We start from the raw sequence: 115,343 nt of genomic DNA on the forward strand, positions 1-115,343 counted from the left end.
TGAACCAGGTATGCAGTACTACATTAAGTAGTGTGAGTGCACTGGTTAGGTAACAGGCCATAGGGCCTGGGCACACCATGTCCCCCTTCAGGGTGTCTCTGTACACTCTGAAGGGGGTAACCCATTTTATGAGCTATTGAGAAGAGTAATTGAGGAGATTGGGTAATGTCTGAGGATACGGGTCGCGAGGAATCCCCAACCCGGGGTAAGAAGTTTGGTTTTATCGCGCTGATAGCGGCGGTAGTTCTGTTGCTAACCCTGGTGGTTGTCGGCCTTACTATTGGAGGGGGCGATAAAGACGGTAGTGATGGATCGAGCGCAGATACGTCTGTGGGTGAAGGCCCGGACGTTAAGGGTGATGCGTACGTTGATGATTCTGGCGCGCAGGAGCATGAATTCGAAGCGGCCCCGGGGCAATTCCCTGGTTTCGGGGCGATGTCCCTGGGTATTGATGGTCAATATGCTGCCGTGGATCCGGTTCAGGTGACTGACCAGGGCGTGCTGTTGCCGCCACATGATGTCACTCGTCTGGGTTGGTATTCGGCTTCGGCTGTGCCTGGTGATGGTGGCAATGTCGGATCTAGCGTGATTACCGGGCATGTGAATTACCAGGGCCAGGGAACTGGTTACGCGGAGAAATTTACCCGGCTGCAGCTCAACCAGGAATTTACTGTGGTTATTGATGGGCAGGAGCGTTTGTTCCGCGTGACGGAAAAGCCGTATCGTTTGGCTAAGGGTTCGGATTTCCCGGATGTGGTCAATGACACCGATGGTCCGAATCGCTTGGTCCTTATCACCTGCGGTGGCAAGTTTATCGGCGGTGCGCTGGGGTATGAGGACAATATCATTACCGTGGCAGAGCCTGTCGTTCCTCCGGCTCCGCCGGAAGCACCCCAGGTTTAGGGTCGTGTATTAGAAGCACGGAGCGCCCGGTTCGAGGATTAATTTCCTTGGCCGGGCGTTTGTGTTTGTGCATTTCACGCATGTGCATTCTGATTTGGGCCGGGTATCTATGACATAATTTGGTGGAGTATCTGCTGCGTGGAGCGGAATCAAAAGGAGCAAAGTCATGGATATTCCAGCCACCATCGCTGGTCATATTGGCACGCCGCTGACGGGCAATGCCACAAAGGTACTGCTACTTGGCGCGGGCGAGTTGGGAAAGCAGCTGGCTATGTCTTTCCAGTCGCTGGGCCTTGAAATACACGCGGTGGATCGATACCAGGGGGCGCCGGCGCACCAAGTGGCGCACTTTAGCTATATCGCAGATATTACAGACTCCACGCAGGTCTCAGAATTGGTGCGGCAAATTCAGCCGCACTACGTGGTGCCGGAGGTTGAAGTCGTCGCGGTGGAAGCCCTTGAGCAGGTAGAGCACTACAGTGACGCTGTTGTCGTGCCCACGGCTCGTGCCTGCGCACTGACACAAGACCGGGAGCGGGTCCGTGCGGTCGCTGAAAATATTGGGCTACCGACCTCAGCGTATCGGTTTGCTTCCTCGGTGGAGGAGCTGGAAGAAGCAGCGACCGAGTTGGGGTTTCCGTGCATCGTGAAACCGGACGTCTCCACCTCAGGCAAGGGGCATATGCTGGCGCGGGATGTGGAAGATGTGCGCCAGGCGTGGGATACCGTGCGCCGCGTGTCCTCAGATTCGCAGCGCGTGGTCGCTGAGCGCTTCGTGGACTTCGATCTTGAGGTCACCCTTTTAGCCATCCGGTCCATTGATCCGGCCACGGGCAAATTGGCCACGTGGTTCAGCGAACCGATTGGTCACCGCCACGAGAATGGCGATTTGATTGAGGAGTGGCAGCCCACCGGCATGAGCGAAATTGCGCTGGAGAACGCCCGGTCTGTTGCGGCGCGTATCTCCAACGAGCTGGGTGGGCGCGGCGTATACGGTGTGGAGCTTTTCGTCGCCGGAGATGATGTGTACTTTTCTTCGGTCTCCCCGCGGCCTTCGGATACGGCGATGCTTACCAGTTATACGCAACGCTTTTCGCAGTTCGATCTGCATGCCCGCGCCATTTTGGGCTATCCCATCGATGCCACGTTAATAACCCCGGGCGCAAGCGTCTTTGTGCATGCGAAGGAGCCGCTTACTGAAGTCGCCTTTACCGGCATCGCCTCCGCCCTCCACTACGCCGAGACGGACGTGAAGCTTTTTGGCAAGCCCGATGCCTATAAGGGTCGGCGGATGGGGCTTGTGACCACGACGGCGGAAACGGTAGAAGAAGCCCGCGACCGCGCCGCATTGGCGGCGCATAAGGTCGCCGTGAGCTCTACTCCTGGGCTGCTCGCGCATGGAGGTTCGCGCGGTATCGATCCGCAGCCGAAGAATATGCCCGATATCCAAGTCGTTGAATATGAAGGTGGGGTCGAACTTGACCCCACACTGAACTCAGGGGTGGATGCTACCGACTAATACCGTGGCATAGCGTAAGTTAACGCTCAAGTTAACGCTGTGGGCCGGCGTGCTTGACCATCTCGTCCCACTCCACAATCTTGATCCGCTCGCGCTGGTGTGGCTCACCATTGGCGCGCTCGGCGGCATCCAAGCGGTGCCAGCCTTCCCAGGTGGTTAGGGCAATATCGCGAGACTCAAGCAGATCGATAATATCCTGCGTATTGCGTTTCGTGGCGGACTCGAGCACGCCTGCCTTGTAATCCTTAAGAAGCATATCGGTGGTGTCCTTGGCATCAGATTTAGTATTGCCAATCAAGCCCACCGGACCGCGCTTGATCCAGCCGGTGGTATAGAGGCCGGGCAGTTTTTCACCATCGACGTTAGCCAGCACGTGGCCGCCATCATTGGGCATGGTAGCGGTGGTTTCATTGAAGGGGATGCCATCGACGGACTGTGGGTAATATCCCACTGCGCGGTAGACCGCCTGCACAGGCCACTCGGTGAACGTGCCGGTACCGCTTACGGAGCCATCGCCGTTGAGCTGGGTGCGCTCGGTTTTAATGGCGGTGACATGGCCGGCATCACCAATCACTTCGACGGGGGACTCGAAGAAGTGGATGTAGAGCTTGTGCGGGGCATCGCCAGGCTCGCGCATAGCGTAGGACTCCAGAGTCTGGCACACCAGGTCAGTGGACTTGGCGGCGCGGCGGGCCTCTTGGGAAGCCTCGTCATACTGGATATCTTCTGGGTTGACAATGACCTCGATGGTGGGTGATTCATCGAGCTCCTTCAACTCCTTCGGCGTGTACTTGGCCTGCGCCGGCCCGCGGCGGCCAAAGACGTGGATCTCCTTGGCGCGGTTTTTCTTCAGCGAGGCGTAAACGTTGTCCGGAATCTCCGTGACCAGCAGCTCATCAGCAGTTTTGGCCAGGATGCGGGACACGTCGAGCGAAACATTGCCCACACCCACGACGGCGACGGATTCCGCGGAGAGGTCCCAGTCGCGCTCGAAGTTGGGGTTGCCGTCATAAAAGCCCACGAATTCACCGGCCCCGTAGTTGCCCTCGAGGTCCTCACCGGGGATACCCATTGCCTTATCGGCGGTGGCACCGGTAGCAAAGACGATGGCGTCATAGTAATCGCGCATCTCCGTAACGGTGATGTCCTTGCCCACTTCGATATTGCCCAGGAAGCGGATTTCCTCCTTCTCCATGATGTTGTGCAGTGAGCGAACGATGCCCTTGATGCGCGGGTGATCTGGGGCGACGCCGTAGCGAATCAAGCCAAAGGGCGCGGGCATCTTTTCAAAGAGATCGATCTGGACGTCCACGTCGGATTTTACGAGGAGGTCAGAGGCGTAGATACCGGCCGGTCCGGATCCGACCACGGCGACACGCAAGGGGCTAGTCATCTGTTTAGGGTGTCCTTTCTTTGGGTTTTCTCATATTCTACGCGGTGACACTGTTTTAATTGTCACGGTGCTCACAACACCCCAGTTTGGGAGGGTGCCAAGGCGCGGAAAAGCGGCTTGTTCACGTACAGTGGAGAAGTCACCACGTGCTGATAGCTGTGATGTAAGGCATGGTGTTACGGCGCGTGTACTCAGTGTTTCCGTGACGGAAAAGGAAAGGTAATCTGCATGTCTGCATCCCAGTCCACAGTGTTAAGCGCCATCGGCCGAGGTTTCGATGGTCTCGATATTCCCTCCTTGGCGTCTAGCCTTGACGCTGAACTGCTGCGTTTAGAAGATTGTGAACCCACGGTGGCGGATGTGTTAGCCAAGGCACCCGCCACCGCTGCACGTGCGCTGGTTATCCAGGGTACCGGCGAGGTTTCCTTCGATGCTGAGGTCGCCGCTGCCCTGGGCCTGCCGCTGGTCATCATTTCTGGCGCGCCAGAGCGCGCTACGGAGCTGGCACAGCGCAAGGCCGAGTCGCTCGGCGCCACCGTGGCAGGCGTTTTCACCGACCTGGAATCCGTGCCTGGTGCGCTTAAGACCGCAGAGGAGACCGCGCCCGTTATGTCCGCGGATCTTTTCCAAAAACAGCTCATCGAACAGGCCCGCACCACCGGATCCCACATCGTCTTGCCAGAGGGCGATGATGACCGCATCCTGAAAGCTGCCGATGCTCTTTTGCGCGATGAGGTTGCCCGGCTCACCATCTTGGGCAAAGAATCCGATATCCAGGCCCGTGCCACTGAGCTAGGGCTTGATATTTCGGGCGCCGAGATTATTGACCACTTGGAATCGCCGCTTGCTGAGGAGTTCGCCGCCGATTTCGCGGAACTGCGCAAGAAGAAGGGTGTAACCCTGGAGCAGGCCCGCGAGACCATGCAGGACATCTCCTACTTTGCCACCATGATGGTCCACAAGGGGCTGGCTGACGGCATGGTCTCCGGCGCTGCCCACACCACCGCGCACACCATTAAGCCGTCGTTCCAGATCATCAAGACCAAGCCGAATGCCTCGGTGGTGTCCTCCATCTTCCTGATGGTCATGCGCGGGCGCCTCTGGGCCTTCGGCGACTGCGCCGTCAACCCGAACCCGACCGCGGAACAGCTCGGTGAAATTGCTGTTGTCTCCGCGCAGACCGCATCCCAATTTGGTATCGACCCACGCGTGGCCATGCTGTCCTACTCCACTGGAGATTCCGGCAGCGGCCCGGATGTTGAGCGCGCCATCGAGGCCGTCGCGGCAGCCAAGAAGCTCGACTCCTCGGTGAAGGTGGATGGGCCGCTGCAATTTGACGCTGCATGCGATCCCGGCGTTGCCGCAAAGAAGATGCCGGATTCTGATGTCGCAGGTCAGGCCAATGTCTTTGTCTTCCCTGATCTGGATGCCGGCAATATTGGTTATAAGACCGCGCAGCGCACCGGTGGCGCCTTGGCCGTGGGCCCCATCCTGCAGGGCCTAAACAAGCCGGTCAACGATTTATCCCGCGGCGCTACCGTTCCGGACATCATCAATACCGTCGCCATTACCGCTATTCAGGCTGGAGAGAAATAAATGTCATACCTACTTGTCCTCAACTCAGGCTCCTCGTCCATCAAGTTTCAGCTGGTGGACCCAACCGTTAGTGCCACGGATGCTCCACTCGTATCTGGCCTCGTGGAACAAGTCGGCGAGCCCAATGGTGCTATTACCATCAAGGTCGGCGGGGAAAAATTTAGGGAAGAACTAGAAATTCCTGATCACTCCTTTGGCCTGAAGCGCTCCTTTGACTTGATGGATGACCATCAGGTGGGGCCGAAAGACGTCGATATCATTGCCGTGGGACACCGCGTGGTGCACGGTGGCCACGTCTTTTCGGAGCCGCAGCTCATCGAAGATTCGATTGAATCACAGATCGAGGATCTCATCCCGCTGGCCCCGCTGCACAACCCAGCCAATCTGGATGGCATCCGCGTAGCGCGTAAGATGTTGCCCGATATTCCGCACGTGGCGGTGTTCGACACTGCATTCTTTAATACGCTGCCATCGGCGGCGGCGCTCTATGCCATCAATAGTGAAGTCGCTAAAAAACACGATATTCGCCGCTACGGTTTCCACGGAACCTCCCACGAGTTCGTTTCCCAGCAGGTGCCGAAGCTTCTCGGCCGTGATCCGGAGGAGACACACCAGATCACGCTGCACTTGGGCAATGGTGCCTCTGCCGCGGCGATCCGCAATGGCCGTGCCATCGATACCTCCATGGGACTTACTTCGCTGGCCGGTCTCGCTATGGGCACGCGTACCGGTGATATCGATCCGGGCATCATTTTCCACCTCGTGCGCCAGGCGGGCATGAGCATTGACGAGGTAGATAAACTGCTCAATAAGCAATCCGGCGTCAAGGGCATCGCGGGCGTTAATGACTTCCGTACGCTGCGCGAGCACATCGACAATGGCGATCAGGACGCATTGCTGGCGTATAACATTTACATCCACCAGTTGCGCCGCTTCATCGGCTCCTACATGATTGCCCTGGGCCGCGTGGATGCTATTACCTTCACCGCCGGTGTGGGCGAGAACGACACCGACGTGCGCCAGGACGCGCTGGACAACCTGGATATGTACGGCATCGACATTGATAAAGAGCGCAACCTTATCCGCTCCGATGAACCGCGGATAATCTCCACCGATGATTCCCCGGTCAAGGTCTTAGTCGTTCCTACCAATGAGGAACTGGCCATTGCACAGAAGTCTGCTCACCTCGCCGCCCAGGCGCGCGAGGACGGCCGGTTTAACTAGGCGCTAAAAAGTGGTGATGGGGCGGACCTGGTTGGCCAGGTCCACCAGCGCATAGCGGTGGCGGCTAAATGGGGCTTGGCGGGCAACTGCCCGCAGGGTCTCAGCAAGGCCGGTGCGCAGGCCGCGCTGGGTAAAGGCGTATTCGAAGAGATCGTTGGGCGAAGATGCCCGCGCGAGATCGGCGTTGCGCAGGAAGTTGAGACCCGCGGAGATGACGGCGACCTTGATTTGGAGGAAGCGCGGCTCGTTGGTGGGGACTTCTTCGAGGCGTCGGGCAGCGCGGCGAATGCGCGACTCTGATAAATCGTGCACGATGAGCTGCAGTACGGTGGTGAGCAGCGCCATGCGGAAGTGGCGCGAGGCATTAGGCACCTTGTCCAAGGTAGCTACGGACAGCTCCACCTGCCCCTCTGCGCGCAATTGGCGGGCCAGGCCAAAGGCGGAGGACACGGTCGTCGGGTTAGTGGCCCAGACAATGCCGTATAGCCGCATGGAATTAAACCGCAGCGCACTCGGGTCTTGGGTGACGTGAGACCAGATTTCGGGCTGGCCCTGAAAAGTAGAAGAGGGGAGTTCCGCAAGGCTGGTGTGGAGGTTGGAGCAGGCGCGGGCAATGGTGGTATCAATAAGCGATGTTTCGCTTTTATCAATCTGCTGCAGGATCAGCTCATTAATCGCCGCGATGGCGAGCTTCGGGGCAGCCTCGCCGGGCAAGAAATCGAGGACGGTGGCGAAGTATTCCTGGGCATCGATGTAATCATCGTGCAAGAGTTCTGTAATTCCGGCGTACCACTGAAAGCGCCAGTCTTGGCCCAGCCGGTCCTCGATGGAACTTAACCATTGGCGAGCCTCGTCGGTATAGCCCAGGTCGATCATGGACCGCACCACGCCGAGGGGAATCTCGGCGGAATGCTCATATTCTGGGGTACGCATGGCCTGGCGCAGGGTTTCTAAGGCCTCCTGCGGCTCAGCATACGAGGTACCTTGCAGCAGGCTCGCGCCTACGTCGTCGCGGTCAACCAGGGGAGTCGGCAAAGCGGCGACCACCTCGGGGGCGGTGATTTGGATGGTGCGGTTGATGCCATCAATAAGCTGATCTGTACGGAAGACCAGGTGCTTGGTGCCAAAGGTGGTACGCTGCGGCGAGAAAAGCGAGTGCTGGGAGGGGTATTGGCGGCCATCGCGAATGGCAAGCACCTCGCGCAGCACGCCGTAGAGCTGGGTGCGCAGCTCCTTGATGGAGCTAAACCGGCGCTGCGGGTCACGGTGGGTGGCGCGCAACAGCAGGCGGTAGAGGGAGAGGAAGCGGCGCAGCTCCGGTTCTTTGGAGGGATTGGGGATACCGGGGAGATAAACGCCGTCCTCGCTAGGCAGCTTGAGGCACAGCGAGGCCAGGGTACGGCCGATGGTATAGATATCGCTGGCGATGGACGGCCCCTTAGAAACAACCTCCGGGGCCTGGAACCCGGGGGTACCATAAATAAACCCATATGCCCCAATGCCGGAGACCGCTCCTAGGTCAATGAGCTTGACCTGGTCCTCGGTGACGATGATGTTATCCGGCTTTAGGTCGTTATAGACCACGCCGCGTGAATGCAGGTATTCCAGCGCCGGCAGGATTTCCAGGATATAGCCAATGGCGATGTCCACAGGCAGCAGCTTGTTGGGCTGCTTAGTGCGCCTGCTTCTTAGCGATGGCCCGCCCACATACTCCATGACTATGAATCCACCCGGTACGCGGTCATCATCAATGAAGTTAAAAATCTTGACTATACCCGGGTGGGTAATGTCTGCCAGAAATTCACGCTCCGCCTCCGCAGCGGCCGTCTCATCGGCGGATTTTTGGGCCTGCATGCCCTTGAGAACCACCACCCGACCGGAGACATAGTGGTCATTGGCCAGGTAGATACAGCCCATGCCGCCGTGGGCGATGACGCCGAGGATTTCGTATTGCTCCGCGACCATATCGCCCGGTTTTAGCTGCGGCGGCTGGACCTTTTTGCCTGTGATTTTCTCTGTGGGATCAATAAGGGCGGCGGTCGGATCGGCCGGTGTAATAAACGGCAGGCGCACCATGCCATCAGCAACCGGCCGCTCGGTGCGCTGCGTGCCGCGGCGCTCGCGGAAGATATCGATTGCCTGCCGGCGCGAACGCTCCGAAGACTTTTCCCGGGCCGTTTTCTCATCGCGTTCGCTCTCGCGCTGGGCGCGGATATGTTCTAGGTCTGCGAGCAAGCTGGAGAGGTGATCCGGGTCGATGGATCCATCATCATCGTCATCATCCTCATCGGCGAAGGGATCAAAGGCCACCGCAGAAGTCCCCGGATCCTCACGGTGCTCAATGGGTTCACTGTGGAACGGGTCATAGGTCACGGCCGCCGTGCCCACCTCGCCCGTATCGCTGTCATTGCCGCCGCTTCCGCCGGCAGTGGTGTTCTCATCGGCGTTCTTGCCGTTGCGCGAGCCTTGGCTTGCTTTGTTGTGGCCTGCCATGGTGTGCCCGGCTGTGGGCCCGTCAGTGGCCGCCGTGCCTGGGAAGGCAGCGGCGGGGGAGTCGGAGCCTGTAGCGGAGGTATCCGGTTCAGGGTCGCGGTAAGAAGCCTGGGTGGGCTGTCGGAATTGCCGCTGGGTATCGAGGTTCTCAGGCTCTAGGTACTCGAGCTCGTCTTCGCTGAAATTCGGGTTATGTTTCATGACTCATCTTCCTCGATGTATGTACCTGACGGCAGGGTGGGCTCATCCAGGTAAGCACCTAGCCACTTATCAAAGATCTCAGACCACGTCCCGTCGCGGCGGATGCGCTCCAAGGTGGCATTGACCTGGCGCAGCAGCGGACGGGTGTCATGATCTTTACTAGGAAGGCGCGCGGCTACGCCGTAGTTTTCGGTCTTCAACGGCTCGCCCACAATGGAGGTATAGGAATCCTGCGCCACCATGCCGGAGAGCAGGGCATCATCAACAACGACGCCATCGGCCTGGTTGAGCTGCAGTGACATGAGGCAATCGCCCCAGGAGCGGGTGATAAGGATATCGGATTTAGGCGCGCGCTCGCGGATGGTATCCAGCGCGGTGGAACCGCGCACTCCGCACAGCCTTGCTCCATCCGCGTCCGCGATGGAATTCATTCCGGAGTTGGTGAGCACCAGCATGCGGGTCTGCGTGGTCATATAGGGGATGGAAAACGCCACTTCTTTTTCCCGTTGGGGACTAATGGTCATGGTGCGCACGATGATATCGACGGTGCCATTATCCAGCGCGGCGGTGCGGTCGGAGGATTCCACGAAGCGGAAATCTACCTTATGGGGATCGCCGAAGATATCGCGGGCAATTTCGTGCGCGATATCGACCTCGAAACCGCGGACATCGCCGGAAGCTGCATCGCGGTAGCTCAGCAGGTTATTGGAACGGTCTACACCCACAATAAGGCGCCCGCGCTTGACTATATCCGGTACCCGCTCCTCCGCCGTTTTATCATCCGGCCGGTAGGTGCCCTGAAGCTTAGTATCGTCTTCCTTCTTTGGCGCAGTGCTACCGGCCTCTTCTACCGTGGAGCCCTCCGGCAGCGGCGGGCCGGGGCTAGCGTCCAAGGGTTGCTGTTCAGGTGATTCCAGCGGCGGACCGGAGCGAATATCGCAGCTGGCTAACGCGAGGACACTGCACGCGGAGACGATGGCGATAAGCTGTGCTCGGTAGCGCATTAGAGGTACTCCTGGAGTCGGGGGCGGATGCCCAGCCACACCGCGAAGATAGCGCACAGGGTGAGCAGGAAGACTGCGGAGGAGACCGCGGTCATGGCGATTAAACCGCGCTCTAAGTAGGTGCGCATGGCTATGCGGGCCTGGCCTATGAGATCTGAAAGCTCGCTATCAAGCTCATTAAAGGACTGCGCAGCAGTAGTCTCGCCATCCTCCGGATCTGTGACCGTGGCTTGATAGATTGCCTCGTCGTAGTCGCCTTCGCTCAAGGCATCCATGAGCTTTTCGTGCGATTCTTGCCACTTTTCGGTGGCGGCGCGGGTGCTTAGGATGAGCTCGGGTTCATTGACCTCCACGTCATCATCATGCAGCGCGCTCTCATAATCCCCCAGCGCCTTTTCGATGGACTCCACGGATCCGGAAAAGCTCTTGAGCGTATCTTCTTCAGAGGAGCGCAGCACCAGCGCGAGGGTTTCCGAGGTACGCGCCTGCTGTGCCTCAATCCGCGAGGCCGTCAGCGAATCCCACGGGCGCGAGGCCGTTTCAAAGCCCTGGTGGCCGGTGGACCAGGTAACAAAGTTAGAAAGCGCGCCCCAAAAAATGGCGAAGAATAGCAGCACCGTTGCGGTTAAAAAGCCGCGGTTAAACCGGCGGCGGGTCTGGCGCCACAACCACCATTGCGCCACGATGAGGAAAAAAACCGCCGCCACAAGGCCAGATAGCGGCACCCACTGCGGCGAGGTGAGCTTTTGTTGCTCCTGGTTGACCTTCGCGGTAGTTAGCTGGAATAGCTCAGAGGCTGCCGGCAAGATATGCTCGCGCATGAGTGACGAGGCATTGGACATATAGGAGTTAGCCACGGCATTGCCTACGCGGTGATTCGAGCGCGCCTTCTCAATCATTGCCGTATAAATCGGCAGCTGGCGCTGGATGAAGGTAACGAGATCGCGCACGCGGGCATCCTCAGGCGTGGTGCCTAAGACGGATTCGGTCGCGGCGATGGAGGCGGCATCAATCGCATCGTTATAGCGCTCGCGGTTGCTTTCTGATTCCACGCCGGCCTGCACGAACCCGGTGGTGGCGATGGTATCAGCCACCGATAGGGAACTGTAGAGGTGGTGGGCCGCATTAGACATCGGTTCGGTGGTATTGAGTAGCTCGTCGAGGTCAGAATGGCGGGCGGCGGAAGACTGGGACATAGATAAGCCGGCAGCTCCCAATGCCACCGTGAGGATCAGGGTGACGGTAAACAGCTTGCCTGGGGTGGTAGAAGCGAAATAATAAAAATGCCGCAGCAGGCGTGCCGGGCCCGCAAACCATTCCATGGCGCGGTGGGTCAGCCCGCTTAGGGCCGGGCGAGAGGGGGCGGTAACCTCATCGAGCCAGTGATCGCTAGGGTGAGCGTCCTCATGGCGCTTCGCCTCTACCCGCACTGCCTGCTCAGTCATTTATCCAGAATAACGTCCCTAGTGTGCTGGGCGCCACCATTTCCCCGCGTGTGTGGCTAGGATGGCACATATGTATAACCCTCGCAGTGGAGACGGCTGGGCGGCGGGCCCCAGTGGCATTCGCGTATGGGGAAAGTACGGTGCCGCCGGCCTTTTCCTCGTTGCCGGGGGTGAGGTGCTGTTGCAACATCGCGCGGCGTGGACCAATAACGGCAATACCTGGGGGATTCCCGGCGGGGCGCGGGATTTACGGGAAAGTCCTACCCAGGCTGCGCTGCGAGAAACACACGAGGAATGTGCCATCGCGCCTGCAGATGTCGAGGTGCTCGACACCCAGGTGACGGCCGGACCCTATCCCCCGGCGGGAGATTTGCCGGGGGATTGGACCTATACCACCGTACTTGCGCGCACCCGCAGCGGCCTGCGCTTGGCTACCGCCGCGAATGAGGAATCGCATGAGCTGCGTTGGGTCGGCCTGGATGAGGTGGAGACCCTGCCGCTCATCGCGCCCTTCCGCCACGCTTTTCCCGCCCTGCGGAAGCGCGTGGAAAAACTGTACCGGTAAAGTATCCAAAAATATGGCACTGTAGTGCTCATGATTGAAATAGAAGGACTGACTAAGGATTATGGGTCTGTCCGCGCTGTTGAGGACCTTACCTTTCAGGTAAAGCCCGGTTTAGTTACCGGCTTTTTGGGGCCCAATGGTGCCGGCAAATCCACCACTATGCGGATGATTGTGGGGCTAGACACCCCAACGGCGGGCCAGATCCGCGTTAACGGCAAACCCTACCGCGACTTGGTACACCCGCTGCGCGAGGTGGGTGCGCTTTTGGATGCAAAGGCGGTGCACCCCAACCGCACGGCCGCAAATCACCTGAGGTGGATGGCGGCGGCCAATGGCATTCCCGCCTCCCGCGTCGATGAGGTGCTGGAGCTGGTGGGGCTTTCCGATGTCGCCGGTAAGAAAGCCGGCGGCTTTTCTCTCGGTATGGGCCAGCGCTTGGGCCTTGCTGGTGCTCTATTGGGTGATCCCGGCATTCTTATCTTGGATGAGCCGGTCAATGGCCTGGATCCAGAGGGCATCCGCTGGGTGCGCCAGCTCGTGCGTGCGCTGGCCGCAGAAGGCCGCACCATTTTGATTTCTTCCCACCTTTTGTCCGAGATGGCCCAGACGGCGGACCACCTCGTGGTGATTGGCAAGGGGAAAATGGTCGCAGATCAGCCCACCCATGAATTCGTCCGCGGTCACTCGCAGTCCTCGGTGTATGTGCGCTCTAACCACCTCCCGGAATTCGGGCAGGCCTTGAAGAAGGAGGGCGTTTCCTTTACCGAATCCACGGATGAGGAGGGCCGCCCGCGGCTAGAGGTTATCAACCAGACCACCGAGTTCGTGGGCGAGCTGGCCTATTCCACCGGGGTGCCGCTGCATGAGCTCACCCTGAAAAAGGCCTCGCTGGAAGATGCTTTTATGGATCTCACCGGCGATGCCGTGCAGTATCACGCAGGTGCGCCAGGCGAACGTGCGCATCAGTCTGGCCAGTCCGGTAAGTCCAACGAAGCCGGCCACTCCGGTGGGTCCGCCCGCCCCAACGAGCAGGAGGTTTAATCTGCCATGGTGAATATCTTGAAATCCGAGTGGGTTAAGCTGAGCACCACCGGCTCCTTCTGGTGGACCACCGCGCTCTTCTTCCTATCTTCATGGGGCTGGGCCGGTATTAGCGCCTCGTTTATGCAACCACTCGAACCGGAAGCTGTTGATATGGGCTTCCAGCCGGTAAGTCCCGAGTCCACCGTAATATTCTTGTTGACCCTGGGCCTGCCTTTGCTGATGATTCAAGCTACCATGCTGGTGACCACGGAATACCGCTTCGGCACCCATGCTATTACTTTCATGGCCTCTCCGCGGCGCTGGAGCGTGGCCGTGGCCAAGCTAGTCTTATACGCGGTTATCGCAGCTGTACTGACCTTTATCGGTGTGGTGGGCGCGTACCTGCTCACGGATCTCCTTGCTGATAGCTCCATTTCCGCCAACTTCGACCCGTGGAACGATGAAGTTGGTCGCGAGCAGCTGTGGAAGTACCCACTGGCCGCCGCCCTCGTGGTGGCTTTTGCCCAAGGCATTGGCATGTTGATCCGCCAGACGGCAGGTTCTGTGGCGCTGGGCCTCATTTTGTATTTGGGCGTGGATCAAATCGTGGGCATGATGCCTGTCGTAGGCGATAAGATTGGCGGTTTCATGCCCTTTACCGCTTTCCAGAACTGGCTATCCAATACCCCAGTAGATAACAAGCTGTGGACCGAGGCCGCAGGTAGCGGCGTTGTATTCTTCGTCTGGGTCGCAGTGCTGTGGGCCCTCGGCGTGCTGGTAGTGCACAAGCGCGATGCTTAAGAGGAAATCGATCCTGAGCAGGGGCAGTTTTCATTAGTATGTGAACCCGCTGGGCGGGGTGATTCGCGCTCTCGCAGCGTGGGTAGATGTGCTGTGTGCAGCACGATTGGTAACCGGCTGAGTGTAATCAGCCGGTTATTTTTATTGGTGGTGGTCAGACTACCTCAGAAAAGCAGCTCTAATGAGTAGGGGCAGATCCGAGGCCAGTCGGGGAAGCTCATATTGACGTTCACAAGCTTAACAACATTAACTAGATTTTTATTTTATGGTAAATCTAGTTTAAACACTGTCCATTTGCTGACAATCTTTTTCTTTTGCGCTAAGCTCGGGGAGGAAAGGAATAGCGTAGAGCAATTGAGCCAGTTTTCTCTGAGGAAGTGGTAGAAGTGTCCAATGAAATGCTTCCAGAATCCGTTGAAAAGTTTGTAGCGCCAACTGTTGTTGGGGTCGCGGGCGCAGCGGTAGTCGGGGGAGGTGTAGAAGCAGCAACTCCTCCGGCTAATGCAGAGGAGCCTGTCGGTCCTATTGAACAAGAAGAAACTCAGATGAGGCCCGATGTGGTACGTGCGCAGGCTGTTCTTGAAGAAGTCAATGAAGCGAGGGTGGGCCAGGGCTTAAATCCGGTGACAGAAAATCCTGGCTTAAACGCCATCGCTCAAGAATGGGCTGAATATTTAGTCGAGATAGGGGATTTGCAGCATCGGTCAAATCACTGGGAAGCCTACCCGGATGGTGTTCCTGGTGGAGGTGAAAATCTCCTTCAGGCGTGGGCTGATTTCTCAGCTGCGAAACTGGTGGATATGTGGATGAATTCGCCCAACCACAGGAAAAAATTTGCTAGACCCAGAAGCAAAAACGGTTGGCACGGGCATCGCCGTAGGGGCGGATGGTGAGCTTTTTGCCGTACAGAATTTTGGCCGTTAAAGAAACGGATGTTACCGCCTCTCACATATACATTATTTAATTTGGCCTTTCGATAGCCCCATCGAAATAAAGTGTGTTTTGTCCCCTATATTCACTTAACTGTTAGGACTTCTCTGGTATAAGAATTTCTGACTTGGCTCACGGTTAGGTGATGAAGGTCACCATTGACATTGTGGCCTGGGGGTTTGGTGTTGTGGTGGTTGTTTTTCGACACTAAGCGGGTACTGGCGGGGGTAGCCGGTAGTCTGATTTTGTGAGTCCATACATTCGCACTGTCAAGACCGCTTCCGGGGCGACGGCGGTTCAGGTGGTGTGGTCTAAGCATCGAGGGTCGAAAAAGCTTCAACAGGTCGGATCAGGGCACTGACCTGACCAAGTTGAGCAGCTTAAAGCCCAGGCCCGGTGTCTTATTGATGCAGATCAACTCACCCTTGATCTTGGAGTAGAGGCTTCAGCAAGCAGGGGAACCGCTGATGACCCGGTGCCGGTGACAGCACAGCGAGCAGGTTACTTGTTGGACTGTATTGATGCGTGTTTCAACGAATTAGGTCTTGCTGTAGCAACTGGTGATGATCGGGTGTTTCGGGATGGTGCGTGCCCGGATCATCAATCCTGGCTCGAAGCTGGATTCCATCGAGACTCTTGCCGAGGTTGGCATCACCAGCGCAAGCTAGGCCACGATTGAAGGTCGACTACCTGGCTTTGCTACAGATGCCTTCGGTGAAGGATTAACCCAAGTGCTGGCGCATCATGCAAGTATCGGGCCAGGTACTTTTCTTTTGTACGACGTGACCACCTTGTACTTTGAAACCGATACTCCTGATGAGCTTCGCAAACCCGGGTTTTCCACAGAGCGCCGTGTAGAGCCACAAATCCTTGTCGGGCTGCTTACTGATGCCACTGGGTTTGCATTGCATGTAGGCGCGTTTGCCGGCAACTCGGCAGAAACCCACACGATGCTGCCGATGATCACACGGTTCCAAGAAGACTACCAACTCGATGAAGTTACCGTCGTTGCTGATGCAGGCATGTTTTCAGCAGCGAACAAACAAGCACTCATCGATGCAGGGCTGCACTACATCTTGTCGGTGAAAACCCCCACCGTGCCTGAGGTGATCGAACCCTGACGGCGGGAAAACCCCGGTAAAGACTACACCCACGGCCAGATCTTGACACAAGCCTCGGCAAGCCATGGGCGCAAACACACAACCCCGAATACGGTGACCCACTTCCAATACTCCCATGATCGGGCTAGACGCAGCCTGCGCGGAATCGACGAGCAAGTAGCGAAAGCCAAATGGGCTGTTGACGGCAATATCGCTATCAAGCGCAACCGCTACATCGATCTTTGCGCCCCGAACAAGAAGGCCAACTACGCTCTTGCTGCCAAACACCGAGCCGTAGCCGGGATCAAAGGCTATGAGACCGACCTTGTTAACGTGCCTGCTAACGAGGTAATCGGGCATTACCGCAGGTTATTCAACATTGAGAAATCATTTCGGATGTCGAAATCAGACCCCAAAGCACGCCCAATCTACGCCAGGAAACAAGACTCGATCACCGCACATCTCAACATTGTGATGGCAGCACTAGCCGAGGCCCACCTGATGGAAACCCGCAGTGGTCAATCCATCAAACGCCTCGTGAGAACGCTCAAGAAATACCGCAGCTTTGAACTCAACATTGGTGGAGAAACCATCAACGCCGCCGTACCACTACCCCCGGAAATTCAACCCCTCGTCAACACCATCACCGCCCCAACCCTTCGGCACTAATCTGAGCCAAGTCAGGTAACAACGTTAACCAGATTTTTATTTTATGGTAAATCTATTTTAAATAGTGTCAACTTGCTGAAAATGGTTGTCTTTTGCGCTAAGCTTGGAGATGGAGAGGGATTGCGTAGAGCAATTTAGCCAGTTTGTTCTGAGGAAGTGGTAGAAATGTCCAATAAACGCTTTCGGAATCCATTTGAAAAGTATGTAGCGCCAACTATTGCGGGCGCAGCATTAGTGGGGGGAGGTGTAGAAGCAGTCACTCCTCCGGCTAAGGCGGAGGAGTATATCGGTGCTACTGAACAAGAAGTAACTCAGGTGAAGCCCGATGTGGTGCGTGCGCAGTCTGTTCTTGCAGCAGTCAATGAAGCGAGGGCGGGCCAGGGCTTAAATCCGGTGACAGAAAATCCTGACTTAAATGCTATCGCTCAAGAATGGGCTGAATATTTAGTCGAGATAGGGGATTTGCAGCATCGGTCAAATCACTGGGAAGCCTACCCGGATGGTGTTCCTGGTGGAGGTGAAAACCTCCTTCAGGCGTGGGCTGATTTCTCAGCTGCGAAACTGGTGGATATGTGGATGAATTCGCCCAACCACAGGAAAAAAATTGCTAGACCCAGAAGCAAAAACGGTTGGAACGGGCATTGCCGTAGGAGCGGATGGTGAGCTTTTCGCCGTACAGAATTTTGGACGTTAAAGAAACAGTCGTTACAGTCTCACACATGTGCATTATTTAATCGGGTCTTTTGATAGTCCCATCGAAGTAATGTGTGTTTTGTCCCCTACGTTCACTTAACTGTTAGGATTTCTCTGGTATAAAAATTTTGAAAAGTCAGGATCGGGCTTCACTGAAACACAAGGGTGATTCGCCTAGCTCTGCTCAATATATCTTGTGCCTTGAATACCAGCATGCTTCTGCCTTAGGGGATTTAACGGCTAACCAGCGGGAACCAGCAAGCTCAGCTTATTGCAGGGCTGAGGTCAGCCGCATGACATTATCAACGTAGCGGCGGATGAAGCCGCGCTGGTTCCACTCCTTAAGGGTGAGCTCATGGCACACCGCGCGGTAATTGGCAGCAAGCTGGTTGAACTGGGCGATTAGATTGCCCTTGGCCACGAGCATGGTGGACTCATAGTTGAGGCCGAAGGAACGCGGATCCATATTGGATGAGCCAAACATGCACAGCGGATTGAACTCCTGGCTGTCCGGATCCGTGATGATGAACTTCGAGTGCAGAACGTACGGGTAGGGGAATTGGTAAATACGCACCCCGGCCTCGAGCAGCGCCTGGTAATACGAGGATTGGGCGTGGTTGACCATGAATTGGTCAGCGGTATCGGAGACATAAAGCTCCACTTCCACCCCGCGGTAGCAGGCGGTGGTGACGGCCTCTAAGAGGGATTCATCTGGCACGAAATACGGCGAGCACAGCACGAGGCGTTGCTTGGCGTGATGGACCAAGGAGTTGAACATACGCAGGTTGGGCTCGGTGGCATATCCGGGGCCAGACGGGATCATTTGGAGGCAGTTGGCATCGGCGGTTTGGGCATCGTCATATGGCAGCTCATCCAACGGAAGGTTCTCGCCGGATTCGGTGTACCAATCCACCGTGAAGACGGCGTTCATGGCGGTGACGATGGGGCCAGAGAGTTCCACCATGTAATCGATCCAAAAGCGGTCAGTGGTCTTATATTGGCGCTTAATTAGGTTAATGGAACCAATAAAGCCCACCTCGCCATCGATAATGACGAGCTTGCGGTGGTTGCGCAGATCCGGGCGACGGAAGCGGCCCTTGTGCAGCTGGATGGGCAGCATGAGGCGCCAGTCCACGCCGATGTCTGTCAACCTTTTTCCCAATGTGGAATAACCTTTGTACTTAAAACTACCGATCTGATCGAGCAGGAGGCGGACCTTGACACCCCGGGCGGTGGCGCGGGCGAGGGCCTGGAAAAACACATCCGTGACCTCGTCCCAGGATTGGATGTAGACCTCGATGGAGACGTATTTTTCGGCGCGGTCCACGGCCGCGGCGATAGCGCGAATGCAGTCATCGTAATCTGCATGCAGGCCTAAGTTGTGGCCGACAAGCGCCGGAAACCCGGTCAGCTCGCGGTTGAGCTTGATCACGGATTCCACCTCGGCCGATAGGATGCCCTGAGGATGATCCGGGGTGCGGGCAGAAATATCCTCGAGGCGTTCGTTGGCTTCTTGTTGGATGCGGTGTCGGCGCCGGTTGATATACGGCGAGCCCATGAGCAAAAACAGCGGCAGGCCGATAAGAGGCAGCACCAGAATGGCCAATAGCCATGCGGTAGAATTGGATGGCCGGCGGTCTTCTGGCACGAAGCCCACCGCGATGATTTTGATGGAATAATCAACGATGAGAAAAGCCAGCTGCCAAAAGCTGAGATCGAGCGACCAGGTCATTTAACGTACGGAATCAAAATCGGGCAGATCAAAATCTGCACTAAGCGGGCAGTGATCGGAGGTCTTTTCGCCAGCGCGTTCTTCCATGTTTACATGCGCGCCGGTGACGTGCTTGGCCAGCGGTGGCGAGGCCAACTGGAAATCAATGCGCATTCCTTCATTCTTTTCAAAGCGCCTCCCCTTGTAATCAAAGTAGGTGTAGCGCTGATCTTCGGTAAACCGGCGAGTGACCTCTTCGAGGCCGGCCTCCTCGAGCATTTGGAAGGCGGCGCGCTCGGGTTCGGTGACATGTGTCTTGCCGCGGAAGGCCTCGATATCCCATACGTCCTCATCGCGCGGGGCGATATTGAAATCGCCGGTTAAAAGCAGCTTGGATTGGGTGTGACCAGCAGCATAATGAGAGAGCTGGTAGAGAAAGTCCAGTTTGTAATCGTAGTGACGGTCGGTGATCTCGCGACCGTTGGGGATATACAGTGACCAGATTTCCACCCCGCGGATGCGTGCGCCAAGCGCCCTGGCCTCGCGGTTCTGAGGTTTTTCCGGATCTTTGGCAAAGCCGGGCTGGTGGGGGAATCCGGTAAAGACCTCTTCCGGTTTCTCCTGGGAAATAATAGCCACGCCATTCCATTGGTTTAGCCCATGGCAGCTGACATGATACCCGGCATCCTCGAAGACCTCGCGGGGGAATTTATCGTCCTTGACCTTGGTTTCTTGTAAGCACAGCACGTCGATATCATGCGCGCGGAGAAGATCCAGCGCCCGCTGGACGCGGGTGCGAACGGAGTTGATATTCCACGTGGTGATGCGCATGTATAACACAGTACCGCGCGGGCAATGGCCCGGACTAGTCCTGTGATGTCGAGGGGCCTTTGGGGCCCCGGTACCGACTGCCCGGAACAGGACACTACCGAGCCTTCGGAACACCGCTACTAGAAACTCGCGTCTGACATGCGGCGAAGAAGGCTGTCGTTTGTAACAAAAACTCGTTATCCATCTTGGCTTCTGCCAACTCACGGCGCAGACGAGCATTCTCAGCACGAAGATCCGCCTGGCTTAGCCCATCGGAGGATCCTTAGGCGTTCGCGCTCGTTTTTCACCCACCGGCCTAAAAGGCTAGGTGCGACACCGATCTCCTTGAGCTACATGAGCAATCGGGCGCTGCGATTCGATTACCAGGTTTACCGCTTCACGTCGATACTCCGGCGTGTACTTCTGGCGTTGTTGACTCATAATGAACATCCTCTCTTACGGACACACGATCCGCACTAATCGGGTGTCCACCAAACGAGGGTAACCTCAGGCTAGTTCAGGGCGGTTCAGGTGGTGTGTCTGTGACTTCGCACAATTAAATTGGATGCAATCGGGAAAGTAGTAGCAGGCGAGAAAGTCGTTTATATAATATTGCTAGCATCTTTGGCCTTAGATGAAAGTTTGGCAGCGTTAGAGGTTTTCATCACCAACCGAGTGGGCTGAGCATTCAAAGAACGAAATCCCACAGACTCATAAAAGGGTACAAGCGCATCGTTGAGAGCATCGACAACAAGTAAGCGGACTCCAGCCGCAGCGGCAACCTGACTGATTTTGGCCAGAGCTTGAAGACACAGTCGTCTCCCGTGTTTTTGACCTTGAAGTGCTTTTGCTAGACCCATTTTGGCCAAAAGAATTGCCGGAGCCTCGACTTCACCCCTAGAGCAATAAGTTTTGCGGAGAGAATTTGATTCTCCATCGAACCTGCAGACCACAGCGGTGTGGGAGAAAAAACCGACCACTTGACCTAGATAATCGACACAAACGTGGGTGATAACCCTTTTGTCGGTGTGTTCCTGCGCCGAATTTTGATGAAACCAATCATCGATAATCGGCTCGCCGGAACTAAAGTTGTCTATTTGAGTCGTGTTGGTTCTCGGCTCTACATGCGTCCAAGGAATTGTCATAAATTTGCGAGAATTTCGTTGATATCTTCGTCCGAAAAATCTATGTCAAAGGTTTTGGTATCAGCTTCCGTGAACAGATAGACGTTTGGTGGATATACCTGTCGATTTCGTGACCCTGGCTGCCTGTACCAGTACTGCATTTCCTGATCGCTGATCTTGATCTTATATCCGCCCTTGACATAATTGTCTGACCAAGGGGCATCTTGATGTGACAAGTCACGCAGCTGGGTAGGTGATAGATCGCCGAACACATTCCAGATAGCGTCCAAAAACGCTTTTACTGCGTCTGGCAGGCTAGGAGAGTCAAGCTTGGCATTGAACGCAACAGCGTCATCCGCAGCCACGATAATCTGTCGACCGAATTTCTTGAATTCATCGCGGATTTTGTCAATGATTGGCCCATGCTCGAAAGCGTGAACATCCGAGTTAAAAAGGCGTCTTCCCGTACCGGCTAGGTAGTTTGCCTGGGAAAAATACATCAGCTTGTGTAGCTTCATTTGCGTAACGTCGGGCTCCTTGCGCTCGTCGTCAATCGCAAGGAAATAGTCGCTAATTAAATGGGGGTCTAAGTCGTAGCGGACTTCGGAATCCCAAGCGTAGGGCGTCTCTTCATTCATAAATTATCCTCCTTCCAAGCCGCTGATTGAGAGTATGCTTCACTTCAGTTTACGATAAACTACGGGCATGTGCGTACTTGAAATGCAGTGTGTGAATCCTAATTAGGGTTGGGTCAGGGCCTCTATTCCGCACAAGTCCGCTGATCCTGCTGCCGTCCGGCATGATCGTTCATGGGGCCGACCCCCGAATAGTTGACCCATCGGAGGCGTGGCTACGGTGCTGTGGTCCTTGTAGCCCCTGATGTTTGTGAAACCGAGACTTCAGCTATATTGACCACAGCAGCATAGCTAGCCCCAGCGTGTCTACTTTTCGGGGTGGGCCCACACGAAGGAGGGGGCAATGACAACGACAGAGATGCCCTCGCGCAACGCACGCAAGGTAGTCGAGGCCGTCAATCTCCTTATTAGCGAAGGTGGCACCGATTCGAACACACGGCTCAAAGTCGTTAAGAACCTTTGGGCTGCTGACCGGTTCAGTCTTCGCCGATTTGCGCAAACAATCACGGACCCCTACTACGTTGCCATGAAAAATGGTCCTGTGTCTTCTTATGCACTGAGGGTTATTAAACAGGACGAGATGGCCAGTGAGGCTGACCTCGAACTGTGGCGTAACTCATTTGAAACCCGCGGGTTCGACATTTGCCCCATTGCTGAGATCGGGACATCAGCACTCTCTTGTCGACCAGCGCATGCTGCTGAAAGCAGCTTCGACGTTCCGCGGGTTGGAACGGTTCGACATGGCTGACAATGTCAGCCATGCATATCCGGAGTGGTCTGTCCACAAAAGTGTTTTCTCTGCGTATCCAAAAACGTCCGTGCCCATTGACAACCTCCGGTTCTTCGAAAACCCAAGTATTGATCCCTACTTCTCTGAGGACCCCGAGATTCTCGAGGCGGCTCGCGAGACGTATGCCGAGAAGATCGAGATGGCGCAAACGACCGGGCTCGCTCTAGTTTAAGTCACGAACTGTGCCTACAATCGCAGAGCTGCTAGGCGGTAATGAACCTTCTGACCGTCTTCGTCCGGGGGCTGGCGTTTTGGTTGAAAGGGAACCCGCCTTTCGAGTCCGAAAAGGAGCATTGTTTCTTCATGCTCGCGGTGAACTCCGAGGGTTATTTCTTGATGGTCAATGCGACTTCTAAGGTCGAAAGAACACAAGCGGTCGTGAGAGCGCGTTTCTCAGAGTTTGTCGAAGATACGTCTTCGACACTCGTTGTCTTAGAGAAAGGCGACTTTCCCCTTCTAAGTAAGAGGTCGGCCATTAACTGCAATGAGCTTCACGCCGTAAAGAACAGCCTGAATGTTAGCGAAGACGACAAGAATACTATCTGCGTGGAGTTAACCCAGCGGGGTTAGTCGCACAGCTGGGCGTAGATCTGGCGGTGCTGCTCGATGAACCCCAGCTTTTCGTACAAGCGGATGCCGGCGGTGTTGGAAGCCAAGACATCGAGGTAGGCATGTTTCGCACCCCGCTCGCGCCCCCAGTGCAGCATGTGCTGGCCCAATAGGGCGCCTAAGCCCTGGCGGCGGTGTGAGGAGGCTACTTCCACGGCGGAGTATCCCAGCCAGGCGGTGCCATCGCCGGATTCGGTGATGGTACCGCGGGTGATGGCTACGGTCTGACTACCTAAAAGCAACCGCCCGAAGCCCATCGTGCCCTCGATACGGGCGCGCAGGTATTCCAACGCCTGGGTTGGCAGCGCCTGGCCACGGAACTGGTACATCTGCAGCCATGCGTCATCGGGCTGGGAATCAATGCGAAACTCCGCGCCACTGGAATGGGGGCCCGGCGCCACGGCGGAAAGGTCTGCGAGATCGCGCAGGACCATGACGAGGATTTCGGGTTCGGTGTGCCAGGTGGCATCGGCAAGCAAGCGCAATGCGGGTTTTCCAATGCGCTCTGGGATAAGCAGGCGCACTGGCAGATCGTGGTGGCGGTAGAACTCCGTGATTTCTTCCAATGGCACCGGGTTAAAGCCCGCAGCGGGCCCGAGAGGGACGGCGGAATTGGAACGGCCGGTCACGCCATCGCCGGCGCGCATGAGCCAGGAACCGTCCGAGGTCCACTCGTGCTTCTTGCCGGGAAAGGCCTGGGCGGTGGCATACTCGACGGCGCGGATATCGGAATTGCGCACAGTGCGCGGTGAGAGGCGCTTGATGATCTTCAGCTGTGCGGGCGCGATCTCCACGGCCGCGAGGTTAGAAGGATAGCCGCCGACCTGTTGCGGGCGGATGACCAGAGGGTCGAGGCTGAGTACATGGCCGATGACATCGCTGTGCACCCCGCCAAAATCGCGCCGAGCCACGACGCGATCTCCTATCTGTACGGCATCGGATCGAAAGATGCGGGACATGGCTAATCGTCGTGTCCAAAGGGATCTGCGTCTTCACCCGGCATCCAGGAGTAGCCCGGCTCGGTCCAGCCATTGCGCTTAATGATCTTTTTGGCCTGGCGTTTGTAGCGGCCGATGAGGGTATCGGTATAGACGTACCCATCGAGATGGCCGGTTTCGTGCTGCAGGCAGCGGGCGAAAAAGCCGTATCCTTCCACCGTGATGTCGTTGCCGTGTTCGTCTTTGCCGGTTACGCGCGCCCAATCGGCACGGCCGGTGGGAAAGCCCTCGCCCGGCACGGAGAGGCAGCCTTCGTCATCGGAGCCGTCATCGGCAGGCATGGTTTCTGGAATTTCGGAGGTCTCCAACACCGGGTTGATGACACAACCCTTGCGCATGCCGGCTTTATCGGCAGGCAGTTCGGTACCATCCGGGCCTTCGGTATCGGGGCAGTGATACACAAAAATCCGCTTGCCTATCCCCACTTGGTTCGCAGCCAGGCCCACGCCATGGGCGACCTCCATGGTTTCATACATGTCCGCGATGAGCTGTTGTATTTCGGGGCTGGAGATCTCGGATTCTTCCACCGGTGTGGTGGGTTGATGAAGCACGGGCTCGCCGTGGATAACGATGGGGCGAATAGTCATGCTTTACAGTTTAGGCATGGACCACCTGTCTGACCTAGACGCCGCCATTCTAGACTTCGAGGAAACCGCCCCGCGCAGCATCAGCCGCAAGGAAGAGGCCATTCGCGCGCGGTTGGATATCTCGCCGGTGCGCTATCACCAACGTTTGAACCTGCTTCTTGATGCCCCCGCCGCTGCCGAATCCCATCCCCTCTTGGTGGCCCGGCTCAGACGTCTGCGGGAGGAGCGCGAAAACACGCGGCGCGCCGCGCGGGAAAATACCCCACTGCGTTAGAATCAACTACTAATGTTGCTGAAGTGACTAAAGAGAATTCGGACAATCTATACAACCAGCGATTCGATGACCCCGCGGCCGATTATCGCGATGGTTATGATGATGGTGTTTATGACGATGGGGCAAGCGGTGAAGCCGCTGCGTCGAGAACCAGCGGTGGTGGGGGAGGCGCCCACGCCAAGAAAGGCGGTTTACCGCTACGCGGCCTCGCCATGGTGCTCATCGCCGTGGCCGTGACACTCGGCCTCTGGGGCCTGTACGCCATGATCTCAGAAGACGATAATTCGACCGTCGCTTCCGATTCCGCCCACTCTACGTCTAACGCTCCCACTCATAGTGATCAGGAGGGCAACGGCCCCGGTGTCCCTGCCGATGGTTCCCGCGACGAGGCCCCTAACCAGCTGCCCCCCGCAGGCGAAGGCGATGCGGCGCACCCCCACGCTGGGGCCGAGGGCGAGGTCAACCGCGACCCCGCCGCACGCGGCGAAGGCTCCGACCACGCTCGGAATAACGCCCGGGCGGGCGGCCACCATGCGCCGCCCGTGACCCGCGACCGCAATGACATTAAGGTCAGCGTGCTCAATAACTCCGGCGAATCCGATAAGGCCAAGAACGAAGCCGATGTGCTCAAGGCCAGCGGCTTCAAAGTAGGTTATGTGGGTAACCTGCCGGGTGAGGTTTTGACCGTGCCCAAGACCACCGTCTTTTACCCCGAGGGTGACGTCTCCGCGGAGTCATTAGCCAGGGAAGTAGCCGCGCGCTACCAGGCAGAAGTCAAACCGATGAACAAGGATCTGCCGAAGGAAGCCACCGACGACGGCGCCGTTGTGGTCGCCCTCGCCGTTCCACAGGCCTAAATAAAATTCATGGAATTATTACTTGCTACCCGTTAAGCTGTACCAGTGAAGATTCCGGCAGAAGTATTCGCCCGTTCCCCCGAGCCTACGCTGGGGGTGGAATGGGAGGTCGCCCTCGTGGACCGCGACTCGCGCGATCTTGTCCCGCGCGGGGCTGAACTTATTGATCTTGCCACTGCCGCCCACCCCGATATTCACGTGGAAAAAGAATTCCTACAAAACACGGTGGAACTAGTTACCGGCATTTGCACCACGGTGCCGGAAGCCATTGCGGAACTAGAGACCTCACTGGCCGCCGTGGAAGAAGCCGCGGCGAAGCTCGGCATTGATGTGTGGGCCTCCGGTGGGCACCCGTTCACGGATTTCCGGGAAAACCCTCTATCGGATAAACCCAGCTATCAAGAGATCATCTCCCGCACCCAGTATTGGGGAAAGCAGATGCTGCTGTGGGGTACCCACGTCCACGTTGGCGTCAGCCACGAGGAGCGCGTCTGGCCCATTATCAACGCGCTCATGGCGAAGTACCCGCACCTCTTGGCCATCTCTGCGTGCTCGCCGGGGTGGCAAGGGATCGATACAGGCTATGCCTCCAATCGCACCATGCTGTATCAACAGCTGCCCACAGCCGGCATGCCGTACCAATTTGCCACGTGGGGTCAGTGGCAGTCCTATATACGGGATCAAGCGATCTCCGGAGTCATTAACCACACCGGCTCGATGCATTTTGATATCCGGCCGGCCGCAAAGTGGGGCACCGTGGAGGTGCGCGTTTCCGATGCCGCCTCGAACCTGCGGGAGCTATCCGCCGTCGTCGCCCTGACGCACTGCTTGGTCGTGCACTATGACCGCATGATTGACGCGGGCGAGGAACTGCCTGTTTTGCAGCCGTGGCATGTGGCGGAAAATAAATGGCGCGGGTCGCGCTACGGGATGGATGCCCTCGTTATTACCTCGCGCGAGACGGATGAGGCCTGGGTTAAAGATGAATTGGCCCAGATGGTAGAAGAACTTACTCCCTTAGCCCGGGAGCTGGGCTGCGCAAAAGAACTAGCCGTGGTGCACGAAATCATTGATAGTGGTGCCGGATACGAACGCCAACGCCGCCTCTTCCAAGAAACCGGCAGCTGGCGCGACGTCGTCGAGCAAACCTGCCGCGAGCTCCACACTTTCCGGCCGGTGCGCTAATCAGCTCACCGATACTCGGCTCAGCGCCTTGTAGACGGGCCTCGATAACGGCAGCTGCGCGCGAAACATATGCTCGGTCGCGGCGCACCTGGGGTCGCACGGCGGCGGATGCACACGCAACGCGGGGTGCCTGCCGCTTAGTCTTTGTCCCGATTGTGGCGCCCGCCGGAGGACGAGGGAGCCGGAATATCGCCATAGCCTTCGGCGGCAGGAAACACGCGGGTCTCAGGGTTAACTACGGGGAACTGAGCGGTTTCATCGGTGCTCACTGCATTACCCGGTGTGGACTTCCCGTCTGCGTGGGTGCGCTGCAGCGGGCTGGGTTTTTTCAACGAGACATGCTGGCGTGGTTTGGCAGGGTGTCGTGCCGCGGGCAAGATGCCGCGGGGGTTCTCCGTGCTGGGCTGGGTGGTCGGCTTGGCGCTGGGTTGGGTGCTGGTTTGCGGGCCGGTTTGCGCGCTGGACTTGGCACTGGGCTGCGCGCTGTTTTGCGCGCTGGGTTGGGTGCCGGGGATAAATCCCCACAGGGCATAAAAGGCAATGTAGAGGATGCCGGAGGCGGTGAAAATGAGCATGGCCCAGGGCTGGAAATCTGCATGGTTGAGTGAGCGGTTGGCACCTTCGGGCCACAAGGCTGCGGAGACATAGGGCAGCAGCACCACGCACATAGCCACGAAGGAAACCAGCGCTGCAACTTGCGCACCGATGACACCCCGCAGGCGCTTGCCCAGTACCTGGTTGACAGAGATCAGGACCACGAGGGCCATCGGGAAAGCCCAGACCCAATGGTGGTACCAGGAAAAGGGCGAGATGAGGCAGGCGCAAATGCCGGCGAGGGACATGGCCGCGGAGTTATTCTTGTGCTTCATCGCGGTACGCAGGGCCAGACAGGTCAACACGAAAACCACCGCGACGGCGGCGATCCACATCCAACCGCCGTCGATGTCCCACGCGCGCACCATGACCGATCGGAGGGATTGCGCGCCCGGGTTGGTGTGTTCACCCACGCGGGAGGAATCAAAAATGGCATAGGTCCAGAATTGCCCCGCATCCGGAATGGTGACAAAACCAATCGCTACCGTAATCGCGAAGACAAGAACGCAGATAAGCGCTTGCCACCGGCGCCTCTGGAATAAGAGCACCAGGCCCATAAAAGCCGGGGTGAGCTTCAAGCCGGCGGCGAGGCCGATGCCAATGCCGGGCAGCGCCCGCTTCCTGGGAATGACATCGAGGGCAACCAACAACATCAAAAAGACGTTGATTTGGCCGAAGAACAAGGTGCCGTACATTGGCTCCATTGCCGGGGCACACAGCACGAGCAGGATAACAACGACCCAGGTCAAGGGTGATAGTTTAAGACCACGCTCGTGAAAAACGAGCAGGATGACGGCCAATAAGGCAAGGATGGTGCCGCCTTGCCAGACAATGATTAGGGTGTCATCAGTTAGCGAGGATATCCACATGAACAGCGTGCCGGCGAAAGGAGGGTAGGTAAAAGGAAGATCGCCAATATAAGCGTTGTCATAAAGGTTGGCACCTCCGGCCACTTCCTCGCCGGCGAGTTTGTAAATCAGCAGATCCAGCGGCACGCGCCAGACGAACGCATCGGGGCCATCGTACTTGCTATAGCGGGAGATGCTGAAGATAAAAAAGGCAGCCAAAAGGGCGACCAGAGTAGGCAGTCCGTATAGCTTCTTCACGGTTAAAGGTGTCTCCTATTTGCGGTGCAGCGAACGGCCCGCGGGACGGTCATTGCGCGCCATCGATTCCTCGGGTGCATACAGGCCTTCACGGCGTGCAATACGTGAGGTACGCTGCGCGGTCACCGGGCTGGTAAACATCGCAAACAGTACCAGCAAAATAAGGATACCCAAATCACCGCGCTCGGCCACACTGAAAGATTCAGCGCCAGTGATGCGGATGAACGCACCCATGATGATGAGGATAAGCCCGGTGGTCTGCGGCTTGGTCACGGCGTGGACCCGCGACATCGTGTCCTTAAAACGCGCCAAACCAATCGCAGCAGCAAGGATGAGCAGGCTGCCACTGATGACGAGAATGAGCGAGAGAATATCGGCGATTAGTGACCAACTCATTAAGTATCCCTCTTCCGAAACCTCGTGACGGAGACCGTAGAGATGAAACCAAGCAGCGCGATGACCAGCATGGCTGAGACCACGGAGGTATCTAGCGACCAGCACATATAAGTCGCTAATGCACACTGGAACATGGCGGTAAAACCGTCCATTCCTACCAGCCGGTCGAGGGAGTTGGGCCCGGTGATAATGCGCCAAGCGGTAATGAGAGCGGAGACCCACAGTAAGAATGCGGGAACCAGCAGGATAGCGTGATACATCTGCGGATCCATTATGGGTGGCTCCTTTCAAAGATCTCGATCATGGAAGATTCTAGACGGGACACGGCATCGATTTCGCGCTGGATCTGCGCCTCATCCCGGGCATCCAGGATGTGGATGGTGATCATGCGATTAGCAATGTCGATATCTGTCACCGTTCCACCCGGCTGCAGATTGTACAGCGTCACCGCGAGGGAGAGGATGAACTCATTTTCCAAGCGCATTGGCAATTCCAGGATGGCGGTCTGCGGTAGCGGTTGTGGGCGGGCGGCCAGCCAGCCTACCTTCAGGGAGGCATAGAACAGCTCCCAAAACCAGCGCAGTATAAAGCGCAAAAATGCGCCCCACGCGACCTCGACACCGGCGATGGGCATTGCCGGCAGCGGAAGGGCGAAGACGATGACGAGGGCGACGAGGAGGCCACCGACCACATTGCCCACGGTGACTTCACCCATGAGCATGCACCACATGACCGTAATCCAGACGGTAAACCACGGATGGAAGCGGGAGCGCACACCGGAAAAGAGGTTTTTAGTCATCGCGGACCTCCTTCTTTACTCTTCTTTACCGGCGGAGCGCTTGCCGGATCGTGGGCTGGGCCAGGATCCGGCAGCAAGTGGCTGCGCTCTTCATAAGAGTCCGCGCCGCCTGCATAACGCTCCTTCTGGTCGAGGTGCCGGGTGGGGCTATCGGCGTTTTCGCCCAATACGGCGTATTGATAAATGGAGGTATCCTGCGCTGATTCGGCCGCGCGGGAGGTAATACCGGAAATCGGGCCAGCCAAGAAGGTAATCGACATCGAGGCGATAACCAGCAATGCCGTGGCGCCCACCATGCCCAGGGGCACCCGGCCGACGTCCTGGCGGGAGGAAAACTCGACCTCATCGGTGACATCGGAAAGCGGGGCGGGACGGGCCAAGGCGACATGGCCTTCTGGGGCATCGGCGCGGTCGCGCTGGAACCCCTTGGCCCATACCAGCATCATCACGTAGAGAGTCAGCAGCGAGGTCACCAGGGCACCGCCGATGAGTACCCACGCCAACCAGGAACCTTCATTGGCGCCTGCCTGAATGAGGATGATCTTGCCCAGGAAGCCAGAAAATGGCGGCATGCCGCCCAGGTTGATCGCCGGGATGAAATACAGCACGGCGATAAGCGGGGCGGAATACATCAACGAGCCCAGGCGCCGCAGCGAGGACGTACCGGCTTGGCGCTCGATAAGGCCCACGACCAAGAAGAGCGCGGTCTGCACCAAAATGTGGTGTATGGCGTAGAAAATCGCGCCGGACAGCCCCTGGGCGGTGCCCAAGGATACCCCGAAGATCATATAGCCGATGTGGCTGACCAGAGTAAAGGACAGTAGGCGCTTAATGTCTGCTTGCGCGATAGCACCCAAGATACCCACCAGCATGGTAGCCAGCGCCACCCACATCAGCACGGTATCAAGTCCACCATTGGTAAAGATGGATGTGCGCGCGCGGATGATCGCATACACACCGACCTTTGTCAGCAGTCCAGCGAACACGGCCGTCACCAGCGAGGGAGCGGTGGGGTAGGAGTCCGGCAGCCAGGCGGCCAGCGGCACCACCGCGGCCTTAATACCAAAGGCCACGAGCAGAGTGGCGAAGATGGCGGTGCGGGTGCCCTCGGGAACGTCCTGCATGCGTTGCCCGATCTGCGCCATGTTCATGGTGCCGACTGAAGCATAGACATACGCCAGTGCCAGCAAGAAGATCATGGACGAGGCCATCGAAACCATCACATAACCTGCACCGGCGCGCACCCGGCCTGCCGATGCCCCCAAAGTCAACAGCACATAGGAAGCCACGAGGAAGACCTCGAAGCCGACGTAGAGGTTAAATAAGTCTCCGGCCAGGAAGGAGATATTCACGCCCATGGTCAGCAGCATGTACGTGGGCACGAAGACCGCTACCGGTTCATCCTTGGTGCCATCGCGCACACCCTGGGAAATTGCGTACCAGATGACGGAGAACAGGACCACGGACGAGGTAAAGAGGATCATCGTGGATAGCCGGTCCGCCACCAAGGTGATACCCACCGGCGCGTCCCAGCCGCCTATTTGCAAGGTCTGTATGCCATAGAAATCCACTATTATGATCAAGCTGGCGTTCACCGCTGCCGTAATCAGCAGGGAGAAGAAGGTGATCTGGCGCTGCACATGAGGCATGCGAGCAGACAGCAGCGAGAGTGCCGCGGCTACCGCCGGGATGATAACGGGCAGCGGGATAAGAGCACTGACGTACGGGTACATGGTTTCAGCGGCCTGGTGAAATAGTTCAGTCATCTCCGGCTCCCTTCACTGGCTGCTCGAAGGATTGGGGGCCAAAATTATCGCCTTGCTTGGTGACGCGCCCCGTGGCGGGGTCAGTGGAGGCATCATGATCCGCGCTGGCCGCGGCGTTGCCGGGCTTGGAGGCCTGAGCAGCGATGGCGGTATCTTCGGCGTCATCTTCAATGACATCGGCGGTGCGGTAGCGGTACTGACGGTAAGCCAAGGTAAGGATGAAGGCCGTCAGTGCCATAGAAATGACGATGGCGGTAAGAATCATTGCTTGGGTGAGAGGATCCGCACTATCGCTGCCAAAAGGCTCGGCCTCGCGGCCATCGATGGGCGGCGAACCCGCCGGGCCACCGGCTTGCAGCATGAAAAGATTGGCGCCATTGCCCAGCAATAGCAGTCCGAGCAGCATCTTGGTCATGGCGCGGTCGAGCAAGAGGTAGATGCCCGCAGAAACCATCACTCCGGCGGCGAGCAGGAGGAAGAGGTTGGCTTGCATTTATTTCTCCTTTCCTGCGTTGTCCCCGGAAAAGTCGCCGGAGGAGCTCGTTGCAACTGGTATCTCTTGTTGTTTCTTTTCTTCTTTGTGTGCCCGGTGGACCTTCTGCTGGGTGCTGCGTTGCCGATTTTTCCGCGCTAGCGAACGGGCGCGGTCGCGGGCGCGCTGCTTACGAAGGTCTTCTTCCTTATCCAGCTTGGCACCGAGCGAGCTGAGCACGTAGAGCGTAAGACCCACCACAATGAGGTAGACCCCTAAGTCAAAGACCAGTGCCGAAGGCAGTGAGACCGCGCCGATAAGCGGGATCTCAGGCGAGGTATATCCGCTGCTCAGCGGCGGGTAGTCATAGAACATCGGCACGAGCACTGCCAGGGTGGAGAACAATAGGCCGGCGCCCATGGTGCGCCCGGCATCGATGGGCAGGGCTGCTTCGAGCTCCGCGCGGCCACCGGCAAGGTAGCGCAGGATGAGCGCGAGTGCCGCCACAAGGCCACCGGCGAAGCCGCCACCAGGCGCGTTGTGCCCTGCTAAGAAGAAATAAAACGACAGCGCCATCATGAAGGGAAAAAGCACGCGAGTGGAGACATCGATCATCAACGAGCGGTTAAGCGCCTGCTCCGATCCTGCGCCCGTGGCTAGCCAACGCCGACCCGTAACCTGCAGGGTGGGACGGCGGCTTTCCCTGGAGAAGGATTGGGTGCGATAAATCAGGGAGGCCACCCCCAGCGCGGCGATGATAATTACCGTGATCTCACCAAAGGTATCCCACGCCCGCAGGTCTACCAACAAGACGTTGACGGTATTGGCACCGTGGCCGATCTCCTTGGCCAGCTCTGGCATGTACTGGGAAATGGGTTCAGTGGAACGCGCGTTAATGGCAAACATTGCCACGATGGTGACGGTCAGGCCGGTGCCGACGGACAGCCAGGCGCGCAGGCGGCCCATCTTGGGGTCCTGCTTCCACTCAGTCGATGCCGGGATGCGGCGCAGCACCAGCATGAATAGGACCATGATGATGGTTTCCGTCAATAGCTGAGTCAGCGCCAAGTCCGGGGCGCCGTGGATGGCAAAGACGAAAGATAAGGAATAACCGGTAACGCCGACGATGATGACGGCGGACAAGCGGTTATCGGTCACCGTGGCGGCGATGGCGGCCACCATCATCAGGAGGGCGGCGACGACCTGCCAGGGATTCTCCGCGACCACCATGCGGATATCCGTAAGATCCCCGGTAATTAGCATGACCAGCGGCAAGATCATTAGCGTGGCGAAGATGACGGTGAGGTTGAGCTGCAGCGAACCGCGCTGGGTGATGGCCGTGGTGCGCAGGGAGAGCTTGCGCAGGGTGGAGATGACTTGGTCGTAGACAGAGTCGGCATCGCCAAGCGCGGGGTAAGCAAATTGCCATTGCTCCAGGACTTGGCGGCGCCAGTGGACGAGGATTCCCGCCACGATAATGATGGCGGATACGCCCAAGGTCACCGACCACCCGTGCCAGAGGGCCAGGCCGGGGTAGTCGCCTACCCCAAAAATAGAATCGAGGTGCTGATCGATGGCCCCCGAGAGCGCCTGCGGCGCAATGCCCAGCGCGATGGTGAGCGCGGTGAGCATGGCTGGGGCCAGCCACAGGCCCACGGTGACCTTGTGCATCCCGGCTACAGCCGCAGAAACGCCGTCTTTATCATCCGGGAGGTTTTTGGAAGCAAAGGCACCCCACAAAAAGCGCAGTGCATAGGCCATGGTCAGGATGGAACCTGCCACATAGGCCACCAGAATCATATTGCGCGGCATGCCAATGAGCAGTTCTTCGTGCATGGTCGATTCCAGCACGGCCTCTTTGGACACGAAGCCGAAGAGCGGGGGAACGCCCGCCATCGACAGGGCGGAGATAATGGCGATGCCGTAAAGGAAGGGCTGCCTGCGGCCGAGACCGGACAGTTGTGTGATATCGCGCGTGCCGCAGCAGTGGTCGATGGCGCCGACCACCATGAAGAGCGCGGCCTTAAAGAGCGCATGGGCAAAGGTGAGAGCCAAGCCTGCCTGCATGGCCTCCCGGGAGCCAACCGCCACGACGGAAGTGATAAACCCCAGCTGAGAGACCGTGCCATAAGCCAAAATCAGCTTTAAGTCCCTGTGTTTAAGCGCCATCCACCCGCCGAGCAGCATGGTAAATACGCCCAAGGAAATGACTATGAGGTGCCAAGTGGTCACCTCGTGCATATCTGGAGCCAAGCGCGCTACCAGGTATATTCCGGCCTTGACCATGGCAGCGGAGTGCAGATACGCCGAGACCGGCGTTGGTGCGGCCATCGCGCCAGGCAGCCAGAAGTGGGCCGGCACGATGGCGGATTTGGTTAGCGCACCGATGAGGATGAGTACGATGGCGACGGTGACATACGGCGTGTGGGGAAAGTGATCGTAGGCGTGGATTGCGCTAAAGGTCCACGCTCCGGTTTGCCGGCCGAGCAAGCAGATACCCATCAGCATGGAGAGGCCGCCTAAGACGGTGACCATCAGCGCTTGCTGCGCGGCGCGGCGCGAGGAGGCGCGCTCGGCATAGTAGCTGACCAACAGGTACGACAAGAGGGAGGTGATTTCCCAGAATACGTACATGAGCAGCAGGCTATCGGAGGTGACAAGCCCCAACATGGCGGTGGCAAAACCCACCAACTGGCCGGCAAACAGGCCAAGGCGGCGCCGCGTGGAATCGAAATAGCCCCAGCAATACAGCAGGATTAACGCACCCATGCCCAAGATGATGAGGCTAAAGAGCCCCCCTAGGGTATCGAGGCGCAGATTTACGGCTAGGTGCGCTGCCGGCATCCATTCGAGGGTGTAAGTCAGTGTACCGCCCTCGCGGAAAGTACCCCGGGCGAAGTGCGCGAGGGTCCACGCGAAACCAACACCGGGAACTAATGCCAATAGACCAAAGGCTGGGCGGCCCACATTCATAATGAGCAGTGGTGCAACTACGGTGGCGACGATGAGGGCACCCAGAAGTACTAGCACGTTGGAATCTGCGCTCCTTAAGTCGTGTCAAGTTCTCAGACCCTCGGTGCCGCGGGGAGTGGCGCGATGCGCCTTGGCCATATACACACCACGACAGTTTGTGCGCGGATGCGTACGAACCGTCCCACTTGTGCACGCAGTGTGGCCGACAACGGGGGTCAACGTGTGGAAATTTTACCGGCTTTTCCACAACTTCGAAAGGAGACTTTTAGTGCACAGTATTATATGCCGCCATTACAGGCATGTTTCTACGCGTAGCGCTGCAAGAAAAGTGCCTCTGCGGCGGCGATGTGCTCAATCTCGGTGGGATCAACGGACTCATTGGCGGAGTGGATGGTGCACTTGGGCTCTTCCACGCCGTAGAGCGCGATTTCCGCTTCGGGGTGTGCCTCCTGCAGCTCGGTGGTCAGCGGGATGGAACCGCCCATGCCCTGCGCTGCGGTGTCCTTGCCATAAGCCTCGGATAGGCACTGCCCCAAAAGTGCCACAGCGGGCTTTTCTGGGTCGGTGGAAAAACCAGCATTAGCCTCTACCACCTCTGCTTTGACGTGTGCGCCCCACGGCGTGTGGTTCTTCACGTGCGTGCAGACGGCCTCGCCAATAGCGCGGGCATCGGTGCCGGCCGGAACGCGCAGGTTCAGCTTGGCGGCTGCGGTAGCGGGCACGGCGTTGACGGCATCAGCCACCGGGGTAGAGGTAAAGCCAGTGACGGAGATGGCCGGGCGGGACCACACCAAATCCGCTACCGGGGTAGCGCCCTCGGGATCCTGGGAACCCATGATCTCGGTGCCCTCGAGCAGCTGCGCATCGCTGCGGAAGGCTGCGGCCGGGTAGTCCTGACCTGGCCAGTGAGCACTGGTATCCACGCCATCGATGACGGTGCGTCCGTACTCATCCGTAAGCGAATCCAGCGCGCGCATCAGTGCCTTGACTGCGTCCGGGGCAGCGCCACCGAATTGGCCGGAGTGCACGGGTGCGGCCAAGGTAGTGACCTCGACCTCAATCTGTGCGCCGCCGCGTAAGGAAGTGGTCAAGGTGGGCTGCCCCACCGCAGCATTACCAGCATCTGCAATCAAGATGGCATCGGCAGCAAAAAGCTCCGGGCGGTCCTTAATGAGTTGGGACAAGCCCTCCCCGCCACGCTCCTCAGAACCTTCGATGAGATACTTCAGGTTCACCTTGGTGCCACCATTGGCCTCCACAGCGCGCAAGGCTGCCAGGTGCATAGCCACATTGCCCTTGCAGTCTGCTGCGCCGCGGCCATACCAGCGGATGGTACCTGCAGCATCGGCGCGCTCGGTCAGGGTAAATGGATCCGAATCCCAGGCAGCGGGGTCTCCTGCGGGCACGACATCGTAATGCGAGTACAGCAGTACGGTCTTGGCACCTTCTTCGCCCTTCCGCTCGCCCAGAATGGCGGTGGAGCCATCCGCAGTGGTGATGGTTTCTACCGTTACGCCGGCTTCTTCCAGCGCGGCCTTTACCCACTGGCTTGCGCCCTGAGCCTGGGCTTCCAAACCTGGCTCATTGTGGACGGAGTTGAACCCAACGAGTTCGCTGAGCTGGCGGAAAATGGTGTCACGATCGCTGCGTACGGCGTCAATAATATCTGTCATGCACCCCACGGTACTCTGCCGCAGACTGGTCATAAAGTAGGTCGCACACTAAACGGAATAGGTACACGGGCGGCAGTGGCCTAAAATTTTCCTTATCTTTCCGCCGCATACCTCCAGTGTTCGACGCGAAGATGAGTGAGACTTAAAACAGTAAAGCAATACTAGAAAGGACCTGGCATGGCGACCATGCAAGATCCCGCCGCCGGTTCACAGGCCAGCCTGCCCGAGTTGACTCTGCGCGGAGTCATCATCGGCGGCCTGATTACCCTGATTTTTACCGCCGCCAACGTCTACCTGGGCCTCAAGGTGGGCCTGACGTTTGCCACCTCCATTCCTGCCGCCGTGATTTCCATGGCGGTGTTGCGCCGGTTTGCCGGGCACAACATCAAAGAAAACAACATCGTGCAGACCATTGCTTCGGCCGCAGGCACGTTATCCGCCATCATCTTCGTCCTTCCCGGCCTGGTCATGGTGGGTTATTGGCAGGGCTTTGGGTTTTTCGCAACCGCCGGCGTGTGCATGATTGGCGGCGTGCTGGGTGTGATGTATTCCATCCCGCTGCGCCGCGCGCTGGTGACCGGCTCCAATCTTCCCTATCCGGAAGGTGTGGCCGCCGCGGAGGTCCTGCGCGTCGGCGACGGAAACGGCGACGGCGCCAGCCACGGGGAGAATGCCAAGGGCTTGCGCGTCATCGTCGTCGGCGGCTTAATCTCCGCCGCGATGGCGCTGTTGAGCTCGATGAAGGCCGCAGCCGCTGAAGTTTTTACCTATTTCAAACTCGGCGCTGGCGCCACCACGCTCGGCGCGAGCCTGTCCACCGCGCTCATTGGCGTTGGCCACCTCGTGGGCCTGCAAGTAGGCATCGCGATGTTGGTCGGCGTGGTCATCTCCTATTTCATCCTGCTTCCTATCCGCACCGCCGGCGATGTCGGGCCTGCTGCCGCGCTTGCCGATGTCGTCGATGCCACCTTCGCCAATGACATCCGGTTCATCGGCGTGGGCACCATGGCCATTGCCGCCATGTGGACGCTGATCAAGATTGCCGGCCCTATTACAGTGGGTATCCGCCAGTCTTTGGCCTCGTCGCGGACTCGTAAATCGGGCGGCACGGTCGATGTGACCGAGCGCGATATTCCTTTCCCTTACGTGGCAACCACCATCGTGGTGTTGATGGTTCCTATCGCGCTATTGCTCTGGGACTTCGTGCAGGGTACCGATATCCATGACCACATGCTGGTGCTCATCACCGTCTCCGTGCTCTTTACCCTGCTGGTAGGCCTGATTATTGCCTCCGTGTGTGGTTACATGGCCGGCTTGATCGGTGCATCTAACTCGCCAATTTCTTCCATCGGTGTCATCGCCGTGCTCACCGCCTCCCTGGTGATTGCGACCGTGACCCGCGGCACCAGCGCCGAACCGCTCTCGCTGGTGGCCTATACATTGTTTACCGCCGCCATCGTCTTTGGCATTGCCACCATTTCCAATGACAACTTACAGGACCTTAAAACCGGTCAACTGGTTGGTGCTACCCCGTGGAAGCAGCAGGTTGCACTGATTATCGGCGTGGTTTTCGGTTCCTTGGTCATTCCGCCGGTCCTGCAGCTGATGCTTACCGGATTCGGCTTCCAAGGCATGGAAGGCGTCGGTGAAGACGCCCTTGCTGCCCCACAAGCCGCCCTGATGTCTTCGGTTGCCTCCGGTATTTTTGAAAACTCGCTCAACTGGAGCCTCATCTTTACCGGCATGGGGATTGGCGCAGTCCTTATCATCGTGGACGAGTGTCTTAAAAAATTCACGGCCAACAGCTCGCTTTCTCCCCTTGCTGCCGGCATGGGCATGTATCTGCCCGTCGCACTGACCGTCGTTATTCCCCTCGGCGCCATCCTGGGCACCTTTTATAATAAGTGGGCTGCACGGCAATCTCGCCCAAAATTTGCCAAGCGTATGGGCACGCTTTTGGCCACCGGCCTTATCGTAGGCGAGTCCCTTTTTGGTGTGGTCAATGCCGCCATTATTGCCGCCTCCGGCGGAAATAGCCCGCTGGAGGTCTTCTCCGGCGGTACCTTTGCAACGGTGTTCGGCATCGTGCTGTTTATCGCTGCGCTGAGTTTCATCTACCGCTGGACTGCGCGCAAGGTGCATGCCCCTAAGCAGACCGAGAACCCAGACCAGGCCGGAGCAGGCAAGCGCTAGTCCCGGTTACACGCGCTTGTCCTGATATATGCGAGACATACCGATACATCTGGCGCCTCTGCTTCGGCCCAGATCGCTAGCGGCAAGCGCGTTGCACCTTGCAGTCGGCGTGGGAGAGTGCCAGAATGGTCGTTAGCACTCGCACGGAGTGAGTGCTAGATAAATCTCCATCGTTGTGGTTGAGGTTGGTCCACACTCACCAGCCATGCCGTCGCGGGCCTCCACAGCGAGAAAGACGTGAGTGTCGTCCTGAAAAAATCCAAGGAGCACAAACACTATGGCAAAGATTATCGCTTTTGATGAAGAAGCCCGCCGCGGCCTTGAGCGCGGCCTGAACACTCTGGCTGACGCCGTCAAGGTCACCCTCGGCCCCAAGGGTCGTAACGTCGTCCTGGAAAAGTCCTGGGGCGCACCCACCATTACCAACGACGGTGTTTCCATCGCTCGCGAAATCGAACTCGAGGATGCTTACGAGAAGATCGGTGCCGAGCTGGTTAAAGAAGTTGCCAAGAAGACCGATGACGTCGCTGGCGACGGCACCACCACCGCAACTGTTCTGGCACAGGCACTCGTCCGCGAAGGCCTGCGCAACGTAGCCGCTGGGTCCAACCCCATGGGCATCAAGCGCGGTATCGAGATCGCCACCAAGAAGGTTGTGGACTCCCTGCTGTCTTCCGCTAAGGAAGTAGAAACCCAGGAGCAGATCGCCACCACCGCTGGCATCTCTGCTGCCGACCCAGCTATCGGCGAGAAGATCGCCGAGGCTATGTACACGGTGGGCAATGGTTCTGTAAACAAGGACTCCGTTATCACCGTGGAAGAGTCCAATACCTTCGGCGTGGACCTTGAGGTTACCGAGGGTATGCGTTTTGATAAGGGCTACATTTCCGGCTACTTTGCCACCGATATGGAGCGCCAGGAGGCAGTACTGGAAGATCCCTACATCCTGCTGGTCTCTTCCAAGATCTCCAACATCAAGGACCTCGTCCCTCTGCTGGAGAAGGTCATGCAGTCCGGTAAGTCGCTGCTGATCATTGCTGAGGACGTGGAGGGTGAAGCCCTATCCACCCTGGTCGTTAATAAGATTCGCGGTACCTTCAAGTCCGTTGCCGTGAAGGCTCCGGGCTTTGGTGACCGCCGCAAGGCTACCCTGCAGGACATGGCCATCTTGACCGGCGGCCAGGTCATCTCCGAAGAGGTCGGACTCTCCCTAGAGACCGCCGAGCTCGAGTACCTCGGCCAGGCACGCAAGGTCGTGGTTACCAAGGATGAGACCACCATCGTCCAGGGTGCTGGCTCCCAGGAGCAGATCGACGGCCGGATCAAGCAGATCCGCGCCGAGATCGAGAACTCCGATTCGGATTATGACCGGGAGAAGCTCCAGGAGCGCCTGGCTAAGCTTTCCGGCGGTGTGGCTGTGCTCAAGGTCGGTGCCGCCACCGAGGTTGAGCTCAAGGAGCGCAAGCACCGCATCGAGGATGCCGTCCGAAACGCTAAGGCAGCGGTGGAAGAAGGCATCGTTGCCGGCGGCGGTGTTGCCCTGCTACAGGCCGCTTCCGCGCTTGACTCCATCGATGCTGCCGGCGATGAAGCCACCGGTGTAAAGATCGTCCGTGAGGCACTGTCTGCGCCGCTGAAGCAGATCGCCCACAACGCTGGCCTTGAGCCGGGTGTTGTCGCGGATAAGGTTTCCGGACTGCCCGCCGGCGAGGGTCTCAACGCCGCTACCGGTGAGTACGTAAACCTCATGGAATCCGGCATCAATGACCCAGTAAAGGTGACCCGTTCCGCACTCCAGAATGCTGCCTCCATTGCAGCCCTGTTCCTGACCACCGAGGCTGTTGTGGCCGATAAGCCAGAGCCTGCTGGCTCCAACAACGCTATGCCTGACGCTGACGCTATGGGGGGCATGGGCTTCTAAGAGTACTGAACAACTCTTAACCCATACTGAGCCCTCGCTCTGTATGACTGGTGAGCGTCAGAGCTGCCCCCCTTCACTGCGCCCTCCACTGTGTGCTCAACGCACACGGGGAGGGCGCAGCTGCGTTTAGCCCCGCCTGTAAGATGCGGTTCTCGATGAGAACCGTGTTCATAGAAATTGAACTATTCCTCGGTTTACCAGCAATCGAACGAATGCAGGTCTACTGAGGGTTTCACCACGGGGGCTTGATCGCGGACTATGATGGTGAGCCCTTCGTATGACACGTAGGCCTACTCCCTGGGCTCGAGCGCGCGGTTGTGTGACAACAACCGCCAGATCGCCGAGGTCTTCCTACATGCGCGGGACATGTGGTCTTGACAGGTTGATAATCCGCACCGCTGCCACTAGGTCAGTGGAACCGCGGGTAGATACGACCTAAAGGTAGCGCGTAGCGATCAATGTCGCGAGGGTGCGCCTTGCTCGTAGCAGTTGCTCAAGCAGTCAATCGGGGAAGAACGCACCGTGGCGTAGTTTCGGCATCGCGACATGGATCGTGCCGCCCCGAATGTCAAGGTAGCGGTGACTCCAGCCGGCGGCTTGGATGCCGCGGCCGGCGCAAGCCAACCCATGTTCTGCGCCCCACACAGGGCCGGGCCCGGCACTTGCCAAACGTGAACACCGCAGGGAAATCGACCAGGAGCCAACGCTCACATCGACGACATTCCCCACACCCAAATCCTGCGATCCATGCCAGGAATGGGGCCGAAACAGGACCTCAGCTCCTCATGACTGTCGGGGATATGTGTGATTTTCCCACGCCTAGACTTGTAGCCTCATAAGCTGGGCTCTCGACCCGGACACACCAGTCAGGCACTTCAACAATGTCGAGCACGCTGAATAGAGCCGATAACAAAAATTAAAGAACGCCCCATGACAATCGTCATGTGCATCCATGAGATTCCACGAGCGTGCACGGCAATTCTATGAATGAAAGCGCGATTAAGGCAGGTGTCACCGCTCCGTAGTCGTGGCACTCGACCGCAGAAAAATCAATATCCTGTGCACCATGGTGCGCAACCCCGAGTATTCCCGCGACTCCGCCCCAGCGAAAGGAAGCCGCAACAGCCTAACCCCTAATAACGAAACAAGCCGACTGGGCAAAAGCCCAGTCGGCTACCTGTCATGCGCATAAACAGCACGCCTAAAAATCCCGAGTTGAGTATCCGCTCCCAGCCGCCCCACCCCCGAGATTGACGAAGTGTAGGGGACCCCCATTCGCATACTAGAACGAAAAGTGCGGACAGCTCTAAATGAACTGACCGCACTTTTAAACTCCAGCGTAAGATGTCTCCTCCGTTGGTACCCTGACTACTTCACGTGGTGATGTTTATATGTAGCCAGAGCGCCGGAAGATATGCTATCGCCATTAAATCCGAATGTCGTGAATCCGCGAAATTCTTTGATAGGCGCGTGGACTAAATCAACTTGCCTAGTGCATTGAGATCGAGCTGGAGGTCGGAAGAACCGAAATCAGAAGAACCAAAGTCAGAAGAACCGAAGTCTTTCAAGAAGTCAGGAGAAATATCTCCGTTGAAAAATTCGAATTCAGAGGAGCCAAGGCTGTTCAGCAGATTGGAAGAACCCGTTTCCTGAAGGAAATCAGAGGAGCCCGTACCGTTCAGGAGATCGGAAGAACCCGTTTCCTGAAGGAAATCAGAGGAGCCCATACCGTTCAGGAGATCAGAAGAACCCGTTTCCTGAAGGAAATCAGAGGAGCCCATACCGTTCAGGAGATCAGAAGAACCGTTGTCCTTAAAGAAATCAGACGAACCGTTGTCCTTAAAGAAGTCAGAGGAGCCGAGACCGTTGAACGACTCAGAGGAACCCGTTTCGTTAAGGAACTCGGAGGAACCGATGCCGTTCAATACGTCTGAAGAACCCGTATCCTTGAGGAACTCGGAGGAGCCGAGACCGTTCAAAGACTCAGAGGAACCCGTTTCGTTAAGGAACTCGGAGGAACCGATGTTTTCAAAAGAAGATCCGCCGATTTCCAAGTTTACGTTTTCTGGCAATTTAGGCGAGAACAGAGGTGGAAGCTCTGGGAAGTTAACCTCAGGGAGCTTGATGTCGGGAAAGCTTCCGCCGGAGACTTTTACTAGCAAGTCTTTGATCGGGCTGGAAACAATCTCATTAATCTGGAGCAAAAAATCCACGGTGAATCCTTTTCAACTGCTGAAATTGTACTGATGGGATTGGGTGCGGCCCGAAAGCGTTTAACGACAGGTTCGCACTCAAAGCAGTATAGGTTAATTTTGGAATTTCGCAAGCATAGCTTTTCCTGATTGACCAAATTTGGGGTGGATTTATATGGGCCTGACCTCTGGAAAATGGGCAGGTTGGGGGTTAGTGATGCTGCTGTGGTTCATGTAGCTGAAGTTTCGGACTTACAGACATCAGGAGCCATGCGATTACACCAAGAATGCCGGCGGCGCGTGCTGTGGCGCATGCACCACCGGAAGACATCTTTCCGGCAGATAATCGGATTGTCACAATCGGACATGGTGGTAGATTACCAATCTTGCCAACTCGACTCGGCTGGATATCAGGTGTCCACCACATGGGCGTCAGGTCCCCGCGTCTGAAGGTGCCGTGCAGGACTTAGGGGGCACCACGAACCTGCTAGGCGGCGGCATGAGCGAATAACTCAGAGACTTAGAGGGCAATCGCTTGGAATGTTCATTGAGCGTCGGGGCATCACCATGGACCGGTGGATTTACGTGCATGATGAATATCCTGTAGCGCCGTTGGAACTGCCAAACAACACAACTTGGGATGAATGGAAGAAAGCTGCCCCTCGTCGCCTAAGTGAAAGAAGAATTCACAAAAGCTGCCCCCCAGACAGTCGACCGGCCATAGGCTACCCTGACACCGACAACAAATGGAATTCGAGATTAGGTATAGGAAAAGGTCGGGTCGGACGCACCTGAATCCACATGAAATTTTTCTTCAGCCTACACTCCACGGGAATCAGTAAAGAGCTCATTAAATAACAAAAGGTGTCTGGTCGGCGAAATGCCAACCAGACACCCATGTTGCTATATGGTCCGCAGCCTCTAGTTGGAGAAGAATAAAATATTGACCTTCATCAGTTGCCAAGATGAGACTTTTATGGCTTAACTAGCGGAAGCAAGCTCAGTCGTTCTTTAGCACCTGATTCAGGGTTTTCTATCCGAGCTGCGGATAAAAGAATAAGAATATTACTTACCCTTGTTGAAACCGAAGAGACCACCCAGGCCGTTGAGGGTGTCAACGATGCCCTTTGCGGTGTCTACGCCCTTCTTGGCGTTTTCCAAGCGCTTGCCGGTGAGCTCGGCCTGCTCCTTGGGATCCTTCTTGGCAGGAGTCTTCTTATCCAGGGAAGAGTCTGCGTTAACAACCTTATCGAAGGTGGTGGTTTCTTCTGCAAGTGCTGCAGGGGTTACGGTGGACATAGCCAATGCAGCTGCTGCAATTCCAAGAGTTACTTTACGCTTCATTGTAGGCTCCTTGAAGTTCGAATTCCGGTGTGGACGCCACAAGCATACCCTGAAGCTGGTGATTCGTAAAGTGCTTCGCATGATTTAATCACGCCATCGATTCTTTCCTCGGTATTCGTAGCAATTCCCATTTGTGCCTGTGACGTAAGATGCGGTACAGCTACAGGCTTCAGAAAGTGGTCATATCACCCATTCGCACCTTCATCAGATCCTCGGAAGATTGGGATTAATCCGCCGAACTCAAGCTTGATTCTTCGCTCGTGATGAGAAGCCTATGGTTTCATTTAGTCCCACCCAGCAAGACAACATGAGTCAACCCTCCCGATGTGCCCACTTTCCGGGGTCGTGCCCGGTACGCTCTAGCCCGGTACGCTCTAGGGTTTTTATTTTCCCTTGTTCTCTTGTTGGGAGATTACTCCCGCGAAAAGTTAGCGCGCTAGGCGTCTAAATTCGGGTTAAACTGAGTATATGCCTGATATTAAAGACGACGACCTTCCTGAGATTGACCTTGCAAAAACCGACGGTTTCGTCGTTGATGCAACGGATGAGGATGATCCCTCGCTGATTTTGCCGGATGGCTCTCCGGTCGAGACGTGGCGCGAAAATTTTCCTTATGAAGAGCGCATGTCTCGCAATGAATACGAGTCTATTAAGCGTGCACTTCAAATTGAGCTATTGAAGTGGCAGAACTGGACTAAGGAAACTGGCCAGCGCCACATTATTCTATTTGAAGGCCGCGATGCTGCTGGCAAGGGAGGTACCATCAAGCGCTTTAATGAGCACTTGAACCCGCGCGGTGCACGTACCATTGCGTTGGAAAAGCCGTCTCCACGCGAGTCTACCTCCTGGTATTTCCAGCGCTATGTGGAGCACTTTCCGGCCGCGGGTGAAATCGTGTTCTTTGACCGTTCATGGTACAACCGCTCCGGCGTCGAGCGGGTCATGGGTTTTTGCACCGAGTCCCAGCACGCGGAGTTCCTGCGCGAGGTGCCGATGTTGGAAAATATGATTTTGGGATCGGGTATTTCGCTAACCAAGTTGTGGTTTTCTGTTACCCGGAAGGAACAGCGAACGCGCTTTGCTATCCGCCAGATTGACCCGGTCCGCCAGTGGAAGCTTTCGCCGATGGATTTGGCGTCCCTGGATAAGTGGGACGACTACACGCGTGCGAAGGAAGAGCAGTTCCGTTATACGGATACTGAAGAATCGCCGTGGATTACCATTAAGTCCAATGATAAGAAGCGAGCCCGTGTCAACGCGATGCGCTACGTTCTGTCCAAGTTCGAATACACCAATAAAGATTATGACGTGGTAGGCGAGCCTGACGGGAACATCGTCAAGCGTGGTCGCGATCAGATTGGAGATTAGTAGCGTTAAGTTCTACCGCTTTTGAGCGGAGAAAAACCAGGGATTGGTCTTCGCGTTGTGCTATGGCTGGGTGCCAATATGTTTGCGGACAACTCAGGCGAGGAGATACGGGCATTGTTAAGTGCTTGGATTCTTGGCGGTGGCGCCCCTTACGCTCACAGAACGCCTCATTTTCAATCGCCTGCGCCAAGTCGTCTTCTGTCAGGTGCTGACTGCGAAGGCCACTCGTTGTTGCTCCCATGATATTTTCGGCGAAACAATCCACCACTGCTGAAAAGTAGTTTTTCGTCATCAGCAGAAGAATACGTTTCACCAAGGGTGGTGGGGCATTGGCAGGATTTCGTCCACAAGCCCTCCTGCTAGTTGATTTATGACTGGCGCTTTTTAGGTGTCATGACCTGAGATGTGAACACACTGATGGTATTCACGGCTGTTTTTTAAAAAAATGCCAGTTATAAGACAAAAACGCTTGAATTTCATTCCTTGGGAAACTACTATCAAGGTGACCTGAATTCATTCAATCAGTATGTGTGATGCAAAATACTATAAGGAGTACTAGCATGATCAGGAAGAAGCTTTGTGTCCTGGCCACCGCGACCGCTGTATCCATGGCGCCTATCGCAGCGTCGGGAACCCTGAGTGCTACCGCCTTCGCGGGCGGCGGCCACCCAGCAGCAGTAGTACCGGCAGAAAAGCTTGACGTGCTCGGTCGCTCGACCATTTCCGATAAGCAGATCGCCGACGAAGACGGCTACTTCGATAGCAACGACGGCCACGGCGTCAAGATCTACTACCGCAAGCAGCTAGTACTCAACCCACGTGGCAACGTCGTGTTGGCACACGGAGTGTCTGAGCATTCCGGACGTTATGACTATGTGGCTAAGCGTTTATTGGACGCCGGTTACAATGTGTATCGCGTGGATCACCGCGGGCACGGAAAGTCTGCGTCCGGCAGTACGCCGTTGGGACACATCGATAACTTCCAGTTTGTCCTCAATGACTTTGACCGCGTTGTCGACATGGCCAAGGGTGAGAACCCCAACGTGAAGACCTTCCTATTGGGTCACTCCATGGGTGCGCTGGCTGTTCAGGCATATGGCATTCGTCAGCCTGGCAAAGTTGATGGAATCATCACCAATGGCGGTGGTGCGCCGTTGAATCTCTCCGGTAAGAAGGCAGCCGGACAGTTCATCACGCCGCAGGAGATTTCTCAGGTACAAAGAGAGCTCAGGCCCACCTTGTTCGAGCGCCTGCCGTTGGCGGATATCACCAGCTTCAACGCCAACTATGCGCAGAACCTGATCCCGCACCGCACCCACATTGGTGCGCAGTCGCCGGAGCTTAGCAAGTTGATCATGCTCCCCAACCCCTTCACGGACGGTATCTCTACCATCCAGGCCGTGAAAGATGAATACGCTACTAGCCCACTCATCGCACAAAAAACCAGCGCTGGTACCGCGCTGCAGCTGGGTGCTATTGCTACCTACAATGCCGTGAACGCGGACCTATTTAATGCGCCGACGCTGATCATGCACGGCACGAAGGACGGCATCGTTCCCCCATACTTCTCCCAGGACTGGTACAACTCCATTTCCTCTCAGGATGTGGAATACATCAACTGGGTAGGCCAGAAGCACGAGGTCTTCAACGAGCCAGCCGCTGACCAGGCCCTTGACACCGTGGTTAACTGGCTAGACCGCCACGTGTAAAAGTTAGGCTGCGCCGGCTTTTAAGCCCCGCACACGTTGACCTGCTTACCCTGCCGTAGGGCCGATACTAAGGCTTTGACGGGTGGGGAAGCAGGTCTTTTACGTCTGACTAAAATTTTTGATACCTGCGTAGGAGGTGCCCAACTCGGTGGGTATAGCCGTTATGGGCAGTTCTTCCATGAGGTGCGGGGCTAAATCACGGCACTCTATCGTAGCCACGCCTCAGCAATCCTCGTGACATTTGGCAAGGCGCAACAGAGTGTTTGTGCGCGGAACAGGGAAACCGCGAAGAACTACAGACTTGCATGGTTCTGCGATTTTGCCTCGAAGTCTGCCTACCAAACCCATCTCGAGCTTGACCTTGTGGGGGCGTCTCAAGCCGGGTTCGGTGTCGGAGGTGAGGGCTATCCCCACGGTTCGATGGGGTTGCCTTGCCAGGTGGCGTTGGCCGGGACGCGGTCACCGCGCATGACTAGCGAACCAGGGCCCACGGTGCTGGACTCACCAATAAGTGAGGCGGGTAGTGCCACTGAGTGGGAGGCGAGCGTGGCGCCGGCTGCAATGGTCACGGTATCCAGGCTCATCACGCGGTCCTGGAATAAGTGGGTCTGAACCACGGTGCCTGGGCCCACGGAGGCGCCGGCACCGACGTGGCAGAGATCGGTTTCTGGGAACCAGTAGGAATCGATCCAAGCGCCCTTGCCGATGTCCACCCCCAGCCCCCTCAAGCCCAAGTTGATCTCTCCGGTGCCGTAGGTGTGTTGGAAGAACCACGGGGCGGCGACGACCTCCACAAAGGTGTCTTGTAACTCGTTGAGCCAGACGAAGGTGCTCCATAGCGGGTGGTCGGCTGTACTGTGCGTACCCACGCAGATCCACTTCACTGCGATGGTCACCGCCATGGCGATAGCGCCCATTGTCATGAGCACGAGGCCGGAAAGGACCCAGGTGGTAAGGAAGCCGACATCGGCAAGCAGGTAATACAGCGTCCCCAGGGTGGCCGCGAGTAGCATGGCCGAGAACATCGGCGCGAGCAGGCGCATGGTTTCTACCACGCCGCGGGCGGCCTTGACCTTGAATCCGGGGTTATAGGTCAGGGCCTCGGCGGACTCGGCGGGGGCATCGATCTGCGCGGTAACGCGCCGCATGCGCTCTGGCGGGGATCCCCACCAGTTGGCGCCGGACGTGGTCTTCTTCGGCGTGGAGGACAGCACGGCGACCAACGAGTTCTTGGAAAGCTTGCGTCCAGGGGCGGTAATGCCGGAGTTGCCTACGAAAGAACGCTTGCCCACCTTAGCCTCGCCGGAGTGGATCCAACCGCCGCCGAGCTCGTAGCCGCCGATCATGGTGTCATCAGCAAGAAAGGCACCGTCTTTGATGTCCGTGAACGCAGGGATCATCACCGCGGTGGAAATCTCCACGTCCTTGCCAATGCGCGCGCCCAGAGCACGCAGCCACCGTGGGGTGAGTTGCGAGGCGTAGAGCGGGAAGAGCTGCGTGCGAGCCTCATCCATGAGACGCTCAATGGCCCACAGGCGCCAGCCGGCGGCAGATCGCACTGGGTTTACGCCGGGCGAGATGCCGATGGATAATACGCGCACTCCCAGCCAGGTCTGCAGCATGTAGGTGGCAAAGGCAACCAGGGCCGCAAAAGGAGCGAAGAGCACCGCGCCGATGAAGCGGTTGCCCGAGATGAAATGCACCAGCGCCAAATCCACGATGGCACCGATAAGCAGCGCGATGAGCGGCTGCGCGGCCAGGAAGAGGGAGGTCGCACCGTAAATAGCCACCCACCAGGGACGCCGCTTCGGCGGCTTGGAGGGGAAGCGGTGTTTGGAGCGGCCCACCTTCTTGGCAGGCGAGCCGGACCAGCGCTGACCATCCTTGATTTTCTTGCGGCCGGTGACGGTAGAACCCGCCTCCACGTGAGCATATTTTCCCACCACGGTGCCGGGGAGCAGGGTGGAGCGTGCACCCACCCGGGCGCCTTCCTTGATATCGATGGCACCGACGTGGAGCACGTCGCCGTCTAGCCAGTAGCCGGTGAGATCGACCTCTGGCTCCACCGCAGCTTGCTTGCCCAGGGTGAGCAGCCCCGTTACCGGCGGCAGCGAGTGAAGATCGACACCGCGCTTCATCTTCACACCCAAGGCGCGGGCATAGTTATTGACCCAAGTGGCGCCGGCGATAGAGCGCGAACCCGAGGCGTCGGCCCACCGCTCCGCGGCCCAAATCCGCAGGTGGGTTGAGCCACCGCGCGGGTAATCGCCGGGGGTAATGCCGGCGGTAATGAGGCGTGCGCCAAAGCCACCGATGGGAATGCGCCCCAGCGGCGTGGCAAAGATGAGGACCAGCGCGATGGACAACCACCACGGGAAAGATTGTGCCCAGCCCACACCCAAGGTAGAGGCCACGGTCGATCCCAGCATGAGCCAGGCCAGCCAACTGGTGGCCGCCAGGGTCATGGCCGGGATCTGTAGCAGCGTCTGGGCCACGCGGGTCTTAGCGCCCACCGGGGAGACCTCGCGCAGCGGTTCCTGTTGCTCCGCCTCAGGGCGCGGTTCGGCGCCGGCGATAAGTTCCGCCAAGGAACCTAGCCGCGGGTGATCATAGAGATCGCGCACGGCCACCGTGGGGTAGCGAGTGCGGATGTGGCCCACTAGCGTTGCCGCGGCCAGGGAGGTGCCGCCGAGGTCAAAGAAATCGGCGTTCTCATCTTCCACGGATACACCGAGGGTTTCGACCCAGAGCTCGGCAAGCCACTTTTCAGTCTTTGTCAGCGTGGACGATTCCACCCCGACGCCGGGCAGCGGCCACGGCAACGCCTTCTTATCCACCTTGCCGGAGGTACGCACCGGCAGCTCATCCATCACGCAGATGCGAGGGACCAGCGCCGCAGGCATGGTTTCCGCCAGCCGCGCGTGGGCGACACCATGGTTAAAACCGCGCGCCTCATCGTCCAAAGAAACGTAGCCCACCAGCACGGATTCGCCGCCGGGGGTCTTTTGCACGGCCACGGCAGAGTTATAAACATTATCCAGCGCGGCGACGTTCGCCTCGACCTCGCCCAGCTCAATGCGGCGCCCGCCAATCTTTACCTGGTCATCCACCCGGCCTACGAAGTACAAGCCGTCTTCTTCTAGGCGCACGTGGTCACCGGTGCGGTAGGCGCGCTGCCAGCCCATGGCTTTAAGCGGCGCGTATTTTTCCGCATCCTTCTGCGGATCCAGGTAACTGGCCAGGCCCACGCCACCGATGACCAATTCGCCGGTCTCGCCCAGGCCAACGGGTTGCCCCTGCTTATCGATGACCACCAGGTCCCACCCATTCAACGGCAACCCAATCGATACCGCGCGCCCCGGAATCATCCGTTGCGCGCAGGCGACGACCGTCGCCTCCGTGGGGCCGTAGGTATTCCACATCTCACGGTCCTCGGTGGCTAGGCGGTCCACCAATTCCTGGGAGCAGGCCTCGCCGCCGACGATGAGCAGACGGATATTATCCAACGCTTCCGCCGGCCACAGGCCCGCCAGAGTAGGAACCGTGGAGACGACGGTGATATCGCGGCGAATCAGCCACGGTCCGAGGTCCATGCCGGATCGCACCAAGGAACGCGGGGCCGGAACCAGGCACCCGCCGTGACCCCAGGCCAGCCACATTTCCTCGCAGGAGGCGTCGAAAGCAACGGAGAGTCCGGCCAGCACGCGGTCTTCGGGGCCGAGCGGGCCGTGGGGATGATCGATGAGAAAGAGACCAGCCTCCGCGTCCACGAAGGCGGCCGCCGAGCGGTGGCTCACGGCTACGCCCTTGGGCTTGCCCGTGGATCCAGAGGTAAAGATAATCCACGCGATGTCCTCAGGCTGTGGGGCTTCTATCTCCTCGGCTGTGGGGCGAGGGGTCTCGCGCAGGAAGCGGAAGCCGTCATCGCTAAAAAGACCATCGATATCGGCTTCATCAAAAACCATTTCCGCGCGTTCATCCGGATCGTCCGCGTCTACTGGTACATAGGCTGCACCGACGGCCAGGGTGGAGAGGATGGCGAGGTAAAGATCCCGCTTGCCGGAGGTCATCCGGATGCCGATGCGATCGCCACGGCGCACGCCGTTGGCGTGCAGCTCCGCTGACCACGCCTGGACCTCGTGGATGAGTTCGGCGTAGGTGATAACTTCGCCATCGTCAAGCGCGGCGGCTTCCGGGTGAATCTCAGCGGTGGTGGTAATGATGTCCCACAACGTGCGCGGGCGCGGGGCCAGATCGCGCAGGAGGTACTGGGGTGGAGTACTGGGACTGCTACACTCTTCGGGTTCGTCCATTCCTATACCTCGTCCTCGTCCGCAGCGATAATGGCTTTGGCCAGCTTACGCAGGTGTTTGAGCTGCTTATTGGTGGATACGTCGAGCGCCTCATCCTCGGCGGAGGCGACGAGTTCTGCCAGATCCTTATGGGTCTTGGTGCCCTTTTTGGTGCACGCCACGATTTGGCGGCGGCGGTCCTTGGGATCGCGCTCGCGCTTGGCCCAACCGCGGTCCTCGAGGGCATCAATAAGCCGCACCATATCGGAGGCGTCAATGGCCAAAGTTTCAGACAGAAAGGATTGTGAGGCGGCATCCGCCTCGACGAGACAGGTAAGCACCCAGAACTCGCGGATCGTCGTCTGCTTGGTCTGCAGGGCTAGCTCGACGCCATCCCGGGTGCGGCGGCGCAGGCGCTCTAATTGGAAGGACGGGGATTCGAGCAGGGAGGTAGGTATGCCAGAAGTATTAGTTGAAGACATACCATCATCATAATCTTAAAAGATGGGTAAAGGCCAATTAATTACGGATAACGGGCAGGCCATCCGCCTCCCACTGGCTGGTTCCGCCCTCGACATTAAACGCGTTCCACCCCAGAGCGTGCTCCAGGTATTGGCATACCTGCGCGCTACGTCCGCCCGAGTGGCAAATGACGTAAATATCGCGGTCCGGGTCGATTTCCTGGATGCGATCATTTATCTCACTCATGGGAATATGGGTGGCACCCTGCGCGTGCACGGTGGCCCACTCGTCGTTTTCGCGCACATCGATAAGCTGCGCGCCTGCTGGAACTTCCGTGGGTTGTACTTTTTCCATACCCCGTAGTCTACGTGCCGCACGCTAGCCGCCGTAGGTGGCCGCGGACAGGTAGTGCAAAATCGCCTTCACGCGGCGGTTATCCTCGCTGGGATCCAGGCGCAGCTTGGTAAAGATATTGGACACGTGCTTGGCCACCGCTGCATTGGATAGCACCAGCTCGGCGGCGATGTCCTTATTGGACTTCCCGCGCGACATCAGCTCTAGGACCTCGCGCTCGCGCGGGCTGAGTTCGCCCAACCCGCTGCGCCCAGAGCGCATCAGCGCCTGCGCCACCGTCGGATCGATGACCGTGTCGCCCTGGGCCACCACCTCGAGACTGGCCAGGAAATCGCGCACCTCAGAGACGCGATCCTTAAGCAGGTATCCAGTGCCCGCATCCGGCGAATCAAAGAGCGCTACCGCATACGCCGGCGCCACGTACTGCGATAGCACCATCACCGGCAGGCCCGGATAGGCGCGGCGCAGCGCCACCGCTGCCTTCAGCCCATCATCGCCCATCTCTGGCGGCATGCGCACATCCGTTATCACCACATCCGGCAACTGGGCACTCAGTTTGCCGATTACCCTCTCCAGTTCCACCGCCGTTCCCGCCCTGCCCACAACCTCGTGGCCGCGGCGCTCCAAGAGCCCGGCAAGGCCCTCGCGCAGGATCGCGGAGTCATCCGCAATCACAATCCTCAATCCACTCATGCTGATACTCCCGTCTGCCCGCGCTCCAAAAGGAGCGGGATCGTGCACCTTACCCGCGTCGGGCCGCCCTCCGGCGAGGACAGCGACATCTCCCCGCCAAAAGCTGCTAGCCGCTCAGCCATGCCAGAAAGCCCGCGCCCCGGCTCCACCCGCGCCCCGCCCAGGCCCTCATCCACCACCGAGATACGCAGCGCCGCATCCGAGGTGATGAGCACCGAGACCGGCGCGCCCGGAGCGTGCTTGGCGGCATTTGTCAGCGCCTCGGTGCCGAAGAAATAACCGCAGGCCAGCACGCTGGCGGAAAGTCGCGGCAACGGGTGTGGGGCGTAGACGCTGACGTGGGGGCCGTGGGCGGAGGCGGCATCGGCAAGCGCGGCCACCAAACCGTGATCCTGGAGGACCTGCGGGTGAATGCCGTGCACCGTAGCGCGCAGCGAACGCAGGCCGCGATCCACGTCCCGCTTCGCAGCCTCCAGCAGCTCGGACTCGGCGCCGGTGGAATCCAGCAGGGCTTCACCGAGCTTCATGCTGGCCGCCACCAAATATTGCTGCGCGCCATCGTGCAGATCGCGCTCGATGCGGGCGCGTTCTACCTCGTAGGCATCCGCAATCGCGCGGCGGGAGGCCGTCAGCTCCGCGATGACCCGCGCCTGCCGCTCCTCATTGCTGGTGGTCTGCTTCTTGCTGAAAAACACACTCCCAAGCCTAATCGCGCGCACCCCAGGCAGGGGTAAAGCTAGCACTACCTGGAAAGTATCCTTAGCGCTGTAGAAATAGAGCGCCCGGCACGGTGAAATGAACAGCATGACACAGACACTTTCCCTCCACGACATCACGAAGGATTTCGGCGGCGGCCCCGTGCTGGCCGGCATCACCCTGGACATCACCCCAGGCGAGCTCGTTGCCATCATGGGGCCCTCCGGCTCCGGCAAATCCACGCTGCTGCACTGCATGTCCGGCGTGCTCACGCCCACCGACGGCACCGTGCGCTTCGGCGACGCGGACATCTCTACGCTTTCCGATGCCGCCCGCTCCCGCACCCGCCTCCGCCACTTCGGCTTCGTCTTCCAAGATGGACAGCTGCTGCCGGAGCTGAGCAACCTGGACAATGTGGCGCTGCCCGCGATGCTCAACGGCATGGGCCGGCGCGCGGCCCGTTCGAAGGCCATATCGCTGCTCGACCAGCTCGGGCTCGGCGACCTCGCGGACCGCCGCCCCGCCCAAGTCTCCGGCGGCCAGGCCCAGCGCGTGACCATCGCCCGCGCCCTCGTGGCCAACCCCAGCGTCATCTTTGCCGATGAACCCACCGGTGCCCTCGACCAAGCCACCGGCCACGAGGTCATGCAGATGCTGACCACTACCGTGCGCCAATCCGGCGCCAGCCTCGTCATGGTCACCCACGACCCCAAGGTGGCGGAGTGGATGCAGCGCCGCGTGGAAATCCGCGACGGCATTATTCACGATGACCGCCGCCTGGGGGTGCAGCCATGAGCACCGCGACCCTAGTCTTCGGTCTCCAGCGCGAATCCATCCGCGCCCGCTCCGGCGCGGGCATCGTCAGCGTGCTCGCCATCGTGAGCCTGACGCTGGGCTCCGCCATCGCCTTCCTCGTCGCCGGCGGCACCTGGATGTTCTGGCAGCGCGCCCACCACCCAGAATCTGCCGTGCCCGCCCTGCGTGCGGCCGCCGGCGAAACCCCGGAGAATTACTTCATGCCCTGGTTCGTCCTCGCGCTCACGGCCTGCGCGTTTATCGTTCCCGCACTGTTTAACCTGACCGCGCAGGCCGCCGTCCTCGGCGCCTCCGGCCGGGAACAGCGCCTGTCCACCCTCCGCCTGCTGGGCCTAAGCTCCCACCAAGTTGAGCGCATGGCCGCCGTCGAGACCGGCATCCAAGCGCTCATCGGCATCGTGCTGGGCTGGCTCATCAGCGTGCTTATCGCCCCTGTCTTCACGCACGTAAAATTCCAGGACCGCCCCGTCGCCTTCGAAGAAATCATCCTGCCCTGGTGGGGATACCTCGCGGTGGCTGCGTGCCTCTTCCTCCTTGCCCTTGCCGCGGCGCTTGCCGGCATGCGGCGCGTGCGCGTTAGCCCCCTCGGCGTGGCTAAACGCCAGATGCCTGCCGCCTTTAGGTGGTGGCGCCTTATCGCCTTCCTCCTCATCGTTACCATCGGTGGTGTCCTGCTCAAAGGTCAATCCGGCACCCCCGAAATCTCCGTGGCCGTCGTACTCTTCGCGGTGGTCATGAGCATCAACCTCGTCGCGCCCTACCTTCTGCAAACTGGTGCCCGCCTTTTGGCTTTGCTCCCCGGCACCGCACACCTCGTGGCCTGTCAGCGAGTCAACTCCAATGCCCGCCGCGCCTGGCGGCAAAGTGCAGCCATCGGCTTCTTCGGCTTCCTCGCCGGCTTCCTCATGGGCGCGCCCATGGGTACCGACGCCCTGGCTACCGCTCTGAAGGAAGAACAAGAAACGGGCATCATGTTCCGGGATGTGTCCACCGGCGCCATCCTGACCTTGCTCTTCGGCTTCGCTTTGACCAGCATGTCCATCTTCTTAGGCCAAGTATCGTCCGCCTTCGAAGACAAGGAACTCATCCGCTCCCTCGACCTGATGGGCGTGCCGCGCCGCTTCCAACTCCGCACGAACGCCCTCGCCGTGATGGGTCCCATCGTCGCGCTCAGCGTCTTCGGCTTCCTCTTCGGCGGTGGCATCGCCGGGCTGATGTTCTTGAGCATCGTCTGGGACGAAGGCGTTGACCTCGCCGGGCGGCTCCTCATTTCCTTCAGCTTCCTCGCCGTGGGCTGGGCAGTGACCTTCCTTGCCATCGCGCTCGTCGAGCCCCTGCGCGGCCACGTTCTCCGGAATGGACGTCGCAAGGAATAGCTGGTCACCGGCGTCTGCGCTGGGTCTTGTCTTGGGCAGTGCTTTCCTGCACTTCGCCCGCCTTAGACCCGGCCTTGGTCCTAGCCCAGGCTCTGGCCCGGCTAGGCCTGTTTCGGGCTTTGCACTGGTCAGCTGTTGCGTCGGCTCTTGCTCTAGTGCCGTGCGACTGTTGTGCTGGCCTTGCTCTAGTGCTGTGCGCCTTCATTCCGCCACAAGCGGTGCCATTGCCACGGCGGCCGCGCAAAGGGCCGTTTATTCTTTGCCGTGGCTTTTATCTGCTGCACCACGAAATCAGGGTAGTAGTCGATCGTCGTCGCGGTGAAGTGGAGGGGTTTCCAGCCGCGATGCACGGCATCGTTAAGCTTGTGGCGATCCACTTCAAACTGGCGACGGTTTTCTCCCCGGTGGTAAGCGTAACCATCGACCTCGATAGCAATCTTGTGCTCTTTAATAATCAAATCCCAGTGGTAGGGACCTATTTTTATATTGTTCTGGACCGTGAAATGCGGTGCGAGGGCGCGCGTTAACTGGCGCTCTGGCACGCTATCGGTGCCGATAATTGCCCTGTCCAAGGCACGTTTTACCGACTGTGGAAACCGCTGGTAGTCTAGCTTATTCAGCTCTAGCCGGCTGACCCCGTCCTTGCCGGAGTAGAAGTCCTCGAGGAAGGCGACGGCGTCATCCTCCCGCATTGCTTCGACCGCCTGCAGTGGATTGCATACGGTTACCCCGTCCCAGGTCAACGCGCCTTTCGGCCGAGCACGGCGCGAAGTGAAGTATTTACTAGACGGCAGCGATGAACTGCGCAGAAACTCTAGCGGAAAGCGCAGTGGCTTATCCACGTGCTTGAGAGCGGCCGAGTAGCCGTCGAGCGCACAATCCGGCCATTGCTCGCTCATGATGCGCGCGAGTTGGTTCGGCGTCGGCTCCTCTGACAGGCAGAAGCCGTTCGCAATCCGGACGGCTCCCCGGCGTACAGCCTGCTGAGCGGCACTCTTCCCCCGAAAAATTTCCATTCGTATCCCTTGATCCCCCGAAACGAAGGTTGTGTGGCGGTGGGCTTCAGTGCTTGGGTGCTGTTGGGTGTTTGGGCGGCTTGTTCTTAAGGTGATGTGGTCCGATTCAACCTCGGATGGTGCTTGTTTGATGCGTTTTAACAAATAGTGGCCGCGAATACCATGGTTTCAGCCGCCTATTTACGAAAACGCATCAGATAGCCGCCCCGCAGTCCAGCCAACCGCTACAACGGGCAAGCCAGCCGTTACAACAGGCCGACTGGCCGCCCCGCAGGCTAGCCAGCCACCACAACAGGCCAGCTGGCCGCGAACCCGCGCGGCCAGGCAGCTCCGCAGGCCCCGTAAACCCCAAAAACCCGCCGCAATTCCCAGACAACGGCCGCGGCCTACTTCAGGCGCGCCTTGGCCTCTTCCAAAATCTTCTCGGCCTCGGCCTTGTTGCCCCAGCCGGAGCCGGAAACTTCCTTGTTGGGCTCGAGGTCTTTGTAGTGGACAAAGAAGTGCTCGACTTCGTCCTTGATGTGCTGTTCCACATCGTCGATGTCCTGGTAGCGATCCCAGCGTGGGTCATCGATGACGGCGAGCAGCTTATCGTCGCCACCAGCTTCATCGGTCATCTTGAACACACCGACGATGCGGGCCTCAACGATGACACCAGGGAAAACGGGCTCGGGGAGGATGACAAGGGCGTCGAGAGGGTCGCCGTCTTCGCCCAGCGTGTGGTCGATGAAACCGTAGTTGGCCGGGTAGGCCATTGGTGTGAACAGGTAGCGGTCCAGGTAGACCTTGCCGGACTCGTGGTCCACCTCGTACTTATTGCGAGAGCCCTTTGGGATTTCAATGGTTACTTCAATGCTCACAGTGATGTCCTCCATGTGGAATTGGGTATTAATTACTGTCAATAGTCTAGCGCGTCGCCCTTCCGCGCTAGGGTTAGTGGCGATGAAAGCAAAGAAGGTTTGGTGGTCAGTAACCGCGCTGGTGGTCACGGTGGTGGTCGGAGGTACGGCTGCGCTGGGGGTTGCCATCCAGCGTGAGTACAGCGATCTTTCGCATGGCGAGGCCGAAACGGTGCAAGCCCCGGAAAATCCCCTGCAGCCGGCCCAGGCGCAGGATGTGGACTTAGCTGCGCTTAGTGAAAAGCTCGATGAGCTGGGAAAGAACGAGGGTTTGGCTAACTTTGGCGGGCAGGTCATCGATAGTGAGACCGGCACGGTGGTCTGGGGGAAGGATGCGGATAAGGCACTGATCCCGGCATCGTCGACGAAGGTTTTGACCACGGCCGCGGCAACGTTGGCCCTGGATGAGTCACACCGGATTACCACCAAGGTATACCGTGGTAAGGACCCGAAAAACGTGGTGATCAAGGCGGCTGGCGATGTCTGGATGACTAACGAGCAGCTCGATGACCTGGCGGATCAAATTGAAAAGACCGGCACCCAGGTGGAGGGCGTGTATGTTGACACCTCCGCGTGGGCGGGCGAACCGCAGGCGCCGGGTTGGGATCCGGGGAATGTGAATGAGGGCTTTGTCGCGCCTATGGAACCGGCGATGCTGTACGGCGGGCGCATTGGCGCTACGAAGGGCGATGTTCCGCGCAGCCACACCCCAGCCCTGGATGTCGCGGGTGAGCTGGCCAAGCGGCTGGGCACGGGTACATTCGCCGCGGGTACGGTGACGGACGGCGCGGAGGAGCTGGCTAGCGTCGAGTCGGCTCCCCTGAGCGAGCGTGCGTTGGAGATGATGAGGCATTCCGATAACGTCATGGCGGAGGCAATTGCCCGCGAGCTTGCCGATGCCCGCGGCAAACAGCCCAGCTTCCTGACCAGCACCCAAGCCACACTCGATGTGCTGCGCGAGCACAGATTCGATGTGAGCGGCGTGGATATCAAAGACAATTCGGGTCTCTCGGTAGATAACCGGTTGAGCGCGAGCGTGCTGGCGGAGGTTGTAAACGGTGCGGTCAAGGATCCCCAGCTGCGACCCCTGGCGGCATATTTACCGGTAGCGGGTGGGGATGGCACGCTGCACGGGCGCTACGGGGAGTCTGCGGCGCGCGGTTTTGTTCGGGCGAAGACCGGCACGTTGACAGGCGTTTCTGCGTTGGCGGGCACCGCGCAAGGCCAATCCGGGCGCGTCTATGCCTTTGCTTTTGTGGTCAATGATGGTGAAATTTTATCGGCGCGCGCGGCCCAAGATGACCTAGCCGCGGCGCTGCACGAGTTCTAAATGAGCCCACAGCCTGTAGTAATGCCATTTTGGCCGCGGGTCTCGCCGCATTTTCTAGCGTGTCGGCGGGCAGTCCGTGCGGCGCAGATGGACCCCACCGTTGCGGTGGGGCTATCCGGTGGGGCCGATTCCTTGGCGCTGTGCGCGGCGATGATCGCGGAGGGCCATGACGTGATAGCACTATGCGTGGATCACAGCCTGCAGGATGGCTCGCGTGAACAGGCCGAAAAGGCTGCTAGGCAAGCGGAGAGCTTGGGCGCGCAGGCACGGGTACTAGCAGTACAAGTGCCGAAGGACAGGGGAAAGTCGATGGAAGCGGTGGCTCGGCACGAGCGCTACGTAGCGATGGCCATGGCTGTGGCCGCGTGGGAACAGCGCGAGAACGCAGCCTCGCGCCGGGCTGAGATGTGCGAGCAAGACACAGAGCTTGGGGAGGCTGCGCGCGAGAAATCCGCGCGTGGTAAACGCGGTAAAGGAGGTCCGTTGGAGATTGCCTTGGCACATACCGCCGATGACCAGGCGGAAACGCTTCTCCTGGGTGCTCTGCGCGGCCGAGTGGCGGGCATGCCGGAGCGGGCAGTGGTGGAAGGTGCCCGGGTAGTGCGCCCGTTTTTACAGGTGCGCCGTGCAAATACGGTGGGCGCGTGTGCAGAGCTGGGTTTGGAGGTATGGCACGACCCGCATAATGCGGATACGGATTTTCGCCGGGTAGCGCTGCGCCGCGAGATTATTCCGGAGCTGTCGCGGGTCATTGGCGGCGATGCGGTGCCGGCACTAGCGCAGGCGGCGATGGATACCGCGCGCGATGAAGAATACCTCGCCACGGCGGCCACCGCGGACTGTGCGGAATTGGCCGCGCTGCCGGAGCCGCGACGCCGACGCGCTATTGCGGCCTGGCTCATCGAGCAGGGAGTGAAGGTGACGAAGGAGGGGATTGGGGGCATCGGCAAGCTGTGTACCGACTGGCACGGACAAGGGCCGGTGGCTGTGAGTTCGGCGCGACAGGCGGGGCAGAGGTTGGAAGTAGCACGTATAGGTGGCAAACTGGCACTATTGTCTGGTCATTAAAGGAGCGCACACGTGCACGACAAGAAAGACTTCGCCGTCCCCGCCAACCGATACGGAGACGATGTAGAAGCAATCCTCATTACGGAAGAGGAAATTAAAGTCCGCGTCCAACAACTTGCGGATGTGGTGTCTGAAAAATATGCCGACGCCGAGCAAGACCTGCTTTTAGTCTGTGTACTCAAGGGCGCGGCCTTTTTCTTGACGGACTTCGCGCGCAAGCTGTCTATCCCCTCGGAGCTGGAGTTTATGGCCGTCTCCTCATATGGTGCTTCTACGTCTTCTTCTGGGGTGGTGCGCATCTTGAAGGACTTGGACCGCGATATCGCGGGGCGCGATGTGGTCATCGTGGAAGACATTATCGATTCGGGGCTGACGCTGTCCTGGCTCATTCGCAACCTGCGGGGACGCAACCCAAAGTCGCTGAATGTGGTGACTTTATTGCGCAAACCGGAGGTGGTTAAGGCGCAGATCGATCTGCTTGATGTCGGCTTTGATATCCCCAATGAATTCGTCATCGGCTATGGCCTTGACTACGCGGAACGCTACCGCGACCTGCCCTTTGTGGGCACCCTTCACCCTGATGTCTATACCACCAACTAAAATCGCGCAGTAATGAAAAACAATAAACTCCTTCGCTACGGCGGCATCGCGGCACTGATCCTCGTAGCGCTGTATGCCTTTACGTTCTTTAGCAACCAAACCCGCGGATACGTGGACGCGGATACCTCCGTGGCCTTAAAACAGCTGCAGGATAACAACGTTGACGAGGTAGAAATTGATGACCGCGAACAACGCCTGCGCATCAAACTCAAAGAAGAAATCACGGTAGAAGAGCGCGAGGGCGTCCAAGAGATCGTGTCTCAGTACCCCGCGCGTGCCTCGGAGCAGGTCTTTGACGCGGTCAAGGATTCGGGTGCGCAGAAGTACGAGACCAATGTCACCCAGGAGTCCTTCTTGGGGTCTATGCTCAGCTTCTTGCTGCCGATGGTCATCCTCTTCGCCTTGCTGTTCTGGCTCATGTCCCGCATGCAGCAGGGCGCCGGTGGCATGTTTGGCATCGGCGGCTCCAAGGCCAAGGAACTGACTAAAGATATGCCGACCAATACCTTCGCGGATGTTGCCGGCGCGGATGAGGCTGTGGATGAGCTGCAGGAAATCAAAGACTTCCTGGAAGATCCGACGCGCTACCACAACTTGGGTGCGAAGATTCCGCGCGGCGTGCTGCTCTATGGTCCTCCGGGTACCGGTAAGACCTTGTTGGCCCGTGCCGTTGCGGGCGAGGCAGGTGTGCCGTTTTATTCCATCTCTGGTTCGGACTTTGTTGAGATGTTCGTCGGTGTGGGTGCATCTCGCGTGCGTGACCTATTCAAGCAGGCTAAGGAGCACAGCCCGTGCATCATCTTCGTAGATGAGATCGACGCCGTTGGTCGCCAACGCGGATCCGGTACCGGCGGTGGGCACGATGAGCGTGAGCAGACCCTGAATCAGCTGCTGGTAGAGATGGACGGCTTCGGCGACCGCGAGGGCGTCATCCTCATCGCGGCCACCAACCGCCCCGATATTTTGGATCCGGCGCTGTTGCGCCCGGGCCGTTTTGACCGCCAGATTCCGGTTACCAACCCTGATTTAGCAGGTCGCGAGCAGATCCTGCGCGTGCACGCCAAGGACAAGCCCCTGGCAGAAGAAGTCGATGTGGCACAGCTGGCCAAGCGCACCGCAGGTATGTCCGGTGCGGACCTGGCTAATGTGCTGAACGAGGCCGCCTTGCTCACCGCGCGCATTGGCGGCAACGTCATTACCTATGACGCGCTGGAAGAAGCCACCGACCGCGTGGTGGGCGGTCCGCGGCGCCAGGGCAAGATCATCTCCGAGCACGAGAAGAAGGTCACCGCCTACCACGAGGGTGGCCACACCCTGTCCGCGTGGGCGCTGAAAGATATTGAGCGCGTGTACAAGGTCACCATTCTGGCCCGCGGCCGCACCGGGGGCCACGCCATGACCTCGCAAGAAGACGATAAGGGCATGTACACCCGCGACGAGCTGTTTTCCCGCTTGGTCTTTGCTATGGGTGGCCGCGCCGCCGAGGAACTGGTGTTTGGCGCTCCCACCACGGGTGCGTCCTCTGATATCGAGAACGCCACCAAGATAGCCCGCGCGATGCTGACGGAATACGGATTCTCGCCCGACCTGGGCACCGTCAAGTATGGCAAGGAGCAGGGCGATCCGTTCAGCCAGATGGGCGGGGGTGGCGGCTCTATCGATTACTCGGATGACGTTGCCGCCAAGATTGATGAGCAGATGCGCTACCTCCTCGAGCGCGCGCACGAGCAAGCCTACGACATCCTGCGCACTAATCGCGAGTTGCTGGATAAGCTGGCAGAGGCCCTCCTGGAGAAGGAAACCCTGCGTCGGCCGGACTTGGAGAGCATTTTCGAGGGCATCGTGCCACGCGATGCCTACGAGGTCTTCCCCGGAGAAGACGACCGATTCCCGCGCCAAATTGGTTATGCCCCGGTGAAGACCCCGGTTGAGTTGGCCAAAGAGCGCGGCGAGGAACTTCCGCAACGCATGACGCTTCTTGATGCCTCCCGTGCTGCCCGTGAGCGTCGCCTCGCCGGTGACGAGATCAAGGGCGAAGTTGGCTTTAACTTTGGCCAGCACGCCGGCGACTATGTCGCCCCTGAAACGGCGCGCGAGCTGGACGGTGACGGCAGCGATTCCGATAATCGCAGCGACCACAGCACCAGCAGCGATTCCCACGGAAATGGTCACGGTGCGGACCGTGCGGACCGCGCTAACCGCAGCGACGACGGGACCGGTGGATACCGCGGGGACCGCGACGGTGGGGAAGGGGGATTGGATTCGGCATCGGAAAGCGGGGGCAAACACCACAAACCAGAAGAGGAAACTAGTCAGTGGTTCACCCCAGACTGGGATGAATCCTCCCGCCGTAATAATCCCTACGTGCGCGACGCGAAAAAGCCGCGCGATGATGAAGATTAAGAAGTACGTGCATGTCTGAAAATCACACTGATTCCCAGCAAGTGCCCGCCCGCGCGCCCTATGACCAGGAGCGGGCGGAGGCGGCCGTTCGTGAGCTGCTTCTTGCCGTCGGCGAGGATCCTGACCGCGAAGGCCTGCGCGAAACCCCGGCGCGTGTGGCACGTGCTTACCGCGAGGTCTTCGGCGGCCTGCATGAGGACCCGACAGAGGTGCTGCACAAGACTTTCGCAGAAGATCATCAGGAACTGGTCTTGGTGCGTGATATTCCCATCTATTCCACCTGCGAGCATCATCTTGTGCCGTTTTATGGGGTAGCCCATATTGGCTATATCCCTGGCAAAGATGGTCACGTCACCGGGTTGAGCAAGTTGGCACGTTTGGCCGACATGTACGCCAAGCGCCCGCAGGTGCAAGAGCGCCTGACCCAGCAGATTGCTGATGCCCTCGTGAATGTCCTTGAGGCCCAATCCGTCATAGTGGTCATTGAATGCGAGCACTTGTGCATGGCCATGCGCGGTATTCGCAAGCCGGGCGCTACTACAACGACCTCTGCGGTACGCGGCGGCTTTAAAAATAACGCGGCCTCCCGCGCGGAAGTACTCAGTTTCATTCGTACGTAGCGTGTACGCAGTCGAGTTTGTTGAGCGAGAAGGAGAACGTAGTGCACCCGGCTTCCTCAGTTGCAGAATTGACCCTCGCGAAGCGCACGCTCGTCATGGGCATCGTGAATGTGACGAAGGATTCCTTTTCTGATGGTGGGCGGTGGCTCGATGTCGACGCGGCCACCAATCATGCCCGTGATCTGGTGGAACAGGGTGCGGATATGATCGATGTGGGCGGGGAATCCACCCGCCCGGGCGCGGTGCGTGTAGAGGCGCAGGAAGAGGTCGACCGCGTGGTCCCGGTTATCCAGGCGCTGCACGCGCAGGGAATTCGTACCTCGGTGGATACGATGCGCGCTTCGGTCGCCGCCGCGGCGGTCGCGGCCGGGGTGGACATGATTAACGATGTCTCCGGCGGTCTCGCAGATCCCGAAATGTATGCCGTTATGGCTGATGCTGGGGTGCCGGTCTGCCTCATGCACTGGCGCACGCTGCAGGAAGGCGCGTTCGGGTCTGCGGCGGGAACGGCCGATCACGGCGGCGATGTGGTCCGCGATGTACACGAGACCCTCGCGCGCCTGAGCGCTAATGCCCTGGATGCGGGCGTGAAAAGGGAAAATATCGTGCTAGATCCGGGACTCGGTTTTGCCAAAAGCCCGCAGGACAATTGGGCGCTATTGCGGGCGCTGCCTGAGTTTCTGGCCGGGGAATTCCCCATCCTGGTCGGTGCTTCGCGCAAGCGCTTCCTAGCCGCCATTCGAGCAGATCGCGGGGAGGAGGCCAGCCCGCTGCTTGCTGATTCCGCCACTGCCGCCGTAACTGCTATCTCCGCCCACATGGGTGCGTGGGGCGTGCGCGTGCACGAGGTGGGCGTATCCCGCGACGCCGTCGACGTAGCCGCCGCGTGGAACGCCGGCAAGTCCTATAGAGGCGGCGGCAACGCGACCGGCAGCTACCGCAATGCTGCCGATGGCACGGGCACGGTGACTTCCACCGCGGTGGATATGGAAAGGAATTAACTATGGCAGATCGCATTGAATTAACCGGCTTGGAATGTTTTGGCTACCATGGCGTCTTTGCTGAGGAAAAACGCACCGGGCAGCCTTTCATCGTCGATATCATCTGCTGGTCTGAGTTTGCTGAGGCCGCAGCTCACGATGATCTGACCAAGACTATCAATTACGCAGAGCTTGCCAATATTGCCGCTGATATCGTCGAGGGCCCTTCCCGCGACCTTATCGAGACCGTGGCCAGCGAGGTCGCCGATACCATCATGGCTTCCTTCGCGGACTTGCACGCGGTCGAAGTGACCGTGCATAAACCGAAAGCGCCGATTCCGCGCACATTTGGCGATGTCGCCGTCATCGCCCGCCGCTCCCGCAAGCACGCGCAGACCAGTGTCCCGCGGCCCGCCTCTCGGCCCGCTTCGCAGGCAGGCACCGGGCAGACCGCCGCGCAGGGAATCGATGCCCCGCCCGCCGGTACTAATCCCGGGACCCAGTAATGCGCGCGGTACTATCCATCGGTTCCAATATGGATGACCGCGTGGAGCTTTTGCGGATGGTATTCACGGAGTTTTGCGAGGACATCGTGGCGGCCTCGCCCATTTATGCCACCCCGCCGTGGGGTGTGACGGACCAAGATGAATTCCTGAATGCGGTCCTTATTGTGGACGTTGAGGACAGTCCGTGGGAGCTCTTGCGGCGTGGCCAGCGGTTGGAAGAAGCAGCGGAGCGCGTGCGCGTGCGCCATTGGGGGCCGCGCACCTTGGATGTGGATATCGTTGATATCGAGGGGTATAGCTCCTGCGATCCGGAACTTACCGTTCCGCATCCCTTTGCCCACGTGCGCGCATTCGTGCTTATCCCCTGGTTGGCCGCCGATGGCGCTGCTAAGTTAGAGGGAAAGGATGTCTCCGCGCTGGTTGCTGCGTTGGACCCGCAAGAAACCGCTGATATCCGCTGTCTCGGCCTGATGGAGGAGCTATGAAACGAACCTCGCTCGCGGCCCTCATCGGTATTGGGGGATTCATGGCCGCCGCGACAGCTATCCTCACCACGCGCTTTTATGGCTCCATGATGGCAATCCCGATCACGGTATCCGCTACGTTATGGCTCATGGTGGCGGTGTGCCTGGGGCTTACCTGGAAGGTGGATAAGGCGACCGATGAGGATCATGGCATCGGGTTAGATAATTCGCAGCTGAATCCCCTGACCATTGCCCAGTTCATGCTGGTGGGTAAGGCTTCGGCGTGGACGGGCGCGATCGTTGGTGGGCTTTATGCCGGGGTGGCCGTGTATGTGATTCCGAATGCGGGAACCCTCGTCGCGGCTTCTGATGATCTGGTGGGGGTGCTTGCGTCTGCGGTCGGCGGCGTTGCCATGTCCGCGACGGGACTGCGATTGGAGCGACACTGCGAGACCCCGCCACCCTCAGACGGGCTGCAAGCGGTACATTAGGGAGCATGACTCAGCCGCGCTCTTCTTCCAAGCACTCGTCGCCCTCACCGGATTTGGGACCAATTGGGATTATCGCCCTCGTCATTTTGGCCGTCGTCGCCAGTATTGTCATGCTCATTTCCGGCTCCGCAACGGCGCTTAAGATTGCGCTCATTGCCGCTCTATGGGCCGCGGTAGTGGGCTTTTTCCTGGTGATGCGCTACCGCCGCCAAGCCGCGGAATCCGTGATCAAACTGCAGTTGCAGGAGCGCGCCTACCGCGCGGAGCTTAAGCAGGCCCGCGCAGCCGAAAGCCAGCAACTGCCGGATCAGCAGATTCTTGATGAGATTCGCACCGAGTTGGCCTCTATCCGGAAACAGATTGAGGATTTGTCAGGCCAGGAGTTCACCTACGAGCCCGCCGCTTTGTACGCTGAGGCACGCCGCGTCATGGAGCTGGAGGCACAGACTGGTGCTGCTTCTTCCCAACGGGAAGAAGAAATCGACTTTAAGCAGGCGTCTACCGGTGCGCCATCTGCTGATGCCATTGCCGGTCGCCTGGGCAATCAGCCGGCCGGTGCGCACGCGGACTCGAACCCCCTCAATGATCTCATTAGTGAAAACACCCGCGCGCGGCGCAGTTCTGCCCGGACCACCGACGCCGTTAAGCCCGCTAAGCCCGCTACGGCCGCTAAACCTGCCCAAGCCGAGACGCTTGGCGATGATACTAAGCCTGCCACGTCCGCGCCTGCCGCTGGCCGGCAGCAGTCATCCAACGCGGACGAGAAGACGAAGGACTTTTCCTTCGATACTGGAAACTTTCAGGCCGTGCGCTGGGATTCGGGCGGAGACTCCGATATCAAGCGCCACGGTACTCGGCACGCGGATACTGGCGACGCGGCACCATCTGCCGCCCGGGGCAGTCATCGTAAGCCGGAGGCTGACGCAGCAGCCGGGTCGGCTCCCGACGCGGCGACCCAGACCATTGCACAGCAGGCTACTGGCGAGGATGCGCGCGAGGAATACAAAGGTTCGGGCCACCACGTGGCTGATAAGCGGAAGCACTCGGCATCGCGTCGCCAGTTGTCACACAACCGTGGCCGTCGCCGTAGCGATGAGCAGCGCGATGGTTCCGTGTCCGTATCGGATCTATTGGCGCAGATGAAGAAGGATAGATAAATGCGTCCACCGCGCATGCGCGTTGCTCTTTTCGGGCGCAGCCTTGCCGGGATTTCCCTGGCCAATGCCATGGAAAGCGCCGGCCATACCGTGGAGATGCTCCATGATCCGGCCGAACTAAGCTCCTTTCAGGCGCTGATTCTAGCCGTGGGAGAGGCACGATTAGATGCTGCCGTAGAGATTGTGGAAGACCACGTGCACAAGGGCCTGATCGCTATGCACACGTGCCTTTCGCGAGGCGTGCAAGGCCTCGACCCGCTCGAGAAGAACGGGTGTATCGTGGCGGCAGTGGCGCCAATGGCAGGCGGGCGCTGGGCAGTATCCACGCTGGATGAGCTGGGCGAAAGTATTGCCGATTTCATAGTGAGCGAATTCCGGGCGCACACAGTGCCGCTATCGGATGCCGAGCGTCCCGCCTTCGCCGCCCGTTCCTACTACTTAGAAATGCTTACACGACTGCATTTAGCAGCAGCCGTAGAGGCCAAATTCTTTGCCGAGTTCGATGAGATTCCACCTTCCGAATTCGACATCGATACGCAGGACATCATTGCAGCCTATCGTGGCGTTACGGATCCCGGAATGCGTCGCCATTACTTAGAAACCGCTCGGCGCTTAGGCGAAGTAGAAGATCGCACCGACTTGGAAATGTGGGCCTTGCAGGAGGAGTCGCGATGAGCTTGAAGATGGGACAAGCCACCGTTGTTAGCGAGGTTGACCGCATCCGGATGGTGGGCAGTGCCCTTCGCAAGACCGGCCGTCCGGTGGCTTTCGTACCGCTTACCACCGGCGTGCACGCTGGACATATTGCGCTGGTGCGCGCGGCTCGGCGTATCCGCGGTGCGGTTACTGTCGTGGCTCTTCAAGAACCTAGCGCCGCAGATGTGGATCTGCTGCGTGCCGAGGGCGTGGATATCATTTGGGATTATACGCCCGAGAAACTCTGGCCTAATGGCCGTCGAATTACTATCGCGGCTCGTAGCAGCGCGGGCGAGCGTGATGCCGCAGGCTCGCTGGTAGAAAAGGACGCCCCCGGCACCACGCCGAAGCCCGCAGGCTTAGAGCCGGACCTATCCGGTGAACTTACCCTTTACCTCACGCTGATGATGGCGCTGTCGCCTACCGATGTCCTCATCGGGGAGAAGGACTATGAGTTGCTCTTAGCTATTCACCACGCGGTGCAGGATGTGCACCTCGGGGTTCGCGTACAGGGCGTACCCGCCGTACGCATGCCCAATGGTGTGGTAATGAGCCTGCGCAATATGCGCGTTCCCGAAGACAAGCGTGAGGATGTGGCCGCCCTGTCTGCCGCGCTTACCGCTGGGGCACACGCCGCACAGGCGGGCGCGGACAGGGTTCGCGCGGTGGCCGCTGGGGTCCTAGAAGCGGCCGGCGTTGAACCGGAATACCTAGAAGTACGCGGCCGCGATTTGGGTGAGCCGCCCGCTGAGGGCGATGCCCGCCTGCTCGTCGCAGCTACCATTGGCGGAGTCAGATTAATTGACAACGTTGGCCTGCCGTTAGGGATTGGCTTTACTAATATTGAACAGCATGAGGCCAAGGCCGAGCTTGCGCGCGAAAAACAGCGCGAATATGACCAATCCCTAAAAGACTAATGACCGAGACCCACATCCGCCCCGCTCGCACTAGCCCGCGTTAGTTCGCCATCTTGGCCCAGATACTGCGCCAGCCGCGCCACGCCAGCGGGGCTTGCCACCTCTTCTGGGAGCCAAGGGACTTCGTGCACAGGGGTATTGGGAAGCTTGTCGTGCAAGAGCACCAGCGCCTCATCTTCGGCGGCCCGCCGGGAGGCTAAGAACTCGCCTTGGCCTGCGGGTGTGCGGCGATTGACCAGCATGGAGCCGACCCGTACGCCATGGGCGGTAAGTTCGGCGTGAAATTCAGCAGACTCTAGGACGGGCAGGCGCTCAGCGGTGAGCACAATGTGGAACACGGTGCGCTGTGAAGTCAGCGCAGCGCGCAGGTGCTCGAAGCGCTCGCGGCGTTGGAAAAGCGTCGCGCGGATTTCCTGATTGCGCCGCTCCACTGGATCATTAGCTACGCCGGAACCCCCGGACATCCCGCGCACCAAGGAGCCGAATTTATCGGACTTTTCGCGCCGGGCAAGCAGCCCTTCGGTATAGGCCGCCATGATTTCCGGCAGGGCCATTAGCCGAGAGGTGTGACCGGACGGCGCGGTATCGAAGACGAGGTAGTCATACTCGTTTGAGCGAGCGACCAAGGAGGCCATGCGCTCCAAGAGCGCCGCCTCCTGCGTACCGGGGGACTGGCGGGCCAAATCCAGGTGTTTTTGTACCTCGCCGTGCAAGTGCTCCGGCATGAACCGCCGCATTGAGGCCCCCACAGTATCGAGGTGTTCCTCGGTGGCCCGCGCAGGATCGAGCTCGATGGCGGAGAGGGAAGGGGTGAGGTGAGTGGGGGCATCGGAAAGCGTGGTAGCAAAGATATGCCCCAGGTTGTGCGCCGGATCCGTAGAGACCAGAAGTACGTTGTGGTCCTGAGAGAGCATGAAGGCCGTGGCGGTGGCGAGGGTGGTTTTGCCCACGCCACCTTTGCCGCCGAAGAACATGATGGGCGCGGTTTCTAGCAGCATTGAAAATTCTCCAGGGGTGATTTATCCATGCCCATGCGCGTATGCCAGGCGTGGAAATCTTCGTAAACCAGCGGCAATAGCTCCAGCGTATAATAGCTGGCGGGATTGGGGATACCGAGCGCTTCTGAGGCTACCAGCATCATAAATAGATCATCTTCTTGCTGCTGAGCTCTGGCAAAGGCGGCGCGGTACGGGGCTTGGTAGAACTCGTTGAGCCCCGCACCGAATGCTTTAAGCTTGTCGAGCATGCTGGGGCAGCGGGGCGTCGGTGTCTTCGTCGGACCACTCCACCGCCGGTCCCTTGCGCGCATTGGAGATCGCGCCGATCGACTCCACGATGACCCAGATAGAGGCGATGACGATGACGACGTCTATGCCAAAGAGCATCCAGTTTTGATCCGCGAATAGGGATTTCAGTTGGAGGAGCGCGGCCCATAGCGACATGGTGATGACGAAGAAGAGCGGGATGATAACCGGTAAAGTGGGTCGGCGCAGGTGGGTGAGAATGACCACGATAATGGTTAAGGTGAGGCTGGCCATGAGCTGGTTGGTGGTACCGAATAGCGGCCAGATGGTCATGCCGCCGGAACCATCCACGCCGGCCGAGAAGGTCAGGCCGAAGGCTAAGCCCACCGCAATGACGGTGGCGACTAATGCCGTGATGCGGATGCCGATGATCTCACCGATTTCTTGGACCACGATGCGCTGCAGGCGCATGCCGGAGTCCATGGTTGTGGCGGCAAAGAGCACGGCCATGGTCGCCAGGATGGTGGCAGACAGCGAGGTAGGAATACCCAGCCCCTCGTTCATGAGCGCGCCGCCGCCCTGCACGAAGGCATTGACGCCGCCGGCGTTCCACTGGGCGTAGATTTCCTCCCAATTCGCCAGGGTTTTAAAGCCGGCGGTGGTGGCGATGATGGTGCCCAGCGCCAGCAGGCCCTCGCCCACAGCGCCGAAGTACCCCACCAAGCGGACATCTGTTTCTTTGTCAATCTGCTTAGAGGAGGTACCTGAGGCTACGATGCCGTGGAACCCTGAGATGGCGCCGCAGGCGATGGTGACAAAAAGCAGCGGGAAAATATTCGGGGTGCCCTCGGGAACGTTCTCGCGCACAGCGGGGGCGGCGAGCTCCGGGTGGGTGATGAGGAAGGAGCCATACAAGATGATAAGACCCACGAAAAGCTGCAGGCCATTGATGTAATCGCGCGGCTGGAGCAGCACCCACACCGGCAGCAGCGAAGCGACGAAAGCGTAGATGAAGAGCAGGATGATCCACACGCCGTTGGCAGGAATGCCCATGACCGTCTCCGGCAACACGATGGGGAAGCGGTCACCCAGGACCATCAGCGAATACAGCGCGACCACGCCCACCACGGAAACCAGTGGCAGGTTCCAATTCAGGCGGTAGATGGCCTGGCCAATTAGCAGCGCGACGGCGATGGCACCCCAGGTGGGAATCACCGCCGAGGGCGTGGAAATAAGCAGGTTCGAAATCACCACGGCGAAGGCGGCATTGACCATGAGCAGCAGCAAAAAGATCACGATGAGGAAGAGGTTGCGCCCGCGCTTGCCGATGTACCGCCCGGACAACGTACCAATCGACTGCCCCTTGTGCCGTTGCGAGGCCCACAGCGCACCCAAGTCGTGCATGCCGGCGATGAAGACGGTGCCTAACGTGACCCACAGAAATGCCGGGAGCCAGCCCCAAATGACCGCGACGGCCGGACCAATAATGGGTGCGGCACCCGCCACGGAGGTGAAGTGGTGGCCCCATAGCACGAATTTATTGGTGGGAACATAGTCGACGCCGTCTGTGAGGCGGTGCGCCGGGGTGGTGTAATTCTTTGAAAGTCGGAAGATGCTCTTGCCCAGGAATTTGGAATAGAGCAGGTAGCCGGCGGCCATCATCGCGATGCCGACAATGGCGAGGACAAGAGAGTTCATAAGGTGTGTCTCCTCATAAGCGGGAAGGTAATGCGTCTCACACGTGCGGACAGTATGCCATAACTCACGTATGTATTTCATTGTGGGGGAGACTATTGGGCAGATTTATATTTGGCAGGCGGGTTGGAGTACATCTCTGGTTCAGCCGCAGTGGATAGACGAAAAGCGCGGCCCCTGCTCCAAGAGGAACGAGGGCCGCGCGGTGGGTGCTTAAACCGAGTGGCGTTTAATTCTTATCGACGCCGATATTTCCGTCCTTCTTCCACACCACAACCACGGCTGGGCGTGGGGTGGACGTGCCGCCCTCTGGCCAGTGAGAGGTTTGCTGTTCAAAGGTGGCGTCATCGGTTTCGCCCGGGTGCTGGACGTTGACCATCACGCGCTCATCGGTGACGATGGGGCCGCAGGTCTCGGCGCCCACCGGTACGGTGAGGAAGCACTTGAGCTCACCGCGGGTATCGCCCTCGGTGGTTACGGCGTAAAGGCCGTCGTTGGACTCGAGCGCGTTGCCGTCGGTGGAAATCCACATATTGCCGTGGTTATCAAAGGCCAGGTTATCCGGGCAAGAAATTGGGGATACCTTCTCCTTGTTAAAACCACCGAAGTAGGTATTGGCCTCCTTCGGATCACCACAGACTAGGAAGAGGTTCCAGGTGAACTTCTCACCAGCGTGGTCATCTTCAATCTCCATGACCATACCGTTCTTATTCTCCTTGATGGGAGCCCACTCCATCGGCTCTTCCTTGTTCTTCTTGGCGTTTTCGCCGGTAGCGCCGCGGTAGGAGTTATTGGTCAAAGCCACGTAGACCTTCTCAGAGTATGGGTGGACCTCTATATCCTCAGGGCGGTCCATCTTGGTAGCGCCCACCTTATCGGCGGCCTCGCGGGTGTAGACGGCAACCTCTTCGGCGGACATGCCATCGACGTGGGACTCGAATTTGTTGTTCTCCGTATCGGAGGTCAGCAGCTTGATCCACTTACCCTCGCCGTCAAAGGCGCCGTCCTCTGGCAGGACGCCGGAACCGTCGATCTCATCTTCTGGGGAGTTGCCTTCCATCTTGGCCACGTACAAGGTGCCGTGGTCCAAGATACTGAGGTTGTGCTCGATGTTGCCTTCTTCGTACTTCTTGGTGGAGATGAACTTGTAGATGTACTCGAAACGGGAGTCATCGCCGGAGTAGCACACGACGGTGCCATCGGAAGCGATGTGAATATTGCCGGCCTCGTGCTTGAAGCGTCCCAGCGCGGTGTGCTTGACCGGGGTGGACTTCGGATCCAGTGGGTTAATTTCTACGATCCAGCCGAAGCGGTTGGGCTCATTCGGCTCCATGGAGACGTCGAAACGCTTATCAAAGCGCTCCCACTTGCGCTCGGATTCACCATCTTTCATGCCGAAGCGCTCAAGGGATTTCTGTGCTTTCTTGTCGTCCAGGTTGGCGTGAGCGAAGTACTGTTCAAAGTTCTCCTCGCCGGAGAGCATGGTATTCCACGGAGTGATGCCGCCGGAGCAGTTATTCAGGGTGCCCTTGACCTGCATGCCGGTCTTATCGGCGGAGGTCTTCACAAACTCGGAGCCGGCTGCTGGGCCAACCAGAGTGAACTCAGTCGTGGCGGTGATGCGGCGATTAAGCGGACCAAACTCGCGCTTGAGTTCGCCGGTATCACCCACCTTGGACACCTCCACGATGGAGTGGCCGTGGCCAGCCCAACCAATCTTGACCTGCTCTTCGGTGGGGTTATCCGCATCGTAGTTAGGGAACATCTGCGGCTCGGTGGTGTACTCGTGGGAGCAGACGTAGATAAGGCGATTGTCATCATCTGGGTGTTCGATAAGCCCGGCGAAGTCGTTGTTGAAGCCGAACTGCTTCTCGGCGGCCTCGGCCGTCTGATTCTTATCATCAAACTCTGGTGCATCCGCGAACAGCGGGTCTCCCCAGGCGATGAGAACGGACTGCTTATAGCCATCTGGGATGACCACTTCGTCCTTTTCATTCGGCTCCACCGGGTCAAACTTCATACCCTCTGCGGAGGTGAGTTCTACATTGGCCTCGGAAGTCTTGCCACCCTTGCCCTCGGAGGAAGAGGCTTCATTGGAGTTATCATCCGGGTTGGAGCAAGCCGCCAGCGCGGCGGCGCCGCCGACGGTTACTACGGACAAGCCGCCCGCGCGCAGAGCGGTACGGCGGGAGAACTGGTCACCGAAGTATGGGTTATCAGACTTGTTCTCACATTCACCGAAGCAGGCATTGCCGCACTTGTAGGTGCAGGTTAAGCTGGAACGAGAGGATGCGAAGAGACTAGAGAGAAGGTTGCGGCCTTTAAGCGCCATTATTATTGCTCCAAAGAAGATCGAAAATATTGATAAGACATGGGGACAGCTTTCTATCTAAGAGGATTTCAGCAACAGTGCGTTGGCCTTGAGGTGACAGCGAAGTGAACTATGCGTAAATTTTTCCCAGGGTAGGGGGCGCAATGGTCTAAATCGCGTGCTGCAGTGGGGATCGACTACCCTAGGCTAACGTGAGCGAGCAGAAGAACACCGAAGTAAAAGATGTCCCTGAGCAGCTGCGTATCCGCCGCGAAAAGCGCGACCGCCTGCTTGAGTCCGGCGTGGAGGCCTACCCGGTAACCGTTGAGCGCACCATCGCACTAAAGGATTTGCGCGAGCAGTTCCAGGTTGTCACCGAAACTGAAGAAGGCGAGAATGCCGCAGCCCGCAAAGAGGGTGTGACCTATCTGGAACCCGGCGAGGAAACCGAGGTCACCCACGCCATTGCCGGCCGCCTTATCTTCATGCGCAATACCGGCAAGCTGTGTTTTGCCACAGTGCAGGACGGCGATGGCACCCAGATGCAGGCCATGCTCTCGCAGGCCAAGGTGGGCAAGGAGCGCCTCGATGCCTGGAAGGCCGATGTGGACCTGGGTGATTTTATCTCCGTGCGCGGCCACGTGACTGCTTCCCGCCGCGGCGAGCTATCCATCATGGTCGAGGAGTGGACCATGGCGGCTAAGTCCCTGCGCCCGCTGCCGGTGTCCTTTGCGGATATGGCTGAAGATACTCGCGTACGCCAGCGCTATAACGACCTCATTATCCGCAAAGAGGCCCGCAAGAACGCCATGGTGCGCGTGAAGGTCATGCGTGCGCTCCGCAATTACTTGGAAGGCCAGAACTTTGTAGAGATTGAAACCCCGATGTTGCAGACCCTGCACGGTGGTGCGGCCGCTCGCCCGTTTATTACCCACTCCAATGCGCTCGATATTGACCTCTACCTGCGTATTGCCCCCGAGCTATATTTGAAGCGCGCTGTCGTCGGCGGCATCGACCGCGTCTTTGAAATCAACCGCAACTTCCGCAATGAGGGCGTGGACCGCTCCCACTCGCCGGAGTTCGCCATGCTGGAGACCTATGCCGCCTGGGGTGATTACAACGATTGCGCCCGCATGACCCGCGAGTCCATCCAGTCCGTGGCCCGCGAGGTCTTTGGTTCCACCACCGTCACGCTTGCCGACGGCACCGATTTCGACTTCGGCGGCGAGCAATGGCCCGAAATTGAGATGTATCCGTCCTTAAATGAGGCCTTGCAGCGCAAGTTCCCCGGCCAGCCGGAGGTCACCATCGACACCGACGTCGAGACCCTGAAGGGCATCGCCAAGGTCATTGGCCTTGACGTTCCGCAGGGCAAAGGTTGGGGCCACGGCAAACTCGTGGAGGAAATCTGGGAGGTCCTGTGCGAGGACCAATTGGAAGGCCCCATCTTTGTAAAGAACTTTCCGGTCGAGACCTCCCCACTGACCCGTCAGCACCGCTCCGAGCCTGGTGTGACGGAAAAGTGGGACCTTTACGTGCGTGGTTTCGAGCTGGCTACCGGCTATTCTGAGCTTGTTGATCCGGTCATCCAGCGGGAGCGATTTGAGGACCAAGCGCGTCTTGCCGCCGGCGGCGATGAGGAGGCCATGGTCTTGGATGAGGACTTCCTGGCCGCGATGGAACAGGGCATGCCGCCCACGGCAGGTACTGGCATGGGCATGGACCGTCTGCTCATGGCCCTGACCGGCCTGGGTATTCGTGAGACCGTGCTCTTCCCGCTTGTAAAACCGGAGCAGAAGTAGCTCGGTATTCCGCTCTCCCGCTCGGTGCCCGCCCACCCGGGCACACGTTAACGCCCCGACATCGGCTGCAGCCTTCCCTGGGCTGCGGCCTTTTATTTGGCCCTTGGCACCCGAGGTGTGTTCCCCGCAGGCCGATTTATATGCCTACTGCACAAAAGTGCAACCTCCTCGGTGATATCTGAACGAAAAATGCTACATTTCAAGGCCGAGTTTGCTCAGTTATCACCGAGGACCTATTGCATCCGACGTTGTGCGTAGGAGGTTGCACAAAGGAGGTTGCGCATCGAAGGCTGCACAATCGAGGCCGAACGGGAGGAGTTGTGCCTCGCAAACCGCGCCGCGAAGAGCGAGCGGCAAGGAATACCTAGTGTTCTCAGGCATCATCTGTGGGAAGCGGGCCAGCGGAGCGATCATCGCGCAGGCGCTTGATGATGTTTTCTGCCGAAATCAGGCACATCGGTACACCGACGCCCGGCACGGTGGTCGCACCAGCGTAGTAGAGTCCGGCTACCTTGCGTGAGACATTGCGCCCGCGGAAGAACGCAGATTGAAAAAGCGTATGTGCTGGCCCTAAAGCGCCACCTGACCAGGCGTGATAACGCTCGGCAAAATCGGCTGGTCCAAGGCTGCGCGTGATGGTGATTCGCTTGCGGAGGTCAGGGATGCCGGCGGTGTGGGAAAGTTGGTCGAGGGTGGCCTCGGCAATAGCAGCAACGCGAGGGGAAGCCTCGCCGTGGTAGGCATCGCCGTGCCCGTAGGCCTCTGAGGCGGGTACAGGTATGAGGAAGAACAGGTTTTCATGGTCTCCTGGTGCGACATCCGCGTCGGTGGCTGAAACCTTCGAAATGTAGACGGACTTAGAGGCCCCTAGCGGGCGCGTAGGTTCTGGCCCGGAAAAGACCGCGCGGAAATCGGGGCCCCAGTCCTGGCTGAACAAGAAGGTGTGGTGAGCTAGCTGCGGAAGCTTCCCCTTAACACCCGCCAGAACGACCACGGCGCCCAGCCCTGGATTGCGCCTAGTCCAGTAGCGTTCCGGATAGGTGCGCAGCTTCCGGGGCAGTAGCTGATTTTCGGTGTGGTGTAAATCCGCGGCGGAGACCACAATATCGGCATCGATGTGCCCGTTCGTTGTGCGGACGCCGGTGGCGCGGGCGGAAGATCCGCCGGTGGTGGTTATGGCGGTGACCTCTTCGCCCAGGCGGAAAGTGGTGCCGAATTTTTCTGCTTGGCGGCAAATGGCCTGTACCACGGCGTGGAATCCACCAAGGGGGTAGCGCACGCCTTCTACCAGGTCGGTATGACTCAATAGGGAATATAACGCTGGGGCTGCGGCCGGCTCGGAGGAGAGAAAAACCGCTGGGTAGCAGAGAATCTGGCGCAGGCGGGTATCCGAAAATTGCCTATTGACGTGTTTTTGCAAGCTCGTAGTAAGCAGCGCTGCAATCCGCGCTAGCCGATGCCGAATATCCGCGCGCACCAGGTTCAACGGCGCCGAAAAGGTGGTGTACAAAAAGTGATCGAGCGCTACTTGGTAGGCGTCGCTGGCTTTTGCCAAATAGGTGCGTACCTGGCTGCCGGCACCTGGTTCTAGCGACTCGAAAAGTTGGGCCACGTTGTCGGTGCCGGAGTGAACATCCACGGGGGTAGGGCGCGAGGTGGTGCCATTACCGGATTTGGTGGGGCTTGCGGTGTAGACACGATAATCCGGCGAGAGACTCACCAGATCCAGTTCCTTGTCGGTCGAGGTACCGCAGAGGGAAAAGAAGTGGTCGAAGGCATCCGGCATGAGGTACCAGGACGGACCGGTATCCCAGCGGAACCCGGCCTCCGTATAACTGCCCGCGCGCCCGCCTACCTCTTTTCGTGAATCTACGACGGTGACCTCGTAGCCCTCTTTGCCCAGCAGGGCAGCGGTGGCTAGGCCGGCGATGCCGGCCCCGATGACAACGGCGTGCATGATGTTCTCCTTAGTCTGCAGTTCTTGGCGGGGTTCTACTCGCGCGGTGTTTTCCTGTCCCGTGCGCCCCGTACTGCGCGGGCGGCCAGCCACACCTTGGTCCGATTCGGCACGGATATCCGGGTGGTTTTTAACTTCGCGGCGGGAGTGGCGGCGAGGCGGTTGGTGAGCTCGGTAAAGATATCGGTGGCCGCACGCACCCCAACGCGGGCGGAAAGCGGCAAGAGGTGAATGGATTTTTCGGCGGCTGCGAGCTCGCGGCGGATATCGGCGATGAGCGCGGACTGCGTGGCCGCAGAAAGCTCCCCACCAGCGGCCTGTGGGAAATAGGCCCGGCCCAGGACGGAGGAGTCTTCGCCCAAATCCCGCAGGAAATTAATCTTCTGAAACGCTGACCCCAAGTGGCGCGCACCGCGGTCTATCGTGGCGCGGTCAGCGGCGGACACGGTTTCTTCCGCGAGGAAGACCTGCACGCACAATAAGCCGATGACCTCTGCGGAGCCGTAGATATACTGGGCGAGTTGGGTGGCGGAATACTTCCGCTGGCTAAGATCGGCGCGCATGGAATCGAAAAAGGCTACGAGGTGCTCGCGCTGAAAACCGCAACGCCTAGCGGTAATAGCATAAGAGTGTATGACGGGATCCGTGTGCAGCCTTTTCTCCGGAGCCGCCAGGATCGCTGACTCGTATGCATCGAGCGCGGCGGCGGCGTCGGTGTTGGCCTGGTGCGCGGTGCCATCGACAAGCTCATCCGCGATGCGCACCACGGCATAGAGGTGGCGAATATCTTCGCGCACCCTGCCGTGCAACAGGCGCGTAGCCAGGGAAAAACTAGTGGAATACTGCGCCATAACCTGCGCGGCCGCGCGCGAGGCCGCCTGGTCATAGCGAGTCAACATACTTGCAAAAGTAGCACGCGCCTACAGCGCCCGAGCGGTTGGTGCACATCGCACCGGGCGATGGTTTCTGCCATGCGGCGTCCGGCCACCGTGGTCATATTTGCCATGCTGACATGATGAACGGAAATGGACCGTGCGGTAGAAGACACCTAAATCATCCGCCCCAATTTTTGCAGGTTAAGCCAACTCAGTATCCTGATTTAGTGTTTCAGAATCCCGCCTCTAAAATCTCCGCCGAAACCGTAGCTAACCTTACCATCTTGGTGCTGACTGCGATGGTGATGATCTTGAATGAAACTGCGCTTTCGGTGGCGCTGCCCACCATCATGGCGGATTTTTCCATCCCGGCGACCTCTGCACAATGGCTACTCACCGGCTTCTTGCTCACCATGGGCGTGGTCATTCCCACCACCGGTTTCCTGCTGGATAAGTTCACCACTCGGCAAATTTTTGGCACCTCTACCGGCGTCTTCCTCACAGGCACGGTGCTGGCGGCTCTCGCCCCGTTCTGGGAGCTGCTGCTGGCCGGCCGCGTGCTGCAGGCCGTGGGTACCGCGCTGATGATTCCCACTCTGATGACCGTGGCCATGACGCTAGTTCCACCGCAGCGCCGCGGCACCGTCATGGGCATAATCACCGTGGTCATCTCCGTGGCGCCGGCCTTAGGCCCTACCGCTGGCGGGTTCATTGTGGGCATGGCGTCTTGGCACGCTATATTCTGGACCATGGTTCCGCTCATCGCCGCCGTGAGCATCGCCGGCTATGTTCGCCTGGTCAACGTGGGCGAGCGTAGGGACACCCCGCTCGATATTCCGTCGGTATTCTTATCCGCTCTGGCCTTCGGCGGGCTTATTTACGGCCTGTCTTCCATCGACAAGATGGTGGAGGGCGGTGCGCTTGCCGATGCCCTCCTGCTCCTCCTCGGCATCCTCGCCCTTATCGCCTTCACCCGGCGTCAACTCCGGCTCGTCAAGGTAAACCGCGCACTATTGGACCTGCGCCCGTTCAAGGTCCGCAATTTCACCCTCGCGGTCATCGCCATGCTGCTCATGTTCGCCCTGCTTCTGGGCACGGTGAATATCCTACCTATTTATCTCCAGACGTCGCTGGCGGTATCCTCGCTGGTCACCGGTTTGGTGGTCATGCCCGGCGGCCTGGTACAGGGAGGGATTTCCCCGATTGTGGGGCGGATTTATGATGCTTTTGGGCCGCGGCCTATCCTGATTCCCGGCGCAATGATGTTTACTACCGGTATCTGGCTGATGACCCTGTTGACGCAGAATAGTGAGGTGTGGATGGTCATCGGTATGCATATGCTGTTTGCCGTGGGCATCGCGCTCATGATGACCCCGTTGATGACGGTCTCATTGTCCTCGCTTCCCCAGGAGCTGCACTCGCACGGCTCTGCCATTTTGAATACACTGCAGCAGCTGGCCGGTGCGGCGGGCACTGCTTTCCTCGTGGCCTTTTTGACCCGCGGTACTGAGTCCGGCAAGGCCGAGGGTATGAGCGAGGCCGCTGCCACCGCCCAAGGCGCGCACTGGGCCTTCCTGTTCGCCGGTATGCTCTCACTTTTCGTGCTCGTGTTAGCACCGCTGCTTAAACGCGTGCCCGCCGCTGGCTAGCGCCGAGCGGGCAAGGCTGTGCCTTTATAGCCCTAGCGGAACAAAAACTCCACCACAAAAGGTGGAATTGGGTGCCTCATTCGGTACTGTCTTGTCGCGACTGCCTTATCGCGCAGATTGTGCTGGGAAGCGAAGAATTCGGGAAAGTGTGCCACGGTAGATTTCGTCTTTCATATCTACGGGGTGATAGGCAGAATGAAGGAGATTTTAGGCCAAATAGGTCCTGTTCGCTACCGGCGTACACCCGTGTGAGCTGCGATTATGGGCGGTTTGGGGCGTTTGCGGGGCCAGGGGAGACAAAAAGAGGAAATCCTTTGGGGCGTGCGACGTTACAGTGGATAACAGATTAGAAGCGAAAGTTTAGGGGAGTCATGTTCGAGAGGTTTACAGACCGTGCGCGTCGCGTCATCGTCTTGGCGCAAGAAGAAGCACGCATGCTTAACCACAACTACATCGGAACCGAGCACATCCTGCTCGGCCTTATCCACGAGGGAGAAGGTGTAGCTGCCAAAGCCTTAGAATCTATGGGAATTTCCTTGGAGGACGTGCGTCGTGAGGTAGAGGAGATCATTGGCCAGGGCAGTCAGCCGCACACCGGCCACATTCCTTTTACTCCGCGCGCTAAGAAGGTTCTCGAGCTGTCCTTGCGCGAGGGCCTGCAGATGGGGCACAAGTACATTGGCACGGAATTCCTCCTACTAGGACTCATCCGTGAGGGGGACGGTGTTGCCGCACAGGTGCTGACGAAGCTCGGCGCGGATCTGCCGCGCGTACGCCAGCAAGTTATCCAGCTGCTGTCCGGCTACGAGGGCGGGCAGCAAGAAAGCGGCGGTGACTCTAACCAGACCCCCGGCCCCATTGGCGCGGGCGCAGGTGCCGGTGCTGGTGGGCGCGGTGGCTCCGGTAGCTCCGGCGAGCGCTCCAACTCGTTGGTGCTGGACCAATTCGGCCGCAACCTCACCCAGGCAGCCAAGGACGGCAAGCTAGACCCCGTCGTCGGCCGCGAGTCCGAGGTTGAGCGCATCATGCAGGTGCTCTCGCGCCGCACCAAGAACAACCCGGTACTCATCGGTGAGCCCGGTGTTGGTAAGACCGCTGTGGTGGAAGGCTTGGCGCTGGATATCGTCAACGGTAAGGTTCCAGAAACGCTCAAGGACAAGCAGCTGTACTCGCTTGACCTGGGCTCTTTGGTTGCCGGTTCTCGCTACCGCGGTGACTTTGAGGAACGTCTGAAGAAGGTGCTGAAAGAAATCAACCAGCGCGGTGACATCATCTTGTTCATCGACGAGATTCATACTCTCGTCGGTGCCGGTGCTGCCGAAGGCGCCATCGACGCCGCATCGCTGCTCAAGCCCAAGCTGGCCCGCGGCGAACTGCAGACCATCGGTGCTACCACATTGGATGAGTACCGCAAGCACATCGAAAAGGATGCCGCGCTGGAGCGTCGTTTCCAGCCGGTGCAGGTTGAGGAACCGTCGCTGGATGATACCTTCCTTATCCTGAAGGGCCTGCGCGATAAGTACGAGGCCCATCACCGCGTATCCTATACCGATGAGGCGCTGCACGCCGCCGCACAGTTGGCGGACCGCTACATCAACGATCGCTTCCTGCCGGATAAGGCTGTCGATCTTCTCGATGAGGCCGGTGCCCGCATGCGCATTAAGCGCATGACCGCTCCGAAGAGCCTGCGCGAGGTCGATGAGCGCATCGCCCAGGTTCGCCGGGAAAAGGAAGCGGCCATCGATGCCCAGGACTTCGAAAAGGCCGCAGGCCTGCGCGATGACGAGCGCAAGCTGGGCGAGGAGCGCTCTGAGAAGGAAAAGCAGTGGCGCTCCGGGGACCTCGAGGACATCGCCGAGGTGGGCGAGGACCAAATTGCTGAGGTCCTGGCACACTGGACGGGCATCCCCGTGCTGAAGCTGACGGAGAAGGAATCTTCCCGCCTTCTCAACATGGAAGAAGAGCTGCACAAGCGCATCATCGGCCAGGAAGAGGCAGTCAAGTCCGTTTCGCGCGCCATCCGCCGTACCCGCGCGGGCCTTAAGGATCCACGCCGTCCTTCCGGTTCCTTCATCTTCGCCGGCCCGTCCGGTGTGGGTAAGACCGAGCTGTCGAAGTCGCTGGCTAACTTCCTCTTCGGTTCGGATGATGACCTCATCCAGATTGACATGGGCGAGTTCCACGACCGCTTCACCGCCTCCCGCCTCTTCGGTGCTCCTCCGGGATACGTTGGCTACGAAGAGGGCGGGCAGCTGACCGAAAAGGTTCGCCGCAAGCCATTCTCCGTGGTGCTTTTTGATGAGATTGAAAAGGCCCACAAGGAGATCTACAACACCTTGCTCCAGGTGTTGGAAGATGGCCGGCTTACCGATGGCCAGGGTCGCGTTGTCGACTTCAAAAACACCGTCCTCATCTTCACCTCGAACTTGGGTACGCAGGACATCTCGAAGCCGGTGGGCTTGGGCTTCACCGGCGCCAGCGAGAACGATGCGAACGCTCAATACGAGCGGATGAAGGTAAAGGTTAACGACGAGCTGAAAAAGCACTTCCGGCCGGAGTTCCTGAACCGTATCGATGATGTCGTAGTCTTCCACCAGCTCACCCGCGAGCAGATCGTGGAGATGGTCAACCTGCTCATTGACCGCGTGGCTAAACAGCTGAACGAGCGCGATATGGGTATTGAGCTCACCGATAAGGCTCAAAACCTCCTGGCTCAGCGCGGCTTCGACCCCGTTCTTGGTGCCCGCCCGTTGCGTCGTACCATTCAGCGTGACATTGAGGATCAGCTCTCGGAGAAGATTCTTTTCGGCGAGATTGGCGCAGGCGAGATTATCTCGGTCGATGTTGAAGGCTGGGACGGCGAGCCCAAAAACGACTCCGGTGCTACGTTCACCTTCACCCCGCGCCCGAAGCCACTGCCGGATGACTTTGATGAGCCTTCGCTTGCCGATGCCTCCGTTCGCGCCAACATCCCCTCCGACTCGTCCGCCGATGGCGCTGATTCTGATGGAGATAACGGTGACGACGGAAACGGTAGCCCAGACAACGGACCCGATAACGGCGGCCCAGAAGGTAACGGCCCAAAGGACGGCGGTTCCAGTGACGACAGCATCGACACCGACGGCGAGTCAGACGTCATTTCCCCGGATGTGCCTGCGGAAAAGCCACGCCCCGGTAATTCCTATGACGATGGAAAGAACCCGCCCCCGGCAGGCGCTGGCCAGCCTCTGTAACTAAGCTGGTACAGCTAAGCTGATGTAACTAATCAGTCAATGCCCCGCTCCGCACAGCCGTTTGCTGCGGCAAACCACAAAACGTAGCTAATAGGAGCTAGAGGCCGTCGGCCCGCATAACCACCCACGGTTCCACCGTGAACCCTGGGTGGTTCTTGCATGTCTGGCGGGCCTATCGAATCCTAACCCGCGGCCGACGCCACCGTGCCTGGAAGGAACCCGGCGACGAGAGTGCACCCCGCCCGGCGGTTCAGCAGCGCAGTGTAGTGCGCGGGGGTGTTGCTAGTATGAACGGTTATGGGATTTCACTATCGTTCGCGTAAAAAGACCGGCAAGAATAGCTGGATAAACATTTCCGGATCCGGGGCCTCCATGTCCAGGAAGATTGGGCCTGTGACGTTTAATTCTCGCGGCGGCATGTGGGTCAAACTCCCCGGCGGGCTCAACTTCCGCGGCCGCTGGCGTTAGCGAGTCACTGTGCTTTATCGCTAATAGGCCCGGCGAGCGGTTACACCGGCAGGTGGAAGAGCCCGGCGGGGTTTTGCTGGGCGAGGCCGTCATCAAGCAGCGAAGCCAGTGCACGGGAACGCTGCGCGGCGTCGGGCCAGACCACGTCGATCGCGGACTGCGGCACCGGGTGATCTGCTGCACGCAACACGTCTAAAATCTTGCCGCGCACCTGCCTGTCGGTACCAGCAAATTTCTGCACGCGCTTTTTCGCACGGGTTTGTTCCGTGGCAGAAGGCTCGGGGCACCCGGCGAACTGCCATGCGCAGGTCGTGCGCAGGGGACAGCGCCCGCATTCGGGATTTTTCGCAGTGCACACCAGCGCGCCTAGTTCCATGAGCGCGGCAGAAAAACGCGGCCCGTTGCGCTCGGGCAAGAGCGTGGCCACTGCGGCGAGTTCGCGCTTGGAAGGCGGCGGGGCGAGAAACTTGCCGTCCTCGGCGCGGGCATAGACGCGGCGGACGTTGGTATCGACCACCGGAACGTTCTGGCCGAAGTGAAAGCACGCCACGGCGCGGGCGGTATAGTCGCCGATTCCAGGCAGTGCCAGCAGCTCATCTACGTCTGCCGGAACCTCGTCCATTACCCTCGCGCACTCCCAGAGTCGCAGCGCGCGCCGCGGGTAGCCGAGCTTGCCCCAGGCACGCAGCACCTCGGCGCGGGAAGCCTGGGTAAAGTCCGCAGGGGTGGGCCAGCGCCGCATCCATTCCTCCCACACGGGGGCGACGCGGGCGACGGGGGTTTGCTGGCTCATGACCTCGGAAAGCAAGACTCCCCAGGCGGAGGTACCGGGGCGCCGCCAGGGTAGATCGCGTTCATTGGCGTCGAACCAGGAGAGAAGTGCGTGCGTATCCATCGTGGAGGACAGTCTAGGGCATTAGAGTGTAGTTCATGCCATTAAGTAACGTTGCCCACGAGCCGCAGGCAGTCTGGGAGGCCCTCCAGGCCGGAAACCAGCGTGTCATCGACGGCACCATCATGGATCTCAACAAGATTTATCAGCGCGAGGGGCTTACTACGGGCCAGGACCCCCGGGTGGTGGTTCTTGCTTGCTCCGATTCCCGCGTGCCCATTGAGCACATCTTCAATATCGGCTTCGGCGATGCTTTCGTCATCCGCACCGCCGGCCACATCTTGGATGCTTCGGTGCTGGCTTCCTTGGATTATGCGCTCGACCACCTTCACCCCAACCTGTTGGTGGTGTTGGGACACCAGTCGTGCGGCGCGGTGGCGGCCGCGGTGGATTTTGTGCGCGGTGGCGAGCTGCCCATCGGCCTGCAGCGGCCCATTATCGAGAAGGTCGCGACGTCGGCCTGGACGGCGGGACATAACGCTACGCTTGCCGATGTCGAGCGCAAGCACACCCTCCAAACCGTCACCCAGGTCGTGGCCAGCATTCCCAATGTGCGCAAGCAGCTTGACGATGGCTCCTTCGGCATCGTCGGTGCCCGCTACCTCCTTGAGGATTCGCGCGTGGAGCCGTTGCACTCTCACGGCGTTGACTTGACACGCGGTGCTGGGTTAGCGGATCCAGGCGTGTCTGCCACGTAAAATTACGTGCGTGAATCCGAATAAGCCCCTTCCAGAAGAGATCTATAAGCGCCGCCGGGTTGCTGCGCTTATCATCGTGATCGTCCTGGCCGTGGTGCTGATCTGGGCGGCTGTGGCCGCCTTTGGCGGTGATAGCAATGATTCTGTTGCCACGTCCTCTGAATCTTCGGCGTCTACCACGACCGCGGATTCGATGAGCGAATCCGCAACCGCGTCCGTTTCCGAGTCGGAATCAGAGGCGAAATCAGAGCCGGAATCTGCATCAGAATCTGAGCCGGAAGAGGCTGAGGATGGGGCATCGGAAAGCACGGATCCTGAAAAATCTGTGCACGCCGCGAAGGATACGTGCTCGCTTAAGGATCTCGAAGTGCGCACCTCTATGCTCAAGTACTCTGTACCGGACGGCGAGCTGCCGAAGTTCTTCATGACAGTCACCAACCCTACTGCCGCGGATTGCAAAATCGACCTAGATGAGAACTCGCTGCGCTTCGAGGTCTACAAGATGACCGATAACCAGCGCGTATGGTCAGATACCGATTGCTACGCCTCCGTGCAGACCGGCGAGCAGACCTTCCCGGCGGGCAAGGACCTGAAATTCGAGGCCGAATGGTCCCGCCAGGCCTCCGAACCAGGCAAATGCACCAACCGCCCGACCGCTGAGCCGGGCGCTTACTTCGCCCATACGGTCATTGGCGATAATTCCTCCCCGCCGCAGGACTTCACCCTCCGCTAAGCGCGCGGCCTCGTTAGGCTCGGCCGCGCGGAAATAACTCGCGCGGAAGCAGGTAACGCACAACCAGTTCGGGCAGAAGTTCGCGCCGCTGGAATACCCGCCCCTCGTTACCAGCCGGGCTAGGACCGGCCCCGGCTACGGTTGAACTATGGCTGGACCGCGGCGAGGGCTTCGCCGAGCGTTGCGACTTGACTCACCTGCATACCGGCCACGGAGTTGATGTCTCCGCGCGGGACAATGGCGCGTTTGTATCCCAGCCGCGCCGCCTCCTGCAGGCGCCGCTCAATATTAGGCACGCGCCGCAGCTCGCCGGCTAGGCCTACCTCGCCGATGACCACAGTTTTTGCCGGCAGCGGCTGCTCGTGCAGCGAGGACCAGGTAGCTAGTGCTACCGCCAGGTCGGTTGCGGTTTCGCCAATCCGCATTCCACCCACCGTGGCCACATAAGCATCCTTATCGTTCGTGCGCTGGCCGGCGCGGGCTTGCAACACGGCCAGCACCATGGGCACGCGGTTGGCATCGAGTCCGGTGACCACGCGTCGCGGGTTCTTCGCCACGGGGTCCACGGTCAGCGCCTGGACCTCGGCGAGAATGGGCCGCACCCCGTCCATGGCGACGGTGACTGCGGAACCATCCGGCGTCGTGCCCCGGTGCGAGAGGAATAGACCCGATGGGTCCGCTACCTCCCGGATACCCCCGGCGGTTTGCTCGAAACAGCCCACTTCATCGGTAGGGCCGAAGCGATTTTTCATCCCGCGCAGCATGCGCAGGCTGGACTGGCGGTCACCCTCGAAGTTTAAGACGGCATCGACAAGATGCTCTAAAACACGTGGTCCCGCCACATTTCCGTCCTTCGTCACGTGGCCTACCAGCAGCACGGGGATGCCGGTGGATTTCGCCAGCGAGGTCAGCGCCGCGGTCACGGCACGCGACTGCGCGACTCCGCCGGGTACGCCTTCTACCCCCACTGCCTGCATGGTCTGTACGGAGTCCACAATGATAAGGCCGGGCTTGATGGCATCGACGTGCCCAAAGACGGCATCCAGGTTGGATTCTGCTGCGAGATACAGCGATTCGTGCAGCGCCCCGGTACGGTCGGCGCGGGCGCGGACCTGGCCGGCGGATTCCTCGGCGGTAGCGTAAAGGACGGTGCGGTCGAGCTGGGCCCACCGGGAGGCGACCTCGAGAAGCAGCGTGGATTTTCCCACGCCGGGCTCGCCGGCCATCAGCACCACCGAGCCCGGCACGATGCCGGAGCCCAGCACGCGGTCGAGCTCGCCGATGCCCGTCCGCACAGTCTTTGCGGTCTGCGCGCCCACATGGGTGATGGGCTGTACCGGGCTCGTCGGCACCAGACTCGCGTGCCCACCGCTTACCGATGCCCCCGCCACCTTTTCCTCCATCGTGCCCCACGAACCGCAATCGGGACAGCGACCGAGCCACTTGGGAGAGACATAACCGCATGCGGAGCAGGTGTGGATGGGACGAGATTTTTTGGCCATGGTCTAGAGCCTAGAGTGTGGCGGCAAAAACGACGAAAGCGCCCGTACTCCGCAGGGAGAGTAGAGCGCGCGTGCGGTGGGATTTTAGTGGTGCGAGTGACCGGTGTTTGCGTCGGTGGTGTAGCCCTCTGGGGATTCCACATCGCGGTTGTATTTACCGGACTCCATCTGGGAGGCGGCAACGGTGGCGTCGATCTCGATGGTGCCGTTAGAGAACTCGAAGGTAACCGGGCGGTGTCCGGCGTAGCCAAAATCATCGTTATCCAGGTGGGTGGCTACGTATTGCACGGTCTCGGAATCGTGATTCGGGGTAGCATTCAGGGCCTTCTGAGCGTTCGCCACGATGGAGTGATCGCGCTTGAGTGGCTGGGGCTGTTTCATCTCGACAAGCTGGCCGTCGACCTTCACGGACCTCAAGGTGATGACATCGGTGTCATAACCCTGGTTGACGGCGTTGAACTTCAACGCGGCGCTACCGTTTGGCTCAGCCAGGATGGTGACGTCACGGACGGCAATCTTATCGTCATCGGTGCTGGCAGAAGCGCCATCAACCGAAGCTACCTTCTCCGCCGTCTGGGAGATCTGGCCTGCCGAGCAAGAAGCCAGCGCCAAAGCGGAGAGGGCGGTAACGGAAACAATGGCACCGCGGCGGGCGGCGGACTTCAGGGACTGCACGTTGAGCATCCTCCATCAATTGCGTTCTCAGGGCTTAATCCTCAGCCTAGTCTCTTTGGATATAAAGTACACAGTTTCTCGCTCACCTAGCGGGTAGTCCGTGGGGGTAACCGGGGGCATGCGGTGACTGGTAGTCCGTGCGTGATAAAATAGCGGCCTTAGTTATCGGCATATTCACGGGATTATTTTCACGGGATAATAAGGAGTGGCAATGGAATACAAGGTCGGCGAGGTCGTCGTCTACCCGCACCATGGCGCGGCGGTCATCGAGGATATCGAAACTCGCGAAATGGGCGGCGAAGAGCTGGAGTACCTAGTGCTGCACATTAACCAATCCGATCTCGTCGTGCGCGTGCCCAAGAAGAATGCGGATAACGTCGGCGTGCGCGACGTCGTGGGTAAGGAAGGGCTGGAGAAGGTCTTTTCCGTGCTGCGTGATGAGGACGTGGAAGAGGCCGGCAACTGGTCCCGCCGCTACAAGGCTAACCAGGAGCGCCTGGCGTCCGGCGATATTAACAAGGTAGCAGAAGTGGTGCGCGATCTTTGGCGCCGTGACCAAGATCGCGGCCTGTCCGCCGGCGAGAAACGCATGCTCAGCAAGGCCCGCACCATCCTGGTGGGCGAGTTGGCGCTGGCACAGCCGGTCGATGATAAGAAGGCCGATACCATGATGGAAGAAATCGATGCCACCATCGAGCGCCACCGCGCCGCCGGCTTAGTCGATGATCAGTCCATCACCACCGATATCAACAACGACATCGATCTCGATGACCTCTCCTTCGACGACGAAGACTAATCCCCGTGTTATTGCCTTAATCGCCGCGGCCGGGCAAGGCACCCGTCTCGGAGCGGAGGTCCCCAAGTCCTACGTCGATCTGCACGGCCGCACCCTATTGGAGCGATCCCTGCGCACCATGGCCAATTCCGGCCTTGTGGACGAGGTGATCGTGCTGGTGAGTCCGGCTATGGAGGAAGAAGCGGGGGGCATCGCCAAGCGTGTAGATGCAGATATCCCGGTGCGCCTCGTGCATGGAGGAGGGGAGCGCGCCGACTCTATTTGGGCCGGGCTACAGGCCATTCCAGACGAGGATGCCGTGGTACTCATCCACGATGCTGCCCGCGCGCTCACACCCGCCGCGATGGTCGAGCGCGTCGCGCGGCGCGTTCTTGCCGGTGCTCCCGCCGTCATTCCGGTGGTTCCCGTGACCGATACAATCAAGGAAGTCGCCGGTAATACCGTCATTGGCACCCCCGATCGTGCCCGCCTGCGCGCCGTACAGACCCCACAGGGTTTCCGCCTCGCTGCGCTGCGGCGGGCTAACCTGGATTATTGGCGTCAACAGCCGGATTTCACCGCCACTGACGATGCCAGCCTGATGGAATGGCACGGCCAGCGCGTGGAGACCGTGCCGGGCGATATCCGCGCCTTCAAAATCACCACGCCTACGGACCTGACCTTAGCCCATGCCCTTGCACAGGAGCAGCATGACTGACCCCATCATTCCCCGTGTCGGCATCGCGACCGACGCCCACCAGATCGAAGCCGGCAAGCCGTGCTGGATTGCCGGGCTGCTTTTTGATGACGCCCCCGGCTGCGAAGGACACTCCGACGGCGACGTTGTAGCCCACGCGCTAGTTGACGCCTTGCTTTCCGCCTCCCGCCTCGGCGATCTCGGATCTTTTGTGGGGGTGGGCCGACCCGAATATGACGGCGTGTCGGGTGCTCAGCTGCTGCGCGAGTGCCGCGAGTTGCTGGAAGTGGAAGGTTTTATCATCGGCAATGCCGCCGCCCAGCTTATTGGCCAGACTCCGAAGATGGGGCCGCGCCGCGCGGAAGCCGAATCCGTGTTGTCAGAAATCCTCGGCGCCGATGTCTCTATTTCCGCCACTACGACCGACCATTTAGGTTTCACCGGACGCCAAGAGGGCCGCGCGGCGGTGGCGACAGCTGTCGTCTGGCACCGCCAACACTAACCAGCCGGACGATTGATTTAAACTAGATGCGTGAGTACTTTGCGCATCTTTGACACAGCCACCCGCAGCCAACGCGATTTCGAGCCTATTCGCCCTGGTCACGCCTCCATCTACTTGTGTGGCGCCACCCCGCAGGCCCAGCCGCACATTGGCCATCTGCGCTCCGCCGTGGCTTTTGACATCTTGCGCCGCTGGCTGCTCGCGCAAGGCTATGACGTCGCCCTCGTGCGCAATGTCACCGATATTGATGACAAGATCCTTACCAAGGCCGCTGAGAATAATCGCCCCTGGTGGGAGTGGGTGTCTACCTACGAGCGCGAGTTTACTAAGGCCTATAACCTGCTTGGCGTACTTCCGCCGTCCGTGGAGCCGCGCGCGACGGGTTTTGTCACCCAGATGGTTGAGTATATGCAGCGGCTTATCGATGCCGGCTTTGCCTACCCCGTCCCCGCGCCCACCCAAGATGCCGATGCCACCGTGGACGGGGCAGATGGCGCGGCTAACCCCACGGATGGGGCGGGCGGCTCCGTGTACTTTGATGTTGCGGCCTGGACCAAGGCGGGAGAATCCGACTACGGCGCGTTGTCTGGTAACCGCGTTGAAGAGATGGAACAAGGCGAGTCAGACAACGCGGTCAAGCGCAGCCCGCTCGACTTCGCTTTGTGGAAGGCCGCCAAGCCGGGCGAGCCGAGCTGGCCCACCCCGTGGGGGCGCGGTCGCCCGGGCTGGCACCTGGAGTGCTCTGCCATGTCTACGTACTACCTGGGCTCCAATTTCGATATCCACTGCGGCGGCTTGGACCTGCAATTCCCGCATCACGAAAATGAGATCGCGCAATCGCACGCGGCTGGCGATAAGTTTGCCAATTATTGGATGCACAACCACTGGGTAACAATGGCTGGTGAAAAGATGTCGAAATCCCTCGGCAACGTGCTTTCCATATCGAACATGCTAGATCTAGTGCGCCCAGTGGAGCTGCGCTACTACCTGGGTTCTGCGCATTACCGCTCGGTACTGGAGTATTCCGAATCGGCCCTGACGGAGGCGGCCGCGGGCTATCGGCGGATTGAGGACTTCGTCAAGCGCTTCGCAGATATTGAGCGCGGTGACTGGACGGAGGACTTCGAGGACGCTATGAACGACGATATCGCCGTGCCCAAGGCGTTGGCCGCCATCCACCTCACCGTGCGCGCGGGTAATAAGGACCTGGCCGCCGGAGATGAGGATGCCGCTCGCGCCAAGGCCGCCCAGGTACGCGGGATGGCGCACGTACTTGGATTTGACCCGCTGGAGTGGGAAGATGGAGGCGAAGCTAGCGGGGCAGACGCGGCGCTGGCTGCGCTGGTTCAGGCAGAACTGGAACGGCGTACGCAGGCTCGCGCGGACAAAGACTTCGCTACTGCCGATGCGGTGCGTGACCGTCTCACCGCCGCCGGCATCACCATTACCGATACCCCGGACGGCCCTACGTGGTTGTTGACCCAGCGTTAAACAGCTTCTTGCTGTTACTTCCGCTGGTTTTTAAACGGTTTCCTCGAAAGGATTGAAGCGATGGCACGAACCCATGGCCGCGGTGGCGCGGGCATCCGCAAGACGAATAAGAAGGGCGCTACCAAAGGCTCCGGCGGCCAGCGCCGCAAGGGTCTAGAAGGCAAGGGTCCCACCCCGAAGGCCGAGGATCGGGTGTACCACGCCAAGCACAAAGCGAAGTTGGAGCGCGAGCGACGTAACTCGGGTCGCCACCAGAAAGAAACCGCAGAGATGGTGGTGGGCCGCAATCCGGTGATTGAGTGTCTGCACGCCAAGGTGCCGGCCACCACGCTCTACATCGTGGCCGGAACACGCAACGATAAGCGGCTTGGCGAGGCCGTGTTGATGTGCAATACCCGCAATATCCCCATTATCGAGGTACAGCGCCATGAGATGGACCGTATGACGGGAAATGGCATGCACCAAGGCATCGGCTTGCAGATTCCGCCGTATAAATACGCCGCAGTGGAGGATTTGATTGCTCACGCGGCCGAAAACCCGCGCCCTGGTATGTTCGTCATCTTGGATAACATCACCGACCCGCGCAACCTGGGAGCCATCATCCGTTCCGTAGCCGCCTTCGGCGGCGATGGCGTGGTTATCCCAGAGCGTCGTTCGGCTTCTGTCACCGCGGTGGCGTGGCGTACCTCTGCTGGAACCGCTGCCCGCTTGCCAGTGGCTCGCGCGACGAATATCACGCGCACCGTGAAGGAATTCCAGAAAAACGGCTACCAGGTCATTGGTCTTGATGCTGGCGGGGATCACACGTTGGATACCTATGAAGGCGGCACGGACCCCGTGGTCGTTGTCATCGGCTCTGAAGGTAAGGGCATTTCGCGCTTGGTCAGGGAAACCTGCGATGTGCTCATGTCCATTCCGATGACCGGATGGGTCGAATCCCTTAATGCCTCCGTTGCCGCGGGTTCGGTGCTGTCCGAGTTCGCGCGCCAACGCCGTGCCGCCGGAAAGTAATCGGTTTGGCCGTTTCGAACTAGCACCAGTCCCATGCTGGTCGCAGTTCTCAGGCATGCAGAATCGCCGCCCCAGTAAAGGGCAGCGCTCTGCCAGGCCTATGAGCAACAGTTTCGACGTGGTGGGTATGCAGGTTCGTTGGTATACCCATAGCTGCGTTCGGGCCCGAAATTTGAACACGCCGAATCGCTGGCACAGCTACTGGCCCAGCGTTAAAGAGTGCTCGGTTCTTTGCGGGCACAACGTTCTGGGTGCGAAACGTTGTGGCCGCAACGTTTAACCATTATCCGCCCAAGGTGGCAACCACTGGATGGTTCCGTTGACCCGGGCTAAGTGCCCGCGTACGGGCGGGGCGTTGGGATCATCGTCGTTTACGCCGTTGTGGTAGGGACAAGCGATGGTCAGGTTTCGCGGGTTTGTCTCGCCGCCATTTTTCCAGGCTGTGAGATGATGGACCTGACATTCATCGGCGGGGTAGCGGCACTTCGGCCACGGGCAGACCGGGTTTTCGGCCGCCGCCATGAGGCGTTGCTTTGTAGAAGCAAAACGCGAGGTGCGGTAGAGATTTACCGGGCCTTCCACTGGATGAATGAGCGTGACGTAGCCGTGCTCGGTAAACGTCCGTCGCACTAGCTCAGCGCCGGTCATTGTGGCTCCATTGGTGAGCTGGACCACGATATCGTCGTCAGAGCCCGAGCCAGAGCGACAGTCCGGGCCAAGGGCAGAACCAGAGCGAGAGTCGGAGTCAGGGCCAGAGCGAGAGTCGGAGTCAGAGCGAGAGTCGGAGTCAGAGCGAGAGTCGGGGCCAGAGGCAGAGTCAGAACCAGAGCTAGGTCGGGGGCCGGGGCCGAAATCTACGATGCGGTCGAGTTCATCGAGGTGGAGTACCACATTGGTCGTCACGCTGGGGCGGGCGGTGGCTGAGCCGTGGAAAATGCTTCGCACGGACGCAAGCGGGGCTTCCTTATCAATCGCGGCGTGCATATCGGCGATATCGGCAGAGGGGCCGGTAATGGACATGGTCCACGGGCCGTCGGCGCGGCGATAAATTTTTACCCCGGGGTGGCGCTTTACAGGGCCCTTGAGCTCTTTGACGCGGACACGGGCCCGCTTATCGATTTCTGAGACTTTCCCCTTCATCCCGCACAATTCACGCCGTAGCGCCCAGGCATCGCGCTTTTTCTTTAGTTTGGCGGCGTGGCGCTCGATGGTCAATAGGGCCGTCAGGCTGTGCCCATTCGCGCGGCATGCGGCGATGGATTCGCGCTGCTGGCGGCGGAAGGCGGTGGTGCCGAAGTAGGTTTCTGCCAGCGTGAGCAGGCGGGTGGCGGTGGTATCCGGGCAGCCGGCCGCAGTCAGCTCGCGCTGTGAGAGGCCGTGGCAGTCGGCTATGATATCCATGCCGGGTGTCAGGCCCTTAAGAAAAGTGTGCAGCGCGTTCATGCCCCAGAGACTAAGGCGCACCGCAAGCCTTGGCTAGGCAATGCCCCGCGTGCCTGTGGACAACTACCCCGTAGCGTCAACTAAGCCGAAGAAATCGCGTATTTTATCCACAGCATTGAAGGAATTCGTATTTGGCCCTATACGCGGCGGTGTTTCGTTGCCAGAAGGAATCACGTGCCCGAGGCCTTCCATGGTCCACAGTTCCACGGGGTAGGCGCCGTCGTAGTAGGTGGACGTTACCTCGGGGATGGGTCGGGTTTCGCGGGGCGGGCGGCAGCCATTGGTCAGCGCGAAGTATTCCGCGGTGGCCGGAGCAGAGAGCACGCGGCCGCGGGTTTGGTGCGCATCGATGCCGGCCAACCCGCCGTCATAGGGCGCAATCGGATCTTCGGTGCCGTGGATAAACAGCAGTGGGGTAGGACGGTAGCCATCGGGGTGGGTGGGCGCGTGATTGGACCCTTCGCCCAGCGTGGAGGCGATGATGCAGGCGCGGGTGAGAGTAAAGGGGGCATCGAACAGCAGACGCAGTACCATCTGACCACCATTGGAATATCCGGCGGCGAAGGTGCGCGCAGTGGCGTATTCGTGCTGCATGGTCTCGATGAGGAAGGCACTAAAGGCAACGTCGTCGACCCCGAGTTCGCGGGCGCGGACCGGCAGCTCTGCGCGCGTGTCATTGAAGTGGTGGTGGATGCCGTCGGGGTAGACAATGAGGGTATTGGTGGCATCGGCAAGTGCGTCGACCGTGCCGTTGGTAAAGCGGCGGAGCACGTTGGCGGACTGCTGGGAGCCGTGGAAAAACAGCAGCAGATCCGGCTGGGGGCCAAGGTCTTCGGGTTCGATGACGATGAAACGGCGGGTGCGACCATCCACATCTGCGGTACGGCGATGAACATGCATGCCCGCCAAGTCTAGTCGGCGTGGAAGTGCTTAGCCGCTACCTCATCGCGGATGGCATGTTTGCCTTGGCGCCAGCCGATGAACCGGCATACCAGGTAGATCACAAAGGAAATGGTGGCCACAAAAACGGAAACCGGCAAGCCCGGCGCGAGCGATAGGATGAAACCGCCTACTGCGGAGACCTCGGCGAAGATGGTGGACCACAGCACCGCGCGGAGGGGCGAGGATGTGATCTGCACGGCCGCCGCACCGGGGGTGATAAGCAGCGCCATTACGAGCAACGAGCCGACGATTTGCACCGACTGCGCGGCCGCGAGGCCGACGCAGATCGCAAAAGCGACGGAGATGGCGCGGGTGGGAACGCCGGCGGCGCGAGCCATCTCGGGATCGGCGGAGGCAAAAAGCAAGGGCCGCCAAAGGAAGCCGACGGCGGCGACGATGATCACCGTAGTGGCGGCCAGCAGCCACACAGAGGCGGAGGATACGCCGACGATTTGACCGGTCAAAAGTGCCATCGCCGTATTGGAATTGCCGGGGTAGAGGTGCAAGAACAGCACCGAGAGGCCCAGGCCGAAGCTCATGACCACCCCGATGGCGCTATCTTGCTGGCCCTTAAAGCCCAACATGGCCAGGATGATGGCGGCGACGATGGCACCGGCGACCGCGCCGAAGCCGAGGTTCAGGCCAAAAAGAAGCGCCGCGGAGCCGCCCATGAGTGCGAGCTCAGAGGTAGCGTGGACGGAGAACGACATCTGGCGCAGCACGATAAGCGAGGTCATCACGCCAGACAGGATGCCTAGCAGCGCTGCGGCGAGGAGTGAGGACTGCACGAAGTCCACGCTGAGCAAGTAATGGGTATCGTCCCAGAATTTAGACAACAATGAGCCTCCCATCGACGTTCAAGACATTGACCTTGGAGCCGTATAGCTCCGAGAGGACCTCGGAGCGCATGACCTCATCGACCGGGCCGAAGGTGTGGCCATTGGGCGCGAGATAGAGGACTTTATCGGTCACCGCGAGCACGGGGTTGATGCCGTGGGTGATAAAAATGATGGAGGTCCCGCGCTCGCGGCGCAGCGAGTCTAGTTTGGTGACCGTGGCGTTTTGCCGGGCGGGGTCGAGGGAGAGCAGGGGCTCATCGGCAAGAATGAGGTCCGGGTCATTGGCCAGGGCTTGGGCCTGGCGGACGAGCTGCTGCTGGCCGCCAGAGAGCTGGCCGACGCGCCGGTCCCGCAGACCTGTGGCTCCGACTTCCTCCAACAGCTCGTTCACCCGTCCACGAGGTGGGCGCCTGTGTCGCAGCGCCCCGTGTGCCACGGAGAGCGAGACGAGGTCGCGGGCGCGCAGGGGAAGGTCAGCAGGGAACATGCGCTGCTGGGGGATGAACCCAACCCGGCAGTTGACATCGACGCGCCCGCTGGTCAGCGTACGGGTGCCGAGGATGGTGCCCACGAGGGTGGACTTGCCCACGCCGTTAGGGCCCAAAACGGCGATAAACTCGCCGCGGTCCACGGCGAGATTAAGCTGCGACCACAGCGGATCTACTGCGGCCTCATGGAATTCAACGAGCACTAGTGCTTCCCCACTTTGCTCGTCACTTCGTCATAGTATTCCCAGAACTTCTTACCGTCCGGCGGGGTTTCGCCGATTTCTACGATATCGACGTCGTTGTCCTCTGCGGCGGACTTGATGCGGCGGGCGGTATCGGTTTCGGTTTGGGGGTTGAAGATGAGGAGATCGACCTTGCCATCGTCAAGGGCCTTGATGAAGGCGGCGACATCGGCAGTAGCGGGCTCGCCCTCGGAGATGGTGGCCTTGCGGTAGCCCTTCGGGGTGATGTCCTTCGCGTCGGTGTACTTCATGAGGTAATCGGCGATGGGCTCGGTCTGTGCGTAATTCAGGCCATCGGGAAGATCCTTGAGCTTATCGCGCAGCTGGTCCACATGGGAGTCGATCTTCTCCGTGGTGGCAACAGCATCGGAGTATTTCGCGTTGATTTGGTCAGCGATGGACCCAGCAACTTCCCGCAGGGCGGCTGGGTCGTACCAAATGTGTTCGTTGCCCTCGATATTGGTGACTTTATCCGGATCGTTCTTGGCGGTGGCCTTCGCAGCATCGATGGTCATAACACCGGGGGCTTCGTCCAGCTTGCCATGGTCCGTCAGGGGCAGGGCGGAGATGATATGGTCCTGATCGGTAACGGCCTGGTAAAGCCAGGCATCGTAGCCGCCGCCGTTAACCACGAGCAGATCGGCGTCATTGGCTTTGGCAATATCGGCCGCGGTGGGCTCCACGTGGTGGGGGTCGGTGCCATTGCCTTCCACAATGGGCTCGACCTCGATGTCGACACCGGAGGCGGTATCGGCCACCGCTTGAGCAACATCGGCCCAGATAGAGGTAGAGGCAACGATGGAAAGCTTCTTTTCGCCGGAGTCGCCGGAGCCAGAACCAGAATGAGAATCTGCGGAGCACGCGGCGGTGAAAAGGAGCGCGCTTGCTGCGAGTAGGGCTGTAGTTGCGCGGAGTGAGGTGTGCATATTCTCCAGTGTGCGGTTGCTGGCAATCGTTGTCAATTGAATATGTATTGAAAATCTGGCACCGGGGCCCGGGTAAGGTAACAGGTATGGTTAGACGCAGCCCCACCCGGAAGACCCTGGCCTCCCTAGCCGCGGAGTTGGGCGTTTCGCGCACAACCGTATCTAATGCCTATAGCCGCCCTGACCAACTATCCCCGGCAACACGCGAGCGCATTTTGGAGGCCGCCAAGGCGCGCGGATACCCAGGACCCGATCCTACGGCGCGCAACCTGCGCACCCGTCGCGTTGGGTCGGTGGGCGTACTGCTGACCGAGCACCTGTCCTACGCCTTCGAAGACATGGCATCGGTGGATTTCTTAGCGGGTATGGCGGAGGCATCGGCAGGCGCGCAGACTACTTTGACCCTCATCCCCGCCGGTCCGGAAGGTGAGGCGGAGGCGACGAGCCTGGTGGGTTCGGCCGCAGTCGACGGCTTTGTGGTCTATTCGGTCGCCGCGGGTGATGCCTACCTCGCGGCCGCGTGCGGCCGGGGCCTGCCGCTGGTGGTCTGTGATCAGCCCACGGACGCAGGGTTACCGTTCGTGGGCATTGATGATCGCGCGGCGATTGCCCCAGCGGCGCGTGCACTTATCGATGCCGGACACCGCCACATCGGCATTCTCGCCATCCGCCTGCGCCTGCTGCGCCACGATGGTCCGATTTCTTGGCAGGAAGTCCACGATGCGGAGATGCACGTACAGCGCTCACGGGTGATGGGCGCGCTCGATGTTTTCACTGCGGCGGGCATCGCTGCCGAGTCCGTGCCTGTGGTCACACAGCACATTAACGATGCCCACACTACCCGCGCCGCCGCCGAGCTCCTGCTTCACACACATCCGGAACTTACGGCCGTGCTGTGCACGACCGATTCCATGGCGCTCGGCGTAGTGGCTTATGCCCGCGATCGTGGGCTGAGCGTGCCAGAAGATCTATCCGTGACCGGTTTTGACGGCATCGATGCGGCGCAGCGCCTCGACCTAGCCACTGTCATCCAGCCCAATAAGGCCAAGGGTGCCGCGGCCGGCCACATGCTGGAAAAACTCATCGTGAGCGCGACAAGTGATGCCCCGGGTGCGCCCCGCGCGAAGGCAGGCGGGCAATCCCAGGGCGCTGATCAGGCGGAGGTGGTGCCGCGGCGGGTATTGCAGACGCGGTTCGCGCCGGGCAGTTCGATTACTGCACCGCGGCCGCGCGGGCGGTAGCGAGCTCAGTGAGAAAATGGGCGACGGCATCGACATCGGCAAGCTTTACTGTGGCAAGGGAATCACCCTCGCCAACCTTGATACCCACATCCGGCGGCTGATGGAGGGCGCGGAAGCCATCCTCATCGGTGACGTCATCACCTAGAAAAACCATGGCGGTGGCACCGGTGCGTTCACGGAGGGTCTCTAGCCACGTACCCTTGGTGGCGGTGGTGACAGAAAACTCGATGATGGACTTGCCTACGGTGCGTGGGAAACCGGCAGTATCGAGGGCCAGGCCCGCCTGATAAGCAGCCGCGGCCTGCTCTGGATTGCTCAACTCGAGCGAGCGCAGGTGCAGCACGCGTTGGAAAGGCTTAACCTCGAGCTCCGCGCCGGGGAAGCGATCTATGATGCTGCGGATTTCTTCCTCCTTGCGCGTGAGGTGCTCGCGCACGGCGGAGGTGAGCTCGGTGTGCTGCCAGGAGGACTCGGCGCCGTGGGATCCACCGAAGAGGACGGGGTGGCGCAGGGGGCAGACGCGCTGGAGGCCTTCCAGGTGGCGTCCGGAGAGCACCGCGGCCGTAGTGTGCGGCAGGTGGGCCAATTGGTTGAGTGCGCGGGCGGCGGCGGCATTGATTTCCGCGTCATAAATAGCGGTAGCGAATGGCGACAGCGTGCCATCAAAATCGGAGACCACGGCCAGCTCTTTAGTCGCGGCCAAGGCCTTAATGGTGGAAGAAAGCATCATGCCCATCCATGCTACGCGCGGGAGACCAACTTAATGGAGGGCGAATCTACCTCATCGGTATCGAGCTCCAAGATGAGCTGGTTATTGCTATTGATGGTGTAGATGAAATCATTATCTGAGGTAAAGAGGTTGCGCAGGAGGTTATCAGCCCACACGGAACCGCCCTCGCAGTTCTCATAAGTGTCGTCGTATTTCACTTCGTCGAAGTGGAGTTTGTTGCCATCGCGGATATTTTCGCGCTCGTTATTCGCCGTGTAGGTCAGTCGGGCCGCCAGGCGCGTGCAACCGGTGGTTCCCACCATGGTGGATTCGCCGAAGCTAAATTCTGGTGCGTTGGGGATCGATTCCGGGATGGTAGACGCCGCGTCCGGCGCGATATTGATGGAGACGACCTGCCACTGCTTGTCCACAATCCGGTCATCGCCTGCAGGCTGCGGGCCTTCATCCTGAGAGCCGCAGGCAGCAAGCAGCGTGACGGCGCCGAGTGTGGCTAGGGCGGCGGCCATGCGGGACAGGCCCGTGCCAGTGTCACCGGTGGCCGTAGCGGCGGCGCCTACGCGGGGGTAGGAAGGAAGCATTAGGAGTTCTTCTCGTGTGGGGTGGTGGCTTGCGAAGCGGGGGTGGCATCGGTCCGGGCGGCGCGCAGGCAGCCCAGGAAAGACTGCGACCACAGCCGTACATCGTGGCTAATGACCTGATCGTGCATGCTGAGCATGCGCTGGGTCATGGTGGAGGGGGAATCTGAAAGCGCACGCACGGCGTTGAGCAGGGCGCGTTTGACGGACTCGATGTCGAAGGGGTTGCACAGGTAGGCCTCATCTAGCTCTGCAGCCGCGCCGGCAAATTCTGAGAGCACCAGGGCGCCGGAACCGTCATCGTGGCAGGCTACAAACTCTTTGGCCACGAGGTTCATGCCATCCTTAAAGGGGGTGACCAGCATGATATCGGCCATGCGGTAGTAGCAGCGCAGTACGTCTTTAGGCACGCCGCGGTGTTGGTAGTGCACCACGGGGTGGCCCATGCGGGAAAAGCGCCCGTTGATGCGGCCGACGGCCTCCTCCACCTGGGAGCGGGTCGCTTTGTAGTGATCGAGGCGCTCGCGTGAGGGCGTGGCCAGCTGCACCAAGGTGACCTCCTCCGGATCTAGCGCGCCGGTTTCCAGGAGCTCTTCGAAAGCAGTGAGGCGTTGCAGGATGCCCTTGGTGTAATCGAGGCGATCCACCCCCAAGATGATGCGCCTGGGGCTGCCCAAATCCTGGCGCAATTGGGCCACGCGGCGTTCATCCGCGGCGCTAAACTCGCCGAAATCCTGCGCGGCAATGGAAATGGGAAACGCGCCCACGCTCACCGTGCGGCCCCCAGGGAGGTGGATATGGGCAGTGATATCGCGGGTAGTGGCCTCGCCGCGCACCTCGAGTCCCTGGCGGCGGGCCAATTCCAAGAAATTGCGAGCGTTGGCTTCCAAATGGAAGCCGATCAGATCGGCACCCACGATGCCGCGCACCGTTTCCTCCCGCCAGGGCAACTGCCAGAAGAGATCGGGGGAGGGAAACGGGATGTGTAGGAAGAACCCGATGGTGAGATCGGGGCGCATTTGCCGCAGGATACCTGGCAGTAATTGCAACTGATAGTCCTGCACCCAGACCGTCGCTCCTTCTGCGGCCACGTGGGCTACCTCGTCCGCGAAGCGTAGGTTGACCTCGCGGTAAGCATCCCACCAGTCGCGGTCATAGGTCGGGGTGACGATAAGATCGTGGTAAAGCGGCCACAGCGTGGCATTAGAAAAGCCCTCGTAAAAGGCCTCAAAATCAGCCGCAGAAAGCCTGACTGGGTGCAATAATACCCCGGCATCGGTGTGGAAAGGCTCGGGCGCGGCATCGGCGACGCCAGGCCAGCCTACCCAGCAACCCTGATGCGCTTCGAGCACCGGTGAAAGCGCGGTGACCAAACCGCCTGGCGAGGGCGTCCACGTCTGACTGCCATCGGCCGCGGTAGTTAAATCTACCGGCAGGCGGTTTGCTACTACTACGAAGTCATTGCCGCGCTCGTTCATAGTCTTAGACTAGCTTAAGACTTCTTGGTCGACTTCTTAGTTGCTTTTTTCGTCGACTTCTTGGTGGACTTCTTCGCCGCCTTGGTAGTCTTCTTCGTCGACTTCTTGGTGGACTTCTTTGTCGCCTTAGACGTGGATTTTTTGGTGGTCTTCTTCGTGGACTTTTTCGTGGACTTCTTGGGCGCGGCATCGGCTTGTTCTGCTACAACCTTCTTGTGTACCAGGCCCTTGGGCTCGACACCCAGCATAGACATCAAGGTCACACCGTCCAAGAAATCCTGGGAGTAGGTGGCCACTACGCGGCGGGCGGCGCGGGCGGTTTCCTCTGCCAAGGCAATATCTTGTTCTGCCTGTGGGTGCGTGTCTTGGACCTTGGGTGGCACGGCAAGTCCTCCTGAATGTTGGGAAAGCTATCAGCCTAAATATTGTACGCTACCGGCGGCGTTTAGGACTCCTCGGGTTCCTTGCCATCGGCCTTGGTGGGATCAAATTCCTCGCCCGCGGGCGATTTGTGCCCGGGTATCGTATAGGTCGTGTGCTCGCTACCCTGCGGCTGGGCCGGCCACTGCGAGCCCGCAGGCCACAAATCCTCCGCGGGAGTGGTCCCTGGTGCGTGTTGTTGTGCCTGCGCGTGCTGCGGTGGCTTTGGGCCCAGCGTGGGCGGCAATTCAGGGCGGTTGAGGCGCGGGGCGAAGGGGGACATAGGCACGCGTGGGATGCGTGGGGCCTTGCGTGCCAGGTTCGTTGCCTTGTGGAAGGAGAACCGGCCGATGCGCTTGAAGGTGGAGTACGGCCGGAAGTATTTCGGGCGGCGCAGGCGGCGTGCGACGCGCTCGCCAAAGACCACGCCGGCTGCCAGTGCGCCGGAGATGGCTAGCGCGGTGGCCAGGTTGGTAAAGCCGATAATCATCTGCTCATTGATGGAGGCGTACATGCCGCGGTACAGCATGAGGCCCGGCAGCATGGGCGTATAGCCCACAATCATCGTAATCAGTGGCGGGATGCCCCACCGGCGCGACATCAAACCGCCGGCTAGGCCTACCACAATGGCAGACAGACCAGAGGCAATAACCGGGCCGACGCCAAAGGGCACGACCACGAAGTAGTAGACAATCATACCGGCGGCCGCGGTGAGCCCCGAGAGCGTAATTTCTATCCAATGAGCCCCACATGCCAGCGCGAATGCGGCCGAACCCGTACCGCCGAGTACTACTAAGAGGGGAATTTTGTGATAAACCGGCGGCGCCAAGGTACCCAGTGGGGGCAGATCGAAGCCCATGGCGGAGGCCAGCTGAATACCCACACCCACACCGGCGATAATCGCGCCCGTTGATAACAGCGCAGAGAAAAAACGCGCGGAAGAGGTCACGGGGGCGCGAGTGATGCCATCGACAAGCGATTGCACCAGTGTCAGCCCCGCCACTAGCACGATAATTCCGGACGCCACAATCTGCGCAGGCGACATACTAATGCCAAAGGCGGCGGCAACGTTATACAAAATCGCGGCCGGGAAGACAGCTAAAAAGCCTCCGATGACGTTTTGATAAAAGGGCGGCAGGCGGTAATTGGCCAACCAGTCATTCAGCCCCATAATCAGCGCAGAGACCACGAAGGCTAAGAGACCGACGAGGAGATCGCCGCCGAGCATCAAAGAAATCAGGCCACCCATGCCGCCCCAGCCAAGCATTACCGTGGACGGTTTATACGGCGCTGGCATGCGGTCGATCTCGTCCAGGCGCTTTTCCGCCATGGCGGGCGGCACCCTACCGGAATGGATATCGCGGATGAGCCGGTCTACCTCCGAAAGTTTAGAAAAGTTCACGCCCACATCCGGGACCACGCGAAAGACGTGGAGGTTTTGGCGCTTATCGCCCGTGCCGATCGCGGTGTGAATGGTGATGGTATTCATCAAGATATCCACGTGGCAGTAGTGCAGACCATAAGACGACGCTGCGAGGTGGACCTGTGCGCGGGCATCAGAGTTGGCGGATCCGGCACTAACGAGCAGTTCGCCGATGCGCGCGGCAATTTCCATCACGCCTGTGACTTGGGCGGCATCGGTCAGATCGACCGGAGCGAGTGGCGATGGTGGGGGTGCGGCTTTAGCCGCGTCAATGATGGCGACTTGGCCTGCAGCGACGCGCAAGCGCTCCCGCATGGCGGACAGTAGTGACACGAAAATAACCCTCGAAAAAGCGGTGGGACACTAGTTAAAATTTCTGCCTGAACTTTAACCCGTGCGGGGCGCAAATGCATACAAAGGGGGACCGGCTTTCCACTTGGGCGTGGTCCTCGGGTAGTATGCAACGAGCGGAAGAAATTCCGCGGTGCTGGAGTGGCGCAATTGGTAGCGCAACGCACTTGTAATGCGTAGGTTGCGAGTTCAAGTCTCGTCTCCAGCTCAAAAAGTAGCCCCCTTGCTGCACACACAGTTAGGGGGCGAAAGTTTTATTAGTGAGCCGGGTGGTTATTTACTCGCTACTTTGCGCAGGCAACGTTCCGGACTTTGGGTTATTGCGGAAGCACCAGGCGGTAAGCACCGCGAAGATGAAGGCGATGCAGGCAAGCCCGCCGACGGTGAGGAAATATGCACAGTCATAGGCTGCGGCAGCAGTCTCGTGCGTAGAGGGCGATAGGAGTGCTTCGGTGCCGTGTGGGGCGAGGGCATCAGGAAGCGTGTGCGTCATTAGTAGCGGCACGAGGGAACCGGTGATGGCGATGGAAAGCAGCGTGCCGAATTCGTAAGAGACCGCTTCTACGCCAGAGGCCATACCCGCCCGGTGGGAGGGGGCGGCATTGATGATGGCGGTAGAAGAAACGGACATCGACGAGCCGGCACCCACGCCCGTGAGAATGAGACCGGTAATAAACACCGCGAGGTTATCGGCGCGGTCAGCCCACATGATGCTCAGCATGCCAATGTCCATGCTGAGAAAACCGCCGCTGATGAGTGGTAAAAAGCCCACGCGGTGCAAGACGGTGCCGCCGACAATGGCAGTAGGGATGGCCGCAACCGCCATGGCGGAGATGAAAAGGCCGGCGTTAAGGGGTGAGAGGGCATCGACAAGCTGCAGCTTTTGGGTGGTTAGAAGCTCAAGGCCGGTGATGGCAAACATGGCACCACCGGCGGTGAGCACGCCGCCGCTAAAAGTGGGGGAGGAGAAGATGTCACAGGTTAACAGCGGATCATCAAGCCGTCTTTGCCGGTAGCCAAAGGCTGCGGCGCTGAGCAAGCAAGTGACAATGGAACCGACCAGCACCGCGGCATTGGTATGGGAAGCCGCCGCCGTTTTGATGGCCAGGACCAGGCTGGACAGGGTAATAAGCGCAGAGAACGAGGACAGGAAATCCCAGTGCTTATGCGGGTTCGCCTGGTTGGGCGGGCCGAGTACGAAGGTAAGGATTATGGTGAGGGCCACGATGGGCACGTTGATTAAAAAGACCGAGCCCCACCAAAAATGCTCTAGGAGGAATCCCCCCACGGTGGGCCCGGCGGCAGCGCCCACGACGGCGACGGAACTCCAGATGCCAATGGCCTTATTGCGCTCTACTTCATTGGGGAAGGTCAACCGGATAAGCGCCAGGGTGGAAGGCAACATGATGGCAGCGCCGAAGCCCAATAAGGCGCGGCCAGAGATGAGAAACCAGGCGTTGGGTGAATAAGCCGCCAGCAGGGAGGCGGTGCCAAAAGTGGCGAGGCCAGTTAAGAACATCAGGCGGTGGCCAATGCGATCTCCCAATGTGCCGGTGCCGAGGAGCAGACCCGATAAAACCAGCGTATAGGCATTGATGATCCACAATTGTTGCATGTCAGTGGCATGCAACTGCTGCGTAAGCTGCGGCAGCGCCGTATAAAGTATGGAATTATCCAAGCCCACCAGTAGCAGGCCCAGGGACACCACGGCAAAGAAAGACCATCGCTGCGCGGGGGTGGAGGCGAAGGCGGCAGCCGCGTGGTGCGGGGACTGTGTGGCTGTATCAGCTGACTCGTTCCTCATCGCTAGAAACCATAGCGAATATGGCTGCGATGATTCAGGTTAGTATTGCCTTGCTCACAGATAAGCGAGTGGTGTGAGTATTTAGGAATTGCTGGACTTTCCTGCACGTTGAGTTGCACAGTGGTACTAGAACAGTTAGAGACTTAAGGACGATGTTCAAATGGCACGTAATTATGCACAACAGCTGGTTGAGACGCTAGAAAAGCAGGGCGTGGAGCACATTTATGGCCTTGTGGGCGACTCCCTCAACCCGATCGTGGACGCGGTGCGCCGCTCTTCCATCGAATGGATCCACGTGCGCAATGAGGAAGCCGCAGCCTTTGCTGCTGAAGCGGACTCGTTGACCACCGGCAAGCTGGCCGTGTGTGCGGCCTCGTGTGGCCCGGGTAATACCCACCTCATCCAGGGCCTTTATGATGCTAACCGCAATGGCGCCAAGGTACTGGCCCTGGCATCGCACATTCCTTCCCGCCAGATTGGCTCCGCCTTCTTCCAAGAAACCCACCCGGAGCAGATCTTCCAGGAGTGCTCCGGCTACTGCGAAATGGTTCTCTCCGGTGACCAGGGCGGTGTAGTGCTGCACCACGCCATCCAGTCCACCATGGCCGGCAATGGCGTATCTGTGCTGGTGATCCCGGGCGATGTCTCTACCGAAGAAGTTGATGATGACACCTTCGTAGAATCCAAGATCTCCACTGGCAATCCGGTGGTTTACCCAGACCCGGCAGAGGCCGCAGCATTGACCCAGGCTATCAACGAGGCCGAGTCCGTCGCCTTCTTCGTGGGCGCCGGTGTGAAAGATGCCCGCGAGCAGGTGCTGAAGCTGGCAGAAAAGGTCAAGGCCCCCATTGGCCACGCGCTCGGCGGTAAGATGTATATCCAGTATGACAACCCATTTGATGTGGGCATGTCCGGCCTGCTGGGCTACGGTGCCGCGCATGAGGCCACCCACGAGGCAGACCTGTTGATCCTTTTAGGTACGGATTTCCCGTATAACGACTTTCTGCCAAAGGGCAATGTGGCCCAGGTTGATATCAACGGCTCCCATATTGGCCGCCGCACCAAGATTTCCTACCCCGTGACTGGCGATGTCGCCGCCACCATCGACAATATCTTGCCGCACGTGGAGGAAAAGAAGGACCGCTCCTTCTTGGATAAAATGCTGAAAAAGCACTACGACAAGCTGGAGAACGTGGTGGAGGCGTATACCTCCAATGTGGAAAATCACACCCCGATCCACCCCGAGTACATCGCGTCCCTCATTGACCAAGAAGCCGACGATGATGCCATCTTCACCGTCGATACCGGCATGTGCAATGTCTGGGGTGCGCGCTATATCACTCCGAATGGCAAGCGCGAGCAGATCGGCTCTTTCCGCCATGGCACCATGGCTAACGCCCTGCCACAGGCCATAGGCGCGCAGAAAGCCAACCCGGGCCGCCAGGTCATTACCTTCTCTGGTGACGGTGGGCTCTCCATGCTCATGGGCGAGCTGCTGACGGTTAAGCTGCACCAGCTGCCGGTCAAAATGTTCGTGTTCAATAACTCCTCGCTGGGTATGGTCAAGCTGGAGATGCTGGTAGGCGGCATTCCAGAACACGAGACCGATCACGAGTCCGTGGACTTTTCCAAGATTGCAGAAGCCGCTGGCATCAAGACCTTCCGCATCGAGGACCCGAAGCAGGCTCCTCAACAGATAAAGAAGGCCTTGGCGTATAACGGCCCTGCGCTTATTGATGTCGTCACTGACCCCAATGCCCTCTCCTTGCCGCCGACTCTGACCTTCGACCAGCTTTTGGGCTTCTCCAAGGCCGCTACCCGCACCGTCTTTGGTGGCGGCGTGGGCTCCATGCTGTCCATGGCCAAGTCCAACCTGCGCAATATCCCGCGTCCGCAGGATTTTTAAGCTATAACGGAGCCCATAGCGCCTTAGCCACGCTGTCTTTTCCCACCACAGATTTTATTTTTTGTCGGGGGAGGGGCACGCGTGGCTTTTTGCTTTTACAGGTTTCGTCCAGAAATTTATCAGTAGGCTAGAAACTGGGTGTGCCACACTGGATGATTAAAGCTTGCATGCACGCAGGTGTGTAGAGGACAGGAAGTAATAAGGAGCTGCAGGACGTATGGAAGACAAGAAACTTGCCACAGTCCTCGTCGTTGATGACGAGCCGAATATCGTGGAGCTATTGACGGTATCGTTGAAGTTCCAAAATTTTGATGTCTATAGTGCTAGTTCGGGCAACGAAGCGCTGCGCGTGGCGCGTGAGGTAAACCCGGATGCCTATATTTTGGATGTCATGATGCCGGGCATGGACGGCTTCGCGCTTTTGGGCAAGTTGCGCCAAGAAGGCCTGGATGGCCCGGTGCTGTACCTGACCGCCAAGGATGGGGTGGATCAGCGCATCCATGGCTTGACCATCGGTGCGGACGATTACGTTACCAAGCCCTTTAGTCTCGAAGAGGTCATTACCCGCCTGCGCGTGATTATGCGCCGGGGTGGTGCCGCCGAAGAGTCCTCTAATGATGCCACCATGAGCTATGCCGATCTGACCTTGAATGACGATACCCACGAGGTCACCAAGGGTGGCCAGCTCATCGAGCTTTCGCCTACGGAGTTCAATCTCCTGCGCTACCTCATGCAAAACAAGGAAGTGGTGTTGTCCAAATCCAAGATCTTGGACAACGTGTGGCACTATGACTTCGGCGGCGATGGCAACGTCGTGGAATCCTATATTTCCTACCTGCGCCGCAAGATCGATACCGGCGATACGCCGCTCATCCACACCGTGCGCGGTGTGGGCTATGTGCTGCGCACCCCGCGCTCCTAAACCGACGTTGTGTAATGACAGGAACACCGGAGAACCCCGCCGTGGGCAGGTCTGGCTCAATGCAGCCCCAGCAAGCACAGCAGCCGCCCCTAAAGTGGCATGAGCAGCTGGACCGATTGCCGCAGCAGGGGCAGGGAAAGAAAAAGAAGCGCTTCAAGCGCGACTACATCAAGCAGATACCGCAGGCGATGCCCCTGCGCACCTGGCTGGTGGTTCTCCTCGTGGTTATCTCCGGCCTCGGGTTGACGGGCTCGTCCTTTGCCGTGAATTCGATCATGCGCAACGTGCTCTATAACAACGTCGATAGCGAACTACGCTCGGCGTCATCCTCCTGGGCCCGCGATGTGAGCAATGACTTCTTTCTAGGTGACCACACTAAGCGCCCACCCACGGAATACGTGGTGCTTAATTATCTTCCGGATGGCACCATTCGCTATTCCGGACCCACGTCCACCACCCCGGACGTGGAGGGCGTTCCCCTCGGGGGGTACCCCACGACGGTGGGCTCGATTGAAAATAACACCAAGTGGCGCGCGCTAGCCTTTGCGGATTCCAATGGCGTTATCACCGTCATTGCTAAGGACATGACCCACGAAAAGGAGATTCTGCATGGTCTAGCCATGGTACAAGTATCCATCGCGGCGATCGCCTTAGCAGCCATGGCCGCCTTCGGCTTCTGGTTTATTCGCAGGGCATTGCGTCCGCTGCGGGTGGTGGAATCGACGGCATCGGACATCGCGGCCGGGGATCTGGATAAGCGCGTGCCCGAGTGGCCGCTGCATACGGAGGTCGGCCAATTGGCCGCTGCGCTCAATATCATGCTGGGCCACCTGCAGCGGTCCGTGGTGACGGCGCAGGAAAAAGAGGAACAAATGCGCCGCTTTGTCGGCGATGCCTCCCACGAGCTGCGCACCCCGCTGACTAGCCTGCGCGGTTACACGGAGCTCTACCGATCCGGGGCTACGAACGATGTCGATCTGGTCTTGTCCAAGATAGATAACGAGTCCAAGCGTATGTCGCTGCTGGTAGAAGACCTGCTGGCGCTTACCCGTGCGGAAGGAACGCGCTTGGATCTACGGCCGGTGGATCTTTTGGAGCTTTCCCTCTCGGTGGGATCGTCCGCGCGCGCGGCCTTCCCCGAGCGTGAGGTTAAGGTGGTCAATAAGGCGCAGTCCATCCCTGTGGTCAATGGCGATGCAGACCGCCTCCACCAGGTGCTGCTCAACCTTATTTCCAATGGTCTGCGCCACGGCGGCGAGGATGCCGCGGTTACCTTGCAGCTGCGGCGCGATAATAATGACATCCTCGTGGATGTCATTGATGACGGCAAGGGAATGTCTTCTAAAGACGCCGCCCACATCTTCGAGCGCTTCTACCGCGCGGATTCTTCCCGCACGCGTGATACCGGAGGATCCGGCTTGGGCCTTGCCATCGTGCATTCCTTGGTGGAACAGCACGGCGGCAGCATCAGCGTAGATTCCGCACTCGGCCACGGCACTACCTTTACGGTGCGCCTGCCCGCGCTGGAGGAACCGCAGGATTAGTCCGCGCGGTAGCCGTCCTCGTTGGTGCCCAAATGCTGGCGGATGCGCGCGGCCGCCTCATCCATGGCGGCTTCGTCGGTGTCTTCGGCCGCATAGGCCTTGGCAAAGTCGTACTCTTCCATCTTTTCGGTAGGAAAGAGATGGATGTGGGTATGCGGCACATCGAAGCCGGCAATGACATACCCGGTGCGTGGAGTGTCGTACGCGTTCTTGATGGCCTCACCGATTTCCAGCGCCACCTTATTGAGGTGTGTCCAGGTCTGCGAATCCAGGTCGGTCCACTTATCTACTTCCTTAATGGGCACGACTAGGGTGTGGCCGTAGCGCAGTGGCTCGATGGAGAGAAAAGCCACGCAGGTCTTATCGCGGTAGACAAAGCGGGCGGGTAGTTCACCAGTAATGATTTTGCTAAATACAGAAGCCATAGCTGCCAGGCTACCGTAGCTATGATGGTGGGCATGCGCATTCTCGTAATTGGTTCGGGCGGCCGTGAACACGCCCTCGTGAAAGGACTGCACGCTGATCCACAGGTTGCGGAGATCCACGTCGCGCCCGGTAGCGCGGCCATGGCTCCGCTAGCTACCGTGCACCCGGAGTACTCCCAGGTAGATGAGCCAGCGCGGATGGTGGAACTCGCCCGCGAGGTCGCCGCTGAACTAGTGGTCATCGGCCCCGAGGTGCCGCTGGTCGCCGGTGTGGCGGATGCGTTGCGCGCAGACGGTATCGCCGTCTTCGGGCCCAATAAGGACGCCGCCCAGATTGAAGGCTCCAAAGCTTTTGCCAAGGAAGTCATGGAGGCAGCTGGGGTGAAAACCGCCCGCTCGCACCAGCTGCGGCCGGGTGCCAGCGATGCTGATATTGAGGCCGCGCTAGATAATTTCGGGCCGCAGTTCGTAGTCAAGGACGATGGCCTGGCAGGCGGCAAGGGCGTCGTGGTTACCAGCGAGCGGGCCGCCGCCCGCGCGCACGTGGATGCAGTTCTGGGCGCTGGCAACCCCGTGCTGCTGGAATCTTTTTTGGACGGCCCCGAAATATCGCTGTTCTGCCTTGTTGATGGCGCAACCGTCGTACCGCTGCTGCCCGCTCAGGACCACAAGCGCGCTTATGACAATGACGAGGGCCCCAATACCGGCGGCATGGGAGCTTATACACCGCTGCCGTGGCTTGGTAAGGACGATGTGCAGCGCATCGTCGACGAGGTTTGCACGCCGGTGGCCCAGGAAATGGTGCGCCGCGGTACCCCCTACTCCGGCCTACTTTATGCCGGGCTGGCTTGGGGTACACAGGGCCCAGCCGTGGTGGAATTTAACTGCCGCTTTGGTGACCCAGAAACCCAAGCTGTGCTCTCACTCCTGAAGTCCCCCCTGGCGCAAGCCCTCAACGCCACCGCCACTGGTACGCTGGCAGAACTCGAGCCACTGCAGTGGGAGGACGGCTATGCCATCACCGTGGTCATGGCGGCCGCCGGTTACCCCGCCTCGCCCCGTAAAGGCGATGTCATTGTCGGCGAGGGCCTAGAAGACCCCGAGCGCGTGCTCCACGCTGGCACGGAATACTCCAGCGGGGTATTTCGCAGCAATGGTGGCCGCGTGCTTAACATTTTAGGCAAGGGTGAAACGCTGGATGCCGCGCGCGACAATGCTTACGCCACCGCTCAGGGCATTGAGTTTGCGGGCGGGTTTGTCCGGGAGGACATCGGCAAGCGCGCCGCAGCAGGAGAAATTTCTATCTAGGAAGTAGCCACGGGGGAGGGCGGGCATGGAATAATGAGCCACGTGGCTGAGAAGAAGAATATCCCCAACGTCCTGTCCTCCCGTTATGCTTCTGCAGAGCTTGCCAATATCTGGAGCGCGGAGCATAAAATCATCCTCGAGCGCAAGCTGTGGATCGCCGTGATGCACGCCCAGAAGAACCTAGGCGTGGACATCCCCGCCAAGGCCATTAGCGCGTACGAGGCCGTGATCGAGGACGTAAACCTCGAATCTATTGCGCAGCGCGAGCGTATCACCCGCCACGATGTGAAGGCCCGCATCGAAGAATTCAATGCGCTGGCCGGTTACGAGCACATCCACAAGGGCATGACCAGCCGCGATCTCACTGAGAACGTGGAGCAGCTACAGATTCACACCTCGTTAGAAATCATCCGGGATAAGGCCATCGCCGTGGTCGCGCGCATCGGCCGCCACGCCGCCGAGTACCAATCCCTGGTCATGGCCGGGCGCTCGCACAACGTGGCCGCGCAGGCCACCACGCTGGGCAAGCGCTTTGCCACCGCCGGCGATGAGATGCTGCTGGCCATCGAGCGTGTAGAAGACCTGCTGTCGCATTACCCGCTGCGCGGCATCAAGGGCCCCATGGGTACCTCGCAGGACATGCTCGATCTCATGGGCGGTTCCGAGGACAAACTCGCCTCCCTAGAGACCAATATTGCCGATTACCTAGGCTTCCGCCGCATCTTCAACTCCGTGGGCCAGGTGTACCCGCGCTCGCTGGATTTCGATGCCATCTCCTGCCTCGTCTCCCTGGGCACCGCCCCGGCATCGCTGGCCACCACTATCCGCCTGATGGCCGGCAACGAGACCGTCACCGAGGGCTTCAAGGAAGGCCAGGTCGGCTCGTCCGCCATGCCGCACAAGATGAACGCCCGCTCCTGCGAGCGCGTGACCGGCCTGCAGGTCATCCTGCGCGGCTACCTCACCATGGCCGCGGATCTCGCGGGCAGCCAATGGAACGAGGGGGATGTCTCCTGCTCGGTGGTGCGCCGCGTCGCGCTTCCCGATGCCTTCTTTGCCATCGACGGCCAATTCGAAACCTTCCTCACGGTGCTCGATGAATTCGGCGCCTTCCCCGCCATGATCGACCGCGAGCTCGAGCGCTACCTGCCCTTCCTGGCCACCACCCGCATCCTCATGGCGGCGGTGCGCGCCGGGGTAGGCCGCGAAACCGCTCACGAGGTTATCAAGGAAAACGCCGTGGCCGTGGCGCTGAATATGCGCGAAAACGGAGGCAATCAGGACTTAATCCAGCGCCTTGCCGCAGATGATCGCCTGCCCATGGATGCGGCCGAGCTCGAACGGGTCCTCGAGGATAAGCATGCTTTCATTGGTGCCGCCGAATCCCAAGTCTCCCAGGTCCTAAACCGCATTAAGGCCCTCGTAGGCGAGCACCCCAAGGCCGCTGCGTATAAGCCGGGCGAAATCCTCTAGCGTTGTGCGCGGGCTTACGTGCCCGCGCACGCCCGCGCGTTATGATGAGGACCATGCGTCCTGAGCTTTCTTCTCATACCCACGTAGCCTCCGGCAAGGTCCGCGATATTTACGATGTGGACGACAACACCCTGTTAATGGTGGTCTCTGACCGCATCTCCGCCTACGACTTTGCCTTGGAGCCGGCCATTCCAGATAAAGGCCGGGTTCTCACGGCCACCTCGAAGTTTTTCTTCGATGCCATCGACTTTCCCAATCACCTCGCCGGACCGCTCGATGATGAGCGTATTCCGCAAGAGTGCTTGGGCCGCGCCATGGTGGTGAAGAAGCTAGAGATGGTGCCCTTCGAGTGCGTCGCGCGCGGTTTCCTCACCGGCTCTGGGTTGCAGGAATACCAGGCCGACGGCACCGTCTGCGGTATTAAGCTGCCCGCCGGCTTGGTGGAGGCCTCCCGCCTGCCCGAGCCCATTTTCACCCCCGCTACGAAGGCGGAGCACGGTGATCATGATGAGAACGTGTCTTTCGATTACGTGGTAGATAAGCTCGGTCGCGAGCGCGCCGAGGAGTTGCGCGCGGCTACCTTGCGCATTTACGCCAAAGCTGCCCAGCTGGCGGAGGACAAGGGCATTATTTTGGCCGATACCAAATTCGAATTCGGCCTCGATGCGCACGGCACGCTCGTGCTTGCCGATGAAGTCCTCACCCCCGATTCCTCCCGCTACTGGCCCGCAGATTCCTATGCGGAGGGCGAGGTTCAACCCTCCTTTGATAAGCAGTACGTGCGCGATTGGCTGACTTCCGCTGCCTCCGGCTGGGATAGGTCTTCCGATGCTTATCCGCCCGCGCTTCCTGATGACGTCGTCTCCGCCACCCGCTTGCGCTATATCGAAGCCTACGAAAAGCTCTCGGGTAAACGCTTCGCGGACTTCCTTTCTCCATGTTCCTCGGCGGTTGGGCCGCAGTCCGCGCCAGATGGGGCTACCGCGCGGTAGTCGGGTGCCCGCCGCTAGGGCACGAGCGGCGACGCGTACAGTGGGAGGGCATGAGTGATGAAAAGATGGCCGCACCGGTCGCCCCAGTCCACCCTGTCAAGCGCGAATTTCATGGCCGCAAATTCGTGGATAATTATGAGTGGCTGCGCGATAAGCAATCGCAGGAAACTCTGGATTACC

101 protein-coding genes, 1 tRNA gene and 1 pseudogene (1 of these 103 running past the window's edge) are annotated in these 115,343 nt (G+C 59.3%); 54 read left to right on the forward strand and 49 right to left on the reverse strand.

The genetic code is table 11. The features are described 5' to 3' along the window. Positions 1-165 precede the first annotated feature (165 nt). Positions 166-903, forward strand: a complete 738-nt coding sequence (locus tag D9V82_RS05640) for a class F sortase (protein WP_121911454.1) — start codon at positions 166-168, stop codon at positions 901-903. A gap of 166 nt (positions 904-1,069) precedes the next feature. Next, positions 1,070-2,422, forward strand: coding sequence for a formate-dependent phosphoribosylglycinamide formyltransferase (gene purT, locus D9V82_RS05645; protein WP_121911455.1), 1,353 nt, complete (start codon positions 1,070-1,072; stop codon positions 2,420-2,422). A 31-nt stretch (positions 2,423-2,453) separates the two neighbouring features. Here purT and D9V82_RS05650 read toward each other — a convergent pair whose 3' ends face one another. After that, the gene (locus tag D9V82_RS05650) at positions 2,454-3,815 is read right to left on the reverse strand and encodes an FAD-dependent oxidoreductase (RefSeq protein WP_121911456.1); all 1,362 of its coding nucleotides are present in this window, start codon (positions 3,813-3,815) and stop codon (positions 2,454-2,456) included. Between the two features lie 228 nt (positions 3,816-4,043). Between D9V82_RS05650 and pta the strand changes: the two genes are divergently transcribed. After that, positions 4,044-5,411 (forward strand): phosphate acetyltransferase, encoded by a 1,368-nt coding sequence (gene pta, locus D9V82_RS05655; RefSeq protein WP_121911457.1) that lies wholly within the window; start codon positions 4,044-4,046, stop codon positions 5,409-5,411. Next, positions 5,412-6,635 (forward strand): acetate kinase, encoded by a 1,224-nt coding sequence (locus D9V82_RS05660; RefSeq protein WP_121911458.1) that lies wholly within the window; start codon positions 5,412-5,414, stop codon positions 6,633-6,635. 3 nt (positions 6,636-6,638) lie between these two features. Here D9V82_RS05660 and D9V82_RS05665 read toward each other — a convergent pair whose 3' ends face one another. Genes D9V82_RS05665 through D9V82_RS05675 form a run of 3 tightly spaced genes read right to left on the reverse strand, consistent with a single transcriptional unit; the run spans position 6,639 to position 11,778 of the window. Then, complete coding sequence (locus tag D9V82_RS05665) at positions 6,639-9,329, reverse strand: serine/threonine protein kinase (protein WP_121911459.1); 2,691 nt, start codon at positions 9,327-9,329, stop codon at positions 6,639-6,641. Further along, entirely contained in the window at positions 9,326-10,333 is a 1,008-nt protein-coding gene (locus D9V82_RS05670) for a glutamate ABC transporter substrate-binding protein (RefSeq protein ID WP_121911460.1), read from the reverse strand. The genes D9V82_RS05665 and D9V82_RS05670 overlap by 4 nt, the downstream gene beginning before the upstream one ends. Continuing rightward, positions 10,333-11,778: an MCP four helix bundle domain-containing protein gene (locus D9V82_RS05675; protein ID WP_121911461.1), complete on the reverse strand. Its 1,446-nt coding sequence runs from the start codon at positions 11,776-11,778 to the stop codon at positions 10,333-10,335. Before D9V82_RS05675 ends, D9V82_RS05670 begins: the two co-directional genes overlap by 1 nt. Positions 11,779-11,848: 70 nt before the next feature. Here D9V82_RS05675 and D9V82_RS05680 point away from each other — a divergent pair, with 70 nt between their 5' ends. The 6 genes and pseudogenes from D9V82_RS05680 to D9V82_RS05705 all read left to right on the forward strand — a co-directional run bounded on the left by D9V82_RS05680 (position 11,849) and on the right by D9V82_RS05705 (position 17,529). After that, complete coding sequence (locus D9V82_RS05680; RefSeq protein ID WP_121911462.1) at positions 11,849-12,343, forward strand: NUDIX domain-containing protein; 495 nt, start codon at positions 11,849-11,851, stop codon at positions 12,341-12,343. Positions 12,344-12,373: 30 nt separating this feature from the next. Next, positions 12,374-13,384, forward strand: a complete 1,011-nt coding sequence (locus tag D9V82_RS05685; protein WP_121911463.1) for an ABC transporter ATP-binding protein — start codon at positions 12,374-12,376, stop codon at positions 13,382-13,384. Between the two features lie 6 nt (positions 13,385-13,390). Continuing rightward, positions 13,391-14,167, forward strand: coding sequence for an ABC transporter permease (locus D9V82_RS05690; protein ID WP_121911464.1), 777 nt, complete (start codon positions 13,391-13,393; stop codon positions 14,165-14,167). A 386-nt stretch (positions 14,168-14,553) separates the two neighbouring features. Continuing rightward, positions 14,554-15,060, forward strand: coding sequence for a CAP domain-containing protein (locus D9V82_RS05695; RefSeq protein ID WP_121911465.1), 507 nt, complete (start codon positions 14,554-14,556; stop codon positions 15,058-15,060). Positions 15,061-15,344: 284 nt separating this feature from the next. Beyond that, a pseudogene (locus D9V82_RS05700) lies at positions 15,345-16,866 on the forward strand (IS1634 family transposase). Positions 16,867-17,031: 165 nt separating this feature from the next. Continuing rightward, positions 17,032-17,529 (forward strand): CAP domain-containing protein, encoded by a 498-nt coding sequence (locus D9V82_RS05705; protein ID WP_121911466.1) that lies wholly within the window; start codon positions 17,032-17,034, stop codon positions 17,527-17,529. A gap of 298 nt (positions 17,530-17,827) precedes the next feature. Here the strand turns inward: D9V82_RS05705 and cls are convergent, their stop codons facing one another. From cls to D9V82_RS05730, 4 genes are all read right to left on the reverse strand, one after another. Next, positions 17,828-19,291 carry a cardiolipin synthase gene (gene cls / locus D9V82_RS05710; protein ID WP_121911467.1) on the reverse strand — a complete coding sequence of 488 codons (1,464 nt, stop codon included), beginning with the start codon at positions 19,289-19,291 and terminating at the stop codon, positions 17,828-17,830. Next, positions 19,292-20,101 (reverse strand): exodeoxyribonuclease III, encoded by an 810-nt coding sequence (locus D9V82_RS05715; RefSeq protein ID WP_121911554.1) that lies wholly within the window; start codon positions 20,099-20,101, stop codon positions 19,292-19,294. Positions 20,102-20,682: 581 nt separating this feature from the next. Continuing rightward, entirely contained in the window at positions 20,683-21,225 is a 543-nt protein-coding gene (locus tag D9V82_RS05725; protein WP_121911468.1) for a GNAT family N-acetyltransferase, read from the reverse strand. Then, complete coding sequence (locus D9V82_RS05730) at positions 21,222-21,842, reverse strand: Panacea domain-containing protein (RefSeq protein WP_121911469.1); 621 nt, start codon at positions 21,840-21,842, stop codon at positions 21,222-21,224. The genes D9V82_RS05725 and D9V82_RS05730 overlap by 4 nt, the downstream gene beginning before the upstream one ends. 340 nt (positions 21,843-22,182) lie before the next feature. Between D9V82_RS05730 and D9V82_RS05735 the strand changes: the two genes are divergently transcribed. The 3 genes from D9V82_RS05735 to D9V82_RS05745 are packed head-to-tail and all read left to right on the forward strand — an operon-like array spanning position 22,183 to position 23,199. Next, positions 22,183-22,587 (forward strand): type II toxin-antitoxin system antitoxin SocA domain-containing protein, encoded by a 405-nt coding sequence (locus D9V82_RS05735; RefSeq protein ID WP_121911470.1) that lies wholly within the window; start codon positions 22,183-22,185, stop codon positions 22,585-22,587. Beyond that, positions 22,580-22,801, forward strand: a complete 222-nt coding sequence (locus D9V82_RS05740; RefSeq protein ID WP_121911471.1) for a hypothetical protein — start codon at positions 22,580-22,582, stop codon at positions 22,799-22,801. The genes D9V82_RS05735 and D9V82_RS05740 overlap by 8 nt, the downstream gene beginning before the upstream one ends. Before the next feature lie 41 nt (positions 22,802-22,842). Further along, on the forward strand, positions 22,843-23,199 hold the full coding sequence (locus D9V82_RS05745; RefSeq protein WP_121911472.1) for a hypothetical protein: 357 nt from the start codon (positions 22,843-22,845) through the stop codon (positions 23,197-23,199). Here the strand turns inward: D9V82_RS05745 and D9V82_RS05750 are convergent. Beyond that, on the reverse strand, positions 23,196-24,197 hold the full coding sequence (locus D9V82_RS05750) for an N-acetylglutamate synthase, CG3035 family (RefSeq protein WP_121911473.1): 1,002 nt from the start codon (positions 24,195-24,197) through the stop codon (positions 23,196-23,198). The genes D9V82_RS05745 and D9V82_RS05750 overlap by 4 nt on opposite strands. Before the next feature lie 2 nt (positions 24,198-24,199). After that, complete coding sequence (locus D9V82_RS05755) at positions 24,200-24,823, reverse strand: peptide deformylase (RefSeq protein ID WP_121911474.1); 624 nt, start codon at positions 24,821-24,823, stop codon at positions 24,200-24,202. Between D9V82_RS05755 and D9V82_RS05760 the strand changes: the two genes are divergently transcribed. From D9V82_RS05760 to D9V82_RS05770, 3 genes are read left to right on the forward strand one after another with little or no spacing between them, the layout of a single operon-like run. After that, positions 24,822-25,097, forward strand: a complete 276-nt coding sequence (locus tag D9V82_RS05760) for a DUF3263 domain-containing protein (RefSeq protein WP_121911475.1) — start codon at positions 24,822-24,824, stop codon at positions 25,095-25,097. The two genes, D9V82_RS05755 and D9V82_RS05760, sit on opposite strands and share 2 nt — an antisense overlap. Positions 25,098-25,120: 23 nt before the next feature. Then, a complete protein-coding gene (locus D9V82_RS05765; protein ID WP_121911476.1) occupies positions 25,121-25,954 on the forward strand; it encodes a LytR C-terminal domain-containing protein in 834 nt (277 codons plus the stop codon). A gap of 45 nt (positions 25,955-25,999) precedes the next feature. After that, complete coding sequence (locus D9V82_RS05770; protein WP_121911477.1) at positions 26,000-27,139, forward strand: glutamate--cysteine ligase; 1,140 nt, start codon at positions 26,000-26,002, stop codon at positions 27,137-27,139. 137 nt (positions 27,140-27,276) lie between these two features. Here the strand turns inward: D9V82_RS05770 and D9V82_RS05775 are convergent, their stop codons facing one another. The 8 genes from D9V82_RS05775 to D9V82_RS05810 form a co-directional block, all read right to left on the reverse strand. Beyond that, positions 27,277-28,839 carry a glycosyltransferase 87 family protein gene (locus D9V82_RS05775; RefSeq protein WP_121911478.1) on the reverse strand — a complete coding sequence of 521 codons (1,563 nt, stop codon included), beginning with the start codon at positions 28,837-28,839 and terminating at the stop codon, positions 27,277-27,279. A 15-nt stretch (positions 28,840-28,854) separates the two neighbouring features. Further along, positions 28,855-29,235, reverse strand: a complete 381-nt coding sequence (locus D9V82_RS05780; RefSeq protein ID WP_121911479.1) for a monovalent cation/H(+) antiporter subunit G — start codon at positions 29,233-29,235, stop codon at positions 28,855-28,857. After that, positions 29,235-29,507 carry a monovalent cation/H+ antiporter complex subunit F gene (locus D9V82_RS05785; protein WP_121911480.1) on the reverse strand — a complete coding sequence of 91 codons (273 nt, stop codon included), beginning with the start codon at positions 29,505-29,507 and terminating at the stop codon, positions 29,235-29,237. The genes D9V82_RS05780 and D9V82_RS05785 overlap by 1 nt, the downstream gene beginning before the upstream one ends. Continuing rightward, entirely contained in the window at positions 29,507-30,034 is a 528-nt protein-coding gene (locus D9V82_RS05790; protein ID WP_121911481.1) for a Na+/H+ antiporter subunit E, read from the reverse strand. Before D9V82_RS05790 ends, D9V82_RS05785 begins: the two co-directional genes overlap by 1 nt. Continuing rightward, positions 30,031-31,800, reverse strand: coding sequence for a Na+/H+ antiporter subunit D (locus D9V82_RS05795; protein ID WP_121911482.1), 1,770 nt, complete (start codon positions 31,798-31,800; stop codon positions 30,031-30,033). The genes D9V82_RS05790 and D9V82_RS05795 overlap by 4 nt, the downstream gene beginning before the upstream one ends. After that, positions 31,793-32,293, reverse strand: a complete 501-nt coding sequence (locus tag D9V82_RS05800) for a Na(+)/H(+) antiporter subunit C (RefSeq protein WP_121911483.1) — start codon at positions 32,291-32,293, stop codon at positions 31,793-31,795. The genes D9V82_RS05795 and D9V82_RS05800 overlap by 8 nt, the downstream gene beginning before the upstream one ends. Next, entirely contained in the window at positions 32,294-35,302 is a 3,009-nt protein-coding gene (locus D9V82_RS05805; protein WP_121911484.1) for a Na+/H+ antiporter subunit A, read from the reverse strand. 248 nt (positions 35,303-35,550) lie between these two features. Next, on the reverse strand, positions 35,551-36,918 hold the full coding sequence (locus D9V82_RS05810) for a dipeptidase (protein ID WP_121911485.1): 1,368 nt from the start codon (positions 36,916-36,918) through the stop codon (positions 35,551-35,553). Between the two features lie 177 nt (positions 36,919-37,095). Between D9V82_RS05810 and D9V82_RS05815 the strand changes: the two genes are divergently transcribed. Together D9V82_RS05815 and groL are read left to right on the forward strand one after the other, a co-directional pair. Then, entirely contained in the window at positions 37,096-39,111 is a 2,016-nt protein-coding gene (locus D9V82_RS05815) for an OPT family oligopeptide transporter (RefSeq protein WP_121911486.1), read from the forward strand. Between the two features lie 277 nt (positions 39,112-39,388). Further along, entirely contained in the window at positions 39,389-41,032 is a 1,644-nt protein-coding gene (groL, locus tag D9V82_RS05820) for a chaperonin GroEL (RefSeq protein WP_121911487.1), read from the forward strand. Positions 41,033-41,533: 501 nt separating this feature from the next. Here groL and D9V82_RS12030 read toward each other — a convergent pair. The 3 genes from D9V82_RS12030 to D9V82_RS05830 form a co-directional block, all read right to left on the reverse strand. Continuing rightward, on the reverse strand, positions 41,534-41,761 hold the full coding sequence (locus D9V82_RS12030; RefSeq protein ID WP_147446190.1) for a hypothetical protein: 228 nt from the start codon (positions 41,759-41,761) through the stop codon (positions 41,534-41,536). Between the two features lie 746 nt (positions 41,762-42,507). Next, entirely contained in the window at positions 42,508-43,245 is a 738-nt protein-coding gene (locus D9V82_RS05825) for a hypothetical protein (protein ID WP_121911488.1), read from the reverse strand. Between the two features lie 1,044 nt (positions 43,246-44,289). Next, a complete protein-coding gene (locus D9V82_RS05830) occupies positions 44,290-44,568 on the reverse strand; it encodes a hypothetical protein (protein ID WP_121911489.1) in 279 nt (92 codons plus the stop codon). A 468-nt stretch (positions 44,569-45,036) separates the two neighbouring features. On the opposite strand from D9V82_RS05830, the gene ppk2 reads away from it, so the two are divergent. Beyond that, the gene (gene ppk2, locus D9V82_RS05835; protein ID WP_121911490.1) at positions 45,037-45,936 is read left to right on the forward strand and encodes a polyphosphate kinase 2; all 900 of its coding nucleotides are present in this window, start codon (positions 45,037-45,039) and stop codon (positions 45,934-45,936) included. A 560-nt stretch (positions 45,937-46,496) separates the two neighbouring features. After that, the gene (locus tag D9V82_RS05840) at positions 46,497-47,645 is read left to right on the forward strand and encodes an alpha/beta hydrolase (protein WP_121911491.1); all 1,149 of its coding nucleotides are present in this window, start codon (positions 46,497-46,499) and stop codon (positions 47,643-47,645) included. Positions 47,646-48,049: 404 nt separating this feature from the next. On the opposite strand, the gene D9V82_RS05845 is transcribed toward D9V82_RS05840, so the two are convergent. The 5 genes from D9V82_RS05845 to D9V82_RS05865 are packed head-to-tail and all read right to left on the reverse strand — an operon-like array spanning position 48,050 to position 54,252. After that, complete coding sequence (locus D9V82_RS05845; protein ID WP_121911492.1) at positions 48,050-51,958, reverse strand: Pls/PosA family non-ribosomal peptide synthetase; 3,909 nt, start codon at positions 51,956-51,958, stop codon at positions 48,050-48,052. 2 nt (positions 51,959-51,960) lie between these two features. After that, the gene (locus tag D9V82_RS05850) at positions 51,961-52,419 is read right to left on the reverse strand and encodes a MarR family winged helix-turn-helix transcriptional regulator (RefSeq protein WP_121911493.1); all 459 of its coding nucleotides are present in this window, start codon (positions 52,417-52,419) and stop codon (positions 51,961-51,963) included. 37 nt (positions 52,420-52,456) lie between these two features. Then, complete coding sequence (locus D9V82_RS05855) at positions 52,457-52,753, reverse strand: rhodanese-like domain-containing protein (RefSeq protein WP_121911494.1); 297 nt, start codon at positions 52,751-52,753, stop codon at positions 52,457-52,459. A gap of 24 nt (positions 52,754-52,777) precedes the next feature. After that, a complete protein-coding gene (locus D9V82_RS05860) occupies positions 52,778-53,446 on the reverse strand; it encodes a response regulator transcription factor (protein ID WP_121911495.1) in 669 nt (222 codons plus the stop codon). Beyond that, the gene (locus D9V82_RS05865; RefSeq protein WP_204084059.1) at positions 53,443-54,252 is read right to left on the reverse strand and encodes a sensor histidine kinase; all 810 of its coding nucleotides are present in this window, start codon (positions 54,250-54,252) and stop codon (positions 53,443-53,445) included. Before D9V82_RS05865 ends, D9V82_RS05860 begins: the two co-directional genes overlap by 4 nt. On the opposite strand from D9V82_RS05865, the gene D9V82_RS05870 reads away from it, so the two are divergent. Both D9V82_RS05870 and D9V82_RS05875 read left to right on the forward strand, forming a co-directional pair. Further along, a complete protein-coding gene (locus D9V82_RS05870; protein ID WP_121911496.1) occupies positions 54,251-54,937 on the forward strand; it encodes an ABC transporter ATP-binding protein in 687 nt (228 codons plus the stop codon). The genes D9V82_RS05865 and D9V82_RS05870 overlap by 2 nt on opposite strands. Then, complete coding sequence (locus tag D9V82_RS05875) at positions 54,934-56,334, forward strand: FtsX-like permease family protein (RefSeq protein WP_121911497.1); 1,401 nt, start codon at positions 54,934-54,936, stop codon at positions 56,332-56,334. Before D9V82_RS05870 ends, D9V82_RS05875 begins: the two co-directional genes overlap by 4 nt. Before the next feature lie 185 nt (positions 56,335-56,519). Here D9V82_RS05875 and D9V82_RS05880 read toward each other — a convergent pair whose 3' ends face one another. Both D9V82_RS05880 and D9V82_RS05885 read right to left on the reverse strand, forming a co-directional pair. Continuing rightward, positions 56,520-57,350: an endonuclease domain-containing protein gene (locus tag D9V82_RS05880; protein ID WP_121911498.1), complete on the reverse strand. Its 831-nt coding sequence runs from the start codon at positions 57,348-57,350 to the stop codon at positions 56,520-56,522. 386 nt (positions 57,351-57,736) lie between these two features. Next, positions 57,737-58,210, reverse strand: coding sequence for an inorganic diphosphatase (locus D9V82_RS05885; protein ID WP_121911499.1), 474 nt, complete (start codon positions 58,208-58,210; stop codon positions 57,737-57,739). Between the two features lie 82 nt (positions 58,211-58,292). On the opposite strand from D9V82_RS05885, the gene dacB reads away from it, so the two are divergent. The 12 genes from dacB (at position 58,293) to D9V82_RS05945 (ending at position 69,481) form a co-directional block, all read left to right on the forward strand. Beyond that, the gene (dacB, locus tag D9V82_RS05890; RefSeq protein WP_121911500.1) at positions 58,293-59,579 is read left to right on the forward strand and encodes a D-alanyl-D-alanine carboxypeptidase/D-alanyl-D-alanine endopeptidase; all 1,287 of its coding nucleotides are present in this window, start codon (positions 58,293-58,295) and stop codon (positions 59,577-59,579) included. Between the two features lie 21 nt (positions 59,580-59,600). Next, the gene (locus D9V82_RS05895) at positions 59,601-60,647 is read left to right on the forward strand and encodes a tRNA lysidine(34) synthetase (protein WP_234456798.1); all 1,047 of its coding nucleotides are present in this window, start codon (positions 59,601-59,603) and stop codon (positions 60,645-60,647) included. Between the two features lie 12 nt (positions 60,648-60,659). Continuing rightward, on the forward strand, positions 60,660-61,247 hold the full coding sequence (hpt, locus tag D9V82_RS05900) for a hypoxanthine phosphoribosyltransferase (protein ID WP_121911502.1): 588 nt from the start codon (positions 60,660-60,662) through the stop codon (positions 61,245-61,247). A 12-nt stretch (positions 61,248-61,259) separates the two neighbouring features. Further along, complete coding sequence (gene ftsH / locus D9V82_RS05905) at positions 61,260-63,650, forward strand: ATP-dependent zinc metalloprotease FtsH (protein WP_121911503.1); 2,391 nt, start codon at positions 61,260-61,262, stop codon at positions 63,648-63,650. Between the two features lie 11 nt (positions 63,651-63,661). After that, positions 63,662-64,270 (forward strand): GTP cyclohydrolase I FolE, encoded by a 609-nt coding sequence (folE, locus tag D9V82_RS05910; protein ID WP_121911504.1) that lies wholly within the window; start codon positions 63,662-63,664, stop codon positions 64,268-64,270. A gap of 95 nt (positions 64,271-64,365) precedes the next feature. Further along, positions 64,366-65,271 (forward strand): dihydropteroate synthase, encoded by a 906-nt coding sequence (folP, locus tag D9V82_RS05915; RefSeq protein WP_121911556.1) that lies wholly within the window; start codon positions 64,366-64,368, stop codon positions 65,269-65,271. 2 nt (positions 65,272-65,273) lie between these two features. Beyond that, the gene (gene folB, locus D9V82_RS05920) at positions 65,274-65,756 is read left to right on the forward strand and encodes a dihydroneopterin aldolase (protein WP_121911505.1); all 483 of its coding nucleotides are present in this window, start codon (positions 65,274-65,276) and stop codon (positions 65,754-65,756) included. Next, positions 65,756-66,241, forward strand: coding sequence for a 2-amino-4-hydroxy-6-hydroxymethyldihydropteridine diphosphokinase (gene folK, locus D9V82_RS05925; protein WP_121911506.1), 486 nt, complete (start codon positions 65,756-65,758; stop codon positions 66,239-66,241). The genes folB and folK overlap by 1 nt, the downstream gene beginning before the upstream one ends. Further along, the gene (locus D9V82_RS05930; protein WP_121911507.1) at positions 66,238-66,711 is read left to right on the forward strand and encodes a DUF3180 domain-containing protein; all 474 of its coding nucleotides are present in this window, start codon (positions 66,238-66,240) and stop codon (positions 66,709-66,711) included. The genes folK and D9V82_RS05930 overlap by 4 nt, the downstream gene beginning before the upstream one ends. Before the next feature lie 5 nt (positions 66,712-66,716). Then, positions 66,717-67,868 (forward strand): DUF6779 domain-containing protein, encoded by a 1,152-nt coding sequence (locus tag D9V82_RS05935; RefSeq protein WP_121911508.1) that lies wholly within the window; start codon positions 66,717-66,719, stop codon positions 67,866-67,868. Beyond that, the gene (locus D9V82_RS05940) at positions 67,869-68,543 is read left to right on the forward strand and encodes a 6PGD fold domain-containing protein (RefSeq protein ID WP_234456797.1); all 675 of its coding nucleotides are present in this window, start codon (positions 67,869-67,871) and stop codon (positions 68,541-68,543) included. Next, positions 68,540-69,481, forward strand: a complete 942-nt coding sequence (locus tag D9V82_RS05945) for a pantoate--beta-alanine ligase (protein ID WP_121911509.1) — start codon at positions 68,540-68,542, stop codon at positions 69,479-69,481. The genes D9V82_RS05940 and D9V82_RS05945 overlap by 4 nt, the downstream gene beginning before the upstream one ends. On the opposite strand, the gene D9V82_RS05950 is transcribed toward D9V82_RS05945, so the two are convergent. From D9V82_RS05950 to D9V82_RS05965, 4 genes are all read right to left on the reverse strand, one after another. After that, entirely contained in the window at positions 69,478-70,479 is a 1,002-nt protein-coding gene (locus D9V82_RS05950) for an ArsA family ATPase (protein WP_121911510.1), read from the reverse strand. The two genes, D9V82_RS05945 and D9V82_RS05950, sit on opposite strands and share 4 nt — an antisense overlap. Then, positions 70,470-70,727, reverse strand: coding sequence for a cory-CC-star protein (locus D9V82_RS05955; protein WP_121911511.1), 258 nt, complete (start codon positions 70,725-70,727; stop codon positions 70,470-70,472). Before D9V82_RS05955 ends, D9V82_RS05950 begins: the two co-directional genes overlap by 10 nt. Next, entirely contained in the window at positions 70,711-72,423 is a 1,713-nt protein-coding gene (locus D9V82_RS05960) for a carbon starvation CstA family protein (protein ID WP_121911512.1), read from the reverse strand. The genes D9V82_RS05955 and D9V82_RS05960 overlap by 17 nt, the downstream gene beginning before the upstream one ends. Before the next feature lie 226 nt (positions 72,424-72,649). Then, complete coding sequence (locus tag D9V82_RS05965; RefSeq protein ID WP_121911513.1) at positions 72,650-74,752, reverse strand: PhoX family protein; 2,103 nt, start codon at positions 74,750-74,752, stop codon at positions 72,650-72,652. Between the two features lie 191 nt (positions 74,753-74,943). Here D9V82_RS05965 and lysS point away from each other — a divergent pair, with 191 nt between their 5' ends. Continuing rightward, a complete protein-coding gene (gene lysS / locus D9V82_RS05970) occupies positions 74,944-76,533 on the forward strand; it encodes a lysine--tRNA ligase (RefSeq protein ID WP_121911514.1) in 1,590 nt (529 codons plus the stop codon). Between the two features lie 373 nt (positions 76,534-76,906). Here the strand turns inward: lysS and crtI are convergent, their stop codons facing one another. Together crtI and D9V82_RS05980 are read right to left on the reverse strand one after the other, a co-directional pair. Then, entirely contained in the window at positions 76,907-78,490 is a 1,584-nt protein-coding gene (crtI, locus tag D9V82_RS05975; RefSeq protein WP_121911515.1) for a phytoene desaturase family protein, read from the reverse strand. Between the two features lie 35 nt (positions 78,491-78,525). Beyond that, positions 78,526-79,389 carry a phytoene/squalene synthase family protein gene (locus D9V82_RS05980; protein WP_121911516.1) on the reverse strand — a complete coding sequence of 288 codons (864 nt, stop codon included), beginning with the start codon at positions 79,387-79,389 and terminating at the stop codon, positions 78,526-78,528. A gap of 170 nt (positions 79,390-79,559) precedes the next feature. Here D9V82_RS05980 and D9V82_RS05985 point away from each other — a divergent pair, with 170 nt between their 5' ends. The 3 genes from D9V82_RS05985 (at position 79,560) to D9V82_RS05995 (ending at position 84,715) form a co-directional block, all read left to right on the forward strand. Beyond that, positions 79,560-81,014, forward strand: coding sequence for an MDR family MFS transporter (locus D9V82_RS05985; protein ID WP_121911517.1), 1,455 nt, complete (start codon positions 79,560-79,562; stop codon positions 81,012-81,014). A 371-nt stretch (positions 81,015-81,385) separates the two neighbouring features. Then, the gene (locus D9V82_RS05990) at positions 81,386-84,247 is read left to right on the forward strand and encodes an ATP-dependent Clp protease ATP-binding subunit (RefSeq protein ID WP_121911518.1); all 2,862 of its coding nucleotides are present in this window, start codon (positions 81,386-81,388) and stop codon (positions 84,245-84,247) included. A 297-nt stretch (positions 84,248-84,544) separates the two neighbouring features. Beyond that, on the forward strand, positions 84,545-84,715 hold the full coding sequence (locus tag D9V82_RS05995) for a DUF4236 domain-containing protein (RefSeq protein ID WP_121911519.1): 171 nt from the start codon (positions 84,545-84,547) through the stop codon (positions 84,713-84,715). 40 nt (positions 84,716-84,755) lie between these two features. Here the strand turns inward: D9V82_RS05995 and D9V82_RS06000 are convergent, their stop codons facing one another. Beyond that, a complete protein-coding gene (locus D9V82_RS06000) occupies positions 84,756-85,610 on the reverse strand; it encodes an HhH-GPD family protein (RefSeq protein ID WP_121911520.1) in 855 nt (284 codons plus the stop codon). A gap of 35 nt (positions 85,611-85,645) precedes the next feature. Here D9V82_RS06000 and D9V82_RS06005 point away from each other — a divergent pair, with 35 nt between their 5' ends. Together D9V82_RS06005 and D9V82_RS06010 are read left to right on the forward strand one after the other, a co-directional pair. Beyond that, positions 85,646-86,305, forward strand: a complete 660-nt coding sequence (locus tag D9V82_RS06005) for a carbonic anhydrase (protein WP_121911521.1) — start codon at positions 85,646-85,648, stop codon at positions 86,303-86,305. 10 nt (positions 86,306-86,315) lie between these two features. Then, entirely contained in the window at positions 86,316-87,038 is a 723-nt protein-coding gene (locus D9V82_RS06010; RefSeq protein WP_121911522.1) for a hypothetical protein, read from the forward strand. Between the two features lie 146 nt (positions 87,039-87,184). Here the strand turns inward: D9V82_RS06010 and radA are convergent, their stop codons facing one another. Together radA and D9V82_RS06020 are read right to left on the reverse strand one after the other, a co-directional pair. Further along, positions 87,185-88,540 (reverse strand): DNA repair protein RadA, encoded by a 1,356-nt coding sequence (gene radA / locus D9V82_RS06015; RefSeq protein ID WP_121911523.1) that lies wholly within the window; start codon positions 88,538-88,540, stop codon positions 87,185-87,187. Between the two features lie 84 nt (positions 88,541-88,624). Beyond that, entirely contained in the window at positions 88,625-89,224 is a 600-nt protein-coding gene (locus D9V82_RS06020) for a hypothetical protein (protein ID WP_121911524.1), read from the reverse strand. A 202-nt stretch (positions 89,225-89,426) separates the two neighbouring features. Here D9V82_RS06020 and D9V82_RS06025 point away from each other — a divergent pair, with 202 nt between their 5' ends. The 5 genes from D9V82_RS06025 to rlmB are packed head-to-tail and all read left to right on the forward strand — an operon-like array spanning position 89,427 to position 93,691. Further along, positions 89,427-90,011 (forward strand): CarD family transcriptional regulator, encoded by a 585-nt coding sequence (locus tag D9V82_RS06025; protein ID WP_121911525.1) that lies wholly within the window; start codon positions 89,427-89,429, stop codon positions 90,009-90,011. Beyond that, entirely contained in the window at positions 89,983-90,708 is a 726-nt protein-coding gene (ispD, locus tag D9V82_RS06030; protein WP_121911526.1) for a 2-C-methyl-D-erythritol 4-phosphate cytidylyltransferase, read from the forward strand. The genes D9V82_RS06025 and ispD overlap by 29 nt, the downstream gene beginning before the upstream one ends. Further along, positions 90,701-91,189, forward strand: a complete 489-nt coding sequence (gene ispF / locus D9V82_RS06035; protein WP_121911527.1) for a 2-C-methyl-D-erythritol 2,4-cyclodiphosphate synthase — start codon at positions 90,701-90,703, stop codon at positions 91,187-91,189. The genes ispD and ispF overlap by 8 nt, the downstream gene beginning before the upstream one ends. Before the next feature lie 30 nt (positions 91,190-91,219). Next, positions 91,220-92,680: a cysteine--tRNA ligase gene (locus D9V82_RS06040; protein ID WP_121911528.1), complete on the forward strand. Its 1,461-nt coding sequence runs from the start codon at positions 91,220-91,222 to the stop codon at positions 92,678-92,680. 60 nt (positions 92,681-92,740) lie between these two features. Continuing rightward, positions 92,741-93,691: a 23S rRNA (guanosine(2251)-2'-O)-methyltransferase RlmB gene (gene rlmB / locus D9V82_RS06045; protein ID WP_121911529.1), complete on the forward strand. Its 951-nt coding sequence runs from the start codon at positions 92,741-92,743 to the stop codon at positions 93,689-93,691. Between the two features lie 276 nt (positions 93,692-93,967). On the opposite strand, the gene D9V82_RS06050 is transcribed toward rlmB, so the two are convergent. The 5 genes from D9V82_RS06050 to D9V82_RS06070 form a co-directional block, all read right to left on the reverse strand. Beyond that, positions 93,968-95,134: an HNH endonuclease signature motif containing protein gene (locus D9V82_RS06050; RefSeq protein ID WP_121911530.1), complete on the reverse strand. Its 1,167-nt coding sequence runs from the start codon at positions 95,132-95,134 to the stop codon at positions 93,968-93,970. Positions 95,135-95,197: 63 nt separating this feature from the next. After that, on the reverse strand, positions 95,198-96,034 hold the full coding sequence (locus D9V82_RS06055) for a CE1 family esterase (RefSeq protein ID WP_121911531.1): 837 nt from the start codon (positions 96,032-96,034) through the stop codon (positions 95,198-95,200). A gap of 11 nt (positions 96,035-96,045) precedes the next feature. Next, positions 96,046-96,912 carry a metal ABC transporter permease gene (locus D9V82_RS06060; protein ID WP_121911532.1) on the reverse strand — a complete coding sequence of 289 codons (867 nt, stop codon included), beginning with the start codon at positions 96,910-96,912 and terminating at the stop codon, positions 96,046-96,048. Continuing rightward, positions 96,905-97,606 carry a metal ABC transporter ATP-binding protein gene (locus D9V82_RS06065; RefSeq protein ID WP_121911533.1) on the reverse strand — a complete coding sequence of 234 codons (702 nt, stop codon included), beginning with the start codon at positions 97,604-97,606 and terminating at the stop codon, positions 96,905-96,907. Before D9V82_RS06065 ends, D9V82_RS06060 begins: the two co-directional genes overlap by 8 nt. Continuing rightward, positions 97,606-98,619 (reverse strand): metal ABC transporter solute-binding protein, Zn/Mn family, encoded by a 1,014-nt coding sequence (locus D9V82_RS06070; RefSeq protein WP_121911534.1) that lies wholly within the window; start codon positions 98,617-98,619, stop codon positions 97,606-97,608. The genes D9V82_RS06065 and D9V82_RS06070 overlap by 1 nt, the downstream gene beginning before the upstream one ends. A 38-nt stretch (positions 98,620-98,657) precedes the next feature. Here D9V82_RS06070 and D9V82_RS06075 point away from each other — a divergent pair, with 38 nt between their 5' ends. Next, entirely contained in the window at positions 98,658-99,812 is a 1,155-nt protein-coding gene (locus tag D9V82_RS06075; RefSeq protein ID WP_121911535.1) for a LacI family DNA-binding transcriptional regulator, read from the forward strand. Here the strand turns inward: D9V82_RS06075 and otsB are convergent. The 5 genes from otsB to thrE form a co-directional block, all read right to left on the reverse strand. Continuing rightward, a complete protein-coding gene (gene otsB / locus D9V82_RS06080; RefSeq protein ID WP_121911536.1) occupies positions 99,784-100,542 on the reverse strand; it encodes a trehalose-phosphatase in 759 nt (252 codons plus the stop codon). The genes D9V82_RS06075 and otsB overlap by 29 nt on opposite strands. Before the next feature lie 11 nt (positions 100,543-100,553). Further along, entirely contained in the window at positions 100,554-101,120 is a 567-nt protein-coding gene (locus D9V82_RS06085; RefSeq protein WP_234456785.1) for a hypothetical protein, read from the reverse strand. Then, complete coding sequence (locus D9V82_RS06090; RefSeq protein ID WP_121911537.1) at positions 101,120-102,595, reverse strand: alpha,alpha-trehalose-phosphate synthase (UDP-forming); 1,476 nt, start codon at positions 102,593-102,595, stop codon at positions 101,120-101,122. Before D9V82_RS06090 ends, D9V82_RS06085 begins: the two co-directional genes overlap by 1 nt. Before the next feature lie 14 nt (positions 102,596-102,609). Then, the gene (locus D9V82_RS06095; RefSeq protein WP_121911538.1) at positions 102,610-102,978 is read right to left on the reverse strand and encodes a hypothetical protein; all 369 of its coding nucleotides are present in this window, start codon (positions 102,976-102,978) and stop codon (positions 102,610-102,612) included. Between the two features lie 62 nt (positions 102,979-103,040). Next, positions 103,041-104,771, reverse strand: a complete 1,731-nt coding sequence (thrE, locus tag D9V82_RS06100; RefSeq protein ID WP_121911539.1) for a threonine/serine exporter ThrE — start codon at positions 104,769-104,771, stop codon at positions 103,041-103,043. A 153-nt stretch (positions 104,772-104,924) separates the two neighbouring features. Here thrE and D9V82_RS06105 point away from each other — a divergent pair. Continuing rightward, positions 104,925-104,997: transfer RNA gene (locus tag D9V82_RS06105), tRNA-Thr, on the forward strand. A 69-nt stretch (positions 104,998-105,066) separates the two neighbouring features. Here D9V82_RS06105 and D9V82_RS06110 read toward each other — a convergent pair. Further along, positions 105,067-106,593, reverse strand: coding sequence for an MFS transporter (locus D9V82_RS06110; protein ID WP_121911540.1), 1,527 nt, complete (start codon positions 106,591-106,593; stop codon positions 105,067-105,069). Between the two features lie 160 nt (positions 106,594-106,753). Here D9V82_RS06110 and D9V82_RS06115 point away from each other — a divergent pair, with 160 nt between their 5' ends. The 3 genes from D9V82_RS06115 (at position 106,754) to D9V82_RS06125 (ending at position 110,965) form a co-directional block, all read left to right on the forward strand. Beyond that, positions 106,754-108,499: a pyruvate dehydrogenase gene (locus D9V82_RS06115; RefSeq protein WP_121911541.1), complete on the forward strand. Its 1,746-nt coding sequence runs from the start codon at positions 106,754-106,756 to the stop codon at positions 108,497-108,499. A gap of 217 nt (positions 108,500-108,716) precedes the next feature. Continuing rightward, a complete protein-coding gene (locus D9V82_RS06120) occupies positions 108,717-109,421 on the forward strand; it encodes a response regulator transcription factor (RefSeq protein ID WP_121911542.1) in 705 nt (234 codons plus the stop codon). Between the two features lie 14 nt (positions 109,422-109,435). Next, a complete protein-coding gene (locus D9V82_RS06125; RefSeq protein ID WP_121911543.1) occupies positions 109,436-110,965 on the forward strand; it encodes a sensor histidine kinase in 1,530 nt (509 codons plus the stop codon). Here the strand turns inward: D9V82_RS06125 and D9V82_RS06130 are convergent. Further along, a complete protein-coding gene (locus tag D9V82_RS06130; protein ID WP_121911544.1) occupies positions 110,962-111,390 on the reverse strand; it encodes an HIT family protein in 429 nt (142 codons plus the stop codon). The genes D9V82_RS06125 and D9V82_RS06130 overlap by 4 nt on opposite strands. 33 nt (positions 111,391-111,423) lie before the next feature. Here D9V82_RS06130 and purD point away from each other — a divergent pair, with 33 nt between their 5' ends. The 4 genes in view from purD to D9V82_RS06150 are tightly spaced (at most 53 nt apart) and all read left to right on the forward strand, a layout consistent with a single transcriptional unit that may run on beyond the window. Further along, positions 111,424-112,698: a phosphoribosylamine--glycine ligase gene (purD, locus tag D9V82_RS06135; protein WP_121911559.1), complete on the forward strand. Its 1,275-nt coding sequence runs from the start codon at positions 111,424-111,426 to the stop codon at positions 112,696-112,698. Positions 112,699-112,731: 33 nt separating this feature from the next. Next, positions 112,732-114,171, forward strand: a complete 1,440-nt coding sequence (gene purB / locus D9V82_RS06140) for an adenylosuccinate lyase (RefSeq protein WP_167449741.1) — start codon at positions 112,732-112,734, stop codon at positions 114,169-114,171. 53 nt (positions 114,172-114,224) lie between these two features. Then, entirely contained in the window at positions 114,225-115,163 is a 939-nt protein-coding gene (locus tag D9V82_RS06145; protein ID WP_204084057.1) for a phosphoribosylaminoimidazolesuccinocarboxamide synthase, read from the forward strand. A gap of 50 nt (positions 115,164-115,213) precedes the next feature. Then, positions 115,214-115,343, forward strand: partial view of a S9 family peptidase gene (locus tag D9V82_RS06150; RefSeq protein ID WP_121911545.1) — the 5' end (the start) only. The gene runs 1,994 nt beyond the window's last position; 130 of the gene's 2,124 nt are visible here — the first part of the coding sequence; it begins with the start codon at positions 115,214-115,216; its stop codon lies off the right edge, out of view.

Source organism: Corynebacterium macginleyi (assembly GCF_003688935.1).
In the GTDB taxonomy this organism is placed as follows: domain Bacteria; phylum Actinomycetota; class Actinomycetes; order Mycobacteriales; family Mycobacteriaceae; genus Corynebacterium; species Corynebacterium macginleyi.

Coding starts and splice junctions, on each gene's coding strand:
- D9V82_RS06005 (WP_121911521.1), top strand. CDS start 85,646: ATGCCATTAAGTAACGTTGCCCACGAGCCGCAGGCAGTCTGGGAGGCC.
- D9V82_RS06110 (WP_121911540.1), bottom strand. CDS start 106,593: ATGAGGAACGAGTCAGCTGATACAGCCACACAGTCCCCGCACCACGCG.
- D9V82_RS06050 (WP_121911530.1), bottom strand. CDS start 95,134: ATGAACGCGCTGCACACTTTTCTTAAGGGCCTGACACCCGGCATGGAT.
- D9V82_RS05690 (WP_121911464.1), top strand. CDS start 13,391: ATGGTGAATATCTTGAAATCCGAGTGGGTTAAGCTGAGCACCACCGGC.
- purT (WP_121911455.1), top strand. CDS start 1,070: ATGGATATTCCAGCCACCATCGCTGGTCATATTGGCACGCCGCTGACG.
- ppk2 (WP_121911490.1), top strand. CDS start 45,037: ATGCCTGATATTAAAGACGACGACCTTCCTGAGATTGACCTTGCAAAA.
- D9V82_RS05810 (WP_121911485.1), bottom strand. CDS start 36,918: ATGACAGATATTATTGACGCCGTACGCAGCGATCGTGACACCATTTTC.
- D9V82_RS06130 (WP_121911544.1), bottom strand. CDS start 111,390: ATGGCTTCTGTATTTAGCAAAATCATTACTGGTGAACTACCCGCCCGC.
- D9V82_RS05960 (WP_121911512.1), bottom strand. CDS start 72,423: ATGAACTCTCTTGTCCTCGCCATTGTCGGCATCGCGATGATGGCCGCC.
- groL (WP_121911487.1), top strand. CDS start 39,389: ATGGCAAAGATTATCGCTTTTGATGAAGAAGCCCGCCGCGGCCTTGAG.
- D9V82_RS05755 (WP_121911474.1), bottom strand. CDS start 24,823: ATGACTATTCGCCCCATCGTTATCCACGGCGAGCCCGTGCTTCATCAA.
- D9V82_RS05640 (WP_121911454.1), top strand. CDS start 166: ATGTCTGAGGATACGGGTCGCGAGGAATCCCCAACCCGGGGTAAGAAG.
- D9V82_RS06120 (WP_121911542.1), top strand. CDS start 108,717: ATGGAAGACAAGAAACTTGCCACAGTCCTCGTCGTTGATGACGAGCCG.
- D9V82_RS05995 (WP_121911519.1), top strand. CDS start 84,545: ATGGGATTTCACTATCGTTCGCGTAAAAAGACCGGCAAGAATAGCTGG.
- D9V82_RS05670 (WP_121911460.1), bottom strand. CDS start 10,333: ATGCGCTACCGAGCACAGCTTATCGCCATCGTCTCCGCGTGCAGTGTC.
- D9V82_RS05870 (WP_121911496.1), top strand. CDS start 54,251: ATGACACAGACACTTTCCCTCCACGACATCACGAAGGATTTCGGCGGC.
- D9V82_RS05860 (WP_121911495.1), bottom strand. CDS start 53,446: ATGAGTGGATTGAGGATTGTGATTGCGGATGACTCCGCGATCCTGCGC.
- ispD (WP_121911526.1), top strand. CDS start 89,983: ATGACCTCTCCTTCGACGACGAAGACTAATCCCCGTGTTATTGCCTTA.
- D9V82_RS05945 (WP_121911509.1), top strand. CDS start 68,540: ATGAGCTTGAAGATGGGACAAGCCACCGTTGTTAGCGAGGTTGACCGC.
- dacB (WP_121911500.1), top strand. CDS start 58,293: ATGAAAGCAAAGAAGGTTTGGTGGTCAGTAACCGCGCTGGTGGTCACG.
- D9V82_RS05980 (WP_121911516.1), bottom strand. CDS start 79,389: ATGTTGACTCGCTATGACCAGGCGGCCTCGCGCGCGGCCGCGCAGGTT.
- D9V82_RS05650 (WP_121911456.1), bottom strand. CDS start 3,815: ATGACTAGCCCCTTGCGTGTCGCCGTGGTCGGATCCGGACCGGCCGGT.
- D9V82_RS05740 (WP_121911471.1), top strand. CDS start 22,580: ATGGCTGACAATGTCAGCCATGCATATCCGGAGTGGTCTGTCCACAAA.
- cls (WP_121911467.1), bottom strand. CDS start 19,291: ATGACCTGGTCGCTCGATCTCAGCTTTTGGCAGCTGGCTTTTCTCATC.
- D9V82_RS05745 (WP_121911472.1), top strand. CDS start 22,843: ATGAACCTTCTGACCGTCTTCGTCCGGGGGCTGGCGTTTTGGTTGAAA.
- D9V82_RS05750 (WP_121911473.1), bottom strand. CDS start 24,197: ATGTCCCGCATCTTTCGATCCGATGCCGTACAGATAGGAGATCGCGTC.
- D9V82_RS05965 (WP_121911513.1), bottom strand. CDS start 74,752: ATGGCGCTTAAAGGCCGCAACCTTCTCTCTAGTCTCTTCGCATCCTCT.
- D9V82_RS05990 (WP_121911518.1), top strand. CDS start 81,386: ATGTTCGAGAGGTTTACAGACCGTGCGCGTCGCGTCATCGTCTTGGCG.
- otsB (WP_121911536.1), bottom strand. CDS start 100,542: ATGATGCTTTCTTCCACCATTAAGGCCTTGGCCGCGACTAAAGAGCTG.
- D9V82_RS05950 (WP_121911510.1), bottom strand. CDS start 70,479: ATGCTGCTAGAAACCGCGCCCATCATGTTCTTCGGCGGCAAAGGTGGC.
- D9V82_RS05680 (WP_121911462.1), top strand. CDS start 11,849: ATGTATAACCCTCGCAGTGGAGACGGCTGGGCGGCGGGCCCCAGTGGC.
- D9V82_RS05735 (WP_121911470.1), top strand. CDS start 22,183: ATGACAACGACAGAGATGCCCTCGCGCAACGCACGCAAGGTAGTCGAG.
- crtI (WP_121911515.1), bottom strand. CDS start 78,490: ATGCACGCCGTTGTCATCGGGGCCGGCATCGCCGGCCTAGCCACCGCT.
- D9V82_RS05705 (WP_121911466.1), top strand. CDS start 17,032: ATGTCCAATAAACGCTTTCGGAATCCATTTGAAAAGTATGTAGCGCCA.
- D9V82_RS05940 (WP_234456797.1), top strand. CDS start 67,869: ATGCGTCCACCGCGCATGCGCGTTGCTCTTTTCGGGCGCAGCCTTGCC.
- radA (WP_121911523.1), bottom strand. CDS start 88,540: ATGGCCAAAAAATCTCGTCCCATCCACACCTGCTCCGCATGCGGTTAT.
- D9V82_RS06055 (WP_121911531.1), bottom strand. CDS start 96,034: ATGCATGTTCATCGCCGTACCGCAGATGTGGATGGTCGCACCCGCCGT.
- pta (WP_121911457.1), top strand. CDS start 4,044: ATGTCTGCATCCCAGTCCACAGTGTTAAGCGCCATCGGCCGAGGTTTC.
- D9V82_RS06090 (WP_121911537.1), bottom strand. CDS start 102,595: ATGAACGAGCGCGGCAATGACTTCGTAGTAGTAGCAAACCGCCTGCCG.
- folE (WP_121911504.1), top strand. CDS start 63,662: ATGTCTGAAAATCACACTGATTCCCAGCAAGTGCCCGCCCGCGCGCCC.
- D9V82_RS05955 (WP_121911511.1), bottom strand. CDS start 70,727: ATGCTCGACAAGCTTAAAGCATTCGGTGCGGGGCTCAACGAGTTCTAC.
- D9V82_RS06145 (WP_204084057.1), top strand. CDS start 114,225: ATGCGTCCTGAGCTTTCTTCTCATACCCACGTAGCCTCCGGCAAGGTC.
- D9V82_RS05855 (WP_121911494.1), bottom strand. CDS start 52,753: ATGGAAAAAGTACAACCCACGGAAGTTCCAGCAGGCGCGCAGCTTATC.
- D9V82_RS06085 (WP_234456785.1), bottom strand. CDS start 101,120: ATGCTTCCTTCCTACCCCCGCGTAGGCGCCGCCGCTACGGCCACCGGT.
- D9V82_RS05780 (WP_121911479.1), bottom strand. CDS start 29,235: ATGAGTTGGTCACTAATCGCCGATATTCTCTCGCTCATTCTCGTCATC.
- D9V82_RS05880 (WP_121911498.1), bottom strand. CDS start 57,350: ATGGAAATTTTTCGGGGGAAGAGTGCCGCTCAGCAGGCTGTACGCCGG.
- D9V82_RS05675 (WP_121911461.1), bottom strand. CDS start 11,778: ATGACTGAGCAGGCAGTGCGGGTAGAGGCGAAGCGCCATGAGGACGCT.
- D9V82_RS05845 (WP_121911492.1), bottom strand. CDS start 51,958: ATGGACGAACCCGAAGAGTGTAGCAGTCCCAGTACTCCACCCCAGTAC.
- D9V82_RS05790 (WP_121911481.1), bottom strand. CDS start 30,034: ATGACTAAAAACCTCTTTTCCGGTGTGCGCTCCCGCTTCCATCCGTGG.
- D9V82_RS05850 (WP_121911493.1), bottom strand. CDS start 52,419: ATGTCTTCAACTAATACTTCTGGCATACCTACCTCCCTGCTCGAATCC.
- D9V82_RS06075 (WP_121911535.1), top strand. CDS start 98,658: ATGGTTAGACGCAGCCCCACCCGGAAGACCCTGGCCTCCCTAGCCGCG.
- D9V82_RS05935 (WP_121911508.1), top strand. CDS start 66,717: ATGACTCAGCCGCGCTCTTCTTCCAAGCACTCGTCGCCCTCACCGGAT.
- D9V82_RS05830 (WP_121911489.1), bottom strand. CDS start 44,568: ATGAAGCGTAAAGTAACTCTTGGAATTGCAGCAGCTGCATTGGCTATG.
- D9V82_RS05865 (WP_204084059.1), bottom strand. CDS start 54,252: ATGCTGTTCATTTCACCGTGCCGGGCGCTCTATTTCTACAGCGCTAAG.
- D9V82_RS06025 (WP_121911525.1), top strand. CDS start 89,427: ATGGAATACAAGGTCGGCGAGGTCGTCGTCTACCCGCACCATGGCGCG.
- D9V82_RS06020 (WP_121911524.1), bottom strand. CDS start 89,224: ATGCTCAACGTGCAGTCCCTGAAGTCCGCCGCCCGCCGCGGTGCCATT.
- rlmB (WP_121911529.1), top strand. CDS start 92,741: ATGGCACGAACCCATGGCCGCGGTGGCGCGGGCATCCGCAAGACGAAT.
- D9V82_RS05875 (WP_121911497.1), top strand. CDS start 54,934: ATGAGCACCGCGACCCTAGTCTTCGGTCTCCAGCGCGAATCCATCCGC.
- D9V82_RS05760 (WP_121911475.1), top strand. CDS start 24,822: ATGCTTTACAGTTTAGGCATGGACCACCTGTCTGACCTAGACGCCGCC.
- D9V82_RS06115 (WP_121911541.1), top strand. CDS start 106,754: ATGGCACGTAATTATGCACAACAGCTGGTTGAGACGCTAGAAAAGCAG.
- D9V82_RS05930 (WP_121911507.1), top strand. CDS start 66,238: ATGAAACGAACCTCGCTCGCGGCCCTCATCGGTATTGGGGGATTCATG.
- folK (WP_121911506.1), top strand. CDS start 65,756: ATGCGCGCGGTACTATCCATCGGTTCCAATATGGATGACCGCGTGGAG.
- D9V82_RS05815 (WP_121911486.1), top strand. CDS start 37,096: ATGGCGACCATGCAAGATCCCGCCGCCGGTTCACAGGCCAGCCTGCCC.
- ispF (WP_121911527.1), top strand. CDS start 90,701: ATGACTGACCCCATCATTCCCCGTGTCGGCATCGCGACCGACGCCCAC.
- D9V82_RS05725 (WP_121911468.1), bottom strand. CDS start 21,225: ATGACAATTCCTTGGACGCATGTAGAGCCGAGAACCAACACGACTCAA.
- D9V82_RS05685 (WP_121911463.1), top strand. CDS start 12,374: ATGATTGAAATAGAAGGACTGACTAAGGATTATGGGTCTGTCCGCGCT.
- D9V82_RS05785 (WP_121911480.1), bottom strand. CDS start 29,507: ATGGATCCGCAGATGTATCACGCTATCCTGCTGGTTCCCGCATTCTTA.
- ftsH (WP_121911503.1), top strand. CDS start 61,260: ATGAAAAACAATAAACTCCTTCGCTACGGCGGCATCGCGGCACTGATC.
- D9V82_RS05895 (WP_234456798.1), top strand. CDS start 59,601: ATGCCATTTTGGCCGCGGGTCTCGCCGCATTTTCTAGCGTGTCGGCGG.
- D9V82_RS05795 (WP_121911482.1), bottom strand. CDS start 31,800: ATGACTGAACTATTTCACCAGGCCGCTGAAACCATGTACCCGTACGTC.
- folP (WP_121911556.1), top strand. CDS start 64,366: ATGGGCATCGTGAATGTGACGAAGGATTCCTTTTCTGATGGTGGGCGG.
- D9V82_RS05800 (WP_121911483.1), bottom strand. CDS start 32,293: ATGCAAGCCAACCTCTTCCTCCTGCTCGCCGCCGGAGTGATGGTTTCT.
- D9V82_RS06125 (WP_121911543.1), top strand. CDS start 109,436: ATGACAGGAACACCGGAGAACCCCGCCGTGGGCAGGTCTGGCTCAATG.
- D9V82_RS05715 (WP_121911554.1), bottom strand. CDS start 20,101: ATGCGCATCACCACGTGGAATATCAACTCCGTTCGCACCCGCGTCCAG.
- D9V82_RS06000 (WP_121911520.1), bottom strand. CDS start 85,610: ATGGATACGCACGCACTTCTCTCCTGGTTCGACGCCAATGAACGCGAT.
- purB (WP_167449741.1), top strand. CDS start 112,732: ATGAGCCACGTGGCTGAGAAGAAGAATATCCCCAACGTCCTGTCCTCC.
- D9V82_RS05660 (WP_121911458.1), top strand. CDS start 5,412: ATGTCATACCTACTTGTCCTCAACTCAGGCTCCTCGTCCATCAAGTTT.
- D9V82_RS05840 (WP_121911491.1), top strand. CDS start 46,497: ATGATCAGGAAGAAGCTTTGTGTCCTGGCCACCGCGACCGCTGTATCC.
- D9V82_RS05665 (WP_121911459.1), bottom strand. CDS start 9,329: ATGAAACATAACCCGAATTTCAGCGAAGACGAGCTCGAGTACCTAGAG.
- purD (WP_121911559.1), top strand. CDS start 111,424: ATGCGCATTCTCGTAATTGGTTCGGGCGGCCGTGAACACGCCCTCGTG.
- D9V82_RS05730 (WP_121911469.1), bottom strand. CDS start 21,842: ATGAATGAAGAGACGCCCTACGCTTGGGATTCCGAAGTCCGCTACGAC.
- folB (WP_121911505.1), top strand. CDS start 65,274: ATGGCAGATCGCATTGAATTAACCGGCTTGGAATGTTTTGGCTACCAT.